Source organism: Pseudomonas sp. SJZ078 (genome assembly GCF_007828255.1).
In the GTDB taxonomy this organism is placed as follows: Bacteria; Pseudomonadota; Gammaproteobacteria; order Pseudomonadales; family Pseudomonadaceae; genus Aquipseudomonas.
In genome coordinates this window covers 1-115,343 of record NZ_VIUG01000016.1, presented here as the reverse complement: position 1 = coordinate 115,343, position 115,343 = coordinate 1, and the positions used below count along the sequence as shown (strand labels likewise).

The window sequence follows — 115,343 nt, the reverse complement described above, 5'->3', positions numbered from 1 at the left end:
AACCCCCCTGACACTGGTAGGGTTACGGGCGACACCCGGGAGTTCGATTACCACGAATCCACTCCCGTTAAAGGTGTCGTCAGTAGAGCCATCCGGGTTAAGACGAATCACCACCCATTGCCATTGGGACGGGTCGCCGTCGACATATCTCGCACTGGGCAGAACGATCTTTCCATCCAACTGCACCACCGCAGAGGCGCCCTTATTGCCAGAAGATCGCGGCCCTTGTGCGGAAGGTTCCCGGTCCCGCTGACTGAAAGTCGCCGCCCCCCCTTTTTGACTGCCACCCTTTGGCTCATTGTGGTACGGAAGCAGGCGCACACCGTCCTGGCCAAAGGAACTATCCAGCCGCCCGTCCGGCAAGTAACGCAACACATAAGCGCCGCTATGATCGATCGATGAAAATTGACCGATCACCAGCCATCCACCCTCGCTCAGGGCACAGAGTTGGTAGAGGTCCAGGTCCAGACCTTCTATGGAGAATTCCACCAGGCCTGTCCCGGCTTCGCCAAACCCCATATCGATCAATCCATCCTCGTCCACTTTGGCCAGCCCAATGGCGGCGGGCTCTCCCGGCAAGAGCATGGCAATCAGCAGTTTGTTTTCAGCTAGCGGCAGGATGGCTTGCGTGAAGTATCCAGTGAATTCGGGGGTCGGCAGCGTCAGTACGCCACCGTCGGCGAAGGTCGGGTCCAACGTACCGGGGTTTTCTGCGGGGTGAATGGAACCGGCCATGATTTTTGCTCCGTCAAAGTATCAAGCTTTGATGAAGCGCCTAAACGAGCGAACCCGCACCTGTAGGAACTAGCAGGCCGATTGTCATTGGCAGCCATTTTGCTGGCTTATCAAGCCAAAGCTCTTACGTCCTAGGCTTGGCCTTCTTCGGCTTCAGATACCTGGTCAGCCCCTGGAACCAGATCACGAGCGCTGGGTTGCCCTTGATCTGGATCGACTTGTCTTGAATCCCTGTCATGAACGCTAACTGCTTGTTCTTGGCCTGCATCGTGGCGAAGCCATAGGCGGCGTCCTTGAAAGCGATGGCGAAGGCCGGGGTTGGGTAGGTGCCGGACTGGCTGGTGATGCGCTGGTTCTTCACGGTGAAATGCCGAGCGATCTTGCCGTCCAGGGTTTGCAGCTGGAACACCAGCTCCTTGTCACCCAACTGCTGCTGGAAGGCTGGATTGGTCCGGCTGGCCTTGCCCATCAATAACCCCAGCATCCACAGCAGAAAACGAAATTTCATGGGCACAGCCTCGTCAGAAAGATGAATGGCTGGGCAGTTTAGCGATTCTTCGGAATAACGCCATCATCGGATCGCGTTGGCGGGAGATGGACGTGTTTTCTTGAAAGATGACTGCTAAGTCACGGTACAGCACCGAGGGATCTTTTTTTCGATCCTTGCAGTCCAGGCTCCTGGCTGACCGCGTTAGCCAGCCTGAGCGAGGGACTTTTTCCCTCGCCACGAACCGGCCCGGTACACGGAGCCGGAACATTGAGCAGATCGACAGTGGAAGTCCGGCTCATTGAACAAAAATGCAGACAGGCACCGTACAAGCCCCTTTCTGGCCCGTCACGGTGATGTATTTGATGGGGGAAGGGCTATCATCCGGCACCAGGATATTGATGGGAACCTGAGGATAACTTTCGCTGTTATAACTCTGCGTCGGCTCGACTTTCTGAGACAGACCTTTCTGGCTGACCACGATGGGGATCTTACTTTTATTCCAGACCTGCGCCGTGGTGTTGGCCACAGGAACTGTGTCCGAAGCCGGAAGGGTCGCTTTAGGCAGCGCGTCCTGGGTGGCTGGCTCGGGGGTTGGAGCCAGGGCTGTCGCCGTCTCGGCGTTCGTGTGCTGCATGGAAAACGCAAGGAGCATGGCTATGACGTGGATCGAATGCTTGATGTCCATTTTTCCGGCCGTCCTTGATAAGGTGCCAATGTGCTAAACCAGCGTCCTTTCCTGCGAATACGGCTCTTTTGACGCATGGCTGTTGTCGTCAGGCAAGGCGTCGGGGCGAGCGGCACCGCAGCATGACGGTAACGGGCGACAGTGAGTCATGACTCAAACCCGTGGAGACATCATTCAACTATCTATACAGATGGGTGTCACCTGTAGGAACTGACAGGTCGCCAGCACGAGCAGGCTCGTTCCCTGCTCAGTCACCAAACCTAAAATCAAAAGATCGCAGCCTTCGGCAGCTCCTACATCCATTTCCGTAGGAGCTGCGGAAGGCTGCGATCTTTTGCTCTTTTCCCTCGCCAAACCCTCGGACATTTCCTTCAATACGCCGGGCTGTTCATGAACTAGGCAGCATTCTGAAGCGCCGCTAACCTCTTTCCGTCATCGGAAAAAGCGGTGACACGGACGTGCAAGTCCGGTTCGGTACGCAATTGGTTATGGCTATTGACCGAGCATTTTTCTATGCTCGCGTCCGTTATGGCGATTGTGCGTGGGAGACCTTCGGGTCTGCCGGCGGTACCGGACCGGTCTTGCACACCTACGCACAGTTGCCACCTCTTCGAATGCAAGCGAAAGGATGGCAACCCCAACTCTGGTACATAAATATGTTCAAGCCCACACCTAATCCGCCCCAAAGCGGCCATAAACCCCGCGTCGAAGCCCTCGAAGCCAAAAAGCACGAAGACGCCGCCACCCGCGCCCTCGACTACTACCTCAACCCCCAACCCTCCCCGCCTGAAGCCGACAAGCACCAGCTCTTCATCGTCGCCCCCAACATCGACACCGAAACCCTACTGGCCAACGCCTCCGAAGACCTGCAATCGATCAGCACCATCGCCGCCGACCTGGCCGATGACGTCGACGACTCACGCCGCTGCATCGCCCTGGCGATCAGTCGCATGGCCGATGGGGTTCAGTTGCTGGTTGAACGAGCGTTGGATGATCTGGAAACACGGGAGACGGCGCAGAACGCCACGGTATAAAGCCTTGCGACGATGCAAGCCGGGCCGACGCCATCGCGAGCAGGCTCGCTCCCACAATTGGATCGCGGTATGGCCGGGAAAGATAGGCCGGCCATCAGGCCGCCTCGCTTTTGCTTTTGCTTTTGCTTTTGCTTTTGCTTTGCTTTTGCTTTTGCTTTTGCTTTTGCTTTGCTTTTGCTTTGCTTTGCTTTGCTTTGCTTTTGATCTTAAGGCCCCATTAACCACGCTGGCCGAACGCAGGCATTGCGTAGTGGGCATCCCGGCATGGATGCCGGGATAGCCGCGCTGGGCCATGGATGGCCCTTCGCGGCGGGCCCACGGAGCAATGCCGGAGTGAGGGAACACCTCGCCCAGGCGAGGTGCCGAGTGGTGGGGCACAGACCTTTTGGTTACTTTTGGGGCGTTTGCCAAAAGTGACCCGCCGTAAGGGCGGAACCGCCAGTGGCCGTTACCGCAGCAATGGATATGTATTCAATAAAGCAGCCATCGCGAGCAGGCTCGCTCCCACAGGAGATCTAGGTTGCTGCTGATATTGCGATACACACAAAACAACTGTGGGAGCGGGCTTGCTCGCGAAAGCGGTGGGTCAGCAACACAGATGCCAACTGAACCGACGCATTCGCGAGCAAGCCCGCTCCCACAAGTTCTGCATGCGCTGATCACCCCGGCAAAGGCGTGATCAGCAGCAATCACTCAATCAAACATTCGGGCAAGGAACCGGTGCCCAGTCGCCCAGGTCCGGGTTTTTGCACATGCTGTTGACCTGAGTGGTGCCAGCGCTGGCGACCTGCTTGCTTTCATCCTGCTTGGCCTTGGCGGTCTGCAGGGTTTTCTCGGTGGTGACCGCTTCTTTCGGCACGGTTGGCAGCACAGGCTTTTTCGCCGGCTTCACGGCTTTCTTGGTCTTGCTGGTTGGCGCCACGACTGGTGTGGTTTCGGCGGTTGCCACGGTGACCACGTCAGTGCGCTGCACACCCACTTGCTGCAGGTCTTTCTCGTAGGCCTGGGTGTAGTTGTTCAGGTCCTCGGAGGCTTTGCCGTTGACCGCGACGATCAGGTCGTTGGACTCTTTCAGGCCGGCGACGATTTCCGCCAGGCGCTTGCGGCCTTCGGTGTCGTTGACGGTCTTGGCCTTGCGGTCAGCGACCAGTTTGGTGAACGCGCTCTGGTAGCACTGCTGCGAAGCCTTGGCGTAGGCGGTGCTGCGGTCGATGTCGCCCACACGCTTATTGACGTCGGCGGCGTAGGAGGCGATGCGCTGGTTGTCATCGGCGATCTGCTTCTGGCGCTCGTTGTAGTAACCCACTGCGCCACCGGCCAGGGCGCCGCCCGCGGCACCGATGGCGGCGTTGCGGCCACGGTCTTCCTTGTCGGCGGTCAGGACGCCCAGCAGCGCACCGCCGACTGCGCCGACGGCGGCACCGGTGATGACCGACTGGGTCATGTTGCCTTCGGTGGCACGCAGGTGTTGCACCGGCTCGTAGCAGTTCGGGTAGTACTCGACCTTGGTGCTCGACGCGACCTTGGACGTCGGCGATGTCGCGCAACCGGTCAGTACGGTGCTGAAGCCGACAGCGACCATCAGCAAATGACGCTTGGAAACCGAAGCAGAAGGTTTACGGGAGAAAAGCATAGTTGTGTTCTCTTTTAAGTTTTGACCAACCCAGCACGGCCCGACGCCGCCTGGGTTCCCTCCAAGCTTGCCAACATTGAGCACTCAAGACCGCAGGGCGCTCGTTGCCAGCAATTCCTTCAATATCGCCGCCGGGTCGGCTCGTTTTTGTTGACGATAATCCCCGACATGACGAACGAATAACGTGGCGCGCGCCACCAGGCTCTTGCCCAGTACCGGCTTGCGCTCCATCTCCTCCTTGATGCGTTGAAACTGCGCCTGGATCACGGCATCGGTGTAACGCGTGCCGGTCGCCAGGTTGTCGATATAGATCGCCACCGCGCCATCCAGCGCGCTGCGGCCGTTGTCGATGGCCGTGGCGAACAGCTGCGCGCTGGCATCGTCCTTGGCGTCCACCGCCGCCTGGTGGCTGCGCTGCAGATTGGTCAGGCGGATGTTGTAGTTGTTGACGGTCTCGGCCACCAGGGCCGCCGACTGGATCAGGTTGCCGGCTGCTTCCTCGCGCTGCTGGGCGATGAGCGAGACGTTGCGCTTGAGCTCTTCGTTGACCAGCCCCAGCTCGGCTTGCAGGCGCGGGTCGACGCTGGCGGCGATGATGCTGTCCAGGCGCTTGGTCGGATCCTGGACGTCGTCGATGGCATCGGTCAGGGACGCGAGGCGGCCTTCTTTCTGCCATTGGGCGAACAGTTCCTTGTAGCGCGAACGCGGTGCCGACAACGCGCCGACGGCCACCCGGAAACCGGTGGTTTCGTTGCTCTGCTCGGTGCCATCGGCGGCGAACAAGGGGTATTCGCGGCGCATGCCGGTAAACAGCGTGCCCTCGCCTTCCAGGTAGTTACCGCCCTTGACCACGAACCCTCCGTAGGCGCCCTGGCGTCGTCCGGAATGCACCAGCTGGAAAGATTCCTGGACCATCTCGGCCGCGTTACCGATCACGTCGAACAGGCCGATGGGGTTCGGCAACTTGGTGCCGATGGGCATCAGTCGCGCCGCCTGGCCCGTGCCGCCGGCCACTTGGTTGAACACCGCCCAATCGGCCAATGGCCCGTCGCTTTCACTGCCTTCCAGACGCCGTGGGAATAGTCGTCCTTCCAGGTCCTGGCGGCTGACGGCCTGCCCGCCACGGGCGGCGAATTCCCACTCGACTTCGGTGGGCAGGCGCACGAAACCCAACCCGCCGTCTTCAGCGGAGGTGCCGCGACCGCTCACCGGCAGCAGATCCTTGTGGTATTTCATCAACCAGGCGCTGTACACCGCCGAAAAACGCTCGGCCTCGAACTTCGACAGTTTTACCTTTGGCAAGCGCCCGGCCATGCCCTGGGGCAGCTCGGCTTGCAGGGTTTCGCAGGCCGGTGCCGGTTCGCCGCTGGCCAGGGACTGCGCCTGGGCCATGACCTGGGCGTACTGACGCGCCGTGACTTCGTATTTACCGATGAAATACAGCATCGGCTTGAGCGGCGTCTGGGCGTCGGTCTTGGGCATCAACGGCGTGATGGTCTTGTTCCAGTCCTTGGGCAGGTCCTTGAGTGTGAACTGGCCGTTGATGAAGTCGCGCCGGTAGCCGGAAATGAACGACTGCTGGTAGCCGGCCTCACCTTCGCTGAACGGGTAGCCCAGGCTGATCTCGCGGTCGTCCAGGGTGCCCTGGGCGAGGATATAGACGTAGCGGAACACCATCTGCCCGTCACACGGCAGCGGCAGGCTGACGTCATCGGGCAACGGCTTGGGGTTGTCCAGCTTGTCGCTGCCTTCATCAGCGCTTGCCAGGTTGCTCAGAGCCGCCAGACTGGCCAGGCTCAGCGCCACGGCGGCGCCCAGTAACTTATACATCGCGAATTCCTTCAGAAGCCTGGATGCGCGCCACGCGCCAGCCGCCACAGGCCGCCGCCACGGCGCTGACGCCGAGCACGGCCAGCAGGGCCAGGGCGTAGTGACGCGGCAGTAGATGGCTGGCGTACTCGCCCGGCATCTGTGCAAATAAATGATTCAGGCCCGACTGCGCCAGGCCGTACAACCCGGCACTCAACAGAGCCGCGAAGCTGGCGCTGTACAGCGCTTGCAGCACCACGAACAGCAGCAGCGCGGCGGTGGATACTCCCAACAGGCGCAACACCGACAGCTCCCGCCGCTTGCGCTCGACCGCCGCCAGCGCCCCGGCAAAAATCGCTGCGAACGCCCCCGCCAACGCCAACCCGGCGATGATCCAGAACACGATCGACAGGTTGCGGCTCAACGATTGCACTTGTGCGATGGTCTGGGCCTGGGTCGACACCAAAAGATTCTGCGCCGCAAAATACTGCCGCAGCGGCTCCACATCGCCGAGGCTGCGGGCGTACAAGCGAAATGCCGGGTAGACGCGCTGCCCGGCCATGCCCACCGCATCGCCCGGCCAGCCGAACGCGGGCACGGCACGCCCGTCGCGGTAGTCCTCAGCCGCCTCCAGCAAGGCCAGTGGCGCGAACAATCCATCACGGGCGAAGGCTTCCAGCGGCAACACGTGCAGCACCCGCACCCGGGTCCGCTGCGCCTCACTGCGACCGGCCACTTGCCGGCCGAAACTGGCCTGCAACCAATCGCCAGCCTTGGCGCCGAGCTTTTCGGCAGCGGTCTGACTCAGCACCACCTCGTCCAGGCCCTGGGGCAACGGCAGGTGTTCGAGCAAGGGGTCGTTGGCGGCGGTGGGAATCATCTCGACGGTGACGGCCGCTGTCGCATTGTTCAGATCCGCCGTCGCGGCGATCTGCCGGGTGCGCGGCAAGGCGAACGACACGTCGCCGCGCTGGCCCAACTGTTCGATGAACCCGGCGCTGAAGCGACCGCCGCCCAGGGGAATGATTTCCCGGATGGCCGGGTCGCTCTGCAGGCGCTCGGTCAGGCTGCTGACCAGGCCGAATTTCAGCCCGAACAGCACCAGCAACGGCGCCACCACCGCCACCAAGGCCAGCACCGAGCAGGCCGACAGCCAGGCGTCGTTGCGATAGTCCTGCCAGGCCAGGGAAGCCACCAGCGCGCCGCGCATCAGCAAGCCTCCCCAAGGGTAGCGGTGACACCGCCGTCGACGTCGCGACGGCAACTGATGCGCCGTACCTGCAAGCCGCTGGCACGGGCCAGGGCTTCATCGTGGGTGGCAACCACGCAGCACACGCCGCTGTCGCGGGCCTGGGTCACCAGCAATTGCATGACCCGCTCGGCGTTCAACGGGTCGAGGGCCGCCGTCGGCTCATCCGCCAGCAGCAGTCGCGGACCGTGGGCCAAGGCCCGGGCACAACTGACCCGCTGGCGCTGGCCAACGGACAAGTCCGCCGGTTTCTTGTCCAGTTGATCGGCAATATCCAGTTGCCCGGCCAGGCGCGCCACGCTGCCGTCATCCTTCAAACCGAGCAGTTGGCGCGACAATTCGATGTTGCCGCGCACACTCAGGAACCCGAGCAAGCCGCCGGTTTGCAGCACATAACCCAGGTGCCGGCTGCGCAGCTGCGCCAGCTCACTTTGCTCGGCGCCTCGCCAGAGCCGGGCAATGTCCAACGGCGTATTGGCAGGGGTAAAGTCGAACTGCCCGGCCTGATCCGGCGCCAGCACCAACGCCAGCATGTCCAGCAAGGTGCTCTTGCCGCAGCCGCTGGGGCCGACCAGCGCCAGTTGCTCACCGGCACGCAGCTGCAGCCGTGGGATCACCAGGCTGTAGCGCTGGCTGCCGGCACCCCGGCTTTTGTGCACCGCGCTCAGGCTCAGCATCATGGCAAGGTCGACAATGGAACGCGGTACAGCGCATCGCCTGGCTCGGCATCGCCGAAGCGCACCCAGTTGGCGAGGTCGTTGTGGAAGGTTTCGTAGAGGCGGATTTTCGAATCCAGCTCGTCGATGAAGTCTTCCTGCTCGGCCACGCTCAAGGACAACCACAGGTCCTGGGTCATGTTCAGCGATTTGCTGCGGTACGGCAGCCCTTCCAGGTACTCGCCGAGGATGCCGCCGTCGGCCAGGTTGCCGCCCTTGCGCAAGGCCGAGGGGTCGCGGCTCATGTAGGCGCTGGCGCTGGCGATTTCCTGGAAGAAATCCTTGGGCGAACTCTGGGTCTTGCGGGCCGCGTCGACGATCAGTTTCAGCGACTGTTGCAGGTCGTTGAGCTGCAGCTTGGTCAGCATCACGCAGACCTGGAACGCCGGCAGCGCCGGGTTGGTCAGGTCGCGGTCGGCGGTCCAGGCGCTGACCAGTTGCGGCGCCTGGCTGGCGGTCTTGCGGCCAAGGAAATCCATGTGCATCGCGTAGCCCACGGCCGCCGACTTGTCGGCCAGGCTCGGTGCGGCGCCCAGCGCCGGAACGCTTTGCGGCTTGTTGCTGCGCACCTGATGCACCAGATCCGCGAACACCGAGCCGATCTCGTCCACCCGCTCGCCGAGCTTGCGCACATCCGCGCCGGCGACGGGAATGTACAGGTCACCGATCTGCGGGTTGGCGTCGGCGGTCAGGGTGCGGTATTGGCTTTGGGCGCCGGCATGGGTTTTCTTGCCGGCGTCGCTGAGCAGGTGCAAGGCGTAGATCTTGATCTGCTTGCCCAGGGCCGCCTGACGCACTTCGGCTTCGTTCATCTGTGTGGCGGCAAACGGGTCGTTCTTGCGCAGGGCGCCGGCGTCGGTGATCAGCAGGATCAGGCGTCCGCCATAGCCGGACCAGTCCATGCCCTCCACCGCTTCCATCACGCCGGCAAACGCGTCTTCGTTGAACGAATGGCTCGACACGGTGGAGGCCTTGACCTGCCGTGCGAGGTCCAGGAAGCGTTGCGGGTCGCGCCCCTGTTCCAGGGTGATCAGGGTCTTGGCGACGTATTCCAGGCCTGGAGTTTTCTTGACGCTACTGCGGAAACCCACCAAGCCGAAGCTGACGCTGTCCAGTTCGCCACGCTCGGCAATGCGGGTCTGCAGTTCGTGAACCACGTCGCGCACCTGATCGATGTAGGGCTGCATGGACACGGTGGTGTCCACCACCAGCACCACGGCGGTACGGAACGCATCGGCGTTGGCGGTCAGGATCGGCGTGTTGTTGGACGCGGCCCGAGGTGTGCTGCCGGGGTCGATGGAGGCCACGTTCAACAACTGCACAGGCTGACCGTTCTCGTCGAAGCTCTCGCGCGAATCGAAGATCGGTAACAGGTAGAACTGGTTCTGCGGCACGGCGCTGGCCGCCGGTTCCAGGGCCAGCACCTGCTGGTTGTCCGTCGGGTTCTGTTGGGCCTTGAGCAGCACATTCTTGGCGTTGGAAGGATTAGCCAGCAGCTTTTCCACTTCGCCGGGCTGGCGCAGGAACATCACCGGCGCGCGACCCGAGCGTTCAGTGAACTTGAGCACCAGGCTCTGTTTCCAGTCGCTGACCTGGGCAGCCGGCAGCCAGCCGTCGCTGCGTCCGTCGGTGGCAGCGCCGACGCGCACCCACGGGCTGCCGTTGACGTCTTTGCGCTGGTACACGTAGAGCACGGAAAACGCCGGCAGGGCCTTGCCGGGCGCGGCACCCGGTTCGTCGACGAGCGTCGCCCCCGGTTTGCTGAGCACCCGCTGGAACAGGGTTTTCTTGCCGGCCATCAACAGCGGACGCTGGCCGCCATCGGCCTGGGTCGCCACGGGCGGATTCAGCGGCGGCGACACGGGCGGCTGGGCCGGCGTGGTATCAGGGGTTTTCACCGGCGGCGCGTCAGGCGTCTTCACCGGTGGCTTGGTCGATGAGGTCGATGCTATCGGCGTCTTCGTGTCTTTTTTGCCGGAGTCGCCGGACAGCCACCAATAACCCGCCCCGCCCAACGCCAGCGTCACGGCCACCGCAACGGCGGCGAGGGCGAATACCGGGGGTTTGCGCGATGGCGCAACGACCGGCCGCGCAGGTGGGCTCACCGGTGGCGGGGTTGGCCGGGGTTGCGATTGCGGCTGCGCCGGACCGCTCGGGATGTCGATGGACATCGGCGTCAATCCCGCCAGGTCATCGGCCTTCGCAACGGGCGGGACGGGGATCGGCATGGGCCGGATCAGCGTCGCTTCGGAGTCCTGGGGTAGGTTATCCAGCGCCCGCAACAACGCCGCCGCATCCGGGAAGCGTTCCGCCGGGTCCTTGGCCAACAGCTTGCGCAACACATCCTGGTAGCGGCCGTGGTGCACCGGCAGTTCCGGTAGTGGTTCGGTCAGGTGAGCCAGGGCCGTGGACAGCGCATCGTTGCCGGTATACGGCAACTTGCCGACGAGGATTTCGTAGAGCACCACCCCCAGGGCATACAGGTCGGCGCGGCCGTCGATATCCTGTCCGCGAGCCTGCTCCGGGCTCATGTAGCTCGGCGTGCCCACCGCGAAACCGGCCTGGGTGAACTGGGTGCGGTCATCCAGGGACTTGGCGATGCCGAAGTCCGAGAGCACCGCCGTACCATCGGCGCGGAACAGGATGTTCGCCGGCTTGACGTCGCGGTGCACCAGGCCCAGGCCATGGGCATACCCCAGGGCCGAGGCGATCTGACGGATGTAGACCAGGCCCTGCTCCGGCGACAGGCCGGCGGCGATGCGCTCCTTGAGCGTGCCGTTGGGCAGGTATTCCATCGCCATGTAATACAGCTCACCGACATTGCCGATGTCATGGATAGTCACGGTGTGCGGATGCGACAGACGCGCCAGGGTCTTGCCTTCGCGCAGGAAACGTTCGCAGAACGTCGGGTCGGCGGCCAATGCGGCCGCCATGACCTTGAGCGCCACCTTGCGCTCCAGGGAGCGCTGGGTCGCCAGGTAAACGCTGGCCATCGCGCCTTCGCCAATCTCGCCGTCGATGTCGTAGCCGGGGATCTGGATGTTCGAAACGGGGTTCATGCCGGCACCTTCACAACCACCACGGTGATGTTGTCCGGGGCGCCGCGCATCAGGCCCAGGGAGACCAGGCTGCTGGCGATTTCGCCGGGTTCGTCGTGGCTCAATACTTCACGGATTTCTTCGTCTTCGACGGTCTTGGTCAGCCCGTCGCTGCACAACAGATAGCTGTCGCCCGGTACCAACAGCAGCTCGGTCATCGCCACGTTCAACTGCGCCTCGACGCCAATGGCGCGGGTGACGATGTTGGCCCGTGGATGCACCCGGGCTTCGGCTTCGCTGAGCAGGCCGCTGTCCTGCAGGTCCTGGACGTAGCTGTGGTCTCGGGAGATGCCTTCCAGCACGCCATCGCGCAGGCGGTACAGGCGGCTGTCGCCGGCCCACAGGCACATGCCGCGCAAGTCACGGGTGGCGAGTACCACCACGGTGCTGCCCATCATGGTCACGCCACGGTTGGCGGTTTCTTCCCGCACGGCGGCGTTGACCCGTAGCAGGTCGCTTTGCAGCGCCGCGACGTATTCGTCCAACGAACGGCCCACGGCAATGTTGCGCAGGCTGTCGACGATCAGGCTGCTGACGTAGTCGCCCGCCGCATGCCCGCCCATGCCGTCGGCGACCACCCAGAGGCCGTTTTCCGGCAGGTCCAGACACGCATCTTCGTTGACCTGGCGAACCATGCCGACATGGCTCTTGCTTGCAGACTTGATTGCTTTTCCGGCACTTGGACGCATCTATACAACACCTTCTTGGCCGAGCAAAAATTGCGCAAAATCAGCGGCTGCCGGCAATCCCTGACAGCGCATCAACCCCGGGGCAATGCGCTCCGATCCCTGGCCCCACCACAGGCTCGCCCCTTCGCAGGCCGACTCGGCCAGGGCGCTCATGCGCCGCTGCGGGTCGGTGGCATCAAAGCGATGCAGGCTGGCAAACCGGCTGCTGGGCACCCGTGGCAAAAACATCGGGCTGCCGAGGTTTTCCAGCTCCGCGCCGAAGGCTTCGAACGTGGCTTCTACACTCAACGTGCTCAGCAGCAGGTTCTCCACCCGCTCGAACCATTCGTCCGCACCGCCAACCACCGACGCCGGGTCTGCATCGGGCTCCAGCAGCACCGCGACGGTCAGCGGAAAATAACGGCCGACCCGGTCGATGCTCGGCATCACCACCCCAACCGCAGCGTCCGGCCCGCACACGCCGGGGGCGACCATGAAGCGCCATAGCGGGCTGACAAGATAGGCGTCCAGCCAACGCTCGCCGAGGCTGGTCTGGCTGGCGAGCAAGCCAGCCGCCAGCCACGAGTCCCACGGACCGATAAAGCTCTGGGGCAAGCCACGGCTGACAAAATCCCCACGGCTGGCCAACTTTCCATAGAAACCCGCTGTACTCATAGCCGCTCCGGCAAGCTGAAGCCGCTGAGCACGCGGCTCCTGAACGGGTTGAAGGCACTGTTGGCCCGCAGCTCGTAAGAGGCGCTGGCGTTATCGACCCGCAGCCGCAGGTTGAAGCGATCCGGCGAGTTGCCGGCGGTCAGATCCGATTGCTCCAGCAAGCGGAACCAGGCCCACGGCCCGTCCAGGGTGATACCGGAACGACCGCTGGAAGACGGCGGCATGATGGAGATCCGCACCACGCCGATGCTGCCCGGGTTCGGCCATTGCATGGCGGTCGGACGGCTCGGGCCGTGGTCGTAGCTCAACTGCTGGCCGTCGAGGTCGAGCAGGAATTGGGTGATGGTCGAGTCCATCGCCACCGGCTTGAGTTCGAAGCGCACCATCGGCTGGGTGCCGCCGGAGCGGAAGAACGCATCGCGAATGGCCGCCGCGCGCTGGAAAGTCTGCAGCGCGCCAGGGGCAATGCCGAGCTTCTGTGCCGCGCCCGGCTGCCAGCGCCAGGTCGGGGTAGAGGTGTCGACGTAGGGTTGCAGGTACTTACGGAAGTAGTTATCCATCACCCCGCCGACGCCGAAGAACTGGCCGAAGTCATCGAGGGTCGCATCCCGGGCACTGCCCGGCGACATTGGATAACGCCCGGCCAGGGACTGGCGGTAGATGTTCACCACTTCGCTGGTCCAGGCGGCGTTCAGTTGATTGCGCACCCCGCCCATCATGCTGTTGGTGGTGGAATTGACCACTGATTTGACCAGCCCTTGCACCAACGGCGGCTGACGCTCGGCGTTGAGGCTGACCCGGGTGGCGGCGGCCGCGGCCTGGTTCTTGGCCTCGCCGAGCAAGGCATCGCCGCTGGCGCCGACCATGGCACTGACCTGAACGTACAGCGCGTTCATGTCGGCCAGCAGGCCATCGATGGCGGCCGGTTCACCGTCGTTTTTGCTGACAATGCTATTGAGCTCGGCAAAGTGCGCCGTGATCGGATCATCGCTGGCCTGCGGCGCGTTTTGCGTCGCCTGTTCCTGGCCGAGCAAGCTGCCCAGGCGCTCCTTGAGCTTGTCCACGCCGCCCTCCACCGGCGCGCCTTGGGCGGCCAGCAGGCGTTCGTCCTGTTGCAGGTCGGTTTCCTTCGCCACCGCCACCAACAGTTTTTTCAACGGCGAGGTCGGCCCGGAGATCACCCGCAGCACATCGGCGGCCTGGGCCACGCTGGTGATCGGCACGAAATCGATGTCGGCGAGCAAGGCATCCCATTGGCGCTGGTAGTCCTGGAAGTACAGCCGGCGCACATCGGCGGCCAGGCTGGCAACGTTCTGCTGATCGGCCTCTTCGTGGCCCAGCACCCATTGCTCTTCGGCCAGGGTGCCGGTCTGGCTCAGGCTGGTGAGCAAGAAGCCCTGGCGGTAACCCTTGACGGTGAAGAACCCGCTCAGCGGCTCGCCCAACGGCTTGCCGCTCTTGCGGCTGAACACCAGCGCGGCGTCACGCCCGGCGGCCTCGTTGATGCGGAAGTCCGGGATGCCTTCGGGCAGTTTTTGCCGCTTGATCCGATCGTAAACCCGCTGGGCCACTGGCAATTGCTGCAACTGGCGGCGCAGGTCTTCGACCAGGCGCTGGTCCAGGCGCGCGAGGGGTGGACGGCGCTCGAACAGTGCCTGCAAATGCGCGGTCAGGGCCTGGCGCTGCTCGGCCGGCAAATCCCGCGGCAGGCTGCGGTCCCAATCCAGGGCGATCCAGGCCTTGATGAAGTCGGCATCGTAATGCTCGGTGTCGGCGAGCATCAGGTAGGCCTTCAAGCCTTCGTAGAGGAAATCCGAATTGCCGCCGCTGTGCAGTTGCTCTTCGATGCGCGTCAGCAGGCGCGGCGCGAACACCGCGATCAGCAACTTGCGATAGACGCTGCCGGATTCGGCTTCGAGCATGTCGCCCTGGTAAAGACCCAGGCCCTCGGCCCAATCCGGCGCATCGCCCGCCAGGTGTTTCACAGCGTTGAGCAACGGCAGCACCGCGAGCACGTCACGCTGTGCCGGGCTGAGGTTCTGCACGGTCTGGCCCAGTGGCGCGACCTTCTGGTCGACTTGGGCGATGTAGGCCTGGTTGGCGCGATAACTGACCCACCACAACGTGCTGACCACCAACACCACCAACACGGTGGAGGCCAGTACGCCCCGGGCGATCCATTTGCGCCGACGCTCGACCTTCGGGTCGACGCCCACCAGACCACGCTCGGCGAAGGCCACGGCGGTGAACAGTTTTTCGATGAAGTAGCTGCGCCCGGTGCCGGTCTGGCGCGCCAGATGCTGGCGGTCCAGGTTCATGCTCTGGGCCATGGAACCGATCAGGCGGTCGATCGGGCTGCCTTCCTGGGTGCCGCTGGTGAAATACACACCGCGCAGCAACACGCGCTCTTCGAAAGCGTTGGGCTTGAACACGCCGTCGAGGAAGCTTTGCAGGCAATCCTTCAAGGCACCGAACTGCTGCGGGAAACCGTAGATCAGATCACGCCGCGCCGGGTCGCGCTCCTGTTGCAGACGCTCCACCAGCCGGTCGTTGAGGCGCTGTTCCAGGCCGGCGAATTCGCTTTGCAGGTGCGCCAGCGGACTGTCGTTGCTCTTGCCATCGTCCAGGGCGAAAGTCATGCCCCAGACCTGGGCGCGCTCTTCCTTGCTCAGGCTGTCGAAGTACTCCATGAACCCGGGTACCAGGTCGAGCTTGGTCAGCATCAGGTAGACCGGGAAACGCACACCCAGCTGGGTGTACAGCTCCTGGATACGCAGGCGGATCGCCGCAGCATGGGCGGCGCGCTCGGCGTCGCTGCCCAGCAGCAAGTCGGACAGGCTGATGGCGATGAACGCACCGTCAATCGGACGCCGGGCCCGTTGTTTTTTCAACAGCCCCAGGAAGCCCAGCCACGCGGCTTTGTCGATCGTCGCATCGCTGTCCTGGGTGGTATAGCGTCCGGCGGTGTCGAGCAGGACCGCCTGATCGGTAAACCACCAATCGCAATTACGCGTACCGCCTACGCCACGCACCGCGCCGGCGCCCAATTGGGCGGCCAACGGGAAATGCAGCCCGGAGTTGACCAACGCAGTGGTCTTGCCCGAACCCGGCGGACCGATGATCACGTACCACGGCAGCTCGTAGAGGTTACGGCGCTCGTCACCACCCAGCTTGGCCTTCTTCAAGAGCGCCAGGGCTTCGTCCATGCGCTGGCGCAGGGTTTCGAGTTCCTCGGCGGTGGCGATGCTGGTGGGGTCCGGTGGCGTCTGCTCGGCCAGGCTGCGCATGACTTCGGCGGCCTGGCGGCGGGCCTGGATGATGCGGAACACGCGGTAGGCGATCCACACCGCGAACACCAGGATGATCAACGCCCAGCGCCGGCCTTCGGGCACCAGCCAGTCCAGCAGCGGGCCGACGAACCAGATGATCAGGCTCAGGGCAATCAGCCCCAGCAACGGGATGACCCAGCGGATCATGAAACTGAAAAACGCCTTCACTCGACTCCCTCCGCCAATACGGTGATTTCAACCCGACGGTTGCGTGCACGCCCTTCCGTGGTGGCGTTGGACGCCAGTGGTTCGGTGTCGCTGCGGCCTTCGGCGCTGAAGCGCTCGGGCTGGCCGGTCTTGGCCGCCAGAATCTGCAGCACCGACTGCGCCCGCGCTTCGGACAACGCCCAGTTGGACGGGAAGCGCAACGTGGCGATCGGCCGATTGTCGCTGTGGCCGGTGACCAGGACCTGGCCCTTGACCTTGCGCACCGCATCGGCGATGCGCAGCATCAGCGGCTGGAAATCGTCCTTGATGCTGGCGCTGCCCGAGGCGAACAGCTCGTCGCCACGGATGGTCACCACCGAGCGGTCGACGGCGTCTTCCACGGCAATTCGATTGGCGCGGATTTCATCGGCCAAAAAGCCTGCCAGGCGTGGGCGCTCGACCACTTTCGGCTGCACCACGGGGCGGTCGATGGTCTGTACCGGAATTTCGCCCAGGAAGTGAATGTTCTTGAACACCGGTTCGGCATCGGAAGCCAGTTTCATGCGCAGGCCGAACAGCAGCGCCAGCAGCAAGGCCGCGCCGATGGCCACGGCGATCCACGGCGGCATGAATTGCGCCAGCCGATCGCGGGCCACGGTGACACCGCGCCAGTGCGGCGACAGTTCACGCTCGTAGTCGCCCCGGGCGCTGCGGATTACCGCACTGGTGCGCTCGCGCAACGCTTCCAGTTGGCTGCGACCGTCGTTCATCACCCGGTAGCGCCCCTCGAAACCGAGGCACATGCACAGGTACAGCAGCTCCAGCAGGTACAAGCGTTCCCTTGGACTTTGCAGGCAATGCTCCAGCAGTTGGAACACTTTCTCGCCGCCCCAGGCTTCGTTGTGCACGGTGATCAGCAGGCTCTGCTTGCCCCAATCGCTGGTGCCGCCCCAGGGGGTGCTCAACACCGCTTCGTCCAGCGCGGTGCACAAGGCGTAGCGGGCCAGCAGCACGTCGTTGCGCACCACACCGGCAGCCTCGGCGCGCTCTTCGAATTGGCGCAGGTAGGCCAGCAGTTGTGCGCGCAGGCTGGCCGGGGCCGGGTGCGCGATGGTATTGCGCAGGCGCGTCAGCAGGGCCAACAGCGGGCCGGCGGCGCTTTCCAGCGGATTGAGGCCCTGGGCCTTGCCGGTCAGCACCGGCGCGGCCGGCATCGACAGCGGCGCGGGTGCTGGCTGAGGGCGTCCGGCATCCGGGCGGAACGGGTCCGCGCCACGGCCACCGGGCGTTGGCATGAACTGGGTACGATCGTCGTTGCTCATCGCGAATTATCCTCGGATCGCCCAGAACGCCAGGTTCAGCCCAGGGAACTGCCCGGCGATGTGGAACGCAAAGCCGCCGGAGTTGCCCAGCTGCTTCCAGTGGTCGCTGCCCCGGTCGAGTTCGTAGTAGGTGGAACCGGCGTGGTACGGAAGCTGACGTGGCGCCACCGGCAACGGCAACAGGCCGATGCCCGGCAGTTGCAGGTTGACCAGGTCGCGGATGTGCTCCACCGAACCGACCTTGCTCTGCTGGCCGAAGCGGCTGCGCAGGGTTTCGGCGGGAACGTCGGCGCGCACTACCAGGATGAAACTGGCGCTGTCGAGCAGGGTCTTGTCGGCCAGCATCGCCACGTGGATACCGTAGGCTTTTTCGACAATCGGAATCGGTGTGGCCTTGCTGTCGATCAGCATCGACAAGGCCTCGCGCAATGCCTGCATCACCGGCGTGAAGCTCAGCACCAGGTCGTCATGCTGGTAGGGCGGGTATTCCTGCGGTCGTCGCCCGGACGCGGTGAAGGTGGAGAACTCCCCCGCCAACGCCACCAGCTCGCTGTAGAAGCGCTCGGGGTGCAGCGGGCTCAACTGGCTCAGGTGCTGGACCAGCGGCTGCGCACGGTTGACCAGTTGCAGCAGCATGAAGTCGGCAATCTCCGCAGCACCACCGGCGCCGGACGCCACCACCCGTCCGGCGAGGGCTTCGCCGCGTTGATGGAGCAAGCCCAGCAGCTCACTGCGAAACGCCGTCAGCGGCTTGGAAGCGACCACATCCAGCAGCGGCGGAATGTAGGTGTCGTCGAGCACCAGGGCGCGGTCGGCGCGTTTCTCCTTGATGCGCACGACGCCGACGGCAGCGTAGTCGCCGATGCCGTCCTGGGCGGTCAACAGGCGCAACGCCCGGGAGCCGAGGGCCACCGGCGCGCGGTTTTCAAATGGTGCGTTGTCGTCGCGCACTTCGCTGACCTGGCTGACATAACGCGCAGCGCCCAGGGGCTCGCCTTCATCCACGGTGTCGCGGGCGCCGGCGCGCTTGAGCGGCAGGGCCAGGTAGACCAGGCCGTCGCGCAGGTTGTCGTCGATGTTCAACGGGGTCGGCGCCACGTCATCCTGGGGAATGTTGAAGGGCGTGCCATCCGGCAACAGGCCCCGTGCCGAAATGATCGCCAGCTTGCCCTGGGCCAACAGGCCCTGGTCGATGAGCAATTCGGAAAAGCCCCAGGCGCCGGCCGACAGGGGCCGGCTGCGTGCGTCGATGAGGTTTTCCAGGTAACGGTCGTGCTGTTGGAAGTGCTGCGTTCCGATGAACATGCCTTCCGACCAGACCACGCGATTGTTCCAGGACATGGGGGCTCCGATTGCTTATTGGGCAGGGCTGGATGGGGGAACGACGACGTCGCTGCGCACGGCGCGCACATCGAGGCTGATCTGGTATTCGGTGTAAGCACGCGGCGGCACATTCAACACCGTGCGCCACAGCGACTGATCCAGTTCGCGGTAGCCGACCAGGATGCCGATGTGGCGGGTCGATGGGTCGAGGTCGCGTTGCAGGCTCAACTGCTGGCCGGGCTGGATCAGCACTTCGTCCTGATCGATCAGATCGGCGCCCAGGGTCGCCTGGGCCCGTTCGGCCAGGGCGAAATAATCGGAGCGGCCAAAGGTCGCCGCATTTTTCAATTCGAAAATCCGCACCCGCACCGGAGCCGGCTGGCCGGTGGCACCGGGATTGAGACCGTTGATGGCGTGGAAGTGCAACTCGACGGCGGCGGTATCGGCCTCAGCTTCTTCGGGCTGGGGTTTGGCCGCATCCTTGGCGCACGCCGTCAACAGAAGCGCGGTGGCAACTGCGAGTAAAAACCTGGGAATCATCCTGCGTCCTCAATGACGTTTGAGCTATCCGTTGTTTGTCTTGTGAAGGGTTATGGACAGCGACGCTTAACGGCGTCGCTGTCGGGTACTGTGTTCTTCGTAGGCACGACTGAATTCACGACCGAACAGGTCCTGGAAATCCTCCTGGGCTTCCCGGGAAATATTGCTGTAGAGCTCGGTAAATTGCTGCCAGTACTGAGCCTGCCGCGAGCCGCTGAAAATCCCCGACAGCCCGCCAGGCTTGCCCATACGTTCTTCCAGTTGCGCCGGTTCGAAGCGCGCCAGCAAATGTTTGATCGCCGCTTCCACGCCGGCCATGACCGCCAGCTGGTGGGCACGCAGATCATCGAAGCTGTCCCGCACGGCCACGTCCGGCGCCATGAACGCCTGGTTGCCGTGACGCAATAGCAATAGCAGGGCTTCATCGACGTTGGGGGCGAATTTCAGCGGGTTGTTTTCCACCGGCTGGATCATCGTCTGCTGAATGCGGAACTCACCCTTGAGGCTGCTGCGGGCACGCAAGACGTCGATCAGGCCTTCGACCATCAATCGATAACTGCGCCCGATGCTTTCCATCTGCGCCTCGGCCTGGGCCTTGTCCAGGCGCAACTGATCCAGGCCCGCACCGCGCAGAAAGGCTTGCAGCAGATCGGGTTGGGTTGCGTCGACCGGAACGGCCGACGTAACCGGCCTGACTGGAGCGACTGGCGGTTCGACACGGGCCACCGGCGGTTCGGGCTGCGGCGCAGGTTCGTTCGGTATGCGGATATCGGCGAGGTTGAACTCGGCGACACTCGTTTCAGGCGCAAAGATGTCCGGCACCGGGATCGCTGGCTCGGGAGGCTGAGGCACGGCTACCGGTTCGACCACCGGCATTTGGGCAACCGGCGGCGGAGCGATGGCCACCGGGGCAACGGGTGCGGGGGCCGGCTTGTCGCTGAACAGATCCCAATCTTCTGGGATCACCGAGGCGGAACTCATCGCCACCGGCTCTGCCACAGGCGGCGGGCTGGGACGGGGGATCGGCGTCGGCGGGCGGAAATCGTGCTGCTGGGCCGGCACATGATCGGGCTGGGTGGCCGGCGGCACGCTGGGCGGCGCGAGGAAATCGAACAGGTCCGGCATCGTGTCCATGGCTGACACGCCCTGAAACTGCGCCGGCGGAACCATGGGAGCCGGCGCGGGGTTATTCACTGGCGCGGCCGCCTGGCGGCCCATCAAGGCCTCGAAGCTGCTGGGCGACTCGGCAAAGGGGTTGCTGTCGGTAACCGGCAGGTTGAAGTCGACACGCGCCTGGATTTCATAATCCCCGATGCGGATGATCTCGCCATCCTGCAAGAGCTCACTGTTGCCTTTGCGCAGGCGGACACCGGCCTTGACCAATTCCACGCCATTGGTGCTGTTATCGGTTAAATAATACCGGCCGTCTTTGTATTGAATAACGCAATGTTTACCGGACACCAACCGTTCAGGATCCGGCAATACCCAGTCATTATCGGAATTACGGCCAATTGCCATCACTCCCTGGTTCATGGACTTTTCAGAACACTGACCGGGGGTAATCTTGTGATAACTAGTGATAGTCAAACACAGCGGCATCTCGCCTCCTTGCCGAATACTTTCAAACGTCTGCGCGCGCGGTAAGCCGAAGGGGGAATTCACCTTGGCGCTCACCGGAAAACCTTGCAAACAGCCGCGAAACGGCTTTTTGCCAGCATGATGGCTGATATTAACCGGCCTGCATGACAAAAAACCGCTCCCAGGACCTTCCTCGACCTGCCAGTCGCGCGGGTTGTTAAGCGCCTCACAACTGTAACAGAGTGGAAATAGCTTACCTTGACAAGCGATAAGTACTACACCAAAAATGCACAACTTCTTGAATATCAATGATGGCACTTTAAGATCATCAAGCATCTAATGGGCCATTACCGTCAAGGGACATGCGAAGTTCCACCCGGAACTTGCGTGTGAACTGCCCGACTCATTCTTCAGCGGGCGATAGGGAGATCGATCCAAGTGGATGTGCCTTTGTTGCTCGCCGCCGTTTCCGCGAACTCGCCTTGCGGCGAAGACCTGGAATATGACGCGGATTTCCTGCGCCTGGAACGTGATTCCCGAGGCCAACCCGAGCGCAGCATGGGCGACTCGATATTGCCCGCCGAGCCCCCCGAGTGGCGCAGCATCCAGCAACAGAGCCTGGACTTGCTGCAACGCAGCAAAGACCTGCGCATCACCCATTTCCTGTTGCAGAGCTCCCTGGCCCTCGAAGGCCTTCCAGGCCTGGCTCGCGTATTGACGCTGATCAGCGAATTGCTCAAGCAATACTGGGCCGACCTGCACCCGCGCCTGGACGCCGATGACGACAACGATCCCACCGTGCGCATCAACGCCCTCGCCGGCCTGACGTCCGATGTCACCATCCGCCTGCTGCGCGAAAGCATCCTGGCCCGTTCACGCGCCTTCGGCCCTGTCACCCTGCGCGCCGCCGCCAACGCCAGCGGCCTGCAAAGTTTCGCCGATGAAAGCCTCGGTGCCGAACAGCTTGCCGGCGCGTTGCGCGACTGCGACCCCGAGCAACTGGAAATCACCCGCGCGGCGCTGCTGGAAGCTCGCACCGCCGCCGAAGCCATCGAACAGCAGGTCAGCGACCAGGTCGGTTCCGCCCAGGGCGTGGACCTCGGCCCGCTGAAGCAGCCGCTGAAGATGGCATTGCAGATTCTCGGTCAGTTCGCACCGCAGAGCGGCGACAGCGCCCTCCCGGACACGGTCGCTGACGACAGTACCGCGCCAGCCGAATACACCAGCGCGCCGAGCGCACCGCGCAACACCGGCACGAGCACGGTCAGCGGTGAAATCAACAACCGCGACGACGTGCTGCGCAGCCTGGACCGGATTCTCGCTTACTACACCCGTCACGAGCCCTCCAGCCCCCTGCCGGTGCTGTTGAATCGGGCGAAGAATCTGGTGCACGCCGACTTCGCGGCCATCGTGCGCAACCTGATTCCCGACGGCATGAGCCAATTTGAAAACCTGCGCGGCCCGGACAGCGAATAACAGCGAGCGGATCACGCAGTCACGTCACCGGCCCCACCGGATGACGCCAACACCGTCGCTCAAGCGACCAGGAGCAGCAACGTGGCGAAGCAAAGTTCTCAGAAATTCATCGCGCGCAACCGCGCGCCTCGAGTGCAGATCGAGTACGACGTCGAGCTCTACGGCGCCGAGAAAAAGGTCCAGTTGCCCTTCGTCATGGGCGTGATGGCCGACCTCGCCGGCAAGCCCGCCGAGCCTCTGGCACCCGTGGCCGACCGCAAGTTCCTTGAGATCGATGTCGACAATTTCGACTCGCGCCTCAAGGCCATGCAACCACGCGTAGCGTTCCATGTGCCCAACGAACTGACCGGCGAAGGCAACCTGAGCCTGGACCTGACCTTCGAAAGCATGGACGACTTCAGCCCGGCAGCCGTGGCCCGCAAGGTCGACTCGCTGAACAAGTTGCTCGAAGCACGCACCCAATTGGCCAACCTGCTGACCTACATGGACGGCAAGACCGGTGCCGAAGAAATCATCATGAAGGCGATCAAGGACCCAGCGCTGTTGCAGGCCCTGGCGAGCGCGCCGAAGCCAGCACAGGATCAATGATCATGACCGACAATACCGTCCGCGAAGGCGCACAGAACCTGGGCGCGACTGAAGAAACCAGCGAGTTCGCGTCCCTGCTGCTGCAAGAGTTCAAGCCCAAGACCGAGCGTGCCCGCGAAGCGGTCGAGACCGCCGTGCGTACCCTGGCCGAACAGGCCCTGGCGCAGACCGACCTGGTGTCCAACGACGCCATCAAGTCGATCGAATCGATCATCGCCGCCATCGACGCCAAGCTCACCGCCCAGGTCAACCAGGTCATCCACCACCCGGACTTCCAGCAGTTGGAAAGCGCCTGGCGTGGCCTGCACTACCTGGTCAACAACACCGAGACCGATGAGCAACTGAAGATCCGTGTGCTCAACATCTCCAAGACCGACCTGCACAAGACCCTGAAGAAATTCAAGGGCACGGCGTGGGACCAGAGCCCGCTCTTCAAGAAAATGTACGAAGAAGAATACGGCCAGTTCGGCGGCGAGCCATACGGCTGCCTGGTAGGCGACTACTACTTCGACCAGTCGCCACCGGACGTGGAGCTGTTGGGCGAGCTGTCGAAAGTCTGTGCAGCAATGCACGCACCGTTCATTTCCGCCGCGTCGCCGACCGTGATGGGCATGGGCTCCTGGCAGGAACTGTCGAACCCACGCGATCTGACCAAGATCTTCACCACGCCGGAATACGCCGGCTGGCGTTCGCTGCGTGAATCGGAAGACTCGCGCTACATCGGCCTGACCATGCCGCGCTTCCTGGCGCGCCTGCCGTACGGCGCCAAGACCGACCCGGTGGAAGCCTTCGCCTTCGAAGAAAACACAGACGGCGCCGACAGCTCGAAATACACCTGGGCCAACGCCGCCTACGCGATGGCCGTGAACATCAACCGTTCGTTCAAACACTTCGGCTGGTGCTCGCGCATCCGCGGCGTGGAGTCCGGCGGTGAAGTGGAAAACCTGCCGGCCCACACGTTCCCGACCGACGACGGTGGCGTGGACATGAAGTGCCCGACCGAGATCGCCATTTCGGACCGCCGTGAAGCGGAACTGGCGAAAAACGGTTTCATGCCGCTGCTGCACAAGAAAAACACCGACTTCGCTGCGTTCATCGGCGCCCAGTCGCTGCAGAAACCGGCCGAATACGACGACCCGGACGCCACCGCCAACGCCAACCTGGCCGCGCGCTTGCCGTATCTGTTCGCCACCTGCCGTTTTGCCCACTACCTGAAGTGCATCGTGCGCGACAAGATCGGTTCCTTCAAAGAGAAGGATGAGATGCAGCGCTGGTTGCAGGACTGGATCCTCAACTATGTCGACGGCGACCCGGCGCACTCCACCGAAACCACCAAGGCCCAGCACCCACTGGCAGCGGCCGAAGTGATCGTCGAAGAAGTCGAAGGCAACCCGGGGTACTACAACTCCAAGTTCTTCCTGCGTCCGCACTACCAGCTCGAAGGACTCACCGTGTCGCTGCGCCTGGTATCGAAACTGCCGTCGGCCAAGGGCGCGTAAACAGTATTTGTTGGCACGCCCGAACCTTGTGGGAGCGGGCTTGCTCGCGAAAGCGCCGGATCAGTCGACATCAGCGTTGGCTGACCGACCTTCATTCGCGAGCAAGCCCACTCCCACAGGTCCGCTGTCGTGGCTGACATCCAAAATAGTTTCGCAGGTCAGCGTCAAACCAAACAATGTGGTTAGAAACCACACAGGGAGAAAACATGGCTGTTGATATTTTCATCAAGATCGGCGACATCAAGGGCGAGTCCATGGACAAGGCCCACAAGGACGAGATTGACGTCCTGAACTGGAGCTGGGGCATGTCCCAGTCCGGCAACATGCACATGGGCAGTGGCGGTGGCGCCGGCAAGGTGAACATCCAGGACCTGTCGCTGACCAAGTACGTCGACAAGGCTTCGCCGAACCTGATGATGCACTGCGCCAGCGGCAAGCACATCGACAAGGTCAAGCTGACCGTGCGCAAGGCCGGCGGTGAAAGCCAGGTCGAGTACATGATCATCAACCTGGAAGAAGTGCTGATCACCTCCCTGAGCACCGGCGGCTCGGGCAGCGATGATCGCCTGACCGAAAACGTCACCCTGAACTTCGCCAAGGTGCTGGTGGACTACCAGCCGCAGAAAGCCGACGGCAGCAAGGAAGGCGGTCCGGTCAAGTTCGGCTGGAACGTGCGTCAGAACGTCAAGGTGTAATCGAACACGCCCCCGGTGCCACGCGCCGGGGGTGTTTGGTGCTTGCTCTCATCCAATCCTTTACCGCGCGGTGTCTGAGTCATGGCCAAGCCTTCATTTATCAATTTGTGGAACAGCTACCCGCCCTACCCGTCCGCCAATCCGGCCTGCGATGGTCCTTACATCAACCAATGCGCCATCCGGATGAGCATCGCCTTGTGCGGGGAACAGACCCTGCCGGTCAATTCATCGACTTATACGCTGGACCCTCGGTGCGCCCATGGACATGCCCGCGGCGCGGAGTCATTGGCCAATTGGCTATGGAACAAGAGCCGCCTCGGTCCGCCGAAAATCTATACCAACAGCGTGACGGACCGCACGACGCTGATGGGCAAGACTGGAATCATTTTTTTCAAAGACTGCTACCAGCAAAGTAGCGACACTGCCGGCCGCCCTACCGGGGACCATATCGACCTGTGGAATCGCGGCTTGACCAAAAGTGGCGACCTGTTCTCACGCTCGAAAGCCATTTGGTTCTGGGAGCTTGCGTGATGCGGAATCCCTTGTTCTTTTCAGCGCTGACGGCAAGCCTCGTCAGCCTGAGTGCATGCGCCGGACAGGACACAGTCGCCACGGCTGCGCCGACCCAGGCGATGTTCGTCGGGCAGCCGGTGAGCCTGATCAACGATCAAGGTCGCTGCACGCTTGTCAAACCTGACCAGAGCCGGATGGCGCTCGATATGGAATGGCCTTGCCAGTTCAGCGTGGGTCCGGACAAGCAATTGCGGGTGGAGATCTTCAACCAGGTTCCGATCTTCGCCGTTGAACGCAGCGAACACATGCCCGCGCCCAGTCGCGACTGCCTGACCAAACTCCAGGCGGTGCGCCAGATAAAGGGAACGATGGAAGTCGCGGACGTCAGCCAGTTCGCCGCCTGCGGGCCTGGCCACTGGGACCAGAAAATGTACGTGGCACCTTTTACGTGGTAACTGAAATCGCCACTCGCGATCGCCTGCAACCGTCCTTGCTGGACCGGTTGACCGACGACGATCCGACCAATCCCAAGGAAAGCGCCGACAAGCGCGTGCTGTCCCTGACCCAATTGAAAGCCTCGGTGCTGCGTGACCTGGCGTGGCTGCTCAACACCACCTCGCTGCTCGACGCTGACGCCACGTTGCATACCCCGGCGGGAACCTCGGTGGTGAACTTCGGGCTGCCGGCGCTGGCCGGCAACAGCGCCTCGAACGTTGATCTTTCGGCGCTGGAAGCCCTGATCCAGCAGGCCATTGCCACTTTCGAGCCGCGTATCCTACGCCATACCTTGCGCGTGCGGGCCCGGTCGACGGCCGAGATGAACCACAACGCCTTGAGTTTCGAGATCGAGGGCGACCTCTGGGCCCAGCCGGTGCCGTTGCGCCTGATGCTGCAAACCGACCTGGACCTGGAAACCGGCCATGTGCGCGTGGTCAACGCCGATCAGCGGAGACGCCCATGAACCCGCGCCTGCTGGAGTTGTACAACCAGGAACTGCACCACGTGCGCGAAAGCGCGGCGGAGTTCGCCAAGGAATACCCCAAGATCGCCAGCCGGTTGACGTTGTCCGGCATGGACTGCGCCGACCCCTATGTCGAGCGGCTGCTGGAAGGTTTCGCCTACCTGACGGCGCGGGTGCAACTCAAGCTCGATGCCGAGTACCCGACCTTCACCCACAACCTGCTGGAAATCGCCTACCCCCATTATCTGGCACCGACGCCGTCGATGACCGTGGTGCAGATGCAGGCCGACCCGGACGAAGGGTCCTTGAGCAGCGGCTTCGAGCTGCCCCGGGACAGCGTTCTGCGCGCCGCCCTGGGGCGGGAAACCCAGACCTGCTGCGAGTACCGCACCGCCCACTCGGTGACGCTGTGGCCGTTGCAGGTCAGCCAGGCCGAGTACTTCGGCAACCCGTCCACGGTACTCGGACGCCTGGCTGCCAGTGAGCCGAAAGCCAAGGCCGGCCTGCGTCTGACCCTGCGCACCGGGGCCGAATTGCCGTTCAACAGCCTGGCCCTGGACAATCTGCCGCTGTACCTCAGTGGCGCCGACGAACAACCGTTCCGCCTGTACGAACAATTGCTGGGCAGCGCTTGTGCGGTGTTCGCGCGCCAGCCCGGCGGCCATTGGGTCGAGCGGCTGCCCCAGGATGCGTTGCGCTCCCGTGGCTTCGACGACATCGACGCTGCGCTGCCGGTGGTGCCGCGGGCATTCCAGGGCTATCGCCTGCTGCAGGAGTACTTCGCCCTGCCCCAGCGCTTCCTGTTTGTCGACTTCACCCAGTTGAGCCGCGCGGTCAAGCGTTGCGACGGCCAGGAGCTGGAGTTGATCGTGCTGTTCGACCGCCACGACCCGAGCCTGGAAGGCAGCGTCGGCGCCGCGCAGTTCCTGCCGTTCTGCACCCCGGCCATCAATCTGTTCCCCAAGCGCCTGGACCGCATCCACCTGTCGGAGCGGGTCAACGAGCACCACGTGATCGCCGACCGCACCCGGCCGATGGACTTCGAAGTGCATTCGCTGACCGGTCTCACCGGTCACGGCACCGGGCCGGAGCAACCGTTCCTGCCGTTCTATGCCGTGCGCGATCCGTCCCGTTATGGCCGCGACCAAGCCTATTACACGGTGCGCCGTGAACCCCGGGTGTTGTCCAGCGATCAGCGACGCAACGGCCCGCGCTCGACTTATATCGGCAGCGAAACCTTTGTCAGCCTGGTGGACAGTCAGCAAGCGCCCTACCGCCATGATCTGCGCCAACTGGGCGTGACGGCGCTGTGCACCAACCGCGACCTGCCATTGTTCATGAGCGTGGGCAGCGGCAAGACCGACTTCACCCTGGCCGACAGTGCACCGGTCGGCGCCGTGCGTTGCGTGGCAGGTCCCAGTCGGCCACGGGCCAGCCATGCCCACGACGCCAAGGCCTGGCGGCTGATCAGCCAGTTGTCACTGAACTACTTGTCGTTGAGCGAACAAGGCCAGGGCGCCGCCGCCCTGCGTGAACTCCTGCGCCTTTACGGCGACAGCAACGACGCGGCGCTGCAATTGCAGATCGAAGGCCTGCGGGAAGTCAGCAGCAAGGCCTGCACGCGACGCCTGCCGATGCCCGGCCCGATCGTGTTCGGTCGGGGCCTGGAGATCACCCTGGAATTCGATGAAAACGCGTTCCGCGGCACCGGGGTGTTTCTCCTTGGCGCGGTGTTCGAACGTTTCCTGGCACGCTACGTGTCGATCAACAGTTTTACCGAGACGGTGATCCGTACCACCGAACGCGGCGAGATCATGCGATGGAAAGCCAAGCCCGGACGTCGTCCGACCCTGTGAGTACCCTGGAGGCGATGCACCAGGAACCCTGGGAATACGATTTCTTCCAGGCGTTGCGGCGCATCGAGTGCGAAACCCCCGAACTGCCGCGCCTGGGCCATTCCCTGCGCCTGGCCGATGACCCGCTGCGCCTCGGGCAACAGGCCGACTGCACCTTTGCCCCGGCCACCCTCGCCTCGGTGCAACCGGGCGTCGACGGTGCGCCGGCGCGGCTGGAACAGTTCTTCTTCGGCCTCGGCGGCCCCAACGGCCCGATGCCGTTGCACATGACCGAGTACGTGCGCGAACGTCAGCGCAACAACGCCGACAGCACCAGCAAACGCTTCCTCGATGTGTTCCACCATCGCCTGCTCAGCCTGTTCTACCGGGCCTGGGCCGAGGCACGGCCAACGGTCAGCCATGACCGCCCGGACGATGACTACTGGTCGGCGCGCCTGGCGGCGCTCAGCGGTCGAGGCATGCCGAGCCTGCTCCAGCAGGGGCTGATCCCCGACACGGCGAAACTGCATTACAGCGGTCACCTGGCGGCGCAAACCCGTTACCCGGACGGTTTGAAAGCCATCCTCAGCGAGTATTTCGGCCTGCCGGTGGAAATCGAGGAATACGTCGGCCAATGGCTGGAGTTGCCCGAACGCAGCCGCGTCGGCGTCAGCGCCCATCAACTGGGCGTGGACTTCTGCCTGGGCCGCTACGTGTGGGACCGCCAGCACAAGTTCCGCATTCGCCTCGGGCCGCTCAAGTTCGTCGACTACATGGGCATGTTGCCCGGTGGCGAGCCGTTCAACGAACTGGTGGCCTGGGTCGCTGAATACCTGGGCCATGAACTGGACTGGGACCTGAATCTGGTCCTGGAACAGTCCGAGGTGCCGGCGTTACAACTCAACGGCCGCTTCCGCCTGGGGTTCAACACTTGGCTGGGGCAGCCCGAAACCGATGCCAACGATCTAATACTGGCCCGGCATTACGCCGAACAGGCCAACACCTCACAGACCTCAAGGAGCCATGAGCATGGGTGAAATCAGTCGCGCCGCGTTGTTCGGCAAACTCAACAGCGTGGCCTACAAAGCCATCGAAGCCGCCACCGTGTTCTGCAAATTGCGCGGTAACCCCTATGTGGAACTGGCCCACTGGTTTCACCAGTTGCTGCAACTGCAGGACTCGGACCTGCACCGCATCATCCGCCAGTTCAATGTCGAGCCGGCGCGCCTGGCCCGGGACCTGACCGACGCCCTGGACCGCCTGCCACGGGGCTCGACCTCGATCACCGACCTGTCCTCCCACGTCGAAGAGGCCGTGGAGCGCGGCTGGGTCTACGGCAGCCTGATGTTCGGCGAAAGCCAGGTGCGCACCGGTTACCTGGTGCTGGGCATCCTCAAGACCCCAAGCCTGCGCCATGCCCTGCTGGGCTTGTCGTCGGAGTTCGACAAGGTCAAGGCCGAGGCCCTGAGCGAGCGCTTTGACGAATACGTCGGCGACTCCCCGGAAAACGCCCTGACCGCCAGCGACGGCTTCAATGCCGGCGCCGTGCCGGGCGAAGCCAGCGGCGCCATGGCCCCCAGCGCCATGGGCAAACAGGAAGCTCTCAAGCGCTTTACCGTCGATCTCACCGAGCAGGCCCGCAGCGGCAAGCTCGACCCCATCGTCGGCCGTGACGAAGAGATCCGCCAACTGGTGGACATCCTCATGCGCCGCCGGCAGAACAACCCGATCCTCACCGGTGAAGCTGGCGTGGGCAAGACCGCCGTGGTCGAAGGCTTTGCCTTGCGCATCGTTGCCGGTGACGTGCCGCCGGCCCTCAAGGACGTAGAGCTGCGCAGCCTTGACGTCGGCCTGCTGCAGGCCGGCGCGAGCATGAAAGGTGAGTTCGAACAGCGCCTGCGCCAGGTCATCGAAGACGTCCAGGCCTCGCCGAAGCCGATCATCCTGTTCATCGACGAAGCCCACACCCTGGTGGGTGCCGGTGGCGCCGCCGGTACCGGTGACGCGGCCAACCTGCTCAAGCCAGCCCTGGCCCGCGGCACCCTGCGCACCGTGGCCGCGACGACCTGGGCCGAGTACAAGAAGCACATCGAGAAAGACCCGGCCCTGACCCGGCGCTTCCAGGTGGTGCAAGTGGCCGAGCCGTCGGAAGACAAAGCCCTGCTGATGATGCGCGGCGTGGCCTCGACCATGGAACAGCACCATCAAGTGCAAATCCTCGACGAAGCCCTGGAAGCCTCGGTCAAACTGTCCCACCGCTACATTCCTGCACGCCAGTTGCCGGACAAGTCCGTGAGCCTGCTGGACACCGCCTGCGCCCGCGTCGCCATCAGCCTGCACGCCGTGCCGGCCGAAGTGGATGACAGCCGCCGGCGCATCGAAGCGCTGGAAACCGAGCTGCAAATCATCGCCCGTGAACACGCCATCGGCGTGGTCATCGGCACTCGCCAGACCCAGACCGAAAGCCTGCTGAGCGCCGAACGCGAGCGCCTCGCCGAGCTGGAAAGCCGTTGGGCCGAAGAGAAAACCCTGGTGGACGAACTGCTCGCCACCCGCGCCACCCTGCGCGAACGCGTCGGCGTGGTGGACAGCGAAGATGCCAGCGAAGCTTGCGACAACGAAAGCCACGCCTTGCGCGAGAAACTGGTAGACCTGCAACGTCGCCTGACCGCCCTGCAAGGCGAAACCCCGCTGATCCTGCCGACCGTGGACTACCAGGCCGTGGCCTCGGTGGTCGCCGACTGGACCGGTATCCCGGTAGGCCGCATGGCCCGCAACGAACTGGAGACCGTGCTCAACCTCGACCAGCACCTGAAGAAACGCATCATCGGCCAGGACCATGCCTTGCAGATGATCGCCAAACGCATCCAGACCTCCCGCGCCGGCCTCGACAACCCGAGCAAACCGATTGGCGTGTTCATGCTCGCCGGCACCTCCGGCGTGGGCAAGACCGAAACCGCCCTGGCCCTGGCCGAAGCCATGTACGGCGGCGAGCAGAACGTCATCACCATCAACATGAGCGAGTTCCAGGAAGCCCACACCGTGTCCACCCTCAAGGGCGCGCCACCGGGCTACATCGGCTACGGCGAAGGCGGCGTGCTGACCGAAGCCGTGCGGCGCAAACCATACAGCGTGGTGCTGCTGGACGAGGTGGAAAAAGCCCACCCCGACGTGCATGAAATCTTCTTCCAGGTGTTCGACAAAGGCGTGATGGAGGACGGCGAAGGCCGGGTGATCGACTTCAAGAACACCCTGATCCTGCTGACCACCAACGCCGGCACCGAGTTGATTGCCGATGTCTGCAAGAACCCGCAGGACGTGCCCGAACCCGAAGAGATTGCCAAGGCCCTGCGCCAGCCGCTGCTGGAGATTTTCCCGCCGGCCCTGCTCGGCCGCCTGGTGACGATCCCGTACTACCCGCTCAGCGACGAGATGCTCAAGGCCATCACCCGCCTGCAACTCAACCGCATCAAGAAGCGCGTGGAGAGCACCCACAAGGTCGCGTTCGACTACGACGACGCGGTGATCGACCTGATCGTCTCGCGCTGCACCGAAACCGAAAGCGGCGGCCGCATGATCGACACCATCCTGACCAACAGCCTGCTGCCGGACATGAGCCGCGAGTTCCTGACCCGCATGCTCGAAGGCAAGGCCATGGCCGGCGTGCGGATCAGCGCGGTGGATAACGAATTGCAGTACAACTTCAGCGACGCGGCCTGAGGCACGCCGATAACCCTGTGGGAGCGGGCTTGCTCGCGGAGGCAATCTGTCAGTGACATAGATATTGGCTGACACCCCGCATTCGCGAGCAAGCCCGCTCCCACAGTGGATCCGGTTCTTCAGGGAAACAGCGGCGCAGCCCTTACAACGACGAGATCACCGATGTTATTCAACCAAGCCACACGCCTGGCCAAAATCACCAGCCCCCTGGGGCCCGAGGTGCTGCTGCTCAAGGACATGGGCGGCGGTGAAGAGCTGGGAAGGCTGTTCAACTATGAGTTGCAGCTGCACTCGCTGGACAACGCCATCGATCTCAATCAGGTGCTCGGCAAACCCATGTGCGTGAGCATGCAGCTGGACGGCGGTGGCGAGCGGCATTTCCACGGCATCGTGGCGCGCTTCAGCCAGAACGTCGACCAAGGCCAGTTCGCCAGCTACCAGGCCACGCTGCGGCCCTGGCTGTGGCTGCTGACCCGCACTTCCGATTGCCGGATTTTCCAGAACCTGACCATCCCGCAGATCATCAAGCAAGTGTTCCGCGACCTGGGTTTCTCCGATTTCGAAGACGCCTTGAGCCGACCCTATCGCGAGTGGGAATACTGCGTGCAGTATCGCGAGACCAGCTTCGATTTCGTCAGCCGCCTGATGGAACAGGAAGGGATCTACTACTTCTTCCGTCACGAGCAGGGTCGTCATGTGCTGGTACTGGCCGATGCCTACGGTGCGCACACCAGTGCGCCCGGCTACGCCTCGGTGCCCTACTACCCGAAGAACGAGCAGCAGCGCGAGCGCGACCACATTCACGACTGGCACCTGGCCCAGGAGGTGCAGCCGGGCTCGCTGGAACTCAACGACTATGACTTCCAGCGTCCCAGTGCGCGCATCGACGTGCGTTCGGCGATGCCCCGTCCCCATGCCGCCGGTGACTATCCGCTGTACGACTACCCCGGCACCTACGTGCAAAGCGAAGACGGCGAACACTATGCCCGCACCCGCATCGAAGCCTTGCAGACCCTGCACGAACAGGTCGAGCTGGCCGGTAACGCACGGGGCCTGGGCTCGGGTCATCTGTTCAGCCTGACCGGCTTCACCCGCCAGGACCAGAACCGTGAATACCTGATCGTCGGGGCTCGCTACTACCTGTCCCAGGAAAGCGGCGAAACCAGCGGCGGCGCCCCTTCGGCGCAGTTCGAAAGCAGCCTGACCTGCATCGCCGCCCAGCAGAGCTATCGACCGCTGCCCATCACCCACCGTCCGGTGGTCAAGGGCCCGCAAACCGCCCTGGTGGTCGGCCCCAAGGGCGAGGAAATCTGGACCGATCAGTTCGGCCGGGTGAAGGTGCACTTCTACTGGGACCGCCATGACCAGTCCAACGAAAACAGCTCATGCTGGATCCGCGTGTCGCAATCCTGGGCCGGCAAGAACTGGGGGTCGATGCAGATTCCGCGCATCGGCCAGGAAGTGATCGTCAGCTTCCTCGAAGGTGACCCGGACCGGCCGATCATCACCGGTCGAGTCTACAACGCCGAGCAGACCGTGCCCTACGACCTGCCTGAGAACGCGACCCAGAGCGGCATGAAGAGCCGTTCGAGCAAGGGCGGCACGCCGGCGAATTTCAACGAAATCCGCATGGAGGACAAGAAAGGCGCCGAGCAGTTGTACATCCATGCCGAGCGCAACCAGGACATCGTGGTCGAGGTGGATGAAAGCCATTCGGTGGGCCATGACCGCAACAAGAGCATCGGCCATGACGAGACAGTGACCATCGGCAACAACCGCCTGCGCATCGTCAAGCAGGAAGACATCCTCTGCGTCGGCCAGCGCAAGACCGACAGCATCAGCCAGAGCTACGTGATCGAAGTGGGCGAAAACCTGCGGCTGGTCTGCGGTGAAAGCATCCTGGAACTCAATGCCAGCGGCCAGATCAACCTGACCGGCGTGCAGATCAGCTTCTATGCCAAGGGCGATGCCGAGTTCAACACCGGCGGCGTCCTGCACCTGAACAATGGCGGCGGCCCTGGTGCCACCCCTGATGGCCAGGGCGTCAAGGCCAGCATCGACGCCAACGTCAAAGCCGCATTCCCCAAGGGTTAATCCAGAGATTCAGGCGCCATGACTTATCGCATCAACGAATTCCAGCTCCAACTGCCGCCCAGCGAGTTGCTGGACGCGACAATCAACATCCTCAAGTTCCCCGAACTGGGCACGTCCTTGATCGTCAGTCGCAGCCTGCTGGCCGACGGCGAAACCCTGCAAAGCAACCTCGACGACCAGCTGGGGCGTCTGGAAAAACAGGTACAGGAACTGCGCTGCCAACCGGGCGCCAGCGTGCGTCTGGGCGCCAATCAGGAAGTCGAAGGCATCGAGCTGCGCAGCCAGTTCAGCAAGGGCAACGAAAAGGTCTTCCAGTTCCAGTTGGCGCTGGTGCTGCCCGGCACGCGCAAGATGTTTGCCCTGAGCTACGTCAAGGCCGAGCCACTCGGCGATGCCGAAGCCGCGCACTGGGCAACGATCAAGGGTTCGCTAGTGTTCGACGGCCCGGCCTGATGGGCGACTTGCATGTCTGATGCGCTCTGGGCCGCCCGTCTGGGCGACGCGCTGGATCACACCTCGATGATGGCCGACATCCTCGGCGGTGTGCTGGAGGTGGCAGCCAACATCGCGATCACCGCCGTCGCCACCGCCGCCGTGGTGGCGGCCACCGGCATCACGGTCGCTACCGGCGGCCTGGGTTGCTTCCTGCTCGGCGCCGTGGTCGGCGCGGTCGTCGGCATCGCCATGAGCAAGACCGGGGCCGACAAGGGCCTGAGCAATATCTGCGAAGGCATCGGCAACGCCCTCTTTCCGCCCACGGTGCAGGCCAATATCCTTACCGGCTCCACCGACACCCTGACCAACAACATTCCCGCCGCTCGCGCTGCCGGGGCCATCGAGTCCCATGTCGCACCGACCGGAACCGAGCTGGAAGAACCCGAGCCCAGCTACCTGGACATGGCCGAGAGTTTCTTCTCGCAGATGTGGCGCCCCACCGTCGCCACGCCCGCCCCCGGTGCAGAGCCCAAGCCGCTAGACATGATCACCTGCCTGAAGCACCCGCCGATGCCGCCGCAGTTCCTGGCCGAAGGCTCGGACAAGGTCACTATCAACGGCCAGCCCGCCGTGCGCAGCGGCGACCGCAGTACCTGCGAGGCCAAGGTGGTGTCGTCCGGGTTGATTTCCCCCGACGTGACCATCGGCGGCGGCACCGTGGTGGTACGCGAGATTCGCAGCGGCAAGACGCCGGGGGTGGGGCTGGCGGTGACCGCGTTGCTGATGCTCAAGGGCGGCAAAGGCAAGTTCCTGAGCAACCTGCCGTGCATGTTGATAGGCGGTGCGGCCTCGATGGCGGTCAGCAGTGCCATGGGCGCGGCGGCCAACGCGGCCATGGGTTCTTCGAACCCGGTGCATGCGGCGACCGGCGCGAAAGTGTTGGCGGACGTCGAGGAACTGGACTTCGTCTTGCCCGGCATCCTGCCCATCGACTGGCAGCGTTTCTACAACAGTCGCGACGAGCGCCGGGACGGCCTGTTCGGCGCCGGCTGGAGCGTCGCCTACGAAATACGCGTAGAGATCCTGCCCCATCCCGAGGGTGGCGAAACCCTGGTCTATACCGACGAACAAGGCCGGCGCATCGACATGGGGTCGATCCCCTTGGGCGGCGCGGTATTCAGTCCCGGTGAAGGCCTCAGCGTGCGGCGGCACGCCAACGGTGAACTGCTGATCGAAAGCGCGGACGGCTTGTACCGGTTGTTCAAGCCCACACCGGCGAATGCCACGCTGCTGCGCCTGGAACAGCTCGGTGATCGCAACGATAACCGCATCCACCTCGACTACGACGAAGCCGGGCAGTTGGTACGACTGCGTGACACGTTCGACCTGGTGCAGGTCGAACTGGCCTATGACGAGCGCTGGCCACGACGGGTCAGCCGGATCGACCGGCTCTACCCTGACCAGCGCCGTGAAGTGCTGATGTACTACGGCTACGATGCCCAGGGAGACCTGGCGCAGGTGCGCCAGTCCAATAGCCAGGTCAAACGCCGTTATGCCTACGACCTCGGGCGAAGGATGGTGGAGCATCAGTTGCCCACCGGGCTGCGCTGCTTCTATGAATGGGCCTTGGTCGAAGGCCAGGAATGGCGCGTGGTCCGCCATTGGACCGACGCCGGCGATACTTACACATTCGACTATGACCTGGCCGGCGGCATCACCCGCATCACTGACGGTTTGAATCGCGTCAGCACCCGGCGCTGGGATACGCGCTACCAGATCACCGAAGCCATCGACGCACTGAATCGCACCTGGGCATTCGAATGGAACGACGAAAGCCAGTTGCTGGGGGCGACCGACCCCAACGGTGGACAGCATCGGTTCAGCTATGACGAAGCGGGCAATCTCTGCCAGACCCTCGACCCGCTCGGGCGCAGCGAGTCGACGCTGTGGCTCGAACACTGGGCCCTGCCCCTGGCGGAAACCGATGCCGCAGGCAATACCTGGCAGTACCGCTACGACCCACGGGGCAATTGCATCGCCGAAACCGACCCGCTAGGCCACATTACCCGCTATCGCCACGATGCCCACGGCCAGGTGGTAGAGGTCATCGACGCCACCGGCAAAAGCAAGACGATGCGCTGGACGGCCCTCGGCCAACTCAGCGAACACACCGATTGCTCCGGCTACACCACCCGGTTGAACTACGACGAGCGCGGTCTGCTGCTCAGCAGCAGCGATGCGCAGGGGGAACGCACAAGTTTCAGCTACGACGACCAGGGCAGGTTGCTGAGCAAACAGTTGCCGGATGGTCGCATCGAACACTATCAACGCGATGCCAGCGGCCAGTTGATCGGCTATAGCGATCCCGCCGGTCACACCACATCGTTCCAGCACACGCCGAGCGGTCAACTGCGCCTGCGCACCGACGCCCACGGCCGGCGGGTGGAGTTGAGCTACGACAGTTATGGGCGGCTGCTGGCCCTGACCAACGAGAACGGCGAAAGCTATCGGTTTGCCTGGGATGCGGGTGATCGCTTGAGCGCCGAGCACAGCCTGGACGGCAGCCTCAAGCGCTACGCCTACGATGCCCTGGACAATGTCACTCGCGTGCAAGCCCTCGCCGTTCCCGGCAGCACCGACCTGGACCTCTCGCCGCAAGCCCCCATCATCCATGAGCTGGAACGCGATGCCATGGGTCGACTGGTCGCCAAGGTCACCGCCGACGGACGCACCGAATACCGCTATGACGCCCTCGATCAGGTCAAGGCCATCACCTTCACCGGCCTGGCCGGTGAACAGCAAAGCATCGGCTTCAGCTACGACGCGCTTGGGCAACTGATCGCCGAACAGGGGTGGGCCGGTCGCCTCGAGCATCACTATGACGAACTGGGCAACCTCACCCAGACACAGCTTCCCGATGGCCGCTGGCTGAACCGCCTGCACTACGGCAGCGGCCATCTGCACCAGATCAACCTCGACGGCCAGGTCATCAGCGACTTCGAGCGCGACCGCCTGCACCGCGAAGTACTGCGCACCCAGGGCCGTCTCAGCACCCGCAGCGAATACGACCGCAGCGGTCGCCTGCGGGCCCGCCAGCGACGGCACCAGGAGCAGTCGACACTGCTGCCGCCAGCGGCGCAGTCGCTGTTTGCCTACGACGGCAGCGATCAACTGGTGGAGCGCTTCGACAACCAGCCCGAAGCACCCCATCGTCAACTGCTGCACTATGACGCCACCGGCCGCATCCTCGCCAGCCAGGACAATCTCAAAGGTCAACGTGAAGGTTTCGCCTACGACCCGGCCGCCAACCTGCTCGACGGACTGATGGGCACCGGGCACGTCACCCACAATCGCTTGCTGACCTATCAGGACAAGCGCTACCGCTACGACGGCTTCGGCCGCATGGTGGAAAAACGCAGCAGCCGACGCGGTGTCCAGCGCTTCAAGTACGACGCCGAACAGCGCCTGGTGGAAGTGCACAACGACAACGGCTCGGTCGTGAAGATGACCTACGACCCGCTGGGCCGACGCATCGAAAAAACCGAGTACGACCGCCATGCTACCCCGCTGGGCCGTACCCGCTTTACCTGGGATGCGCTGCAACTGTTGCAGGAACACCGCGACAACCAGACCAGCCTCTACATCTATGCCGACGACGGCCACGAGCCTTTGGCGCGGGTCGATGGCCTCGGTGCACAGCAGAAAGTCCGGTACTACCACAACGACTTCAACGGCCAGCCCGAACAACTGTCGGAAAGCGACGGCCATACGCTCTGGCGCGCCCATTACCAGGTGTGGGGCAGCACCGCCGAAGAGCTGCGCGAACCCTATTACATCGAAGAGCAGAACTTGCGGTTCCAGGGCCAGTACCTGGACCGGGAAACCGGGCTGCACTACAACACCCTGCGTTTCTACGACCCGGACATAGGCCGCTTCACCACGCCGGACCCCATCGGCCTTGCCGGCGGATTGAACCTCTACCAGTACGCACCGAACCCGGTGAGCTGGATCGACCCCCTGGGGCTGATGAAATGCACCACCCCGCCGAAGGGGCGCAAGGTCAACCGGACGGTCTATCGGTTCGAGGAACCCGGGCGGATCAGCACCACCTGGACCGCCCACAAGTGGAACGTTGCCGCCCGGCACCGCTATACCGCGCCGGGGCTTGGTGGCGTCTATGGCGCCAACTCGCGCAAGACCGCCATGGGTGAGGTCAATCACTGGGGCGTTGACCTGTCCACGCGGGTGCTGGTGAGCAAGAAGGTGCAGCTCAACAACGTCCTCGACCTGACCCGGGCCGATGTGCGCAAACAACTGGGCGTGTCCCTTAAAAGCATCACCGGCAACAAATACACCCAGACCCACCAGATTGGCGCCTGGGCCAAGGCCAACGGTTATGATGGGATCCTGGCGCCGTCGGCGCGAAACCCGACCGGCAGCAACTTGATTTCCTTTGCAGGTTTTTGACATGGGACTGGAAGACGAATACGTCGGCGACGCCGACTGGCGAACCTTCGTGCGCCTGTACGAAGAGGACTATCTCGACGACAACGCCCACACGCTCGCCAAGGCCATGGACGACCACCTCGACATGGCCGTGGTGCTCTATGGCAAACGCGGGCTCAAGGAGGGTTTGTGGTGGATGGAACAGGTTGTGCCGGCGCTGGGCAACAAACGGCCGGTCGATTGCCTCAAGAGTCCGAAACTGATCAAGCGCCTGAGGATGGCCTTGATGAGCATGCCGTAACCCACAGCAATGGATCGTGAAGTGCTGTGCCCCCAAGGGCAGACCAGCACCCGCAGTGACCAAGAGCGCAGTCCTTGTGCCTTGCGCACCGTTCAGTCGAAATTCAACACCTCGCCGCCCTTGGCCTCAAGCATTTCGTCGAACACCGGCAACCTGGCAACGAAATCCGCTTCAAACGCCAGGTAGCGGTCCTGGGCCGGCAGATAGCGCACCTGCGGCTTGATACGCCGGATATCCTGGCTGGACAGTTTGAGCACCTGGTTGTCGAGCTGATTCCAGAACCAGGCCAGGGTGTGCGAGCCGAATGTATTGGTGGCGTAGTTCCACACCCACCAGTCGCCGTGTCCCCGGCTGACATGAATACGCCCGTGGAACGTGCGCAACGTAATGAGGTTCTTTGGCTCTGTGACGAGCAGGCGGGTGTCCTGGCGCACCTCGCTGCCAAAACCATCCAGCAGCGCCTTCGTTGCGGTGCCTGTAAGCACGTTGAAGCGCCACGCCCGCAGCACGGTCTCGTGGTAGCGTGGGTCTTCGAGGTTCTTGCGCTTGTCTTCGCTGAACAGCAGGATCTCATCGCCCCCCAGGTACGCGGTCGACGCCCTGAGGTGGTAGCCGTCCACCGCCGGCATCGGCCTGGCGGCGATGGCCTGGTGCGGTGGGTCCTGACTCCAGATCCAGCACAGTGGGCCGTTGTGTTGCATGAACAGCAGGCGACGGGGGCCGATGGGCAATATCGTCAGTTCATCCGGGTGTTCGAAAATGACTTCGCTGGCCTGCGCCGTGATCCGCCAGATACGCGTCATCGGTACCGGCTCGTAGAGGCGCTGGCGCTCGAATACCTCGGCATCCACCACGACGCTGGGTTGTTCGAACCCTGGCCACTCCACCTCAGCAGGGCCGAAAGCCTGGATGTCGTCGCCCTGGCGAACTTCGTACTTATAGCGGTCATCCGAGCTGTAGTCGCCTCTCCTGACCCGACGCCGCCACAGGCTGCGCTAGGCATTGGCGTCGATGAGCTGCAGATCGGCGCCGTCGAGCCCGTCGGTGCGGTGTTCGAGCATGTCCTGCTCGGCGGGCGGCCACTGGTTGTAGTCAATCAGGAAACACAGCCACTGCTCATCGTCCTGCTCGGTAATGCCGGCCCAGCCGTTGTGGTAGTTGTCATCATGGACGTAGGTGGGGCCGGGATAGTCGTGCACTTCCTGCAACCAGTTCAGTTTGCCGCGCTTGGACCTGGCCGGCTTGCGTGCGGCTTTTCCCTCAGCGGCGACGGACTTCTGCGGCTCGATCAGGCTCGGCGTGAAGTCCTCCTGGTCTTGCCAGTGCCTGGCAAACGCCTCGCGCTGATCGGTCAGGATAATCACCGGGCGGTAATCATCGCCACCGGCATCCAGGTTCCACAGGTCGTAGCCTCGTTCGGCCAGGGCGCTCGCCAGCGCCTGGAAGCAGATCTCGGGCATTTCATTGGAGAGTTCATCCAGCAACGCCTCGAATGGCTGGCCGGTAAACAGGTCGATATCAGGGTAGTAATGCTGGAGCAACCCCAGGAGTTCGCCGCCGGGTGTTTTCCAGTCGATATGTACCAGCGGATCAAAACGAGATTGCATCACGCCTGCCTTCCTTGAAATGCCAGTCAGTTAAACCTGTGGGAGCAAGCTTCGCTCCCATAGGTTTTTGCACCGTTTCCCTCACCGACTGGCATCAGGACCAGCCCCGTCAGATGTTGGCCGGCACGAAATCCGGGCCGCCCAGTTTGTCGCGCACCGTCACCGCCGAGCGCATCAACGGCGTCCACATGCCGTCCGGGCTGTTCCACGCCGCGCCCGCCCAGCGGGTATCGGCCACCAGCTCGGCCTTGTACCGTTCCAGCAGGCGCTTGAGAGCAACGGCGACGCTCCCCATGTCCACGTCAAACAGATCGCCATAGGGGCCTTGCGGCTGCTTGCGCTGTTTATCCTGGCAGAAACGGTAATACCAGACCCAGTCATGGGCGATGTAGATCGCCCGCGTGCGGTCCGGGTACGTCGCCAGCATCGTCAGCAGTGCCGAGACGAAGCGCATGGGAAAGCTGGCATCGTGGGTCTGGCGCCAGTACGGCATGATCAACTGGTCGAACGCGGCCACCACGTTCTGCGGCTCGTCGTTATCGCTCTTGGCTTCGAGAAAGTAGAACGGCTCGCCCACCAGGAACTTGTCCAGATCGTTATTGGCCAACGCCAGCAACAGCACGTTGTCGTGTGGATTACTCATTGGATTCTCACTACGTCTCGGGTGGTCATCAACGTGTTGATGTCGTTACCGTGGGCGATGGGCACGTTGTCCAGCACCGCTTCGCGCATGCCGCCCGGATAGGTCAGGCCGCCCGGCCGCCACAGCGAGTTCACCCCGCCTTCGTTACCGGTGGGCATCAGTACCTTGGGGTTGTCCAGGTTCATCATGTAGATGTCCTTGCCGACCAGCGATCCCGGATCGTAACCCAAGGCCGACTCCAGTACCGACACGTCGCCGGTTTTCTTGTATTCGGCGACCACGGCATTCAGGTCGGATTTTGCCATGACGAACTTGTTCGGGTTGAACGAGCCGTATTTGGGGTTGGCGATATCGTCCGCGGTGAACAGGAAACTCCCGCCCTCTTCCTCGAATGTCTTGAGGTGCTTATCGACATAGGGCCCTTCCAGATAATCCCGCGGCGGCGGTCGGCTGCCCTTGGGAATCGCCATGATATCGGCTTCGGTCACGCCTGCCTTGTAGGCCGCTGCGCGCGGTGTCGGGGCCGCGCCGAGGCGGGCCATTTTCGGCCCCAGGCCCAGCAGCGCCATGCCGGCAATGCCTTGGAGCAAATCGCGATAACCGGGGCCGAGGCGGTCGCCCAACTGACCCAACAACGCCATGCCCCCCATCATCGCGCCACCGATCACCACGAACCCGGCGAAGGCCGCTGCACCAGCCATCGCCGCCAGTACCGCAGCGGCGCCCATGGCGACCATGCCCAAGGCTTCCAGCCCTGTGTGCAGCCAGCCTTCGATATCGAGGACAAAGGCGACCGCAACCGTCGGCCCACCAATAAACGTATTGGGGCTGCCGCTCTTGATGTGCGCACCGCAAACCATCTTGCTCTGCAACCGCGCCGCCGGCCTGCCGTTGATGAAAACCGTTGCGCTGCCTTCGGCGATCAGCACCGGGAATGGCCAGATCGGGTGATTCATCGGCAAACCCGAACACGAGGACGACACGTCTGCCCCCGCACGCATCGCGTTGCGGTTGTTGATCTGGACGTTGAGGCTGCCCATGATCAACACCCCCGTGGTCGGCTCGGGCAGGTTGAAGAGGGTGTTCAGGCCCTTGAGGATCTGGAACATCGACAGACCGCCCGCCGCAATCGAACCGGCCATGATCGCCAGCGCCACGCCGCCGGTCGCCACGGTGGCCGCGACCACCGCCGCACCGATCAACGCGCCGGCAACGGCCCCCGCCACCATCGCGGCGACACCAAAACCGTGGGCAATTTCATCGCCAAGGCGCGCAGCGGCCAGCATGTCCATTGGAGTTATCGTCTTCGCGCGGGGTAATCAGGCAGTCTGTGGACGCAGCTTGAGCGAGTGCATGGCCATCTTCCACGCCGGCTCGTGGTGCACGAGATCGTTCGGGGTGGTGGTCAGCGTCGTGATCAACCCCACGGGCTGGCGGTCGATGAACACCTGGCGCAGCATCAGTTCCCGACCTTCACGTTGCCAGCTGTAATCGAGCAACACCGCCCCATGGCCATGGAGCGCGAAATCCCAGCGCTTGATCAGGTTGAAGCCAGGTAGCTGCTGCTCGGCGCTTGCCAGTTGCGCGGCCACGTAGTCGCTGAACGGCGTATCGCCCCGGCCCGGGTCGCGGCTGATGACGAAACTGGCTTCCCTGGCCGTTCCGACGGCGGGCAGCTTGAAGATATTGATGCTCTGGTCCTGCCAACGGTCGGGAATGTCGAGGTCGGCTTCTTGGAGGCGATAGAGCGGCATGATTCGGGTTGTTTCCAGGCAAGGGAGTGGCGGAGTCAGCGGCAGATCTTCAAGCAATAGATTGTAACAATCAAGGCATCGGGAGGAGCCGTTTACGGGGCCATGACACCCGTCTCATTTCTCCCTCCCACAGCCTCCCTGGTCACCCATCTACCTGGCTTTTCAAGCCGTCTTGCACGTCAACCAGGCGCTCCAGAAAAGACTGCTGAAGAAGCGGGTAGCATCGCCGAATCCGGACTCCTGCAACAACGTCATGACAGCTGCCTCGGAATGCGGAGGGTCGGCACCTTCAAGGATCTTGCCGAGCTTGACCTTCACTTCATCCGGACTTGCGCCGTGCTGCCGCCAGCGTTGTCCCCAGGCCGCCAGCAGCAACGGCTGGCTGGCATAAGCGTATTGGTTCCCCGCCACGACCAGCGGAGCCCCCGGCTTCAAATGGGCCCGGATGGAGCGAAAGATCTGCCGCTTGGCCTCATCGCCATCGAGGTGATGGAACACGCCGATCAGGGTGGCGGCATCGTAGGACTCGTCCGCTGCCAGGTCCTGGACCTGACCAAGATGCAGGCATGTTCTTTCGAGCAAGCCGTTCGCCTCCAGCTGTTGCCTGGCGGCCTCCAGCATCGGCGCGGACGGGTCGACGGCAGTGAAGCGCCAACCTGGCTCCAACGCTGCCATTGCAATGATCTCCTGAGCCGTGCCGCCAGCGCCCACGACCAGGATGTTCGCCGAACCTGTCTGATCGAGGCTTGCCGCCAGCATGCAGGCGGCCAAGTCCTGGCAGGCGTCATACCCGGCCAACGCGATACGGCTTTGTCGGCCGTATTCATTGGCTCGGCAGGCATCGAATTTTGTAGCTGAGGGAAGTGAGGATGATTTCAAGGCGGTTCTCCTATGTCCTTGAACCAAGCTACGTCACCGGTTGAGATAATAAAAATTCATTAATTTCATGCGCCGCATTCCCATCAGGAATGGCGAACTCAATTCGAATTGAGTTGGGCGTCAGGGTAAGCTTCCCTCCAGCCCCCACGAGTTGCACAACCATGACCAACCAGGCGATGCGCCGTGCGCTATTGGCTTTGATTTTCCCGATGATGTGCGCGCCCGTGCACGCGGCAACGTGGCAGATCTGCCGCCTGGAGCTGCGCATCATCGAGGTGGTGAGGCAACCGTATCCACAGCTCCAGGCCCAGGTCCTGGAAGTAAGCCGTAAATCACCTGCGACCGAATGTCCGGAGGAAGGCTCGAGCCTCACGTTCACGCCGGAAACGCCCGATTACCAAGCCACACTACCCCGCAAGCAATGGCCTGGGAGGGGGCAGTCAGTGCGTGTCGACTACCGGTACCTGGATGGCATTTGCAAGGGCGATGGCAATAATTACCCGTGCCGCATCAGGCACTACCCGGTGGTGGGTCGCTAGACCGCTATCGCGAGCAGGCTCTGCACCACCGAAAAAAACCATAAAAAAGGGCACCCGACTCCCTCGTCATGCCCTTTTTTCGTTGTCGCTTCATCCCCTCTGCCCGAGGGGGCCCACAGCAATTATTGGTTAACGCTGTCCTTCAACATCTTGCCCGGCTTGAAAGCGACCGTGTTGCTGGCCTTGATTTTCACCGGCTCACCGGTTTGTGGGTTCTTGCCGGTGCGGGCGCCACGGTGGCGTTGCAGGAAAGTGCCGAAGCCAACCAGGGTGACGCTGTCCTTGCGGTGCAGGGCGCCGGTGATTTCTTCCAGGACGGCGTTGAGGACGCGGTTGGCTTGTTCTTTGGTGAGGTCCGCTTTTTCCGCGATGGCGGCAGCGAGTTCTGGTTTACGCATGAATGAAGCCCCTTTGACGGTTTTTTTGTTGTTATGTCTGGACTGTTCTCTTGGGAAACAGCCTCTAAGGCACCGCAGGCTCTACACTGCGGCAGACGGGAGTGAGGATGGCACGGGCCCGGACACGACGCCAGTGTCCGCGCGACCTTTGTGGCATCAAAAGCATGGCTTTTGCGACAGAACCCCCAGTATTTACGCCAGCAAGGGCGGAAGTTCCTTGTTCAGGGCCAGTTTCTCCATCACCGCTGTGCCTGTCAGGGCATAGCCCAGCAAGTTGCCTTCGGCGTCGCGGCACAACGCCTTGATGTCGGAGCCCTGCCCCTCGACGCTCCAGGCACCTTCACGGCCCCGTGGCGGCGGCGATACGACCAACGGGCATACCGGTGTCTTTACGGTAATCGGCATCGGACCGTAGCCGACAGCGGTCGGATTGCCCGCCAGGGTCTGGGCCAGGACGCGGGCGCAGCTCATCAGCGGCATCACGTACAACAGGTTCAAGCCATCGACCTCGGCGCAGTCGCCCAGGGCATAGATGTTGGCGTGGGATGTTTTCAACTGGCGGTCGACCACCACGCCCCGATTGACCATCAGGCCGGCGGCGGCCGCCAGGTCGATACGCGGACGCAGGCCGATGGCCGAGACCACCAGGTCGCAGGCGATCACCTGGCCGTCGGACAGGTGCGCCTCCAATCCATCGGCCGCCCGCTGCAGGCGGTTGAGTACCGGTCCCAGGTGGAAGCGCGCACCCAGGCTTTCCAGTCCAGCCTGCACCGCAACGGCGGCGGCCGGGTGCAGCAGCGTCGGCATGACCTGCTCGCAGGGCGCCACCAGTTGCACCTCGTAACCGCCGAGGATCAGGTCGTTGGCGAATTCACAACCGATCAGCCCGGCACCCAGCAACAGCACCCGGCGCTTGCCGGCAGCCGCGGCGCGAAAGCGCGCGTAGTCTTCCAGGTCGTTGATGGGGAAGATCAGGTCTGCCGCGTCACCCTGCACCGGTACGCGTACGGTTTCGGCGCCCCAGGCCAGGACCAGGTCGCGATAGTTCAGCGCTTCTTCGCCGATCCACAAGCGCTTGTGTCCCGGATCGATGCCGCTGATGCGGGTATGGGTGCGCACTTCGGCCTTCAACTGCTCGGCCATGGCCCCGGGCTCGGCCATGCTCAGGCCGTCGGCGTCCTTGTTCTTGCCAAAGCCGGTGGACAGCATCGGCTTGGAGTAGGAGCGGCCGTCGTCCGCGGTAATCAGCAGCAGCGGGGTTTCGCTATCAAGCTTGCGAAACTCCCGGGCCAGGTTGTAGCCGGCCAGGCCGGTACCGACGATGACGACAGGTGCGCTCATGTTGCTCTCCATGTAAAAAACAGTGGGAAACGATCAGCTGATATCGATCATTTCGAAATCCATTTTGCCGACACCGCAATCCGGGCATAGCCAATCGTCTGGAACGTCCTCCCAGCGGGTGCCAGGCGCGATGCCATCGTCAGGCCAGCCGTCAGCTTCGTTGTAGATCAGGCCACAGACGATACATTGCCACTTCTTCATTCCAATACTTCCTCAAGATGTCAGGCCTTGCCGGGATTTTCCGGCTCAGGGCCGTTTTGTACTGATCGCTTGCGGCAGATGCAAGCATGATCGGCCGGCTGCAGGCCGGGCCAGTCAAAACCCGCGTCCGACATGGTAAGCTCGCGGCCTCATTTGCTGCCATTCAAGACCTCTGTGCCGCATACAAATTCGATATTTCCTACACTTCAATGGTTGCCCCAGCACCTGCTGTCGCCCCGTCCCGATGCTGGTGTACTCGACTGGCTGTTCGACGAAGGTTCCCTGACCCGGCGCCTCACGCACCTGTCGGACGGACATTTCAGCGTGGCACCGTTGTTCGAGGGCTGGCAGCCATTGCGCGATGACGAGTGTGCCGCGCTGGACCTGGCCCCAGGCAGCGAAGGCTGGGTGCGCGAGGTGTATCTGCATGGCCATGGCGAGCCTTGGGTGTTCGCCCGCAGCGTGGCGGCCCGCAGTGCATTGCAGGGCGATGGGTTGCAGATGGACGGGCTGGGCAGCCGTTCCTTGGGGGAGCTGTTGTTCTGCGACCAGGCCTTCCAGCGCGGCCCCATCGAGGTATGCCATTATCCCGAGCAGTGGCTGCCGCGCGACGCGCGCGCCGCTGAGTTGTGGGGCCGGCGCTCGCGTTTCGATCGCGGGGCGTTGAGTGTGCTGGTCGCGGAAATCTTCCTGCCGCGCCTGTGGAGCGTCGCCCGTGCCTATTCGGAGACTTACTGATGTACCTGCAACTGCTCAAGTCCTTGAACCGCCTCAACCCACGAGCCTGGGACTTCGTGCAATTGACCCGCATGGACAAGCCCATCGGCATTTATCTGTTGCTGTGGCCGACCCTGTGGGCACTGTGGATCGCCGGTAACGGCTCGCCGTCGCTGGCCAACATCGTGATTTTCGTCCTCGGCGTGACCCTGACCCGCGCCGGTGGCTGCGTGATCAACGATTGGGCCGACCGCAAGGTGGACGGCCACGTCAAGCGCACCGCACAGCGCCCGCTGGCCAGCGGCAAGATCAGTTCGAAGGAAGCCCTGGTGTTCTTCGCCGTGCTGATGGCCGTGAGTTTCCTGCTGGTACTGTGCACCAATACGCCGACAATCCTACTGTCCTTCGGCGGGCTGGCGCTGGCCCTCACCTACCCGTTCATGAAGCGCTACACCTACTACCCGCAAGTGGTCCTGGGCGCGGCGTTCTCCTGGGGCATGCCGATGGCGTTCACCGCCGAAACCGGCCATTTGCCGGCGGCCGCGTGGCTGCTGTACATCGCCAACCTGCTGTGGACAGTGGCCTACGACACCTACTACGCGATGACCGATCGGGATGATGATTTGCGGATCGGCGTGAAGTCCACGGCGATCCTGTTCGGCGATGCCGACCGGGTGATCAATCTGACGCTGCAGGGTCTGGCCCTGGGCTGCCTGCTGCTGGCCGGTTCGCAGTTCAAGCTGGGCGGCTGGTTCCACCTGGGGCTGGTGGTTGCGGCCGGATGTTTTGTCTGGGAGTTCTGGTACACCCGTGGCCGCGACCGGATGCGCTGCTTCCAGGCGTTCCTGCACAACCACTGGGCCGGGTTGGCGATTTTCGTGGGGATCGTGCTGGATTATGGGTTGCGCTGAGGTCAACTGTGGTGAGGGGATTTATCCCTTCGCCACAATTGAATTTTCATCAGCCCAAGCGGGTGGTTCGTCAGTCGGCCTTCGCGGCCTTCCAGGCGCCGTTCTTCAGACCGTCACCGGTCGCTTCTCCTGGCGCCTTGTCCTTGATGAAGGTGTATAGAGGCTTGCCATTGTAAGCCCACTGCATCGAGCCATCCTCTCGCTTGATCACCGTCCATTTGCCCATGGATTTGGCATTTTTGTCCGCCATGAGCGGTGGCCAGTTGGTTGCGCATTGGCCATTGCACGCCGATTTGCCATCCGCGTCCTCAGCAAACGTATACAACGTCATGCTCTTGTGGTCCGTCAGCATGCCATTCTCTTTATCGACCATCGCCGGCTCGGCCGCAAACGCCAACGCAGGCAGCGCCAGGGCAGCCATCATCGCCAGCGCCTTGGTGGTTTGGGTGAAGTAAGTCATGGAAACCTTCTTTTGTGGTTGTCAGGATTCGGACTGAAAAGCGTAGTCCAGAATCCTCCTTACCGTTGGACGCGGAAATAACTGTCACACGACTGCAATAATTCCGTTATCTAATGCGGCGCAAGACAGTTAAATGACAAGAGGATTACCCCATGGTTGGCAGGAGCATTCTGATCGTCGACGACGAGGCGCCCATCCGCGAGATGATTGCCGTTGCGTTGGAGATGGCCGGCTATGACTGCATGGAAGCAGAGAACTCCCAACAGGCCCACGCCATCATCGTCGACCGCAAGCCCGATCTGATCCTGCTGGACTGGATGCTGCCCGGCACGTCCGGCATCGAGCTGGCGCGCCGCCTCAAGCGCGATGAGCTGACCGGGGACATCCCGATCATCATGCTCACCGCCAAGGGCGAGGAAGACAACAAGATCCAGGGCCTGGAAGTGGGCGCGGATGACTACATCACCAAGCCGTTTTCCCCACGGGAGTTGGTGGCGCGCCTGAAAGCCGTGTTGCGTCGCGCCGGGCCAACCGATGGCGAAGCGCCGATTGAAGTCGGCGGCCTGCTGCTGGACCCCATCAGCCACCGCGTGACCATCGACGGCAAGCCCGCCGAGATGGGCCCGACCGAATATCGCCTGCTGCAATTCTTCATGACTCACCAGGAGCGCGCCTACACCCGCGGGCAACTGCTGGATCAGGTCTGGGGCGGCAACGTCTATGTCGAGGAACGCACCGTGGATGTGCACATCCGCCGCCTGCGCAAAGCCCTCGGTGACGCCTACGAGAATCTGGTACAAACCGTACGCGGCACCGGTTATCGTTTTTCTACCAAGGCATGAGAAAAGCGGCTGCGAGTTTCAAGCTACAAGCTGCAAGCAAAAGCCACTACCGACCCGCTTCAAACTTGCAGCTTGAAGCTTGCAGCTTTCAGCTGTTTCCAAAGGAAGCCCCGTGAATCAAAACTGGCATGGCACCCTGATTCGCCACATGTTGTTGCTGGTGACCGGCTGTTTGCTGATCGGCCTGATCAGCGGCCATTACGGCTGGAGCCTGGCCGCTGGGCTGGGGCTTTACCTGGCCTGGACCCTCAAGCAATTGCTGCGCCTGCATGAATGGCTACGCCTGCACAAACCCGACGAAGCGCCACCCGACGGCTATGGCCTGTGGGGCGAAGTGTTCGACAGCATCTATCACCTGCAACGGCGCGACCAGCGCGTGCGCGGCCGCCTGCAAGCGGTGATCGACCGGGTCCAGGAGTCCACCGCCGCGCTGAAAGACGCGGTGATCATGCTCGACAGCGATGGCAACCTGGAATGGTGGAACCGCGCCGCCGAGACTCTGCTGGGCCTCAAGACGCCCCAGGACAGCGGTCAGCCGGTGACCAACCTGGTACGTCATCCGCGCTTCAAGGAGTATTTCGAGCAGGACAACTACGCCGAGCCGCTGGAGATTCCCTCGCCCACCAACGACCGACTGCGCATCCAGTTGTACATCACCCGCTACGGCAACAACGAGCACTTGATGCTGGTGCGCGACGTCACCCGCATCCATCAGTTGGAACAGATGCGCAAGGACTTCATCGCCAACGTGTCCCACGAACTGCGCACACCGTTGACGGTGATCTGCGGTTACCTGGAGACCCTGCTCGACAACGTCGAAGAGGTGAACCCACGCTGGAGTCGAGCCTTGCAGCAAATGCAGCAACAGGGCGGACGCATGCAGACCCTGCTCAACGATTTGCTGTTGTTGGCAAAGCTGGAGGCCACCGATTACCCGTCGGACAACCAGCCGGTACCCGTCGACGACCTGCTGCAGATCATCAGCGAGGACGCCCAGGAGCTATCCGGTCCCAAGCAGCAGACCATTACCCTGGAAGTTGACCCTGCGGTGCAGCTCAAGGGCAGCGAGGCGGAACTGCGCAGCGCGTTTTCCAACCTGGTGTTCAACGCGGTCAAGTACACGCCGGAGCAAGGCCGCATCCACATCCGTTGGTGGGGCGATGTGCAAGGTGCGCATCTGAGTGTGCAGGATTCGGGCATCGGCATCGACAGCAAGCACCTGCCCCGCCTGACCGAGCGCTTCTACCGCGTCGACTCCAGTCGCAACTCCAACACGGGAGGCACCGGGTTGGGCCTGGCCATCGTCAAGCACGTGCTGCTGCGTCATCGCGGGCGCATGGAAATCAGTAGCGTACCCGGCCACGGCAGCACATTTACCTGCCACTTCGCCCCGGCGCAGGTGGTCCACGCACGTCTCGCCAGCCGTGCCGATTGACACCGATCGGTACTTCCCTCTAGGCAATCGCCGAGTCAGCCGCTACATTGGCTGACTTCTGCCTGCTTTTTTCAGGCCCTCATTTTTAACCTCTACAGCTACTACGGAACCTGCAAAACTCCATCATGGACCCTTCCCCTGGCTTGTCCCTCGTTACACTCTTCGCCGAATTCGGCATGATTCTTTTTGCTCTGGTCTTGGTTCTGCTCAACGGTTTTTTCGTTGCGGCCGAATTCGCCATGGTCAAGCTACGCTCGACCCGGGTCGAAGCCATTGCCGACCAGAACGGCTGGCGCGGGCACATCCTGCGCACCGTCCACAGTCAGCTCGACGCCTATCTGTCCGCCTGCCAGCTGGGTATCACTCTCGCCTCCCTGGGCCTGGGCTGGGTGGGCGAGCCGGCGTTCGCCCACATCCTCGAACCGTTGCTGGACCTGGTAGGCGTTCAGTCGCCAGAGTTGATCAAGGGTATTTCGTTTTTCACCGCGTTCTTCATTATTTCGTACCTGCACATCGTGGTCGGTGAGCTGGCGCCCAAATCCTGGGCGATCCGCAAACCCGAGCTGCTGTCGCTGTGGACCGCCGTGCCGCTGTACCTGTTCTACTGGCTCATGTACCCGGCGATCTATCTGCTCAATGCCAGCGCCAACGCCATCCTGCGCATAGCCGGCCAAGGCGAACCCGGCCCTCATCACGAGCACCATTACAGCCGTGAAGAGCTGAAGCTGATCCTGCACTCCAGCCGTGGCCAGGACCCGAGCGACCAGGGCATGCGCGTCCTCGCGTCGGCCGTGGAGATGGGCGAGCTGGAAGTGGTGGATTGGGCCAACTCCCGGGAAGACCTGGTGACGCTGGAATTCAATGCGCCACTCAAGGAAATCCTGGCGCTGTTCCGTCGTCACAAGTTCAGCCGCTACCCGGTGTACGACAGCGAGCGCCAGGAGTTCGTCGGCCTGTTGCACATCAAGGACCTGTTGCTGGAACTGGCAGCCCTGGACCACATCCCCGAGTCGTTCAACCTGGCCGAACTGACCCGTCCCCTGGAGCGCGTATCCCGGCACATGCCGTTGTCGCAATTGCTGGAGCAGTTCCGCAAGGGCGGCTCGCACTTCGCCGTGGTCGAGGAAGCCGACGGCAACATCATCGGCTACCTGACCATGGAAGACGTGCTGGAAGTGCTGGTGGGCGATATCCAGGACGAACACCGCAAGGCCGAGCGCGGCATTCTGGCCTACCAGCCGGGCAAGCTGCTGGTACGCGGCGACACGCCACTGTTCAAGGTCGAGCGCCTGCTGGGGATCGACCTGGACCATATCGAAGCCGAGACGCTTGCCGGGCTGGTCTACGAAACCCTCAAGCGAGTGCCGGAAGAGGAAGAAGTGCTGGAAGTCGAAGGCCTGCGGATCATCATCAAGAAGATGAAAGGGCCGAAGATCATTCTGGCGAAGGTGTTGATGCTCGATTGAGTCGTTGACTCAAGATCCGCGGCGCTGCCATCGCGAGCAGGCTCGCTCCCACATGGATCCCTGTTTGCCGAGAGTTTGTGTTCACAGCAGGTCCATTGTGGGAGCGAGCCTGCTCGCGATGGCGTCAGCCCTGACACCCCATCACTGCTTGCCCAACGCAAAGTTGGGCAACTCCCCCACCGGTTGATCGAACTGGTAGGGAATCGACACCAGCCCCAACCCGGTGTTGCGCTGCACCACGAAATGCAGGTGCGGTCCGGAGCTGTTGCCGGTGTTGCCCGATAACGCCAAGGGCGTGCCCACCGCCACCCGCTGCCCTTCCCGAACGCTCACCGAACCTTTCTGCAGATGCAGATAGACACCCATGGTGCCGTCGTCGTGCAACACCCGCACGAAGTTGCCCGAAGGGTCGTCGCCACGGCCGGTCTGTTCATTCTCGGTCTTGATCACCACGCCGCCCCGCGCCGCAATGATCGGCGTACCTACGGGCATGGCGATGTCCATGGCGTAGCGGTTCTTCGGACCGTAGTGGCTGTACTGACCGTTGGCGCCCTGGCTCAGCCGGAACGGTCCACCGCGCCATGGCAACGGATAGCGATAGGCCTGTGCCGCGTCCGTCGGGTCACCCAGCGAATATTCGAACCTGGGGGTGTACATCAACGGCTTTGCGGGCTGGATGGCCGTGAGCAGCGCCAGGCGCAGGTTGCTGCGCGCCGGCAGGACCCGCCGAATCGGCCGGCTCGGTGCTCCGCTCACATTGTCCAGGCCGGCGAAACTCAACTCGATCTCAACCGGTGCGTACAGGTCATTGCGTACGAACACAGCGTCCGCACCCTTTTGCTTCTTGATATCGAGAAACACCTGACGCTCCAGGTGCTCGACCATGCGGTCGCGAAAGACGAACACCTGGGCGCCTCGGCTGGGGCGGTCGCTATAGGACACCACGCCGTTGGCATCGGTGGATTTGTAGATGGTCATGGCCATGGCCGACGTGGAGGCCAGGACAAGACTGCAGGCGAACAACAAGGGCGCGAGCATGGGCAAAGGTTCTGTCGAAAATGTAGGCTTGCACAGCAGCCTAGCAGTTGGGATGGACCCGCGTAATCGACGGATGTTTCAGAGTTGAATCAATGAGGTGATCGTTCCCACGCTCCGCGTGGGAAAGCAGCCTGGGACGCTCCGCGGCCCTCAAAACCGAACGCAGAGCGTCCGTGGAGGCATTCCCACGCAGAGCGTGGGAACGATCTCTGAAAGCGCCGCTGGATCAGGCGCCCGGTACGAAGTGCTTCTGCGCGGTACCGCGGGCGATCAGGCGGGAGATGTAGTCGAGTTTCTGCGGGTCTTTGTCGACGAAGCGGAAGGTCAGTTGCAGCCACTCGCTGTCCGGCGTCTGTTCGTGGGCAACGATAGCGTGCAGGTAGCCGTTCAGGCGCGCGGTTTCGGCGTTGTCGCCCTGCTCCATGTCCAGCACCGAGCTTTCGAGCACTTGCGGCAGAGTATCGGAGCGTTTGACCAGCAGCAGCGCTTCCTTGAGGCTCAGGGCCTTGATCACGCATTGCTGGGTGCCACTGGCCAGGCGCAGCTGGCCCTGGCCGCGGTTGGCGCCGACGGAAGCGGATGCTACAGGCGCCTTGACCGGCGGGCTGTTGAGCAGACCACGGGCCGGCGCAGCGGCAGGGGCGGCCGGTGCCGCAGCGGCTGGCCTGGTGGGCGCAGGCGCAGTAGCGGCGACGACCGGAGCCGCCTTGCCGCCCGTCAGGGCACTGAGGGAATCATTGCCGAACGCGGAGTTCATCTTGGTCGGCGCGCTGTTCATCAGGGTGTCGAGCTTGCCGACCTTGTGCAGGGCCTGCTTGACCTTGGTCAGCAACTGTTCGTTGGTGAAGGGCTTGCTGACATAACCGGAAACACCGGCCTGGATCGCCTGGACCACGTTTTCCTTGTCACCACGGCTGGTGACCATGACGAACGGCATGCCCTTGAGGTTGTCCTGCTGACGGCACCAGGTCAACAACTCAAGGCCGGACATTTCCGGCATTTCCCAATCGCACAGCACCAGGTCGAACGCCTCGCGGGCCAGCAGAGCCTGGGCTTTTCTGCCGTTCACTGCATCTTCGATACGGATGCCCGGGAAGTAATTGCGCAGGCACTTCTTCACCAGGTCACGAATGAACGACGCATCGTCCACGACCAACACACTGACCTTACTCATCCAGATACACCTCTAAAAAATCCCGGCAAGCATACCGCTTTTACTGATGGCACATCGCCAAAAACCGTCAGTCACGCCGGGACTTTTCGTTCACGGGGTGCTGCTGTCGATAAAAAAATGGCAAAAAAAAAGCCCGACCAGAAGGCCGGGCGCTTTTCCTGGCAATCCTACTTATCGTCAAATTCACCCGGAACATTAGGGGTTTCCGACGGGGTGCCCTCAACTTCTTCCTTCATGCGCTTGAGCCCCATGTGCCGTACGTCGGTACCGCGCACCAGGTAGATCACAAGTTCGGAGATGTTACGCGCATGATCACCGATACGCTCCAGGGAACGCAGCACCCAGATGATGCTCAACACCCGGGAGATCGAGCGCGGGTCTTCCATCATGTAGGTCGCCAGCTCACGCAGGGCGGTCTTGTATTCGCGGTCGATGATCTTGTCGTATTGGGCCACCGACAACGCCAGGTCGGCGTCGAAGCGAGCGAAGGCGTCCAGCGCATCGCGAACCATGTTGCGAACCTGGTCGCCGATGTGGCGAACCTCGACGTAGCCGCGCGGCGCCTCGCCTTCTTCGCACAACTGAATGGCACGACGGGCGATCTTGGTGGCTTCGTCGCCAATCCGCTCGAGATCGATCACCGATTTGGAAATGCTGATGATCAACCTCAGGTCGGAAGCGGCCGGCTGGCGGCGAGCCAGGATGCGCAAGCACTCTTCGTCGATGTTGCGTTCCATCTGGTTGATCTGGTCGTCGATCTCGCGCACCTGCTGGGCCAGGCCGGAGTCGGCCTCGATCAGCGCGGTCACCGCGTCATTGACCTGCTTTTCCACCAGGCCGCCCATGGCCAGCAGGTGACTGCGTACCTCCTCCAGCTCGGCGTTGAACTGGGCGGAAATGTGGTGAGTAAGGCCTTCCTTCGAAATCATGGGTTTGCTCCGCAAAAGCTGTGAGCTGCAAGCTACAAGCTGCAAGCTGATGTGTGTCGTGACTCGTACCGCTTTGACTTGCCGCTTGAAGCCCGCGGCTCGCAGCTGCCGCTAGCCATAGCGGCCCGTGATGTAGTCTTCGGTCTGCTTCTTGGCCGGATTGGTAAACAAGGTGTCGGTATCGCCGAATTCCACCAGCTTGCCCATGTACATGAAGGCCGTGTAGTCGGAAACCCGCGCCGCCTGCTGCATGTTGTGGGTCACGATGACGATGGTGAACTTGGACTTGAGCTCGTAGATCAACTCTTCGACCTTCAAGGTCGAGATCGGGTCCAGGGCCGAGCAGGGTTCGTCGAGCAGCAACACTTCCGGTTCCACGGCGATGGTGCGGGCAATCACCAGGCGTTGCTGCTGGCCACCGGACAGGCCCAGGGCCGAATCATGCAGGCGGTCCTTGACCTCATCCCACAGCGCCGCGCCCTTGAGGGCCCATTCCACGGCTTCGTCGAGAATGCGCTTCTTGTTGATGCCCTGGATGCGCAGGCCGTAGACCACGTTTTCGTAGATGGTCTTCGGGAACGGGTTGGGCTTCTGGAACACCATGCCCACGCGACGGCGCAGCTCCGCAACGTCTTCGCCCTTGCGGTAGATGTTGTTGCCGTAGAGGTTGATTTCACCTTCGACGCGGCAACCGTCCACCAGGTCGTTCATACGGTTGAAGGTACGCAGCAAGGTCGACTTGCCGCAGCCCGACGGACCGATGAACGCGGTCACGCGTTGTTTCGGGATGTTCAGGCTGACGTCGTACAGCGCTTGCTTCTGGCCATAGAACAGGCTCAGGCCAGGCACTTCGATGGCGACGGTTTCCTCGGCCAGGTTCAGGCTCTGCTTGTTGCGACCCAGGGCCGACATGTTGATGCCGTGTGTATGTGCTTCGTGTTGCATGGGCTCACTCCGTTCGTAGCTGCAAGCTTTGAGCTGCAAGCTGCAAGTTTGGGCAAAAGCGGCTTCTAGCTTGCCGCTTGTAGCTATTGGCTGTTAGCTATCCAACGCCTTGTACTTCTCGCGCAGGTGGTTACGGATCCACACGGCCGACAGGTTCAACGTGGCGATCACCACTACCAGCAGCAACGCCGTGGCATAGACCAGGGGGCGCGCCGCTTCGACGTTCGGGCTCTGGAAGCCTACGTCATAGATGTGGAAGCCCAAGTGCATGATCTTCTGGTCCAGGTGCACGTAGGGGTAGTTGCCATCCAGCGGCAGCGACGGCGCCAGTTTCACCACACCCACCAGCATCAGCGGCGCCACTTCACCGGCGGCGCGGGCCACCGCGAGGATCATGCCGGTCATCATCGCCGGGCTCGCCATCGGCAGGACGATCTTCCACAGGGTCTCGGCCTTGGTGGCACCGAGGGCCAGGGAACCTTCACGCACGGTTCGCGGGATTCGCGCCAGGCCTTCTTCGGTCGCCACGATCACCACCGGCACCGCCAGCAGGGCCAGGGTCAGGGAGGCCCAGAGCAGGCCCGGGGTGCCGAAGGTCGGCGCTGGCAGCGCTTCGGGGAAGAACAGACGGTCAACCGAGCCGCCCAGCACATAGACGAAGAAGCCCAGGCCGAACACGCCATAAACGATGGCCGGCACGCCCGCCAGGTTGTTCACCGCAATGCGGATCAGGCGGGTCATCGGGCCCTGGCGGGCGTATTCACGCAGGTAGACCGCCGCCAGCACGCCGAATGGTGTCACGATCATCGCCATGATCAGGGTCATCATCACCGTGCCGAAAATCGCCGGGAAGATCCCGCCTTCGGTGTTGGCTTCACGGGGGTCGTCGCTGAGGAACTCCCAGACCTTGCTGAAGTAGAAACCGAGTTTGGTGAAGGTGCCCATGCCGTTCGGCTGATAAGCGTGCACCACTTTGCCGATGCCAATTTCCACTTCCTTGCCGTTGGCATCACGGGCGGTCAGGCTGTCGCGGTTGAACTGGGTGTGCAGGTCGGTCAGGCGCGCTTCAATTTCCTTGTAGCGCGCATCGAGCTCGGCACGTTCACTGGCCATGTCGGCTTGGGCGGCGGCGTCGAGCTTGCCCTCCAGCTCCAGCTTGCGACCGTGCAGGCGGATACGCTCCAGGCCGGCGTTGATGGCGCCGATGTCGGATTTTTCCAGGGTCTTGAGTTCCGCGGCGAGCTGATTGACCCGCGCAATGCGAGCCTGCAACTGCGGCCAGGCGGCCTCGCCCTCGGCAACGACCTTGCCTTCTTCCTTGACGTTGACCAGATAGCCGTAGAAGTTGCCCCACTCACGGCGCTCGATGGCCATCAGCTCCGGCGGCGTGGTCTGGTCGCTCAGCCAGTCGCCGACGATCCAGGTGAAGTCGGTGCCGTTCAGGTCCCGGTTGCCGACCTTGATCAGCTCGCGGGTCATGAACTCGGGGCCTTCGTCCGGCACCGGCAGGCCGGCGCTCTTCAGGCGCTCACGAGGCACTTCTTCCTTCTGCACCACTTCACCGACCACCAGGTGCGCGGGCATGCCCGGCACGTTGTAGTTGGCGTGGATCAGGTCCGCCGGCCAGAAATGGCCCAGGCCGCGCACGGCGATCACCGCCAGCAGGCCAATGGTCATGATGACAGCGATGGACACTGCGCCGCCGCTGATCCAGACGCCGGGGGCGCCGCTCTTGAACCATCCTTTCAGGGAGTTCTGTTTCACAGACTTCTACCTTTCTTAAAGCGACGAATATTTCTTGCGCAGACGCTGACGGATCAGCTCAGCGAGGGTGTTCATGACGAACGTGAACAACAGCAACACCAGCGCCGACAGGAACAGCACGCGGTAATGGCTGCCGCCGACCTCCGATTCAGGCATTTCCACCGCCACGTTGGCTGCCAGGGTCCGCAGGCCTTCGAACAGGTTCATCTCCATGACCGGCGTGTTACCGGTGGCCATCAAGACGATCATGGTTTCGCCCACCGCACGGCCCATGCCGATCATCAGCGCCGAGAAGATGCCCGGGCTGGCGGTTAGGATCACCACGCGGGTCATGGTCTGCCAAGGCGTGGCCCCCAGGGCCAGGGAGCCCAGGGTCAGGCCGCGCGGCACACTGAACACGGCGTCTTCGGCGATGGAGTAGATGTTCGGGATCACCGCGAAGCCCATCGCCAGGCCCACCACCAGGGCGTTGCGCTGGTCGTAGGTGATGCCCAGGTCATGGGAGATCCACATGCGCATGTCGCCGCCAAAGAACCAGGCTTCCATGTACGGGCTCATGTACAGCGAGAGCCAGCCCACGAACAGAATCACCGGAATCAGCAAGGCACTTTCCCAGCCGTCCGGCACCCTCAGGCGAACGGACTCCGGCAGGCGGCTGAAGACGAAACCGGCCACCAGGATGCCAATCGGCAACAGCATCAGCAGGCTGAAAATGCCTGGCAGGTGCCCTTCAACGTAAGGTGCCAGGAACAGGCCGGCGAAGAAGCCGAGGATCACCGTCGGCATGGCCTCCATCAATTCGATCACCGGCTTGACCTTGCGGCGCATGCCCGGAGCCATGAAGTACGCAGTGTAGATGGCGGCAGCCACCGCCAGGGGAGCCGCCAGCAACATGGCGTAGAACGCGGCTTTCAGCGTACCGAAGGTCAGCGGCGACAGGCTCAGCTTGGGTTCGAAGTCGGTGTTGGCGGCGGTCGATTGCCAGACGTATTTAGGCTCGTCGTAGTTCTCGTACCAGACCTTGCCCCACAACGCGCTCCAGGAGACTTCCGGGTGCGGGTTGTCCAGCGACAGCGGCTGGAGCTTGCCGCCCTGCTCCACGATCAGCCGGTTGGCCCGTGGCGACATGCCGAACACGCCCTGCCCATCGACTACCTGGTCCACCAGCAATGTGCGGTGGGCGGTGCTGTGGAACACACCCAGCTTACCGGCGGCGTCGAGGGCGACGAAGCCTTTGCGACGCTCTTCGGCGGTGATCTCGACGATGGGCGCGGTGCCCATCTGGAAGGTGCGGATCTCTTTCAGGCGTTGCTCGCCGTCAGGATCCCGGGCCATGAACCATTGGGACAAACCGCCCTTGGAGTCCCCGACGATCAACGAAATCCCACCCACCAGTTGGGTCGCGGTGGTCACCTGGGCGTCGGCGTTTTCCAGTAATTTGTAACGGCCATTGAGGCTCTTGTCCCGCAGGCTGAACACATCGGCCTGGGCCCGACCATTGACCACGTACAACCACTGCTGGCGCGGGTCGACGAAGATGTTCTTCACCGGCTCGGTCATCTGCGGCAGATCGATTCGCGTCTGCTCGCTGGTGACTTCACCGGTCATCATGTTTTCTTCGCTGGTAATCGACAGCACGTGCAACTGGGCGCCGCTGGAACCGGCGATCAGCAGGGCCGAATCGGTGGCATTGAGGCTGACATGCTCCAGCGCAGCGCCCTGCTCGTTCAAGACGATAGGCGTTTCGCCATAAGGGTATTCGACGGCCGGCGAGATGGTCTTCTTGCCGTCCGGGTAGCTGACCTTATACGTGTGACGGAACACCAGGGCCTGGCCATTGGACAGACCGATGGCCACCAGCGGGCTGCCGGGCTGGTCTTCGCCAATGGACGTCACGTTGGCGCCGGCTGGTACCGGCAGGTCGACACGACGCAGCTCGGCACCGCTGTCAATGTCATAGAACAACGCCTGCCCCTTGTCGGAAACCCGCATGGCGACCTGGTTCTGTTCTTCGATGGCGATCAGCAGTGGCTTACCGGCGTCCTGCATCCAGGCCGGCGTGATCGAGTCCTTGGCGGTCAGGTCCGCGCCCTGGAACAGGGGCAGCACTACATAGGCCAGGAAAAAGAAAATCAGGGTGATGGCCGCCAGGACGGCAAGCCCGCCGACCAGGACGTACCAGCGGGTCAGGCGGTCCTTGAGCGCACGGATACGGCGCTTGCGTTGCAACTCAGGCGTATTGAAATCAATGCGCTTGGGAGGGGAAGTCGTAGTCATTGTGGAATTGGCCAGATCATTCATGCGCACACCCTAGCGATCCTGTATGACAGAAAGATGACAATGCAGTGACGCAACAAATCCGCCGCCCGTGGAAACTGGCAGCGGAGAGGAAATTAGTGTCTGTGGGAGCGGGCTTGCTCGCGATGAGGACGTCACATTCAACAGCTGTGTCGACTGACCCACCGCTATCGCGAGCAAGCACGCTCCCACAAGAGGCCGGGCGTTGGCCCGGGCTCAAGTGTTACTGCTTGGCGACGTTGCCGCCTTCCGACAGCCCCAGATCAGCCAGTGCCTTGGCGGCTACTTTGGCTGGCAGCGGGATGTAGCCATCCTTGACCACGACTTCCTGGCCTTGCTTGGACAGGACCAGCTTCACGAACTCGGCTTCCAGCGGCGCCAGAGGCTTGTTCGGAGCCTTGTTGACGTACACGTAGAGGAAACGCGACAGCGGGTATTTGCCGTTCAGTGCGTTTTCTTCGGTGTCTTCAATGAACTCGGTGCTGCCTTTCTTGGCCAGGGCCACGGTTTTCACGCTGGCGGTCTTGTAGCCGATACCCGAATAACCCACGCCGTTCAGCGAGGAACTGATCGACTGAACGACCGAAGCCGAGCCAGGTTGTTCGTTGACGTTTGGCTTGTAGTCGCCTTTGCACAGGGCTTCTTCCTTGAAGTAGCCGTAGGTGCCGGATACCGAGTTGCGACCGAACAGTTGAACCGGCTTGTTGGCCAGGTCGCCGGTCACGCCCAGGTCGCCCCAGGTCTTGACGTCAGCCTTGGCGCCGCACAGGCGGGTGGACGAGAAGATCGCATCGACCTGTTCCATGGTCAGGTGCTGGATCGGGTTGTCCTTGTGCACGAATACAGCCAGGGCGTCCACGGCAACCGGGATAGCGGTTGGCTTGTAGCCATACTTCTGTTCGAAGGCCTGCAGTTCGTTGTCCTTCATCTTGCGGCTCATCGGGCCCAGGTTAGCGGTGCCTTCGGTGAGTGCGGGCGGCGCGGTGGAGGAACCGGCGGCCTGGATCTGGATGTTTACGTTCGGGTATTCCTTCTTGTAGTTCTCGGCCCACAAGGTCATCAGGTTTGCCAGGGTATCGGAGCCGACGCTGGAGAGGTTGCCCGACACACCAGTGGTCTTGGTGTAGCTCGGGATCGCAGGGTCAACAGCGGCAACCGCGTTGGCAGTCGCAACGCCAGCAGCGACAAAAGTCATTGCCGCCATCAAACGCTTCAGTTTCATGCCTTACTCCTAGCAGATAGGGTGTGTTAAGTCGGCCAAGTATCGGTAAGCCGTGTGAACACTCTATGGCTGAAATATGACAATTGGATGAAAGGCCAGCATTGAGTTTTACAGGATGATTCGTGATGGCCCCCAATCGCGAGCAGGCTCGCTCCCACAAGGGTTTGCGGTGTGCGCAGAACCATTGTGGGAGCGAACCTGCTCGCGATGAGGCCGGAAAAGCCGATGAAAGGCCCGGGGCCTAGCGCCCCTTCTTCCAGAGATAAGCCCCCACCACAATCCCCATCCCACACAGGACCGCCACGTAATACGCCGGCCCCATCGGGCTCTCCTTGAGCAGCAGGCTGACGATCATCGGCGTCAGGCCGCCGAAAATCGCGTAGGCCACGTTGTAAGAGAACGACAGGCCGCTGAAGCGCACCACCGGTGGGAAGGCCTTGACCATGACGTAGGGCACCGCACCAATGGTGCCCACCAGCAGGCCCGTGAGGGCATACATCGGAAACAGCCATTGCGGATGGTCGGCCAGGTTGTGGTAGAAGGTCCAGGCACTGGCCAGCAATGCGGCGCAGCCGAAGACGAAGACCCGCCCCGCACCGAAGCGGTCCGCCAGGGCACCGGCCAGGATGCAGCCGATGCTCAGCATCACGATCGCCACGCTGTTGGATTGCAAGGCAGTGGTCGGCGCGAAATGGTAGACCGTCTGCAAGACCGTCGGGGTCATCAGGATCAGCACCACAATGGCGGCGGACAACAGCCAGGTCAGCAGCATGGAAATAACAATGGCCCCGCGGTGGTCGCGCAGCACCGCGCGCAGCGGCACTTCTTCAGCCAGGGCCTTGCGCAGCTGCAGCTCGGCAAACACCGGGGTTTCGTGGAGCCACTGGCGCAGGTACACCGAAAAGAGGCCGAACACACCGCCCAACAGGAACGGGATGCGCCAGGCATAATCCGCCACTTCCACCGGCGTATAGAGTGTGTTGATCGCAGTGGCCACCAAGGAGCCCAGCAGGATCCCCGCCGTCAGGCCCGACGTGAGGGTGCCGCAGGCATAACCGATATGGCGCCCCGGAACGTGTTCGGAGACGAACACCCAGGCCCCCGGCACTTCACCGCCAATGGCCGCGCCCTGGATTACCCGCATCAGCAACAGCAGGATCGGCGCCCACATGCCGATCTGCGCGTAGGTCGGCAACAGGCCCATGATCAGGGTCGGCACAGCCATCATGAAGATGCTCAGGGTGAACATCTTCTTGCGGCCCAGCAGGTCACCGAAGTGCGCCATGACAATACCGCCCAGGGGCCGGGCCAGATAGCCGGCGGCAAAGATGCCGAATGTCTGCATCAGACGCAGCCACTCGGGCATGTCGGCGGGGAAGAACAATTTGCCGACCACGGTGGCGAAGAATACGAAAATGATGAAATCGTAGAACTCCAGGGCACCGCCCAGGGCAGACAGCGACAAGGTCTTGTAGTCGTTGCGGGTCAGCGGACGGGCGGGTTGCGCAGGGGCTGCCGTGCTCGAAGGCGCAGTGGTCATGGCGAAGGCTTCTCTTATAGTCGGTTCTGCAACCCGGAAATCGGGGTTGGAGCGGTTCGGCACGATAGCAAATTGTTGGAAAAAGCACAGGGAGGCGCGTCATTCTCGGTCGAAATCAGAACCGGGTGGTCGTCTCGACGGCTATCGCCCGATATACTCGCTAGCTTGCGACACTCTGTAAGGGGTTGCTGTGCGAAAACGTCGTTGGTGGTGCAGAGTTTGTAGGAGAAAGACACCAGGGCCAGCCGGTTTCGCAGAGTCTCCCTTTAGCGCGCCTTTCGAAAAACGTGACGAACGCAATGTGTTCGGGCTGAATCGTTTTTTACAAAGACGGCTATTCACCTGAAGTACAAGACAGAGTTACGGGTCAGAGGCACCCCCGGCATGATAGAGCTCGAACAAGAAGATCCAATCCCGCAAGGCGACCTTGCCCTGCAAATCACCGCGCTTCCCCGCGACACCAACGGCTTCGGCGATATCTTCGGCGGCTGGCTGGTGTCTCAGATGGACCTGGCCGGCACGGCGATGGCCAGCCGGGTAGCCGGCGGGCGCGTGGCGACCGTGGCGATCGATCGCATGGCGTTCCTGGTGCCGGTAGCCGTAGGTGCACAGCTGTCGTTCTATACCCAGACCCTGGAAATCGGCCGCAGCTCGATCCAGATGATGGTCGAGGTCTGGAGCGACGACCCGCTGTCCAGTGAATGGCGCAAGGTGACCGAGGCGGTGTTCGTGTTCGTCGCCATCGACGGCAGTGGTCGCACCCGTTCGGTTCCGCCGCGCGCCCGTTAAACGCGACGGCCGTTTTGTGGTCCATTGCGGTTCCTGTTCCTGAACGAGGTTTGCAGTATGCCCACGCCCAATGTCGAAGCCGTCAAACTGGATGAACTCAATGGCTGGCGTATCCGCCACGGTCAGGCCGAGTTGCTGGTGGCCCAGCAAGGCGCGCATATCCTCAGTTATCAAGTGGATGGCCAACCGCCGCTGATCTGGCTCAACGACCAGGCGACCTTCAAGGCTGGCAAAAGCATTCGCGCCGGCGTGCCGGTGTGCTGGCCATGGTTCGGTAACCTGACACGCAACCCCGACAGCGTCCAGGCCATGCGCGTGAGCAACGAGCCGGCCACGGCCCACGGCCTGGTGCGGGCGATGGATTGGGAATTGAAAGGCATCGAGGCCGAGGGCGAAGGCCTGAAAATCGAGTTCGTACTGCCCTACCCCGAAAACGGCCTGGCGGGCTGGCCTCATCAGGTCGACCTGACGCTGACCATCGTGATGGACGCGCAACTGCACATCAGCCTCACCAGCCATAACCGCGGCAGCGAAACCGTCAGCCTCAGCCAGGCGCTGCACAGCTATTTCGCCGTGAGCGACGTGCGCAACGTGCACGTCGAAGGCGTGGCCGGATTGAACTACATCGAAACCCTGGACGATTGGAACACCGCCACTCAGGCCGGCGACCTGCACTTTGCCGGCGAGACCGACCGTGTCTATCTCGATACCCCAGCGACGCTGAGCATTGTCGACCCGCATTGGGAACGACGGATCGAACTGACCAGCAGCGGCTCACGCTCGGCGGTGATCTGGAACCCCTGGACCGAACGCGCCAAGGCCTTCAGCGACATGGCCGACGATGGCTGGCAACGCATGCTGTGCATCGAGACGGCGAACGTGATGGATGATGTGGTGACGCTGCTGCCGCAAGCCAGCCATACCCTGGGTGTGAGTATCAGGAGCAAACCGCTCTAAGCCACACTACAAAACCATTGTGGGAGCGAGCCTGCTCGCGATAGCGATCTGTCAGCCACCATTACCTTGACTGATCCACCGCTATCGCGAGCAGGCTCGCTCCCACAGGGGATTTGCGTCGGACCAACCGACGGTTACAGATCCGCCTCCTGCACCACCCGCACCTTCTCCGCGTCCAGTGCATATGCCGCGCTCGCCAGGTCGTTGTCGACCTTTTCGATTTTCAGCGTGCCGGTCACCCACAGCGGCGTGTAGATGTCGTCCAGCTTCAGGCCCTTGGGATAGCGCACCAGCACCAGTTGGTTAGGCGGCGGTGGCGGGACGTGGATGCAGGCGCCGGGGTATGGCACCAGGAAGAACAACGTACTGCGACCCTTGGCGTCGGTTTCCAACGGCACCGGGTAACCGCCTATGCGGATGTGTTTGTCGTTCATCGACGCCACGGTCTTGGTCGAATACATCACCGCCGGCAAGCCTTTGCTCTGCTTCAGGCCACCCTTGTTGGTGAAGGTGCCATTGGCTTCGGGGGAATTGTGGTCGATCTCGGGCATGGCCTCGAGGGCTTTCTGGTCCGACTTGGGCATCAGCTCGAGCCAGTCGGTTTCCGGCAGCTCGGCAGCATGGGCCAGGCCACTGCCCAGCAGAAGAAGGGTCAACACTAGACGGCGCATGAAAGGGCTCGGCAATGAGTGATGGATGGAACGCCGGGCATTCTAGCCCCCTGCGCGCGCCATGCGCAGGGGGCTTTGTCGCATTGACTCAGTTTCTTTTGATCAGGCCGTAGATCACCAGCAGCACGATCGCGCCGACCAGGGCGCCAATGAAACCGGCGCCTTGCCCGGCCTGGTAGATACCCAGAGCCTGACCGCCATAGGTGGCTGCCAGCGAACCGCCGATACCGAGCAGGATGGTCATGATCCAGCCCATGCTGTCATCGCCCGGTTTCAGGAAGCGTGCCAGCAGGCCGACGATCAAGCCGATGAAGATGGTTCCGATGATTCCCATGGCAATTCCCCTTTTGAGTGAGATCGCCAAAGCCTAGTCAGACTTTGGCACCTTGCCATGAGAGAATCCGGCCGACGAATGGTTCCAATCGTGTTGCAGATTATTGCTCGGCGATCAGCGTCTCGACCTTGATGATCTGCTGGGCCAGCGTCGCCCGGTCAGCACAACGCAGGTTGGCGTGACCAACCTTGCGCCCGGCCTTGAACGCCTTGCCATAGTGATGCAGATGGCAGTCGGCAATCGCCAGGACCTTCTCGGTATCCGGTACCTTACCGATGAAGTTCAACATCGCGCTTTCACCAACCTTGGCAGTCGAACCCAGCGGCAGGCCGGCGACCGCCCGCAGGTGGTTTTCGAACTGGCTGCACTCGGCGCCTTCGCTGGTCCAGTGCCCGGAGTTGTGCACCCGCGGCGCGATTTCGTTGGCCTTGAGACCGCCGTCCACTTCGAAGAACTCGAACGCCATCACGCCGACGTAGTCCAGTTGCTTGAGCACGCGGCTGGAATAATCTTCGGCCAGGGCCTGCAGCGGATGGTCGGTGCTGGCGACGGAGAGCTTGAGAATGCCGTCCTTGTGGGTGTTGTGCACCAACGGGTAGAAACGGATTTCACCGTCGCGGGCACGCACGGCGATCAGCGAGACTTCACCAGTAAACGGCACGAAACCTTCCAAGAGGCAGCCCACGCTGCCCAGCTCGGCGAACGTACCGGCAACGTCTTCAGGGTTGCGCAGAACTTTCTGGCCCTTGCCGTCATAACCCAGGGTGCGGGTCTTGAGCACGGCCGGCAGGCCGATGGCTGCGACGGCGGCTTCCAGGTCGGCCTGGGATTGAATGTCGGCAAAGGCCGGGGTGGGAATGCCCAGGTCCTTGAACATGTTCTTCTCGAACCAACGGTCGCGAGCAATGCGCAAGGCTTCGGCACTCGGGTAGACCGGGACGAACTGGGACAGGAAGGCAACGGTCTCGGCCGGGACGCTCTCGAACTCGAAGGTCACCAGATCGACTTCATCGGCCAGTTGGCGCAGGTGATCCTGGTCGCCGTAGTCGGCCCGCAGGTGTTCACCCAGCGCGGCGGCACAGGCGTCCGGCGCCGGGTCCAGGAAAGCGAAGTTCATCCCCAGCGGCGTACCCGCCAGGGCCAACATGCGACCCAACTGGCCGCCACCGATTACACCGATCTTCATTCGTCAACAACCTCAGGCAATGCGTGGGTCTGGATTGTCCAGGACGCTGTCTGTCTGCTCAGCGCGGAATTTTTTCAGCACGGTATGGAACTGTGGATGCTTGGCGCCCAGGATGCTCGCCGACAACAGGGCGGCGTTGATCGCACCGGCCTTGCCGATGGCCAGGGTCGCGACCGGAATGCCGGCCGGCATCTGCACGATGGACAACAGCGAATCGACGCCCGAGAGCATCGACGACTGCACCGGCACGCCCAGCACCGGCAGGTGGGTCTTGGCCGCACACATGCCTGGCAGGTGAGCCGCGCCACCGGCACCGGCGATGATCACCTCGATGCCACGGGCCTCGGCTTCTTCGGCGTACTGGAACAGCAGGTCCGGGGTGCGGTGGGCAGAGACCACTTTCACCTCATAAGGGATGCCGAGCTTTTCCAGCATATCGGCGGTGTGGCTAAGGGTGGACCAATCGGACTTGGAGCCCATGATCACGCCAACCAATGCACTCATCAATGTGCCTCTTCTCTCTGGGCGCCCGCAGGCGCGTCAAAAAACAACAAGCCACGCGGGAAACCGGCGTGGCTTGTTGTACGAATAGTGGCCGATCCGAACCGGCCGAAGGCCGCGCAGTATACCGCAATGAAGCAGATAAACAGCCCCTGTCGCGACCATCTGTCATTTGTGCCTGGACGGCGGTTTTATTGACCTCAAGGTCAATACAAGAACACCTCGGCCCCCTCTGTGGGAGCGGGCTTGCCCGCGAAAGCAGAGTATCAGTGCAGAAGGTGGTGACTGGCACGCCGCTTTCGCGAGCAAGCCCGCTCCCACATCTGGTCGGTGTTGATTCCATATGTTGTGAACGACCCAAACCCCGTGGGAGATTCTATGTTGCCTGACCCACCGCTATCGCCAGCAGGCTCGCTCCCATAGGGGATTGTGGTGGGATCAGGAGGCTGTGGCGCCCTGTGCTGCGCCGCCTTCGAGCTTGCGCCACAACAACCGCACATTGGCCTTGCGCACCAGGGCGCAGCGGTACAGGCGGATCTCCAATGGGACGTGCCATTGCCCACCGCCGCAGATCACCAGTTCGCCCCGGGCCAGTTCGGCGCGCACGCTCAGTTGCGGCACCCAGGCGATGCCCAGGCCTTCCAGGGCCATGCTTTTCAAGCTGTCGGCCATGGCCGTTTCGTAGACCGTGGTGAAACGCAGCGCCCGCTGGCGCAGCAACTGGTTCACCGAGCGACCGAGAAACGCCCCGGCGCTGTAGGCCAGCAACGGCACACTGGCCTCGCCTTCGAGGTCGAACAGCGGTTTGCCGTTGGCGTCGGCGGCGCACACCGGCAGCATTTCGGTCTGGCCCAGGTGCAACGACGGGAAGATTTCCGGATCCATCTGCATCGCCGAATCCGGGTCGTAGAACGCCAGCATCAAGTCGCAGCCACCCTCACGCAATGCATGGACGGCATCGCCGACGTTGGTCGCCACCAGGCGCGTGGCGATGTTCATGCCTTCGTTGCGCAGCTGCGCGATCCAGCGTGGGAAGAAGCCCAGGGCCAGGGAGTGCGCGGCCGCCACCTGGATCACTTCGCCCTGCCCGCCTTCCAGGTGATGCAAGTGCCGCAACACCTCGCCCAACTGCTCCACGACGGTGCGCGCCGTCACCAGAAACAACTGCCCGGCCGCCGTCAGCTCGACCGGCGTGCGGGAGCGGTTGACCAAGGTCAGCCCCAGCGCCGCTTCCAGGCTACGGATCCGCCTGCTGAACGCCGGTTGCGTGACGAAACGCCGTTCGGCCGCCTGGGAGAAGCTGCGGGTAGCCGCCAAGGCACTGAAGTCCTCAAGCCATTTGCTTTCAAGATTCATCACGTTCTCCCGAAACATGCACCAAAACAGGTCACACGTCCGCCGTACTGCCGGCGTCACATCCGCATTATGCCGAATATGCATAGGGCAGTGTTTAACAGCATTGGCCCTTATGTTTACGAGAGCCTACGATCCACAGCGTTCCGGCACAGACCGGGTCCTTATCGAGATGATTTCCATCATGTCCTCCGCTGCATCATTCCGCACAGAAAAAGACCTGCTTGGCGTACTCGAAGTACCAGCACAAGCGTATTACGGCATCCAGACCCTGCGAGCGGTGAACAACTTCCGTCTCTCGGGCGTTCCGATCTCGCATTACCCCAAGCTGGTCATCGGTCTGGCAATGGTCAAACAGGCTGCCGCTGACGCCAACCGCGAGTTGGGTCAACTCAGCGAAGCCAAGCATGCAGCCATCAGCGAAGCCTGTGCCCGTCTGATCCGCGGCGACTTCCACGAAGAATTCGTGGTGGACATGATTCAGGGCGGCGCCGGCACGTCGACCAACATGAATGCAAACGAAGTCATCGCCAACATCGCCCTGGAGGCCATGGGCCACCAGAAAGGCGAATACCAATACCTGCACCCGAACAACGACGTGAACATGGCGCAGTCTACCAACGACGCCTATCCGACCGCGATCCGCCTGGGTCTGCTGCTGGGTCACGATGCGTTGCTGGCCAGCCTCGACAGCCTGATCCAGTCGTTCGCCGCCAAGGGTGAAGAATTCAGCCACGTCCTGAAGATGGGCCGTACCCAGCTGCAGGACGCCGTGCCGATGACCCTCGGCCAGGAATTCCGTGCCTTCGCCACCACCCTGAGCGAAGACCTGGCGCGCCTGAAAACCCTGGCGCCCGAACTGCTCACCGAAGTGAACCTGGGCGGCACCGCCATCGGCACCGGCATCAACGCCGACCCGCGCTACCAGGCCCTGGCCGTGCAGCGCCTGGCAACCATCAGCGGCCAACCGCTGGTACCGGCTGCCGACCTGATCGAAGCCACGTCGGACATGGGTGCCTTCGTGCTGTTCTCCGGCATGCTCAAGCGCACCGCGGTCAAGCTGTCGAAGATTTGCAACGACCTGCGCCTGCTGTCCAGCGGGCCACGTACCGGCATCAACGAAATCAACCTGCCGGCCCGCCAGCCAGGCAGCTCGATCATGCCCGGCAAGGTCAACCCGGTAATCCCGGAAGCGGTCAACCAGGTGGCGTTCCAGATCATCGGCAACGACCTGGCCCTGACCATGGCGGCCGAAGGCGGCCAACTGCAGCTGAACGTGATGGAACCGCTGATCGCCTTCAAGATCTTCGACTCGATCCGCCTGCTGCAACGGGCCATGGACATGCTGCGCGAGCACTGCATCGTCGGCATCACCGCCAACGAAGCGCGCTGCCGCGAACTGGTCGAGCACTCGATCGGCCTGGTCACCGCCCTGAACCCGTACATCGGCTATGAAAACGCCACCCGCATCGCCCGTGTCGCCCTGGAAAGCGGCCGCGGCGTGCTGGAACTGGTGCGCGAAGAAGGCTTGCTCGACGACGCCATGCTCGACGACATCCTGCGCCCGGAAAACATGATTGCTCCGCGTCTGGTCCCGCTGAAAGCGTGATTGATGCAACCACCGCTCACCAGGTCGAGGGACTAGACACCTCTCACCTTTTGAGGGCTTGGGGATTTTTCCCCAAGCCCTTTTTTTGCCACTGCCACGGAGGCCTTATGCCGAAAACGACAACACCGGAAGAAGATCGCAGCCTTCGGCAGCTCCTTAAAGGGGCTGTCGAAGGCTGCGATTTTCGTTAATTCCAGCACGTCGTTTCGTCGCTTGCACCACAACCGTGCAGACGGGCATCGCACTGATAGGTATAGTGCCGCCCCTCTTCGCCATGTGTGGTCGTCGGTAGCGAGACTTAAACATGCGAAACCCGAACTAATAACAACCCGCGAATTGGACCGGGACGAAACCTCGCCTCACCTGTCAAGCCGTGCGCCGACGGATGTTTCGTGATGTTTCCAAATGGCCAGCATTTGCTTAAACAAAAAACAGCGAGGAATACTCATGCTCGAAGTCATCAACGACTTCCTCTCAGGGAAAGTGCTGATCCTGCTCATTGTCGGGCTCGGCGGCTACTTCACGATCCGCTCGCGTTTCGTCCAGTTCCGTCATTTCTTCCACATGTTCTCGGTATTCCGTGACAGCCTCAAAAGCAGCACCGACCAGCTCAGTTCCTTCCAGGCCCTGATGCTCAGCCTCGCCGGCCGTGTTGGCGCGGGCAACATTGCCGGTGTGGGTATTGCCGTGACCCTCGGCGGCCCCGGTGCAGTGTTCTGGATGTGGGTAACCGCGCTGGTCGGCATGTCCAGCAGCTTCTTCGAGTGCTCCCTCGGCCAGCTCTACAAGCGCTGCGACTCCGAAGGCCAGTACCGTGGCGGCCCGTCCTATTACATCCAGCACGGCCTGCAGAAACGCTGGTTGGGCATGATCATGGCCTTCCTGCTGCTGGTCACTTTCGGCTTCGCCTTCAACGGCCTGCAAGCCCACGCCGTGACTCATTCGCTGAACAACGCCTTCGGCCTCGACACCACCTACACCGGCCTGGGCCTGGCTGTGCTGCTGGGCCTGGTGTTCATCGGCGGAATCAAGCGTATCGCCAAGGTGGCCGACCTGTTGGTACCGGTCAAGACATTGGCCTACATCGCCGTGACCATCTACGTGATCGTGCTGCAGTTCGACCACGTACCAGCCATGCTGGCAACCATCGTCAAGAGCGCCTTTGGCCTGGACCAGGCGTTCGGCGGCCTGATCGGCAGCGCCATCGTCATGGGTGTCAAGCGCGGCGTCTTCGCCAACGAAGCGGGCCTGGGCAGTGCGCCTAACGTGGCCGCCGTTGCATCGGTCGAACACCCGGTCGCCCAAGGCGTGGTCCAGGCGTTCAGCGTGTTCCTGGACACCTTCGTGATCTGCACCTGCACCGCGCTGCTGATCCTGCTGTCGGGCTTCTACACCCCTGGCTTCGAAGGCGACGGCATTGCCCTGACCCAGAACTCCCTGGCCGCCGTGGTCGGTGACTGGGGCCGGATGTTCATCTCCGTGGCCCTGGCGCTGTTCGTGTTCACCTCGATCCTCTACAACTACTACCTGGGCGAAAACAACCTGCGCTTCATGCTCGGTGAAAACCGCAAGGCACTGATCGGCTATCGCGCACTGGTACTGGTGCTGATTTTCTGGGGCGCCATCGAAAACCTCAGCACTGTGTTCGCTTTCGCCGACATCACCATGACCCTGCTGGCGTTCGTGAACCTGATCGCGCTGTTCCTGCTGTTCAAGGTCGGCATGCGCATCCTGCGTGACTACGACGCCCAACGTTCGGCCGGCATCAAGGTGCCAGTGTTCGACTCCAGCAAGTTCCCGGACCTGGACCTGGACCGCAAGGCCTGGCCAGCCACCCCATCCGCACCCGCTGCCCAACCTGATGCGGTGACCGGTGTGGCCGCAGCGCAACGCTGATCGGCAAGCCTGCTGCAAAAAACCGGGCGCATCCCCTGCGCCCGGCGTGACACAGCGTAAGGTCGGCGTCATGCTCGACCTTATGTTGGGCAGCTCGACGAAGCTGCCGTTTTCGTCTTCGGAGAACGACCATGAATTCCTCGACCTACCCTGCCGCCCAGCACGTCATGGTGCTCTACACCGGCGGTACCATCGGCATGCAAGCCAGCGCCAACGGCCTCGCCCCGGCCTCCGGCTTCGAAGCCCGCATGCGCGACTATCTGCACAGCCAACCTGAACTGGTCATCCCGCAATGGCGCTTCCGGGAAATGTCGCCGCTGATCGACAGCGCCAACATGACCCCGGCCTACTGGCAGCAACTGCGCGAAGCGGTGGTCGACGCCGTGGATGTGCAGGGTTGCGACAGCGTGTTGATCCTGCACGGCACCGATACCCTGGCCTACAGCGCCGCGGCGATGAGCTTCCAGCTGTTGGGCCTGCCTGCCCGTGTCTGCTTCACCGGCTCCATGCTGCCCGCCGGCGTGACCGACAGCGATGCCTGGGAAAACCTCAGCGGCGCGCTGGTCGCCCTCGGCCAGGGCCTGGCGCCGGGCGTGCACCTTTACTTCCACAGTGAACTGCTGGCGCCGACCCGTTGTGCGAAGGTGCGCAGCTTCGGTCGCCATCCATTCAAACGCCTGGAGCGCCAGGGCGGCGCTGCCAAAGCCACGTCGCTGCCAGCGCAGCTGAATTACAACCAGGCCAGGCAATTGGCGAACGTCGCGGCGCTGCCGCTGTTCCCGGGCATCAGCGCCGACATCCTCGACGGCCTGTTGGGCAGCGGGATCCAGGGCCTGGTGCTGGAATGCTACGGCAGCGGCACCGGCCCGAGCGACAACCCGGCCTTCCTCGCCAGCCTCGCCCGAGCGCGGGACAGCGGTGTGGTGGTAGTGGCAGTGACACAATGCCATGAAGGCGGCGTCGAGCTGGACGTGTACGAGGCTGGCAGCCGTTTGCGTGGCGTCGGCGTGGTGTCCGGCGGCGGTATGACCCGCGAGGCCGCGTTCGGCAAGTTGCAGGCATTGATTGGCGCAGGGTTGCCCGTGGAAGAGGTTCGGCGCTTGGTTGAGCTGGATCTGTGTGGTGAGCTTATCTGACACCCGGCAAACCCAGTGTGGGAGAGCTTGCTCGCTCCCACATTGGGTGTTGTGTTGAACTTCCGATTTTCATCCGGCATACAACTTGCTCTTATTTCCAGCCTCCCCAGGCTGGAAACGAACATGCTTCATTCCCACCTCACCACCCTCAACGCCGTCTCTCTGGTGCTCAACGCCTTCAAGAATGAAGGGTTGCCCAGTGACGCGTTGCTGGCCGGCAGCGGCATCAGCGCGGCGGACCTGAGCCGGGCCGACACACGTATCACCACCAACCAGGAAATGCAGGTCTGCGCCAACGCCGTGGCTCTCAAGCGCGACATCGGCCTGGAGTTGGGGTGCAGCATGCACGTTTCGTCCTACGGCATCCTCGGCTACGCCCTGCTCACCAGTGCCACCTTAGGTGACGCCTTGCAGCTGGCGCTGCGCTATCCGGCGCTATTGGGAACACTCTTCGAGCTGAACCTGGAGGAAGACGACGAGGCGGTCTGGCTCAGCGCCAGCGATTATCGGGAGAACCCGGCTCTGGCCGCGTTCAACGCCGAGTTCTGCATGGTCTCGCTAAAGGTCACCTGCAACGACCTGCTCGGCCACCCGCTGCCCTTGCGCGCGGCGCGCTTCGAACACCCGGCACCGGATTACCATGCCTGCTACGGAGCACATTTCGATTGTCCGGTGCGTTTCGATGCCGTCGACAACGCCTTTGCCTTCGACCGCCACTGGCTCGACCACCCGCTGCCCCTGGCCGACCCCATCACCCACCACACCATGGTCGAACGTTGCCGCAAGCAGAACATCGAATTCACCGGCCGCCAGGCCTGGCTGGGCCGCATCCGCCAACTGCTCGCCGCCCAACTCGACGCCGCTCCCGGCCTGGAAGGCCTGGCCGAACAAATGAACTGCTCCGCCCGCACGTTACGCCGCCACCTCAAAGATTCGGGTTGCAGCTACCAGGAACTGCTGGACGACCTGCGCTTCGAACGGGCCAAACAGATGCTCTGCGAGGATCAAATCCCCATCCACCGCATCGCCGAACTGCTGGGCTTCAGCGAAACCGCCAGCTTCCGCCACGCCTTCGTCCGCTGGAGCGGCGTGGCGCCAAGCCAGTTCAAGTCGTGAGCCCATACCTGGCTTTTATCTCCTGAAGGGATTTAGCGAAACGTCGCACCGCCCCGCTGGGCTGCGTAGCAGCCGCAACCAAGCCATCGCAACGCGCCAGTAAATGCATAATGGGCCAACGACTCTTGACCAATTAGGATGCTCGTCCTACTCTCAGCTCCATCGATTAGGTCAACCGTCCTAACCTCAACCAATGGAGGCTGGGCAAGGTAATAGGGATACAGTTGGATGGCTGAAATCACAACCCGTGAGCGTATCGTTGCAGAGGCAGACCGGCTGTTCTATGAGAACGGTTATGAACATACCTCTTTCGCAGACATCGCCAACGCCGTCGGCATCTCTCGTGGCAACTTTTATTACCACTTCAAAAGCAAGGACGAGATTCTGGATGCCGTTATCGCGGAACGCCTTCTGAGCACTTCACACATGCTTAAGGCTTGGGAGGCAGAAAGCGCCTCACCCTCCGAGCGCATCAAAAGCTTCATCTTCATCGTCGTCACGAACCAAGCCCAGATCATTCACCATGGTTGCCCGGTTGGCACCCTCTGCAGCGAGCTGGCCAAGCTTGGCCACCCGGCGCTGCCGCAGTCCAAACAACTCTTTGCCTTGTTCCGTACCTGGTTGCGCCAGCAGTTTCTTCTATTGGGGCACGGGCCAAACGCGGATTCGTTGGCAATGCACGTATTGGCGTTCAGCCAGGGCGTGGCGTTGCTTGCGCATTCGTTTCACGACGAGCATTTCGTCAAGCTAGAAGCCGAGCGCATGAGTGCATGGCTCGACAGCATCACCGGCGTGGCACGGGCTTCGATCCAATAACCCAGCAATCTTTGGAAGGACCACCAATGTTTGTCGTATTCCTACGATTTTCAGCCGGACGCGATCTGGCGGGTCAGTTGATGCAAGCCCATAAGGACTGGCTGCAATGCGGTTTTGACGCCGGAGTCTTTATCATGGCCGGAAGCCTTGAGCCACAAGCCGGAGGAATGATCCTGGCAAGCGGAATCACACTGGCCCAACTTGAAGATCGCATCAGCGGTGACCCCTTCGTGATGCAAGATGTCGTGCAGGCAGAAATTGTCGAGGTGAAGCCATCGAAGGCCGATCCGCGCTTGGCGTTTTTGCTGGCCAGTACAGGGAGCTGACGCCATGGAAGCGACGATCATTGGGCTTGATGGGCAACGCCGGTGCCGCTGGTGCGCAGCCGCGCCGGAATTTCTTCAATACCACGATACCGAGTGGGGGTTTCCCGTAGCTGACGATAGACGCCTGTTCGAAAAAATCAGTCTTGAGGGATTCCAGTCCGGCCTTAGCTGGCGCACGATCCTGGCCAAGCGGGATAACTTTCGTGCCGCCTTTGATGGCTTCGACTTCGTCCGGGTCGCTCAGTACAACGACAGCGATGTAGAGCGTCTGCTTCAGGACGCTGGCATCGTTCGCCATCGCGGCAAGATCGAAGCTGTCATCAACAATGCCCGTCGTGCCTGCGAGCTCGTCGAAACGGAAGGCTCGTTGGCTTCCTTTTTTTGGCGCTACGCCCCTCAGGTTGCGAACCCGATTGAACCTCAGACCGCCTCGACGTCTGTCGAGTCGGTCGCGCTATCGAAAGAGCTGAAAAAACGAGGCTGGAAGTTCGTTGGGCCTACGACCGTTTATGCGTTCATGCAGGCAATGGGATTGTTGAACGACCATGCAACTGAATGCGTTATCAGGACACGAGTCGAACATGCACGGCGGGGCATCGAACAACCTTAGGTATTCCTGAAACCAGGCAGCCTAGCTTCAATCGAATCGATGCCTACCTACTGGCAGACTCCATCAGTCAACCTGCGACGGGACAAGCTTGCTCGCCACACATTGCAACCATTTCCAGCCCGAGTCGCATGTCCGACCGCCAGCCTTTCGCCAGACTACCCAACCTTGCGCCTTTGCCTACAACTACGCCAGAATCCACCCGCTTGTGCGCCTTGTATCCAGGCCCTATCGTTTCCCTGCCACTGCCCATCAGTGGTCGGGTTTAGTAGCCCAGGAAGTCACTAACGGTTGCATGAGTCATCAGTCAGGCTGTGCCTGCACGTGATGGTGGCTGTGTGCATGGCGCCTTCGGGCGCGCCGGTTTGGTGACTTCACCGGTCTACTAACTTGCACACAGCTGCCGCCTTATTCGTTTAGTAGCGAGACGGTTGCGGCTCTACTAAAGGAAGTCCCAATGTTCAAAATAACTCCGAACCCTCCAGAAGCAGACCCCACCTCCCCCTACGCCGACGGCATCAACGCCCAAAAACTCGACGCCGCCGCCAAACGTGCCCTGGATTTCTACCTTTTACCGAAACCGGAAAAACCTGAAGCCACCACTCAACCGGGTCAGCTGTTCACCGTCGTAGAAGACGTCGACACCGAATGCCTGCTCGCCAACCTCAGCGAAACCCTGGCTTCGGCTGATGCGATGGTCAGTGATCTCGCATTCGAATTGGATGGCTCTCGCCGCCATGTTGCCCTTGGCATTCAGCAATTGATTGAGCTGAGTTCATTACTGGCGAACCGGGCGTTGGATAACGTTGAGCCGCGATAGCTACAAAATTTCTACAATAAAAGCCCGACGCGTTGCGTCGGGCTTGTTTTCATCTGTTTGGCACCAGGCAATAATCGGCCAGAAGCAGCCATCATCCATTGATGAGTTCCGGTCAATCTAGGCGGGTCGACAATGAAACGCTCAGCCCAACACGGACCGCTACCAAGCAGCGGAAAAATTGATCCGATCAGGGCTAATCGCCTCTAAGCGGTTACACTACCGGCACATCAGGATTGGATATTATGGCTAGCAGCGAACATCTAAAAGCGCTTCTGCGCTCACACATCAAGGGAGATGATGCCCACTTCCTGTCTGTCGCTATGCAGGTAGCGGCCCATGAAGCAAAGCAGGGGCATGGAAAGCTTGCGGAAGACCTGCGAGCTCTCATCGACTCGGCCAAGAAGAATCGCATGCCCTTGAGCTCTCCAGTTCCGATCGGTCAACCACGAGGCGAGCTGGGCAATCTGCTGTCTGCCGCTCTACCTCGCACTCGATTTGCGGAAATGATTTTGGATGAGGCCACGCACAATCGCTTAGCCCGAATCATCAATGAGCAGCGTAACTTCGAGAAGATCCGCGCTCACGGCTTATCGCCACGTCGCAAGCTCCTGCTTGTTGGCCCACCCGGTACCGGCAAGACCATGACCGCCTCCGCACTTGCTGGCGAATTAGGCATTCCTCTCTACGTTGTTCGACTAGACAGTCTCATTACCAAATTCATGGGGGAGACTGCTGCGAAGCTCCGACAGATCTTCGATGCCATACGCGATACTCGCGGCATCTATTTTTTTGACGAGTTCGACGCGATCGGTTCACAACGCGGTCTGGCTAATGACATAGGCGAGATTCGTCGCGTTCTGAACAGTTTCCTACAAATGATTGAGCAGGATCAGTCCAACAGCCTAATCATCGCGGCCACGAACCACCCAGAAATTCTCGACTACGCCTTGTTCCGCCGTTTCGATGATGTTATCGAATACGGGCTTCCTAATCAGCAACAAACCAAAGCAGTGCTAAAGAATCGACTTGTTAATTTTTCGAAGTCGATTCGTAGCTGGGACAAGCTCTGCAAGATTGCAGAGGGGCTCAGCTACGCAGAGCTGGGAAAGGCAGCAGACGATGCGATCAAGGACGCGATCATTCAGGACCGCCCACAGGTCGACATCAAGGATGTGGAAAAGCACCTTGAAGAGCGCAAGGCTTTCCACGGGAGACAACGTTCTTAAGGAAGTAAAGCCTCTAAATGACGGAACCAAAGGCAGGACAGCGACCACACTTTCATTTCCAGGGAACGGGACAGCCAGAACGGTTCCGTTCCACAGCATCCGCAAGCAGAGACCCACACTTCCCGCGTCAAGACCGAGACGCACACGGTGCGGCATTGCTTGGCCAGCTGCGATCCGTTGATGCGCAGATGACCGAGGCCATTAATCTTCAACGCCAATCCGGTAGAGATAGTGGGTTTGGCCTGCAGATCGAGTTCAGGAGCTTCCCGGGATTCGAATTGGCCTTCGAGGGACTTGCCCGTGGAGCGCAACGAATCGAGTTGCTCAATTTGCGCCGTGACCGAGAGAACCTTGTCGACATGGCGACAGTTTTTGTTCCTGATGGCCAGCTAAAGGCTTTTGAGAGCCTTATACGCCAGTACCTAGAGGCGAACACGACCAAGGGGCAGCCACGCAACGCACCGCTGCTCAACCCCATCCAGGAGATCCGGTTCGCCGCGTTTAATGCACTGTGGACCGATGATCTCTCGGTGCTCCCTGCGAACGATACTGATGCGATATGGTGGGAGTTCTGGTTGCCGGTCCGACAAGATCGCGAGGCCGTACTCAGCCGATTCCGCGCTATCGCAGAAGCCTCCGGCTTCAACACCTCGGACAAAACTCTTCACTTCCCTGAGCGCACGGTGCTGAACGTCTTCGCATCGAAAGCAGCAATTACCCAATCTATTCTGCTTCTCAATGAAGTCGCAGAAATTCGAAGGGCGAAGGAAACCGCAGAATTCTTCGACGCTCTGCCCGCAATAGAGCAACGCACATGGATCGATGAATTGCTTGTACGGACCGCGGCGGGCGACGAGAACAGCGTCCGCGTCTGTCTCCTCGACACTGGCGTGAACCCGGGGCACCCACTTTTGGCTCCGCATGTTGGTCTCAACGATTTGCACAGCGTCGATCCAGCATGGGGTATCCAGGACGACGTGGGGCACGGTACAGGTCTGGCTGGGCTCGCCCTTTATGGTGATCTAGTTGAGCCGTTGTCGTCACAAAGTCCCATCACGATCCAGCATCGGGTTGAGTCGGTGAAGCTTCTGCAGAGCGCCATGGGTAACCAGAAAGAGCCTTATGGTGCCCTCACCATGTCGGCAGTTGCCTTACCAGAAATCGCAAAACCGAATGTGGCTCGGGTGTTCAGTATGGCCATTACAAGCACCGACTCTCGTGACCGCGGCCGTCCGTCTGCTTGGTCCGCAGCAGTCGATGGATTAGCCTCCGATGTTCTCGGCGAACGGGCGAATCCACGGCTGATCGTAGTTTCGGCCGGTAATGCAGATCAGAATCAGGCGTTGCATTACCCAAACAGCAATGCTACTGACGGTATTCATGACCCTGGGCAATCCTGGAACGCGCTCTGCGTAGGGGCTTACACTCAAAAAGGCACAATTGACCCGCCTAATGCCACGTTGCAGCTGGTGGCGCCCACAGGAAGCCTGAGCCCTTACAGCACCACGTCGTTGACCTGGCAGCGCACCGCCTGGCCACTCAAGCCTGATGTGGTGTTCGAGGGCGGTAACTTGGTTAAGGACCAGTTGGCCGCTTACAACTATCCCTCCGTCTCCTTACTGACGACCTCCCACACTCCTGCTGTAAGGCTGTTCGACCTCACTAGAGCCACTAGCGCTGCTTCAGCATTGGCAGCTCGTATGGCCGCACAGATTTCGTCCAGGTACCCGGTCTTCTGGCCCGAAACTGTTCGGGCGCTAATGGTCCACTCTGCTGAGTGGACCGAACGCATGAAGCACGACTTCTTGGGTGCAGGGTCGAAAGCTGATTACGAGCGATTGGTGAAAACTTGCGGCTTTGGGGTGCCCGACGTGGGACGAGCACTGTGGAGCGCTGGCGACTCGCTTACCTTGATTGTTGAGGACGAGTTGCAACCGTTCATGAAGCCTATAAAGGGCAATCCCACAGCTCGCGACATGCATCTTCATGATCTGCCCTGGCCGACACAAGAATTACTCGATCTTGGCAACACCAGCGTAGAGATGCGAGTGACGCTTTCTTACTTCGTAGAGCCCAACCCAGGGGTCGTCGAGCGCGGTATCAAAGGACGTTACAGGTACGAGTCTCACGGTCTGCGGTTCGATGTAAGCCGTCCGACGGAAGAGAAGGCTCAGTTCCGGCAGCGTATAAACAAACGCGCACGCGACGAAGAAGACGGGATCTATCAGGGCGGTGGAACAGATCCGAACTGGATACTGGGACCCCAAACACGGCACAGGGGCTCACTACACTCTGATATCTGGCATGGTACCGCCGTTGAACTGGCCGACCGCAGTATGATCGGCATTTACCCGGCCCTCGGCTGGTGGAAAACCCTATTAAAGCAGGAGCGCTATAACGATCGTGTCCGGTACAGTCTCATTGTCTCAATCAAAACTGAGCAAGCCGACGTCGACCTCTATGCAGCTATCCAGAACGTGATTGCGGCTAGAACAGCGATTGTAACCCCTGTGTAAATCGCCCTGGATTAGCCCAGTCATGCTCAGCCAAGCTGACATGAATGGGCTTTGCCATATTAGGATGCATTCCCCGAGAGCGCTTCTGTCACCGCAGCAGAATACTTGACCTTCCCTCTTGTCGCCGTGATTACTCACGGCTTCGCTGCCAAGCGGGAGCAAGCCTCCTCGCCACAAGTCGGATCAGTCCGCAATCGCCCATATCCTGAACCCATGTCCCCACCAAAGAGCCATTTCCGGTCAAACCTTTTGGCCATTTCAATCCCCTTTTGGCCTCTCCCACCGTTCTCCTGAGTCCCACCCGCCGCAAGACTATCCTCAACCGATCAGTCCCCTTGCGGAGAACAACAAATGCTGACGATCTATTCAGACGATCACCACCTGCACCACGGCCGTTGCGAGCTCATGGACGGGCAGCTCATGCCCTGTTTCGAAATGCCCTCCCGCGCCGACCATGTGCTGGAGCGGGTCAAGGCTCGTGCACTGGGGCCGGTGGAGGCGCCACAGGACTTCGGCCTGGCGCCCATCCAGCGCATCCACACCCCCGCCTACCTGGAGTTCTTCAAAGGCGCCTGGGATCGCTGGGCCGAATACAACCGCGACGGTGACTTGCTGCCCTTCACCTGGCCGGCTCGCACCCTGCGCACGGTCATCCCGCAAAGCCTGCATGGTCAACTCGGTTATTACAGCTTCGACGGCGGCGCGCCGATCACCGCCGGGACTTGGCAAGCGGCCTATAGCGCGGCCCAGGTGGCCCTCACCGCCCAGGCTGAAATCCAGCGTGGCGCCCGCAGTGCCTTTGCCTTGTGCCGCCCGCCGGGGCATCACGCTGCCAGTGACTTGATGGGCGGTTATTGCTACCTGAACAACGCCGCCATCGCCGCCCAGGCATTCCTTGACCAAGGTCATAAAAAAGTCGCGATCCTCGATGTGGATTACCACCACGGCAACGGCACCCAATCGATTTTCTACGAGCGCAGCGACGTGTTGTTCGCCTCGATCCATGGCCATCCGGAGGCGGAGTTTCCGTTTTTCCTCGGTTATGCGGAGGAGCGCGGCGAAGGCGCCGGGGAAGGCTTCAACTTCAACTATCCATTGCCGGCCGGTTCAGGCTGGGACACCTGGAGCGCTGCGCTGGAGCAGGCTTGCACTGAAACCCAACGCTACGACGCCGATGTCATCGTCGTCTCGCTGGGCGTGGACACGTTCAAGGACGATCCGATCTCGCAATTCAAGCTCGACAGCCCGGATTACCTGGCGATGGGCAAGCGCATCGCGGCACTCGGCAAGCCGACGCTGTTCGTGATGGAAGGCGGTTATGCGGTGGCAGAAATCGGCATCAATGCCGTGAACGTTCTCGAAGGTTTTCAAAGCGCCCAATGAGGAAAAAAGCATGAAAAGACTCAAGCGTTTGATGGTTCCCGCCCTCTGCACCGCGCTGCTCTGTAGCGCCGCCCAGGCCCAAGAGCGGACTTTGCGTGTCTATAACTGGTTCGACTACATCACGCCCAAGGCCCTGGAAGATTTCAAGGCGCAGAACAGTCAGGTCAAGTTGGTCTACGACATCTTCGACACCAACGAAGCCTTGGAGGCCAAGTTGCTGACCGGTAATTCCGGCTATGACGTCGTGGTGCCTTCCAATGTGTTCCTTGCCAAGCAGATCGAGGCCGGCGTGTTCCAGCCGCTGGACCGCAGCAAGTTGCCGAACTGGAATCACCTCGATCCCAAGTTGATGAAGCTGATCGAGGCCAACGATCCGGGCAACAAGTTCGCCGTACCTTATATGTACGGCACCATTCTGATCGGCTTCAATCCGGACAAGGTCAAGGCGGCCCTGGGTGACAACGCGCCAGTGGACAGTTGGGATCTGATCTTCAAGGAAGAGAACATCAGCAAGCTCAAGCAGTGCGGCGTGGCGCTGCTTGACTCGCCTTCGGAAATCCTGCCCCTGGCCTTGCAGCATCTGGGGCTGGACCCCAATAGCAAGAAACCGGCGGACTATGCCAAGGCCGAGGCCTTGATGATGAAGATCCGGCCGCACATTACCTACTTTCACTCTTCCAAGTACATGGCGGATATCGCCAATGGCGATATTTGCGTGGCGGTGGGGTATTCCGGGAGTTTTTCCCAGGCGGCCAATCGGGCCAAGGATGCCAAGAACGGTGTGACGGTGGACATGCGCCTGCCCAAGGAAGGCGCGCCGATCTGGTTCGACATGCTCGCCATTCCAAAAGGGGCGAAGAACCCGGATGACGCGTACACCTTCATCAACTACTTGCTGCAGCCAGAGGTGATTGCGCCGGTCAGTGATTTCGTGGGTTATCCGAATCCGAACAAGGATGCGACCGAGAAGGTGGATCCGGCGATTCGTGGCAATCCCAATTTGTATCCGACGGAGGCGGCCATGGCGACGCTGTATACCTTGCAGCCATTGCCGAGGGATGCCGAGCGGGCGAGGACGCGAGCCTGGACCCGGATCAAATCTGGGCAATGACCGAGGGGCGTGCTCGCGCTGGCGTTGGGTCAGTTACTGGCCATGTTGGATGTGCCGACGTCATCGCGAGCAGGCTCCCACAGGTTCTGCGCCGTGCATAAAGATCGAATATGCCGCTCCCACAGGGATCGGCATCGCCTGGCTCTTAACGACACGAGCAATACATAGTTACCACCTCCTCTGTTTCTCGCACCACTAGCATGGATATCCCGAAGCGCTCGACTTCGGGATTCCATTCATCGCGAGACAGGGAGACTCAGATGACAAGCACCTCTACCACCACGATCCCCAAGGCCGACGCCAACCCCAGGGACGCCATATTGAATCAGTTGCTCGCCGGGCCTACGTATCCGGAGGTCGCGTCCATACTTCTGCGCGATGGCCTCAAGAAACTTTACCCCACGCTGAACCTTGACCCGCACAACACCGTGGTCGGCGAGCCGGACTGGGACATTGTCGACGACGAAATCGTGCGACGTCCGACCCGCTATGAAACCCTTGCCGAGATGCTGGCCGGCCTGGTGAACGAAAAAAGCGATCCGATGCTGTTGATCGAAGGATTGCATTACCTGACCCAGCTGCCACTGACCTCTCCCGAAGTGCATTTGCCGGTGCGCATCGACCAGATCGGGCGCCTGATCAATGAGCTGGTGCCGGCCATGTTGACGGCATGCCAGGAGCAACAGCTGGCGTACTGGAATGCTTCGCTCGGTGAGTCCGGCCCACGCTGGCATGAACTCTCCAGCGCCCTTCGCAATGCGTGGAACGTCAGGAGCGTCAAGGGCTGGACGGCGACAGAGTGCGACATGGCCAGGCAATTGTTCCATTACCCCGACCGCAAGGACCGCAAGGAGTACGACCCTTATGACTCCCATGCGTACCTGATCGACGTCGACAAGGTGGATGGCCCGGAGGTGAAACGGCTGGGCGACAACTCAATCGTGGTCCTGATCGGCACCATCGAAGGCAAGGAAGTCATCCTCAAGTACTCGATCGTCAACGGTTACGAGAAGTTCGCTTCGCAGGAGGCCCTGGGGCAATCCCTCCCGGCCCATTTTGGCGTGGCCACCTATCGCAAAATCCAATGGCGGTTGTACGAGCCCACCGGCAGTATTTTCGATCACAAGGCCTGCGGGATGATTGCCGAGCAGATCAAAGTCATCGGTACCTCCCCGCAGACATGGGCGACCTACGACCCCCCTGTCAACGGCGAAGAAGCCGATGAGGACGCGCTTGTGGCCTGGTTCCAGAGACAGATGCCTCATTGGTTGCTGGAGGCCACGCCGTCCGATCAGACGCTGTTTGCCCAGTACATGAAAAACCTGTCGATACTGAATCAATCCCATGCCGGCAAAACCTATCTGGATGGAATTCCTGCCATCAAGGACTACGCGTTAAGCGAGCTGAAAAAACAGATGGTTCTGGACCACCCCGATGCCTCGACGCTCGATCTGAATGAAATCGAATTCGAGGTGCGCAGCCCCGTTATCTGGGGAAGCTTCGTCGTACCCGGCAGGATCGACACCACCCGCTATACCCTGGTCGAGCTCGCCTTGCAGAACCTGATTGCGCTTCCCCTGGGCGACAAAGCCGTCCAGTCCCTGGGCGAGACCGAGTTGCCCGCGTGGATGACCGTGGCGTACATCGAAAACCTCATCACCCAAGTCGATATCGGTCGCACTTATCCTGAGCTGGTCAAGGGCAAGCTACTCGACGATGCCGCAGAATCGAGCCGTCGCGAAAAGTTGTACACCTCCCAACTGCGAATCCAGCTGCCGATGCTGGCGCTGGAATGCAAAATCCGTGGCGAAGGACACCTGGACGATAGGGGTTACCGCTACGTCGCCGCGCTGATGGAACCTGATGAAGCCAATCGCAAGGTGGATGGAAAAACCATTGTCGTGCGCCAACTGGCCTTCGTACCCGAACTGCAACTGGGTAACTCGGAAGACGTCGTGACCAATATGTTTGTCATCGGCCCCGAAGACTCGAGCGCCGGACCTTGCCTGCTGTATCGCCCCATGCTGGAGCCGCAGCTGAGCCAATATCCGTCATTCAGCAATCTGTTGTATGCGATCCGGCAAATCCCTTCGTTACGCCAATCGGTGCTGGCCTGGCTGCCTGATGGGGTGCGTAACGATTACGGCCGATTGGTTTTCCCGGACCTGCTGCCCTCCCCTTGGGGCATCGTGTCGTTCGTGACCGACCCTCTGACCTCCTTGGCCTATAGCGGCCCCGTCAGTCTGACCGACAAAACCCTGGGGACGGATTTCCTGTCGCAGTTATTCAAGGCCAATGCCAATGCCCTGGTCGAACTGGCCGATCGGGAATCGGTGTCCAACCAGGAAAATCGCTGGGAAACCTTCAAACGGGCAGGCTGGCTGATGTTCAACCTGACCTTGCCTTACCTGGGAACCGCTGTCGGTACCGCAGCCTGGCTCTGGCAAATCCTGGACGACGTCGACGCGTTGTCGCAAAACAAACCAGAAGCCGACCGACCGGCCAGATGGGAGGCGTTCACTGACCTGCTGCTGAACATCGCCCTGGCGATCATTACTCACGCCATCGACCGTGCCAGGGCTGCCAGAACTCCTCACCGCGCCCACGCCTCGCCAGCGGTGAACGAACTGGAAAGCCTGCCGAAAACACCCCATAAACTGGTGATAGAGCAACTCGGAGCACTTCAAAGTACGTCGCTGCCGACCGAGCACTACGAGGCCATCCGTTCCGTTGGCGCCTTGATGGGCAGATCGCGGGAAAGCGCACAGTTCATTGACACCTTCAGCATCGATGAACCCGCAGATCCGGGAGAGCTCCAAACCGAGGGCGTGCTCAAGGGGCTCTACGAGCAGACAGGGGACTGGTACGCCAAAATGGCGGACAAGTGGTTCAAAGTACGGGTCGAAGGCGACTTCGTCTCTATCATCGATGGGAAAAATCCCGCCCGCGAGGGCCCTCCCCTGATGGGGGATACCCACGGAAAATGGCACATCGATACACGCCTGCGAGTGCGCGGCAGTGGGTCCAAAGGTGTCAGGCAGAAAGTCATCGCCAACGCGCAGCGGCGTCGGATCGATCTGCTAGCTGCACTGAATCAATTTGAAGCAAAGAAGCCGGAGAACCAGAAAGCGCTGACGATGCAGGCAGAGGCAGTGGACGAAGCGTCGGGCGCGGCCAGGGAAATCAAGCGCGATGTGTATGTCGCCACGCTGAAAACCCAGCGAGAAAATTACGAGCAGGCGTTGAGAACGCTGATGGAATGGCCACTTTTCCAGTCAAGGCCCGACTACCCCCGCACCCGACTCGGCTACCTGAACGCCCAGATCAACTTCACGTTCGCCGAGTTGGAGGCTCTCCAGGAACGCTTCGTCCCGGCCTTGAACAAAGCCAAGGGCATGATCACGTCCGGAGTCAAAGTGTTGGAACAACAACACATTGACTCCGCCGAAAGCATGGTCAGCGTCGGCGACGACATGATCGAGCGCCTGGACTACATGGAGACGCGCTTCACCGAACTGAAGAACGTCGGCTATGAGGGCTTCGAGTTTATCCGGCGGCACCGTAAGAAGATGCCGCTCTATACAGCCGCCGACCTTCGCCTGATCAAGATCGATATGTATCGTCACCTGTGCCTGACACTGGAAAGTGTCGAGTCGATGCCCGAAGGCTGGGAAGCGCTCAACCAGGTTGTCGATAACGCCACAGTCGCGTACCAAAGCCTGCGCGACGCCATCGATGAGCGCAGCGTGATCCGGCTGGATGAGCGGATCGATGCATTCGGTAGCCTGGCCGAGCAGTTCGCCGCCATTGACGAACACCTTCATTACCTTAGCAACGAGTACAAGGGTAGCGTGCGTCAGCCCCAGCTCGCTCGACTGCGCACAGGGATCGCTACGCTTGAACAATGGACGTTGCGTCATCTGGCGGCCGCCCTCGATGAGAGAAGGGATCGGCGGAACGCTGGTTCTCCGTATGAGCAACGCCCCAGGCCGAGGAAGAAGTTCATTCGGGCGCGCTTCTGGGGCTTGGTCAGCGGCGAGCCGCGTTTATCCCGGTCGATGGAGGAAACCGACTGGCTCGACGTGAAGAATCCGTTCTCGGGAGACATCATCGTCACGTTCCATCGCAAGGAAACCGGCGAATGGATACCGCATATGAAACCCGACACCACGCCTTCTACCGTGCCGGCCTTGAATATCAGCGTCACGAAGGGCAACGATCTGATCAACGGCTTGACGGCGTTCAAGGCACAGATCGAGGAAACCGTGAATCAACCCGGCAAGACACCTGCCGGCATCGGGATGATCCTCAACGCCCACGCAGGCAGGATGGAGAAAGTCAGCGCGGCCATCAAGAAGGCCCTCGACCAGGCGCAAGGCGTGGCCTCAAACGAAACGTTCGAACTGCCGCAAGAGCAGCGACGCTCGGCCGAGACCCTGCGCACGCAGCTTGAGAAGGAAGCGAGCGCCCTTTATGTTCTGGGGTTCGAAACCGTCCTGAAAGTCATCAAACAACGCCCACCGACCATGAGCAGCATCATATGGCTTAAAAGCCGGAACCTGATTTCCATCACCAAGCAGAAGAGCCGGCAACGCATCAAGTATCCACCCTATGGCTTTCTCGACCGGTATGAGATCAAGGACCTGAAAACCGGCAAAACACTCTGGTTTGCGGACTTCCGTTACTCGACAAATTGGGTACCCGCCTACAGCTTCCTTTCAGCACGCTTGAAAACCGTTGCCCAAGCCAATCACAAAACCACCGTTGTCGCCGGCACCGAATCCCTCACCCAACGTCAACTGATCGACCACTACCGCGCTGAAATCGCCGTGGATCAGGCCAAGGACGTGTTCTTTAGAAAAACGCGATAAATGCAGGGCCGGGCATCTGCCGATGCCCGGCCCTCACGCCTCAGCTCTGCCAGGCTCTCGCCAGGCTCGCCAGCGCGGCAGCGATTGCCGCGGGTGGGACGGCAGCGAATCCCAGCACCAGCCCGCCACGGACCGGCGAGGTGGTGCTGGGCAACCAATAGTTGCTCAAGCCATTGACTTCGACCCCTGCCGCAGTCGCCTGGGCGATCAGTTCACGCTCACGTTCGATACTGTCCACCGGCACCGTGACATGCAACCCGGCCACGACGATCGGCATTGCGCCGATACCCGCGATGTTTTTTGGCCAGCCCGCCAGCAGCGCATCACGCCGTGTCAACGCGGCCCGGCGCATACGCCGGATGTGACGTTGGAAATGCCCCGCCGCCATGAACTCGGCCATCACCGCCTGGGTGCTGACTTCGGAGTGGCGCACATCCACGGCACGGCGACGTGCAAAGGCATCCACAAGGCCAGGAGGCAGCACCAGATAGCCCAGGCGCAAGGCCGGAAACGCCACCTTGCCGAACGTCCCGACGTAGAGCACGCGTTCTTGGCGGTCCAATGCCGCCAACGGCGCCAGCGGCGCGCCGCTGTAGCGGTACTCACCGTCATAATCGTCCTCGACGATCCAGCCGTCGTTGCGCTCGGCCCAGGCCAGCAGCTCCAGCCGCCGTGCAAGGCTCATGACCACCCCGGTAGGGTATTGATGGGACGGGGTCACATAGGCCAGTCGACACGGGTTCAACGAGGCGAGCGCGCGACAATCCAGGCCCTCACCGTCCACCGGCACGCCTCTCACGTCGGCACCGGCCACGGCAAAGGCATGCCCGGCTGCGCGATAGCCCGGGTTTTCCACTGCCACGACGTCTCCAGGGTCTACCAGCAACTGTGCACAAAGGCTGATACCCTGCTGCGCGCCACTGGTGATCACAATTTGCTCAGCCGTGCAGTGCAAGCCACGAGAACTGCGCAAATACGCTGCGATCAAGCTACGCAAACGGGCATCTCCCTGGGAGTCGCCGTAACACAGCTGCTGCAAGTCCGGTTTGCGCCAGAAAGCCGCGTTCAGCTTGGCCCAGACGTCGAAAGGGAACAGATCGAAAGCCGGGACGCCCACCCGAAACGCCCGCGGTGGACCACTGGGAGGCGCTGGCAGATGGTGCTTTTCGACTCGCCCCAATGCGCCACTGTGGATAACTTTACTGGATGGAATCACAGGCAAATCCAACCAATCTGTGGATAAACCTGAGGATAAGTTTGTTGATAACCCTGTGGACACTTTTGTGGATATGTTTTTCTGCAGAGGCCCTATCGCTCCCACATTGGAACGGATATCCCTGTGGGAGCGAGCCTGCTCGCGGTGAGGCCGGCCCAGCATGGGAGAAGACAGCTCCGCCACATAAGTGCCGTCCCCCACCCGCCCTTCAATGAAACCCTCGGCATAGAGCTGGTCGTAGGCCCGGACCACGCTGTTGCGGGAAATCGACAGCGCCGCCGCCAGGTCACGGCTGGCCGGTAGCCGCGTGCCGCTGCCCAGACGTCCATCCAGCACCCGCGTGCGCAATGCCTGGTAAAGCTGGCGGCTGAGCCCTTGGCGACGGTCCAGCTCGATTCCGGCGGGGTTGAAGGACAATGGCGGCACGGCGTTGCTCATGACAACTCTCGCAAATGGACCTATTGAATTGGTCTTAAGTGGCTCTTACAACAGACCAATAGCCTGCCTAGGATGCTCGCATTCGCCAAGGAAAATCGTCATGTACAACCCCAAAGCCTTTGCCGTCGAAGACCTGTCCCAATTACACCGGATGATGCAAGCGTGTCGCCTGGCCTTGCTGGTCACCCATGGCGAGCATGGCTTGCAAGCCAGCCACCTGCCGCTGTTGCTGGACACCCGACAAGGTCCCAACGGCAGCCTGTACGGGCACATGGCCCGGGCCAATCCACAATGGCGCGACCTGCAGGCCGGCGCCGAGGCGTTGGTGATTTTTGCCGGGGCCGATGCCTACGTCAGCCCGGCGTTCTACCCTGGCAAGGCCGAACACGGCAAAGTCGTGCCGACCTGGAACTACCAGGCCGTACACGCCTACGGTGGGGCCGAGGTGTTCACTGATGCCCATCGGTTACGCAACCTGGTGAGCGCTCTCACCGACCGCCACGAAAGCGGCAGGGCCCAGCCATGGAGCATCGAGGATGCACCGGCTGAGTACATCGACAGCATGCTCAAGGCCATTGTCGGCTTCGCCCTGCCTATCCAGCGCCTGGAAGGCAAACGCAAACTCAGCCAGAACCGCGATCCCGCCGACGCCGCAGGCGTGCGCCAGGGATTGGCGGCCAGTCACGATGCCCAGGACAAAGCCGTCGCGCGCCTGATGTCCGACCTTTCGACCAAGGAGTGAATATGAGCCAGATTCAGATCCGCCCTGTTAGCGCTGACGATCACGCCGCGTGGTTGCCGTTGTGGCAGGCCTACCTGACCTTCTACAAGACCGAACTGCCGGACGCGGTAAGCCAAAATACCTGGCAACGCTTGCTCGATGAGCGCGAGCCGACCCATGGAGCCCTGGCCTGGCGTGGCGACACTGCTATCGGCCTGGTGCACTTCATTTACCATCGGTCCAATTGGAGCATCGAGAACTCCTGTTACCTGCAGGACCTGCTGGTCACGGAGCCAAGCCGTGGCACCGGTGTCGGTCGCCAACTCATCGAGTTCGTCTACACCACCGCCAAGGCCGATGGTTGCTGCAAAGTGCACTGGCTGACCCACGAAACCAACGCCACGGCGATCCAGCTCTACGAGCGCATCGCCGAGCGTCCCGGCTTCATCCAATTTCGCAAAGCCTTGTAAGGAGCGCCCCATGTTGACTTCACTCGCCAATTGGAAAGGTGTTACGCCACCGTCCACCCAATTGATCGAAGGGCGCTTCATCCGCCTGGAAAAACTCGATCCGGCACAGCATGCCGACGGTCTGTGGCAAGCACTGGAAGGCCCCGGTGCCGACCCGAAACTCTGGGACTACCTGCCCTACGGCCCCTTTTCCGAGCGCAAGGCATTCGATGCCTGGCTAGAGAATCATGCGGCGAACATAGATCCATATTTCTTCACGGTGATCGATCGCGCCAATGGCGAGGTGCAGGGCATTCTCAGCCTGATGTCCATCGTGCCGGCCCAAGGTCGTATCGAGATCGGCCATGTGACGTTCGGCGCTTCCATGCAGCGTTCGCCGAAAAGCACCGAGGCGGTCTATCTGCTGGCCAAAGAGGCCTTCGCCTTGGGTTATCGGCGCCTGGAGTGGAAATGCAACAACGCCAACGCCCGCTCGAAATATGCTGCCGAACGATTGGGGTTCACGTTTGAAGGCGTTTTCCGCCAGCACATGGTGGTCAAGGGGCAGAACCGCGACACCGCATGGTACTCGATGCTGGATTCGGAATGGCCAACCATCGGCGCGGCGTTCGAGCGATGGCTCAGTGAAGAGAATCAAAGCGAGGGCGGCCAGGTGCGTAGCCTGGCGGAGTGTCGCTCAGCGTGATGAGCGCTGGACGATCACCACCGCACATTCGTTCGCGTTGGTGATCGTCCAGCACGGCCTGTCAGGACTCGGGCGGTTTCCTCGTGGCTAGAAATGGCTTGATCACCTCGGGCGTCACTCCTATTCGGGCATACTGCCAGGCCCATTGCGGTATGACTCCATGGGCACTCACATAACTGGCGAAATTCAGTCGGTTGTGCCCCACGAGCCCCGCTGAAAAATCGAAATTATAGAGGAGGTACTGCGCTTGCCTGGCGCTCATGTTGTAAGCATCCAGGATCAGCCGATGCGCCCGGGCCTCGTCCTGGGTCAGGCTGTCGATCAAGGCGCTCGCGAAGGTTAACTCGCTGTCGAGCGAACCGGGTCGGCTTAGCACAAAACGGATGTTGTCGTTGCTGAATTGTGGCCCCATCAGATCCAGCCAAATGCTCCGGGCGCTTGCGCGCGTGATCCCACGCATGGCGAGAATGGACGACCACAGGTCCGGCCTGTTGAACAGGACAGCGATCCGGCTATTGGAAAACGGCTGGCCCGGCGTACTGAACAACCTGGCGACAGCCGACAAGTCGCTGTCCCTCACGTATCGGGCCTCCAGCATATAGCCGGAGAACTCCAGCAGGGCCTTGCGATGCGTGAACAGGTTTTGCAGATTCCAATCGTCGAACGGCTGCATCCAACGAATATCAACGCTACCGTACAGCTCCAACTCGTCATAACGGCCCGTGAGATATTGGGCAATGAGTTCAAGCCGCGCATCGGATAAGCCAGGGGTGCGTATCCATTGCGCAAGCAGGTTCAAGGGGAACAGCCCGCCCAGGTTGGAAGCGATCAAGGGGGACTTGAGCAGGATGGTCGCCCGCCTCGACAAGATAGGGAATCGTTGGAGGGCGACAGTCAGCAGGTCGACCAAGTCCTCGGCCCGATCGTATTGGATGAATTGGGCCAACAGATCTTCATCGTCGAACATGCTGCGGCCGGTTTCCTCCTTGAACCTTGTCCCGACCTTCTTCAAGTCCCCACTGTCCACCAGATAGGCACCGTTGAGCGTGTTTTCGAGTTGGTCTTCAGTGAGGTGGCCATGCACGGCCTGGTCGTAGCGGACGTACGCCATGCTGTTCTTGGGGTGGTGATCGGTCAGGTCCCGGGCCCTGACCCCGTATTCGAGCATGATATGGAGCACGTCCTGGGAGAACATGAGGAACTCATTGTTGAGCAGTTCGGCCAATTCCGCAGGCTCGACAGGCGCCAGCAGCGTGTCCTGGAAAAAGCTGCGTAGGGACTGATCGTTCTGGGTGTAGTAGGGAATGCTGCTCAGCACCGGTCGCCCCGGAGCCCGGGGAGACACGAAGCTGCCGATGTGGCGCAACATTTCCGGTGGCAAGGCGGCGTCCGATGCCTGGTTCAATACCCGGCGCGCCATGTCGTCTGCATGCAGGTGCAAGAGCCTCAACAGCGGCTGAAACAGGTTATGCGGGTTACGCACCCCGTAGACAATCTGACTCAGGTCGAATACCGCCCCTTCGCCCAACAGGTTCTCCAAGGAACGGGCATTATCAACGAGCGCCTGCTGCAACCCGGTGGGCTGCGTCACCAGGTAATTGTTGAGTTCCGGGTGCTGATCGATGTAGGCGGCGGCTTCATTGCGCAGTCCCTGCATCGAAAACCTCGGCTGCGCCTGCCCATCGTTCAAGCCCCGCGCGAGGGCGTTGAAGAAGCAATCGCCGTCGGCCGCGAACGTGACGTCCGTATCGTCAGCCAGCCTCAAGGTATAATGGTTTTCCCCCGTGCGTATCAGCACCACGTCCGTGCTTGACCTGAGCGGATGCGTGCCCGATGGGTAGCTGCTTTCGTACTGCCCTGGGGTGAAACGCACGGTCCAATCCCGGTGCCCATGGCGTCGATCGATGATCAGCAGGCTGCGATTTCGCGGCCAACTCGCAATACGGGTGATGAACGAAGGCACCAGTTCCATGATCTGGACGTCCCATACCCCTGGCGTACGGATCAGGTCGGAAACGGCGCGAAGCGATGGCGCCGATTGCTTGGGATCTGAAGGGCCCGGCTGGGGAGAGCCTTGCGACGGCCGCTTGCCTCCTCCGCCCAGGCCATACCCTACGGCGCGCCACTCGCCATCGGGCCCACGCGCCACTGTGCTCCTCATCACCCCACTGGAGCGGATGCTCAACCCTGTGACCGGGTTGACGATGGTGGCTTCGGTGGCCTTCAGCGACGTATGGTCGTGCACCCGGAACACCGTCCCATCGGGTTGCCGTACATACACCTGGCGCGTGACGCGGCCCGTGGCGCCATCGGTGATGGCGGGGCGATAAAAGCCCCGGGCATCCGCTGACAGACCACGGAGCAATGCGGTATCCGTCACGGCATAACGGCGATACAGCGCGTCCTCCAAGGGCAATCCGAGCAGCGCTTCAGTCGAGTTCTGCCGAGCCGCTGCCGGCAGGAAAGTCCCCTGGCCTCGCACCTTGAATGGCACGCCGCCTAAGCCTGGCGACCGTCGGGTGTTCGCCACCGCGTGCACGAACATCAGCGTGTCCAGGTGCGTGGGCACGGCACCGGTCTTGAGCACCAGCAAGCCCGTTTTGACCGCACGCGTCAGCATCTGGAAACCGGGGATGAGCAGCAGGCCTGCCAGGTCCATGACCAGCTCCACCACCATCATCGCCAGTCTCATGGCGGTCTGGTGACTGATATCCCGGTTGCTGTTGGAACGGTGATCGGCATGGGCGCTGTGGAAATTGACGTGGGCCCGGTGAAAGTTCTCGAGAAAATTGCCAGTGATCAAAAAGCCCCGGACCATGGGACGACCACGATGCTGCCCCAATGCGCGCTTGATCTCCTCCGAGTCTAGGGTGGACATGCGCGAACGGAAATATTTGCGCCATTCTTCTTGTTGCAGCAATCCCGTGACGCCATCGCTCAGGTCTGAAAACTCATGGAAATCATCGCCATGAGGACTGTCCGGAAAATAGACACCCACCGTTCCCTTGAGTTGTGGTCCCGGCTGGTCTGAAAGAATCAACACACCGTCGATACTGATGGCGTTGCCCATCGTGCCGTGCTGCAAACCGACGGTGCCGCCCAGGAGAAGACCATGGACGCACACGTTTCGCCCGCCGACCAATGGGCGCTGGATGGCAGTGTGCGAGTGCAGTACCGCCTCCAGCCAAGCCGTGACCCGTTTCTGCGACCTGGGTGGACGCGAGTCGGGGTTGGTCACGGTGGCCTTGAATACTTCGTCGCCCCTGATCTCAGCCACATAGCCTTTGAACTCCAGGCTGGCCAGGTACGCCGCCTGCCAGGCCGCCTTGTATTGCGGTGCGTTCATCTGTTCACGAAGCAGGATTTCATAGTTGCCACCGGCATCGATGCTCGACGCCATCCTGGCCAGTTCGCTGCCTGTCACCGTGATCAGGAAACCGCTTGCCGGGTGCCGGACACGTTGTCCATGCCGATCGACCAGATCAACGGCCAGCACTTCTCTCATCGCGTTCGGGTACTGCGGCGCACGCAGATTATCGAGCATCAACTGCGTCAAGCTGCTGGTCCTGGACTGCCTCGGGTTGGCCCGATCGCCGAAGAACAGCCTGACCATGGTCCGGTCCGGATCCGGCTCTATGCGCGGGTGAATGGTTTGCTGAAGGTATTGCCGGATCTTCTGGCGGGTGAACTGCACCAGCGTCGGAACACCGCTTCCCAACGCATAGACGGCCTGCAATACCCGATCTTCGAGATGGCGATAGCGAGCCTGTTCGGCAAGCGTCGCGGCTTTATAGAAAGCCGGACGACGATTGTCCACCAGGGTTTTCTGGCGGGCCGCCAATGGCCCGGCCACCGACAACAAGGGCAAGCCAAGGGCATCTTCGGTTTGCCGAGCAAAGTCACCCACCGCCACCGTTGCGTTTCCTGGCGCATCCAAGACCTTGTCCAACGCCGCACTTTGCATCTGCAACAGGTCCGCCGCCGCCACTTCAAAAACATGCCCGGACAGTTCGACGGAAATGTCCTGGATCCTGCATGCCTGGCCCTCAAAGGTGGGGCGAACGTGTTTGACCAGGTCTTTGAAAGTGTTGAAGCGCTGAAGTCCATGCTCCAGGGAATAGAGGAACAGCGATGGCCGATCGGTAAATTTGATCACCATCGCGGCAGGCCATTTCTGCGGCTGCGCGGCGCCGCTATCGAGCCTGACCGCATAGACATGGGGAACCGGCGCTCGCAACAGGCGGCTTCTGTCCGCCTGGGAAGGACGGGTGGTGATGATGTCCAACAGACGGTCTTCATCGCCTAGCTGGATTCGCTCGTCCTGACTGAGTCGAGCGACAGGATCCCGATCGGCTTTGTAGAGGTCGAAAAGATGCAGGAAGCGCCGGGACAATAACTGCGCCAGGACGGCTTCGGTCGTGGTCGCCGCCGCCACGCCTGGCAACGCGTCCCAGTCCTTGCGTTGGTGAAAGAACGCCAATTCGTCACGGAACTGACGCTTCACCCGTTCATTCGTGGCTGGATGGATCACATAAAACACGGATTCCATGGCCCGCAACGTATGCTCGTCCAGCGGGCCGGCAAAGACGCTGTCGGCCTCATCCAGGGAATCCGGACGGGTGAAGAATCCGACGCTACCCTTCGGGAAGTCGGGCGCCGTGTCGCTGAGCAAACAGTTGCGCATGACGTGGGTAAAGCTGTCCGAGACGGTCAGGATCCGCCCACCGTCCGGGCCCGTGGTGAAGCGGCTCACATAGCATTGATCCGGTTCGATGTCCGGAAGCAGCGATGCACGAAATTTCTTGGCGGGAATCCTGGTCTTGAGCAGGCCGACCAGCAGCGCGCCCATCACCCTGTCGAAGGTGGGAACGGCTGCGAACAGATGAGTGAGCTGTACCTGGTGGGTGTCCAGCAAGTCCAGTTGCCTGAGCTGTTCCTTCGCCTGGGCTTCGATCGTTTCTGATTGAGGTATAGGTGACGCAGCACCCGGTTCATCCTTGGGGGAAATCGACATCTCAATGGTCCGGTTCTGATTGAAGAGTCCGGACCCTATCGCGCTGTTCGCCTTGAGATGACGTACATATGTATAGCGGGCTGTGGAACTGGGAGGGAAACGTAAGCTGATATTTATAGATAGCTGAAGTTCGCTATCGCGAGCAGGCTCGCTCCCATAGGGGAATGCATTCCAAATGTGGGAGCGAGCCTGCTCGCGATGACAATCGATCAGCCGACGGATTCGTTACCGGCTCACGCCAACTTCTGCGCCAGCACCGCAATGTGCTCCGGCCCAATCCCGCAGCAACCGCCCAAGTGACTGGCCCCACGTGTCTGCCAGTCCGCCGCCCATTGAAGGTAGCCCGGTGGATCGAGGTCTTCTCGCAGTGGGTCCAGCCCGTCGTTGGCGGTCGCCTCTTTGGGTTGCGGCGGGAAGGCATTGGCGTAGGCTCCGATGTGGATCCTCACCCCCAGACGCTCGAAGGTTTGTCGGGCGGCATCGATCGCAGCACCGATCACTTCCGGCTGGCTGCAGTTGAACAGCAACGCCTCGACACCCAGTTCGGCGGCAACGGCCGCGGCGTCCGCCACCGGCTCACCGGAACGCAGGCGCGGCACTTCGTCGGTGTCTTCATCCTTGAGGGTGAACGACAGCCAGAACGGCTTGCCATCCTGGGGCAATCCGGCGTGAATCGCCTTCGCTTCTACCGTCGAACTTTGAGTCTCGGCCAGCCACAGGTCGACATGGGGCGCCAAGCCGGTTACCAGAGGCGCCAGCAGCTCGCTGGCACGGGAAGCATCGAACAGATCAGGCCGATAGGAACCGAACAGCGGCGGCAGCGAGCCGGCAACCCGCACGGCTTTACCGGAGGCCTGCACCGCCCGCCGGGCCAGTTCGCCGGCCAACGCTGCCAGTGCCTGGCCTTCGGCGGCGAAGCGCGCTTCGCCAATGTGAAACGGCACGACTGCATAGCTGTTACTGGTAATGACATTGGCGCCGCTGGCAATGTAGGCCGCGTGCACGGCCTCTACGGCTTGAGGGGCTTCGCTCAGGGCCAACGCCGACCATTCGGGTTGCCTGAACGGTGCGCCCCGGCGTTGCAGTTCGCGGCCCATGCCGCCGTCGAGAATGACTGTCGTTGCTGAGCCCATATGCGATTCACTCATAAGCTTATGAAAATAACTCACTACCGGAGTTGTTCTTATAACTATTTAATACGCACTATTCAGCTAATCACAACCTGTATTTTCAGCCAGGGTCCTACATGAAACTTCAACCTTTGATGGCCCTGGGCCTGACTCTTCTGGCCGCCTCTTCGCAGGCGTTCGCCGGCACCACGCTGGACCGTATCGAGCAGAAAAAAGAACTGGTCGGCGTATTGATGGAAAGCTACCCGCCCTTCTCGTTTCTCAACGATCAGAACCAGCTCGACGGGTTCGATGTGGACGTGGCCAAAGCGGTGGCGCAGAAGCTGGGCGTGAAGCTGCGCCTGGAAACGCCGTCCTGGGACGTGATCGCCGCCGGACACTGGAGCGGGCGCTATGACATCTGCATCTGCTCGATGACGCCGAGCAAGGCTCGCGCCGAAGTCTTCGATTTCCCGGTGCAGTATTACGCCTCGCCGGCGGTGATCGTGGTTAACGCCAAGGACGACCGGATCCACGGCGCCAAGGACCTGAGCGACAAGAAAGTCGGCCTCACCAGTGCCTCCAGCTACGAGAGCTATCTGAACAAGAACCTGGTGATCGAAGGCGCCGAGGATACCCGGCTGAGCTATCCGTTCGACAACGTGCAGATCGCCCCATATGACACCGACAACGTAGCCTTCCAGGACTTGGGCTTGGGCGCAGGGGTGCGACTGGACGCGGTGTTGACCAACCTGGTGACCGCGCAGCCGCGCCTGACCGAAGACAAACGCTTCAAACTGGCCGGCGAGCCGCTGTACTCCGAACCGAACTCGGTGGCCATCGAAAAAGGCGACGCCCAGTGGGACAGCAAGGTGCGTGAAGTCTTCACCCAGTTGAAACAGGATGGCACCTTGAGCAGACTCTCGCAGAAATGGATCGGTGCCGACATCACTCAATGACCTCTTTCCAACCTCCTTCTCAGCCACCGCAACCGGTGGCTGAGTCGCGCCTGAAGAAAATCTTCGGTTTTCGCACCCGGTTGTACCTGACCTGGGCAGTCATGCTGGCGCTGTTCGCGAGTTTTTTCCTGGGTTTCGACCTGAAGTTCTCGATCATCCTGGACAAGTTGCCCAACCTGATCGGCCTGCACCTGGCACCCAATGGTTTTCTGCAGGGCGCAGTGCTGACATTGTTCCTGTGCCTGTGCTCGATCGTCGCGTCGTCATTGCTGGGCTTCATCACCGCCCTGGCACGACTGTCCAACAGCGCGGTGGCGTTCGGCATTGCCAGTTTCTATGCGTCGTTCTTCCGTGGCACGCCACTGCTGATCCAGATCCTGCTGATCTACCTGGGCTTGCCGCAACTGGGCGTTGTCCCGGGTGCCGTCACCGCCGGGATCATTGCCCTGTCGCTGAACTACGGCGCTTACCTGAGCGAAATTTTCCGCGCCGGCATCGTCGGCGTCCCCCACGGCCAACGCGAAGCCTCGCTGGCGCTGGGCTTGAGCGAAACCGTGATCTTCTGGCGCGTCACCCTGCCCCAGGCCATGCGCACCATCATCCCGCCGACCACCAACCAGTTCATCTCCATGCTCAAGGATTCCTCCCTGATCTCGGTGATGGGCGTCTGGGAAGTGATGTTCCTGGCGCAGTCCTACGGCCGCTCCAGCTATCGCTACATCGAAATGCTCACCACGGCGGCGATCATCTATTGGCTGATGTCCATCGCACTGGAGCTGATCCAGGCGCGGATGGAGCGGCATTACGGGAAGGCGTATCTCAAGCGCAGTTGACAGCCCCGTCGCTGTCAAACGGACCGTTCCGAGAGTGATGTAGGGCAATGCCACGTACCGTGAACGCTGACGCGACGAGGCTTTGTTCAACGCACGACCGGCCTACAGGCTTCGTCGTGATCTCTCGCCAGAGGCACAGCGATGGCCGGCATCGCGCTCCAGAGTGAATTTTTAAAGTGCGGACTCTGTTCACGAGAGGCCGCATTCAATGCCAATCCAACACGTATTCCCACCCCAATACCTCGCCTTGGCAATTGCCCTGGTGCTCGGTTGCGCCGACGTTTCGATGGCTCAATCCATTGTCGATGACGCCCTGCCCTCGCCCCCTGAAACAACCCTCCAGGTGCAGGCTCGCCTCAAGGCGTTCGCCAACGCACCCCAGACAATACCCACCAAGGTCACCAAGACCCTAAACGGCCCCAAGGGGCTCGCGCTGGAAAAGGGCGGCGACGACGATCTGGTGACCGTGAGCGGACGCGGCAAGCTCATCGGGCTGGTCGACGGCGGAGGCGGAATCAATGTCCTGCAACTGGACACCGTGGCCGGCGGTAAGCTGGATGAAATATGCAACTTCCAGGACCTGCATGCCAAGCGAGGGGAATGGTCGAACACCCTGGGCTTCGATGGCCGAAGCCTGATCGAGCCGAAGGCAAAGTTGATCAACACCGGGCATCTCGGTGGCGACGTGCACGTTCTCGGCGGCTTCGATAACCAGGGCACTGCCGCCAGAAGCATATTCGTGGCGCCCAACGCCTACATGACGAACTCGGGCACCGCCGGGGCCGTTGTAGTGGCAGAAACAGCCCGGTTCAGCGGCAGCGGAACGGTGGAGAGTCTCGACGTGGCGGGACTGTTGGAGGTCGGCCCGGCCATAGGGGCGCCTTCCATTGCAAAGGACTTCAAGCTATCGCAGGGCGCGACGCTCATCTACGGCGTCGATGCCCAGGGAGGCAGCGCCACGATCACGGTCGGGGGAACCGCGATCTTGAACAATGCGACGCTGAGGATCAGCACCGCATCGGGCGAGTATGTCGGCACCAGTGAACACACTGTGATCAATGCATCCAAGGTCGAAGGCGAATTCGGGCAGATCATCAGCGAACTGGCATTCATGACGGCGACGCCCCACTACCTGGGGACGCAGGTCGGTCTGACCTATGCCCGAAACGATGTTCCGCTTGAGGCCGTAGCGACTTCCGATAACGGGCGTGAATTCGCAGCCAGCATCGAAGAGCCACAGCCGGTTCAAGCAGCGACGCTACCCGGTGTGCAAGCGCCTGCCGTTACCTCACCCCCCAAACCTGCCGAGCCCGCAAAAACCACTCCCGTTGCGCAAATACCCGCCGCTCCGTTGCCAGTCGCCCAACCCGCCGCAAAACCCAACACCGCCATCAGCGCCTTGCTCGGCACCAACGCATTCATGGCCGCCGACGCTATCGACCAGCTCACGGGCCATGACACCGCAAACCTCGCCAACGCCACCTTGAGCAGCAACGCTCCGATCAGTCACGGGATGCTTTCAGCCATGGGCTGGAAGAATCCGGAAAGCGCGCCTATAGATGGTCAGATCTGGGTCCAGGCCATCGGCACCAGCGGCAGTATCGGTAGACAATCGAACAATGCTGCCCTCAAGCATTCGACAACGGGACTGATGCTGGGGACCGATTGGGCGGTTAGTCCTGAATGGCGCCTGGGCGTCATCGGCAGCAAGACGCAGACGCGGCTGGATGGCCACCGCTTCGACGGCGGACTCGACAGCTGGTACCTGGGCGCATACGCCCTGCGCCAGGATGGCCCGCTGGCGTTGCGCCTGGGTGCCGTTTATGGCGACCATGACGGCAGTACCAAACGTCACGTGGCCTTCAACGGTTTCAGTGATCGCCTCAGGGGTCGCTACGACGCCAATACGCAGCAGGTCTTTGGGCAGATGGGCTACCGCTTCGATCTCGCTCATGTCGAGGTCGAACCCTATGTCCATCTGGGTTACCAACGTTATCAACGTGACCGCTATCAGGAAAACGGCGGGGACGCTGCGTTGAAAGTCCATGGCCAGACCCAGGACGCGTACAGCAGCAACTTGGGCCTGCGCCTCGCCCGACCTTTTGTCCTGGATCGCGGTATGCAATGGACGCCCCGCCTGAATGTCGGCTGGAAACACCTCTACGGCAACGTCACCGGCCGTTCTCGCCAGGACCTGGTGAGCGGCGGCAATACCTATCGGGTGGAAGGCACCGAGCTGGACCGCGACAGCCTGCTCGTCGAAGCGGGATTGGACCTGGCTGTTTCGCCCTGGCACACGCTGGGCCTGGGCTATAGCGGTGAAACCGGCAATGACAACCGTAGCCAGGCGTTGATGGGACACTGGCGGATGATGTTCTGAGATCTTGGGGTAACGCCGCCTCTGTGGGAGCGGGCTTGCTCGCGAAAGCGATGTAACAGGCAACATGAAGGTTGGATGTGCTGACGTCTTCGCGAGCAAGCCCCACAAAGGCGACATCAGGCTAGCAGTGCACAAAAAAAAGGGGAGCACATGCCCCCCCGAGGTTAAAGCGTTGTATCGAGGCAGTCAGCTCAGCCTTCGATCTCGATCAGGATCTCGCCCGGATTGACCCGGTCGCCCTTGGCCACATGAATGGCGGTGACCTTGCCGGCGATGGCCGCCTGTACTTCGGTCTCCATCTTCATGGCTTCGGTGATCAGCACGGCCTGGCCGGCCTTCACCACGTCGCCTTCCTTGACCAGCACATCGACGATGTTGCCCGGCATGGTGGTGCTGACGTGGCCAGGTGCAGAGGCTTGCTTGCGCTTGCTGCTGCCGCCGCTGACGAATTCATTGAGCGGTTCGAACACCACTTCTTCCGGCATACCATCGATGGACAGGTAGAAGTGACGCTTGCCTTCGGCCTTGACGCCGACGCCGGTGATGTCGACGCGGTAGGTTTCGCCGTGAACGTCGATAACGAACTCGGTCGGTACACCTTCGCCGCCCGCCGAACTCACGCTGCCCGCCTCAGGGATCGGCAGCAGCACTTCCGGTGTCAGGGTGCCGGCTTCGCGCTCTTCCAGGAACTTGCGTCCGATGTCCGGGAACATGGCGTAAGTCAGCACGTCTTCTTCGGATTTGGCCAGTGCGCCGATCTCGCCGCGCAGCTTGGTCATTTCCGGCTTGAGCAGATCGGCCGGACGTACATCGATCACGTCTTCGCTGCCGATAGCCTGGCGACGCAGCTTCTCGTTCACTTCGCCCGGTGCCTTGCCGTAACCGCCTTGCAGGTAGAGCTTCACCTCATTGGTAATGGTCTTGTAGCGTTCGCCGGCCAGCACGTTGAAAAAGGCCTGGGTACCGACAATCTGCGAGGTCGGCGTGACCAACGGCGGGAAGCCGAGGTCTTCGCGCACCCGCGGGATTTCCGCCAGCACTTCGTTCATGCGGTTGAGTGCGCCTTGCTCTTTCAACTGGTTGGCGAGGTTGGAGATCATTCCGCCCGGCACCTGGTTGACCTGGACGCGGGTATCCACCGCCGTGAATTCGCTTTCGAACTGGTGGTACTTCTTGCGCACGGCGTAGAAATACAGGCCGATCTCCTGCAGCAGCTCCAGGTCCAGGCCGGTGTCGAACTCGCTGCCCTTGAGGGCCGCGACCATCGATTCGGTGCCAGGGTGGCTGGTGCCCCAGGCGAAGCTGGAAATGGCGGTGTCAATGTGGTCGGCGCCGTTCTCGACAGCCTTGAGCTGGCACATCGCGGCCAGGCCGGCGGTGTCATGGGAGTGGATGAACACCGGCAACGATTGCTCGGCCTTCAAGGCTTTCACCAGTTCGCCGGTGGCGTATGGGGTCAGCAAACCGGCCATGTCCTTGATCGCCACCGAGTCGCAACCCATGGCTTCCATTTGTTTGGCCTGGGCCACGAAAGCGTCGATGGTGTGCACCGGGCTGGTGGTGTAGGCGATGGTGCCCTGGGCATGCTTGCCTGCAGCCTTCACCGCCTCGATGGCCACGCGCAGGTTACGCACATCGTTCATCGCATCGAAAATACGGAACACATCGATGCCGTTGACCGCGGCCTTGGCCACGAATGCCTTGACCACGTCATCGCTGTAATGGCGATAGCCCAACAGGTTCTGGCCGCGCAGCAACATTTGCAGACGGGTGTTGGGCAGCGCGGCGCGCAGTTGGCGCAGGCGCTCCCACGGGTCTTCTTTCAGGAAACGCACGCAGGCGTCAAATGTCGCGCCGCCCCAGACTTCCAGCGACCAATAACCGACTTTGTCGAGCTTGTCGCAGATGGGCAGCATGTCTTCGGTGCGCATGCGGGTGGCGAGCAGCGATTGGTGGGCGTCGCGCAGGATTGTGTCGGTAACAAAGATCTTCTTGGACATATTCGGAACTCCTCATAGCTGCAAGCTTCGAGCCGCAAGCTACAAGTAAAAGCTGACCCGCTCTTACTTGAAGCTTGTAGCTCACAGCTCGCCGCTGTTGTTATAGGCCTGCGTGGGCGGCGATGGCGGCGGCGATGGCCAGGGCCAGCTCTTCGGGTTTGCGCTTGATCGAGTAATTGGTCAGTTCAGGGTGGCTTTCGACGAAGCTGGTGTTGAACTGGCCGCTGCGGAATTCCGGGTTACGCAGGATTTCCTGGTAGTACGCGGCAGTGGTCTTGACCCCCTGCAGGCGCATGTCATCCAGGGCACGCAGGCCTCGGTCCATGGCTTCTTCCCAGGTCAACGCCCAGACCACGAGCTTCAGGCACATCGAATCGTAGAACGGTGGAATGGTGTAGCCGGTGTAGATCGCCGTATCGGTGCGCACGCCGGGGCCACCCGGGGCGTAGTAGCGGGTGATCTTGCCGAAGCTGGGCAGGAAGTTGTTCTTCGGGTCCTCGGCGTTGATCCGGAACTGCAAGGCAAAGCCACGGTGCTGGATGTCTTCCTGCTTGACCGACAGCGGCAGTCCGGAGGCAATGCGGATCTGCTCGCGAACGATGTCGATACCGGTGATTTCTTCGGTGATGGTGTGCTCCACCTGCACCCGAGTGTTCATTTCCATGAAGTACACCTCGCCCTCGGCGAGCAGGAACTCCACGGTGCCGGCATTCTCATAGCCCACGGCCTTCGCGGCGCGCACCGACAGATCGCCGATGTAGGCGCGCTGCTCGGGCGTCAGTTGCGGGCTGGGGGCGATTTCGATCAGCTTCTGGTTGCGCCGCTGAATCGAGCAATCCCGTTCGAACAGATGCACCACGTTGCCGAAACTGTCACCCAGGATCTGCGCTTCGATGTGCTTGGGATTGACGATGCACTTTTCCAGGAACACCTCCGCCGAACCGAACGCCTTGGTGGCCTCGGAGATGACCCGCGGGAAAGCCTGTTCCAGTTCTTCGCGGCTGTTGCAGCGGCGGATACCCCGACCACCGCCGCCGGATGTGGCCTTGAGCATCACCGGGTAACCGATCCGGTCGCCCTCGGCCAAGGCCTCTTCGATGCCCGACACGTTGCCTTCGGTACCCGGCGTGACCGGCACGCCGGCCTTGATCATGCTGCGCCGCGCTTCGGTCTTGTCGCCCATGCGGCGAATGACTTCTGCCGCCGGACCAATGAATTTGATACCGCGTTCGGCGCAGATGTCCGCCAGCTCGGCGTTTTCTGAAAGAAAGCCATAGCCGGGATGCAAGGCATCGCAGCCGGTTTCGACAGCCAGGTTCACCAATTTGCGCGGGTTGAGGTAGCCGGCCAGCGGGTCAGCGCCGATGCTGTGGGCCTCATCCGCGCGCTTGACATGCAGAGCATGGCGATCAGCGTCGGAATAGACCGCGACCGAGCGAATGCCCATCTCGGCGCAAGCACGCACGATGCGGACGGCAATCTCACCACGGTTGGCGATCAAGATCTTTTTTATCAATTGGAGGTTCCCTTGAGCCGGTGATACCACGGCCTGAGGTTCAGGCCGACGCGTGACCAGATGTAACAGTTGGTCGCAGCACCACACTAGTCCCGGGCGTTGATTAACAAAAATGAATATTTATTGGGTCAGGCATAAGCAAAGACTTATAGTTTCACCATCAAATTCGAACCAGGGTGCCTAAAGGATGCGTAAGTCATTGATGCGTATGACATTGCGCCAACTGCAGATTTTCAACGAAGTGTGCGACCTGAGGTCCTACAGCCGCGCAGCCGATGAAATGTCTCTCACGCAGCCGGCCGTCAGCCTACAGATTCGATCCCTGGAAGAGCTGATTGGCCAACCGCTGTTTGAATATGTTGGCAAGAAGCTCTACATGACCGAAGCCGCTGAAGCCCTGCAACGGGCCAGCCGCGACATTTTCGGGCGCCTGGAAAACCTCGACATGCAACTGTCGGACATGCAGGGTTCGCTGCAAGGTCAACTGAAGCTGGCGGTGGAGTCCAGCGCCAAATATTTCGTGCCGCACCTGTTCGCCGCGTTCAAGCGCCAGCACCCGGAGGTCAACCTGAGCCTCACGGTGGTCAATCGCGGGCAAGTGATCCGTCGCCTCTCGGACAACCGGGACGACCTGGTGATCATGTCCATGGTCCCTCAGGACATGGGGTTGGAGTTCCTGCCCTTCCTCAACAATCCAATCGTGGCCGTGGCGCCGCCGGATCATCCGTTGTGCCACATGGGCCCGCTGCGCTTGCAGGATCTGGAGCCGTATACGTTGCTGCTGCGCGAGCCGGGATCAGGCACGCGGCTGGCCTGCGAGGAGTACTTCAAGGAGAAACGGGTGCATTTCACCCAGACACTGGAAGTGGCGTCAGCGGAGGCCCAGCGCGAGTGCGTGGTGGCGGGGCTGGGCGTGGCGCTGTTGACGCGCCACGCCGTGAGCCGGGAATTGTCGTCCGGCGCACTCATCGAGTTGCCGGTCGAGGAGTTGCCGCTGTACCGCAGTTGGTGCCTGGTACAGGCCAGGGCGAAACGCTTGTCGCCGGTGGCCCACGCCTTCCTGGCGTTCGTGCGTGGCGAACGGGCTCAGATCAGTGGCCTGGTTGGGCGTTTCGACGGGAAGCCGCCGGCGTTGCCTGCCAATAGTTGAATTCTGTGATGTCGGGGTATTCGCTGATTTCCGCCAGGAGCTGGCGCTGCTCATAACGGTCTTCGATCGCACGACGAAACGCCATGCGGCGCTGGTCTTCCTGTTGACGACGGGTTTTGACGGCGCTGCGCTCTTCGTAGGACTGGGTCATGTCGAGACTCCCAAGACGTATACGGGAGCTTTACGATGCAGGCGCGGGATGACGGTTTGGCAACGCGAGGGTTACAGAACGATGAATGTTGCTTTCAGCTGACAAGCCCTCTTGTAGCTTGCGACTCATGGCTTGCAGCTTCAGTCATCCAGCGCCTTCACCGACTTGGGCGACAGCCGCAGGCTGCGAAGGCTGCGCTTGACGCTCTTGAGGTGGTTGACCAGGCTCGGCCCGCGCGCCATGGCAACGCCCATCGCCAGCACATCGATCACCACCAGGTGAGCGATGCGCGAGGTCAGCGGCGTGTAGATCTCGGTGTCTTCGTGCACGTCGATGGCCAGGTTCACTGTCGAGAGTTCGGCCAACGGCGTCTGGCTCGGACACAGGGTAATCAGCGAGGCGCCGCTCTCGCGGACCAGGTTGGCGGTGATCAACAGATCCTTGGAGCGCCCCGACTGGGAAATGCAGATCGCGACATCGGTGGGCTTCAGGGTGACCGCCGACATGGCCTGCATGTGCGGATCGGAATAGGCGGCCGCGGTGAGCAACAGCCGGAAGAACTTGTGCTGTGCATCGGCCGCCACCGCGCCCGACGCGCCAAAGCCGTAGAACTCCACACGCTGGGCCTGGGACATGGCCGTGACCGCTTTTTGCAGCGCCACCGGATCGAGCTTCTCGCGAACCTCCATGAGGGTGTGCAGGGTGGTGTCGAAGATCTTCAGGCTGTAGTCGGCAACCGAATCGTCTTCATGGATCGCAAACTGGCCGAAGCTCGCGCCGGCCGCCAGGCTTTGCGCCAGCTTGAGTTTCAGGTCCTGGAAACCGGAGCAACCGATGGCGCGGCAGAAGCGCACGATGGTCGGTTCGCTGATGCCGACGCTGTGGGCAAGATCGGCCATGGAACTGTGCATCACGGCCGCAGGATCAAGCAGTACGTGATCGGCGACTTTCAGTTCCGATTTGCGCAGCAGGTGGCGTGATTGGGCGATGTGTTGCAACAGGTTCAAGGGGCTGGACTCTTGTTATTGGCGATGGCCGGGATGTAGCAAGTTTGTAGTTATACTACAGGAATTGCCTTTTTGCCCGCCCAATACGTAACTCGATGTCCAGATTTCATGCCGTATGCACGCCATGTAGCAGTCAGGCGCTATAAACCGTCTTCATTGGCCCGCAGCAAGGCTGCCAGATCCTCGGCCTCGACGGGACGGCTGATGAGATAGCCCTGGAGTTCGTCGCAACGTTCGGCTTTCAGGAATTCGAGCTGCCCCGGCCGCTCGACACCTTCGGCCACCACCTTGAGCGATAGCCCATGGGCCATGGCGATGATCGCCCGGGTGATGGCCGCGTCCTCGCCCCCCTCCTCCAGCCCACGGATGAACGCCTGGTCGATCTTCACGTAATCCACCGGGATGCGCTTGAGGTAACTCAGGGACGAATAGCCGGTACCAAAGTCGTCGATCGCCAGCTTGACCCCGAGGTCGCGCAACTGTTGGAAGGTGGCGATGATGTGCTCGACGCTGTCGAGCAATTGGCTCTCGGTGAGTTCCAGCTCCAGGTATTCGGGAGCCAGGCCGGTTTCTTCCAGCACTTGGCGCACGAGGCTGACGAGTTTGCCCTGGCGCAACTGATGCACCGACAGATTCACCGACACCCGGATCGGTGCAAGCCCCTGGCGCTGCCATTCGCACGCTTGCCAACAAGCCTGGCGCAGCACGAATTCGCCAATGGGCCCGATCAGCCCGGTCTCCTCGGCGAGGCCGATGAAATGTCCCGGCGGCACCCGGCCCATGGCCGGATGGTCCCAGCGCACCAGCGCTTCCGCCGCGTTCAGACGACCGCTCGCCAGGCACAGTTTGGGCTGGTAGAAAACCTTCAGCTGTTGTTCTTCCAGGGCCTTGCGCAGTTGGTTCTCCAGCTGCAGACGCTCCAGGGTACTGGCCTGGAGGCTGTCGGTGTAGAACTGGAAGTTGTTGCCACCCAGATGCTTGGCATGTTGCATGGCCATGTTCGCCTGGCTGACCAGCGTGGAAATATCCCGCGCATTGTCGGGCAACAGGCTGATGCCGATGGAGGCGCTGACCACCAGCTCGTGACCTTCGATGGTCTGTGGCAATCGCAACTTGGCGGACAAACGGGTTGCCATGCGCGCCAGGCTTGAGAGATTGCCATAGGCATCGAACAGCACCGCGAACTCATCGCCGGACAGCCGGGCGATGGTGTTGGCCTCCGGCAGGGCATTGATCAGGCGCCGGGCCATTTTCTGCAACAACTGGTCGGCAATGTCATGACCGAGGCTGTCATTGAGCAGTTTGAAGCGGTCCAGGTCGATGTGCAGCAAGGCCAGGCTGCGACGCCCTCCCTGACGCACCCGTTGTTGCGCTTCCTGAAGGCGTTCGCGGAACAACGAGCGATTCGCCAGTCCGGTCAACTCGTCGTAATGAGTGAGATAGCGCATCCGCTCCTCAGATTCGCGCCTGGCCGATAGATCGGCGAAAAAGCCTACGATGTGGCTGACGCTTCCCCGAGAATCCCGCACGATGCTCAGTTGCAGCCATTGCGGATACAACTCGCCATTGGCCCGCGCCTCCACCAGTTCACCCTGCCAGGTGCCGTCCTGCTTGAGTGCCTGGCGAATGACCGGATAGTGCCGGCGCGCATCGCGGCTGCACGGCAGGTCGACGACGTTGCGCCCCAGCATGTCCTCGACGTTGAAACCGGTAATCCGCGTGAATGCCTGGTTGGCGGCGAGCAGCGCGTAGTGGGGGTCAAAGATCACGATGCCTTCGCTGGCGGCCTCGAACACCGTGGCCGCCAGTTGCCGCTGCTGTTCCAGTTCCTTGCTGACGCTGATGTTTCTTCGGGTACCGACCATGCGCAATACACGGCCGCTGGCGCTGCGCTCCACGGCCCGGCCACGGTCTTCAATCCAGACCCAGTGGCCATCGCCGTGGCGGATGCGGTACTCGATCTGGTAGTCCTCACTGCGACCCTTGAGGTGTTCGACCAGGGCGCGCTTGAGCGCCGGCAGGTCTTGAGGGTGCAAGCGTGGCGTGAGGTGGCTGAGCATTGCCGTGATGTATTCCGGCTCCAGGCCCAGCAGTTCCTTGAGCTGGGTGTGATGGACTTCATCGGTCTGCAGGTTCCAGTCCCATAGCCCCAGCTCACTGGCCTTGAGCGCCAGAGCCAGGCGCGCCTCGCTCTTGCTCAAGGCTTGGCTGGCTGCCTGCAGTTCGAGGCTACGCTGGGCGACCCGTGCCTCGAGACTCACCTGGGCCGCACGCAGTTGTTCCTCGGCTAGACGACGCTGTTCGACTTCCCGTCCCAGGGCCCCGTTAAGCTGGGCACTGCGGATTTGCGTCTGTTGCAGGTGCTCGATCAGCGCCTGATTCTGAAAACGTCGCAGCATGCCGCTTTGCATCAGGCGATTGACCTGCCAGGCCACCACGCTCAGGGACACCAGCACCACCAGGCCGAGCCAACCCCATCCGCGCTGCTGTTCGTCACCACCCCAGAAAAGGAAGCCGATGGCCGGCAACAGGCAGGGCAAGGTAAAGGACAGAAAGGCTGGGAGGCTCACGGCATAGGCAACACTGGCCGACAGGGTGGCTGCGCCAATCAGGCCAAACACCCAGGCTTGTTGCTGGAAGCTGTCGGCTGGGACCAGGGCAATGCCGGCACCGGCCAGCGTCAGCCCAGTCATCGCCGAACCGAGCAGGAACATGCGCAACCAGATCGGGTGCGCCTGGCGGCTGGGTATCGCCGAATCGAAGGCGGCTACCTGTATCACCCGCAGGGCCACCAGCGACAACAGCCAGATCAGCCATACACTGACCAGGACATAGCGCGACGGCTCCCACAACAGGGCGGCACAGACCAGGCCGTTGACCAGCATGAACAATGTGGGCAGCAGCGAGCCCTGGTACAGCAACCGTGTACGCTCTACAGCCATCTCCGTGGCGTACTGCTTGCAGATGACCCGCGGCTCCACACAGGGGCCCGCCAGATCGGAATTGAGGGTCATAGGCAGTGTTCTTGTTCTTGGGGGCACGGAGAACCCGAAACGAGCACCGAGCATACACAAGCCAGGGGCCATCCCACACTGTTCCCGATCACAAAAATATCTAAAAATGTCGCTATTTCGTTGGACGCCGAGCGCTTCGAGCATGCTTCGTCGGTGCTTGCGCCCATGACTTACCAGTCATCCCAATCGGTCTTTTTATCGGCTGAGGCAAAGCTTGGTTTGCCCGGGGTGGCGCCGCACCCTAGAATGCGCCGATGCGCGATGATCTCTCCCTTCTGCTGAACTCCCTCAACGATGCCCAACGCCAGGCCGTAGCGGCCTCCGTGGGTCGACAGTTGGTCCTGGCCGGTGCCGGTTCCGGTAAAACCCGGGTGCTGGTGCACCGTATCGCCTGGTTGATCCAGGTCGAGAACGCCTCGCCCCATTCGATCCTGTCAGTGACCTTCACCAACAAGGCCGCTGCCGAGATGCGCCACCGCATCGAGCAATTGATGGGCATCAACCCGGCCGGCATGTGGGTCGGCACCTTCCACGGCCTGGCGCACCGCCTGTTGCGGGCCCATTGGCAGGAAGCCGGCCTGAGCCAGACCTTCCAGATCCTGGACAGCGACGACCAGCAGCGGCTGGTCAAGCGGGTGATCCGCGAGCTGGGGCTCGACGAACAGCGTTGGCCGGCCCGCCAGGCCCAATGGTTCATCAACGGCCAGAAGGACGAAGGTCTGCGTCCACAACACATCCAGGCCAGCGGCGACCTGTTCCTGGCGACCATGCGCAGCATCTACGAAGCCTACGAGGCCGCGTGCCAGCGCGCCGGGGTCATCGACTTTTCCGAACTGCTGCTGCGGGCATTGGACCTCTGGCGTGACCATCCAGGGCTGCTGGCGCACTATCAGAAGCGTTTCCGCCATGTGCTGGTGGACGAGTTCCAGGACACCAACGCCGTGCAATACGCCTGGTTGCGCCTGCTGGCCAAAGGCGGCGACAGCCTGATGGTGGTGGGCGACGACGATCAGTCGATCTACGGCTGGCGCGGTGCCAAGATCGAGAACATTCATCAATACTCGGCGGATTTTCCTGACGCCGAAGTGATCCGCCTGGAACAGAATTACCGCTCCACTGCCGGTATCCTCAAGGCCGCCAACGCCCTGATCGCCAACAACACCGGGCGCCTGGGCAAGGAGTTGTGGACCGACGGCAGTGAAGGCGAAGCCATCAACCTCTATGCCGCCTTCAACGAACACGATGAAGCCCGCTACGTGGTGGAAACCATCGAGAGCGCGCTGAAGACCGGCCTGGCCCGCAGCGACATCGCCATCCTGTATCGCTCCAACGCCCAGTCGCGGGTATTGGAAGAAGCATTGTTGCGCGAGCGGATCCCGTACCGCATCTATGGCGGCCAACGTTTCTTCGAGCGCGCCGAAATCAAGAACGCCATGGCCTACCTGCGCCTGCTGGAAGGCCGTGGCAACGACGCAGCCCTGGAACGGGTGATCAACGTACCAACCCGGGGCATCGGCGAGAAAACCGTCGAAGCGATCCGCGATCATGCACGCCACAGCCACGTATCCATGTGGGAAGCCATGCGCCAGCTGGTGACCAACAAGGGCGTGACCGGGCGTGCCGCCGGTGCTCTGAAGGCTTTCATGGACCTCATCGAGGACCTGGCCGCCAAATGCGCGGAGATGCCGCTGCACTTGATGACCCAGACGGTCATCGAGCAGTCCGGCCTGATTGCCTATCACGAAGCGGAAAAAGGCGAGAAAGGACAGGCCCGGGTAGAAAACCTCGAGGAACTGGTCAGCGCCGCCCGCAACTTTGAGAACACCGAAGAAGACGCGGACCTGTCGCCCTTGTCGGCCTTCCTCGGCCACGCCTCCCTGGAGGCCGGCGACACCCAGGCCGAGGAACACGAAGACAGCATCCAGTTGATGACCCTGCACAGCGCCAAGGGCCTGGAATTCCCCTATGTGTTCCTGGTGGGCATGGAAGAGGGCCTGTTCCCCCACAAGATGAGCCTGGAAGAACCGGGGCGCCTGGAAGAGGAACGCCGCCTGGCCTATGTCGGCATTACCCGTGCGATGCAGAACCTGGTGTTGACCTACGCCGAAACCCGACGTTTGTATGGCAGCGAGACCTACAACAAGGTGTCGCGCTTCGTACGTGAAGTGCCGAAAGGCCTGATCCAGGAAGTGCGCCTGTCCAACAGTGTCAGCCGTCCGTTCGGTGGCAGCCAGCAGCACGGCACCAGCAGCCTGTTCGGCGGCAGCGACATCCCGGAGACCGGCTTCAGCCTCGGCCAGGCCGTGCGCCACTCGGTGTTCGGCGATGGCGTGATCCTCAATTTCGAAGGCGCCGGCGCCCAGGCCCGGGTGCAGGTGAATTTCAGCGAAGGCAGCAAATGGCTGATGCTGGGGTACGCCAAGCTCGAGGCGATCTAGAAGGATTTCCCGAGACTTCATGTGTGAGCGAGCCTGCTCGCGATAGCGTAATGTCAGCCAACATCAATGTTGCCTGATTCACCGCCATCGCGAGCAGGCTCGCTCCCACAATGACCTTTCAGCACCTGGCTGCTTTCCGATAGAACTTGTCCCCCTTTCCTACAGCCCAAAGCGAACAGGCCCTCTTGCGCCTCTGAAGCTGAACCTAAGCTGTCACGCAAAAGCCCGAAACACTCTGACGCTAGCCAGCAACAGTTCACCTGTGCAACATGGCGCGCGTGCTACTCACAAATGGGAATGCCTTTATATGAAACGTTTTCTGAGCATCGCCATGGCGTTGTGCATCGGCCTGACGATGGCCATCGACGCCAATGCCGCCAAGCGCTTTGGCGGTGGTAAAAGTGCGGGTGCAGCCCCGACTCACCAGACCAGCCAGATGGCACCGTCTTCGGCAGCCGGTCCGACTGCCGCCACCGCAGGCGCAGCCGGTGCCGCTGGCGCTGCCACCAAGGCCGGCGGTGCTTCGCGCTGGCTCGGCCCCCTGGCCGGCATCGCCGCCGGCGGCCTGCTGGCCTCCATGTTCATGGGTGGCGGCTTCCAGGGCATGCAGATCTTCGACATCCTGATCCTGGGAGTCATTGCCTTCCTGGTGTTCCGCTTCATTGCCGCCCGTCGTCGCAAACAGCAGGAGCAGTACGCTCCGGCCGGTCATGCGCCGATGCAGCGTGAAACCTTCAACCAGCAACCTGCCGGTGGCTCGATCTTCGGCGGTTCGGCAGCTCCAGTGGCCGCCCGTCCGGTGATCAATGCCCCCGCCTGGTTCAACGAAAAGAACTTCGTCGAGGCCGCGCGCACCCACTTCCACTCCCTGCAGCAACATTGGGACGCGAACGAGATGGACAAGATCGCCGAGTTCGTGACCCCGCAAATGCTGGAGTTCCTCAAGCGCGAACGTGCTGACCTGGGTGATGGCTACCAGTCCACCTACATCGACAACCTTCAGGTGCAGTTGGACGGTGTCGATGATCGCGCCGACAAGACCATCGCCACTCTGACCTTCAGCGGTGTCTCGAAGGACTCTCGCTTCGACCAGGGCGAAGCCTTCAGCGAAAGCTGGAACATGGAGCGTGCCCAGGGCGAAAACCAGCCTTGGTTGGTGGCAGGTATTCGCCAGAACGGTTGAACCTTTGCGCGTTTCACCTGTTGAAATAAGAGAACCCCGGCTCAAGCCGTAATGCTGTTCACTTAAGCATTTGAGTCCAAGCCGGGCTTTCTAGAAAATCCGATACCAGTCCTCTGGTATCGGATTTTTTATGCCCAT

Annotated in this window: 91 protein-coding genes (1 of these 91 running past the window's edge); 45 read left to right on the top strand and 46 right to left on the bottom strand. The window is 61.6% G+C overall.

All coding sequences use genetic code 11. The features are described 5' to 3' along the window. The 3 genes from FBY02_RS15960 to FBY02_RS15950 all read right to left on the bottom strand — a co-directional run. A protein-coding gene (locus FBY02_RS15960) for a hypothetical protein (protein WP_144929101.1) crosses the window boundary here: on the bottom strand, positions 1-735 show its 5' portion. It extends 636 nt beyond the left edge of the window; only the first 735 of its 1,371 coding nucleotides appear in the window; it begins with the start codon at positions 733-735; the stop codon falls past the left edge of the window. 124 nt (positions 736-859) lie between these two features. Beyond that, positions 860-1,243, bottom strand: coding sequence for a helicase (locus tag FBY02_RS15955; RefSeq protein ID WP_144929099.1), 384 nt, complete (start codon positions 1,241-1,243; stop codon positions 860-862). Positions 1,244-1,520: 277 nt separating this feature from the next. Continuing rightward, a complete protein-coding gene (locus FBY02_RS15950) occupies positions 1,521-1,910 on the bottom strand; it encodes a hypothetical protein (protein WP_144929097.1) in 390 nt (129 codons plus the stop codon). Between the two features lie 656 nt (positions 1,911-2,566). On the opposite strand from FBY02_RS15950, the gene FBY02_RS15945 reads away from it, so the two are divergent. Continuing rightward, on the top strand, positions 2,567-2,944 hold the full coding sequence (locus tag FBY02_RS15945; protein ID WP_144929095.1) for a DUF6124 family protein: 378 nt from the start codon (positions 2,567-2,569) through the stop codon (positions 2,942-2,944). A 697-nt stretch (positions 2,945-3,641) separates the two neighbouring features. Here FBY02_RS15945 and tagQ read toward each other — a convergent pair. The 12 genes from tagQ to tagH all read right to left on the bottom strand — a co-directional run bounded on the left by tagQ (position 3,642) and on the right by tagH (position 21,052). Beyond that, positions 3,642-4,577 (bottom strand): type VI secretion system-associated lipoprotein TagQ, encoded by a 936-nt coding sequence (gene tagQ, locus FBY02_RS15935; protein WP_144929091.1) that lies wholly within the window; start codon positions 4,575-4,577, stop codon positions 3,642-3,644. Between the two features lie 84 nt (positions 4,578-4,661). Further along, entirely contained in the window at positions 4,662-6,407 is a 1,746-nt protein-coding gene (locus FBY02_RS15930; RefSeq protein WP_144929089.1) for an SUMF1/EgtB/PvdO family nonheme iron enzyme, read from the bottom strand. Next, positions 6,400-7,596, bottom strand: coding sequence for an ABC transporter permease (locus FBY02_RS15925; RefSeq protein ID WP_144929087.1), 1,197 nt, complete (start codon positions 7,594-7,596; stop codon positions 6,400-6,402). Before FBY02_RS15925 ends, FBY02_RS15930 begins: the two co-directional genes overlap by 8 nt. Further along, complete coding sequence (locus tag FBY02_RS15920) at positions 7,596-8,312, bottom strand: ABC transporter ATP-binding protein (RefSeq protein WP_144929115.1); 717 nt, start codon at positions 8,310-8,312, stop codon at positions 7,596-7,598. Before FBY02_RS15920 ends, FBY02_RS15925 begins: the two co-directional genes overlap by 1 nt. After that, positions 8,312-11,410 (bottom strand): serine/threonine-protein kinase, encoded by a 3,099-nt coding sequence (locus tag FBY02_RS15915; RefSeq protein WP_144929085.1) that lies wholly within the window; start codon positions 11,408-11,410, stop codon positions 8,312-8,314. Before FBY02_RS15915 ends, FBY02_RS15920 begins: the two co-directional genes overlap by 1 nt. After that, positions 11,407-12,138: a PP2C family serine/threonine-protein phosphatase gene (locus FBY02_RS15910; RefSeq protein WP_144929083.1), complete on the bottom strand. Its 732-nt coding sequence runs from the start codon at positions 12,136-12,138 to the stop codon at positions 11,407-11,409. Before FBY02_RS15910 ends, FBY02_RS15915 begins: the two co-directional genes overlap by 4 nt. After that, a complete protein-coding gene (tagF, locus tag FBY02_RS15905) occupies positions 12,139-12,792 on the bottom strand; it encodes a type VI secretion system-associated protein TagF (RefSeq protein ID WP_047698342.1) in 654 nt (217 codons plus the stop codon). Beyond that, positions 12,789-16,289, bottom strand: coding sequence for a type VI secretion system membrane subunit TssM (gene tssM, locus FBY02_RS15900; protein ID WP_144929081.1), 3,501 nt, complete (start codon positions 16,287-16,289; stop codon positions 12,789-12,791). Before tssM ends, tagF begins: the two co-directional genes overlap by 4 nt. Further along, positions 16,286-17,590 carry a DotU family type VI secretion system protein gene (locus FBY02_RS15895; RefSeq protein WP_144929078.1) on the bottom strand — a complete coding sequence of 435 codons (1,305 nt, stop codon included), beginning with the start codon at positions 17,588-17,590 and terminating at the stop codon, positions 16,286-16,288. The genes tssM and FBY02_RS15895 overlap by 4 nt, the downstream gene beginning before the upstream one ends. A 6-nt stretch (positions 17,591-17,596) precedes the next feature. After that, on the bottom strand, positions 17,597-18,931 hold the full coding sequence (gene tssK / locus FBY02_RS15890) for a type VI secretion system baseplate subunit TssK (protein WP_144929077.1): 1,335 nt from the start codon (positions 18,929-18,931) through the stop codon (positions 17,597-17,599). A gap of 15 nt (positions 18,932-18,946) precedes the next feature. Beyond that, entirely contained in the window at positions 18,947-19,453 is a 507-nt protein-coding gene (gene tssJ / locus FBY02_RS15885; RefSeq protein ID WP_144929075.1) for a type VI secretion system lipoprotein TssJ, read from the bottom strand. A 66-nt stretch (positions 19,454-19,519) separates the two neighbouring features. Next, positions 19,520-21,052, bottom strand: coding sequence for a type VI secretion system-associated FHA domain protein TagH (gene tagH, locus FBY02_RS15880; protein ID WP_144929073.1), 1,533 nt, complete (start codon positions 21,050-21,052; stop codon positions 19,520-19,522). Between the two features lie 417 nt (positions 21,053-21,469). Between tagH and tssA the strand changes: the two genes are divergently transcribed. From tssA to FBY02_RS15810, 14 genes are all read left to right on the top strand, one after another. Further along, the gene (tssA, locus tag FBY02_RS15875; protein ID WP_144929070.1) at positions 21,470-22,507 is read left to right on the top strand and encodes a type VI secretion system protein TssA; all 1,038 of its coding nucleotides are present in this window, start codon (positions 21,470-21,472) and stop codon (positions 22,505-22,507) included. An 81-nt stretch (positions 22,508-22,588) separates the two neighbouring features. Further along, complete coding sequence (gene tssB / locus FBY02_RS15870) at positions 22,589-23,095, top strand: type VI secretion system contractile sheath small subunit (protein WP_003177230.1); 507 nt, start codon at positions 22,589-22,591, stop codon at positions 23,093-23,095. A 2-nt stretch (positions 23,096-23,097) separates the two neighbouring features. Further along, a complete protein-coding gene (gene tssC, locus FBY02_RS15865) occupies positions 23,098-24,594 on the top strand; it encodes a type VI secretion system contractile sheath large subunit (RefSeq protein ID WP_047698355.1) in 1,497 nt (498 codons plus the stop codon). Positions 24,595-24,800: 206 nt separating this feature from the next. After that, a complete protein-coding gene (locus FBY02_RS15860) occupies positions 24,801-25,289 on the top strand; it encodes a type VI secretion system tube protein Hcp (RefSeq protein WP_047698356.1) in 489 nt (162 codons plus the stop codon). A gap of 81 nt (positions 25,290-25,370) precedes the next feature. Continuing rightward, positions 25,371-25,820: a type VI secretion system amidase effector protein Tae4 gene (locus tag FBY02_RS15855; protein WP_144929068.1), complete on the top strand. Its 450-nt coding sequence runs from the start codon at positions 25,371-25,373 to the stop codon at positions 25,818-25,820. After that, positions 25,820-26,257 carry a hypothetical protein gene (locus FBY02_RS15850; protein ID WP_144929066.1) on the top strand — a complete coding sequence of 146 codons (438 nt, stop codon included), beginning with the start codon at positions 25,820-25,822 and terminating at the stop codon, positions 26,255-26,257. The genes FBY02_RS15855 and FBY02_RS15850 overlap by 1 nt, the downstream gene beginning before the upstream one ends. Continuing rightward, a complete protein-coding gene (tssE, locus tag FBY02_RS15845; RefSeq protein WP_144929064.1) occupies positions 26,251-26,763 on the top strand; it encodes a type VI secretion system baseplate subunit TssE in 513 nt (170 codons plus the stop codon). Before FBY02_RS15850 ends, tssE begins: the two co-directional genes overlap by 7 nt. Further along, positions 26,760-28,619 (top strand): type VI secretion system baseplate subunit TssF, encoded by a 1,860-nt coding sequence (tssF, locus tag FBY02_RS15840; RefSeq protein WP_144929062.1) that lies wholly within the window; start codon positions 26,760-26,762, stop codon positions 28,617-28,619. The genes tssE and tssF overlap by 4 nt, the downstream gene beginning before the upstream one ends. Further along, entirely contained in the window at positions 28,583-29,635 is a 1,053-nt protein-coding gene (gene tssG, locus FBY02_RS15835) for a type VI secretion system baseplate subunit TssG (RefSeq protein ID WP_144929060.1), read from the top strand. The genes tssF and tssG overlap by 37 nt, the downstream gene beginning before the upstream one ends. Further along, the gene (gene tssH / locus FBY02_RS15830; protein ID WP_144929058.1) at positions 29,628-32,318 is read left to right on the top strand and encodes a type VI secretion system ATPase TssH; all 2,691 of its coding nucleotides are present in this window, start codon (positions 29,628-29,630) and stop codon (positions 32,316-32,318) included. The genes tssG and tssH overlap by 8 nt, the downstream gene beginning before the upstream one ends. A gap of 162 nt (positions 32,319-32,480) precedes the next feature. Continuing rightward, on the top strand, positions 32,481-34,412 hold the full coding sequence (locus FBY02_RS15825) for a type VI secretion system tip protein VgrG (RefSeq protein ID WP_144929056.1): 1,932 nt from the start codon (positions 32,481-32,483) through the stop codon (positions 34,410-34,412). A gap of 18 nt (positions 34,413-34,430) precedes the next feature. Continuing rightward, on the top strand, positions 34,431-34,865 hold the full coding sequence (locus FBY02_RS15820; RefSeq protein WP_144929054.1) for a DcrB-related protein: 435 nt from the start codon (positions 34,431-34,433) through the stop codon (positions 34,863-34,865). Positions 34,866-34,877: 12 nt separating this feature from the next. Next, positions 34,878-39,314, top strand: a complete 4,437-nt coding sequence (locus FBY02_RS15815; RefSeq protein ID WP_144929052.1) for an RHS repeat-associated core domain-containing protein — start codon at positions 34,878-34,880, stop codon at positions 39,312-39,314. A 1-nt stretch (position 39,315) separates the two neighbouring features. Next, positions 39,316-39,594, top strand: coding sequence for a hypothetical protein (locus tag FBY02_RS15810; protein ID WP_144929050.1), 279 nt, complete (start codon positions 39,316-39,318; stop codon positions 39,592-39,594). A 92-nt stretch (positions 39,595-39,686) separates the two neighbouring features. Here the strand turns inward: FBY02_RS15810 and FBY02_RS28415 are convergent, their stop codons facing one another. From FBY02_RS28415 to FBY02_RS15785, 6 genes are all read right to left on the bottom strand, one after another. Continuing rightward, positions 39,687-40,481 (bottom strand): hypothetical protein, encoded by a 795-nt coding sequence (locus FBY02_RS28415; RefSeq protein WP_256662525.1) that lies wholly within the window; start codon positions 40,479-40,481, stop codon positions 39,687-39,689. Positions 40,482-40,589: 108 nt separating this feature from the next. Next, positions 40,590-41,201, bottom strand: coding sequence for a hypothetical protein (locus tag FBY02_RS28410; protein WP_256662526.1), 612 nt, complete (start codon positions 41,199-41,201; stop codon positions 40,590-40,592). 109 nt (positions 41,202-41,310) lie between these two features. Beyond that, on the bottom strand, positions 41,311-41,844 hold the full coding sequence (locus FBY02_RS15800) for a hypothetical protein (RefSeq protein WP_144929048.1): 534 nt from the start codon (positions 41,842-41,844) through the stop codon (positions 41,311-41,313). Next, positions 41,841-43,136, bottom strand: coding sequence for a PAAR domain-containing protein (locus FBY02_RS15795; RefSeq protein WP_144929046.1), 1,296 nt, complete (start codon positions 43,134-43,136; stop codon positions 41,841-41,843). The genes FBY02_RS15800 and FBY02_RS15795 overlap by 4 nt, the downstream gene beginning before the upstream one ends. Before the next feature lie 27 nt (positions 43,137-43,163). Further along, positions 43,164-43,598 carry a DcrB-related protein gene (locus FBY02_RS15790; protein WP_144929044.1) on the bottom strand — a complete coding sequence of 145 codons (435 nt, stop codon included), beginning with the start codon at positions 43,596-43,598 and terminating at the stop codon, positions 43,164-43,166. Positions 43,599-43,760: 162 nt separating this feature from the next. Further along, positions 43,761-44,477 carry a class I SAM-dependent methyltransferase gene (locus FBY02_RS15785; protein WP_144929042.1) on the bottom strand — a complete coding sequence of 239 codons (717 nt, stop codon included), beginning with the start codon at positions 44,475-44,477 and terminating at the stop codon, positions 43,761-43,763. Positions 44,478-44,638: 161 nt separating this feature from the next. Here FBY02_RS15785 and FBY02_RS15780 point away from each other — a divergent pair, with 161 nt between their 5' ends. Beyond that, a complete protein-coding gene (locus FBY02_RS15780; RefSeq protein ID WP_256662527.1) occupies positions 44,639-45,016 on the top strand; it encodes a hypothetical protein in 378 nt (125 codons plus the stop codon). A 122-nt stretch (positions 45,017-45,138) separates the two neighbouring features. Here FBY02_RS15780 and FBY02_RS15775 read toward each other — a convergent pair whose 3' ends face one another. The 3 genes from FBY02_RS15775 to FBY02_RS15765 all read right to left on the bottom strand — a co-directional run bounded on the left by FBY02_RS15775 (position 45,139) and on the right by FBY02_RS15765 (position 46,956). Next, positions 45,139-45,414, bottom strand: a complete 276-nt coding sequence (locus tag FBY02_RS15775) for an HU family DNA-binding protein (protein WP_144929040.1) — start codon at positions 45,412-45,414, stop codon at positions 45,139-45,141. 192 nt (positions 45,415-45,606) lie between these two features. Beyond that, positions 45,607-46,755: an NAD(P)/FAD-dependent oxidoreductase gene (locus tag FBY02_RS15770; protein ID WP_144929038.1), complete on the bottom strand. Its 1,149-nt coding sequence runs from the start codon at positions 46,753-46,755 to the stop codon at positions 45,607-45,609. A 33-nt stretch (positions 46,756-46,788) separates the two neighbouring features. Further along, positions 46,789-46,956: a rubredoxin gene (locus tag FBY02_RS15765; protein ID WP_144929036.1), complete on the bottom strand. Its 168-nt coding sequence runs from the start codon at positions 46,954-46,956 to the stop codon at positions 46,789-46,791. A 174-nt stretch (positions 46,957-47,130) separates the two neighbouring features. On the opposite strand from FBY02_RS15765, the gene FBY02_RS15760 reads away from it, so the two are divergent. Together FBY02_RS15760 and ubiA are read left to right on the top strand one after the other, a co-directional pair. Next, on the top strand, positions 47,131-47,694 hold the full coding sequence (locus FBY02_RS15760) for a chorismate lyase (RefSeq protein ID WP_144929034.1): 564 nt from the start codon (positions 47,131-47,133) through the stop codon (positions 47,692-47,694). Then, a complete protein-coding gene (gene ubiA / locus FBY02_RS15755) occupies positions 47,694-48,584 on the top strand; it encodes a 4-hydroxybenzoate octaprenyltransferase (protein ID WP_144929032.1) in 891 nt (296 codons plus the stop codon). The genes FBY02_RS15760 and ubiA overlap by 1 nt, the downstream gene beginning before the upstream one ends. Positions 48,585-48,654: 70 nt before the next feature. On the opposite strand, the gene FBY02_RS15750 is transcribed toward ubiA, so the two are convergent. After that, complete coding sequence (locus FBY02_RS15750) at positions 48,655-49,044, bottom strand: hypothetical protein (protein WP_144929030.1); 390 nt, start codon at positions 49,042-49,044, stop codon at positions 48,655-48,657. Between the two features lie 152 nt (positions 49,045-49,196). Here FBY02_RS15750 and phoB point away from each other — a divergent pair, with 152 nt between their 5' ends. The 3 genes from phoB to FBY02_RS15735 all read left to right on the top strand — a co-directional run bounded on the left by phoB (position 49,197) and on the right by FBY02_RS15735 (position 52,787). Further along, complete coding sequence (gene phoB, locus FBY02_RS15745; RefSeq protein WP_003177195.1) at positions 49,197-49,886, top strand: phosphate regulon transcriptional regulator PhoB; 690 nt, start codon at positions 49,197-49,199, stop codon at positions 49,884-49,886. Between the two features lie 112 nt (positions 49,887-49,998). After that, a complete protein-coding gene (phoR, locus tag FBY02_RS15740) occupies positions 49,999-51,321 on the top strand; it encodes a phosphate regulon sensor histidine kinase PhoR (RefSeq protein ID WP_144929028.1) in 1,323 nt (440 codons plus the stop codon). Positions 51,322-51,446: 125 nt separating this feature from the next. After that, positions 51,447-52,787 (top strand): hemolysin family protein, encoded by a 1,341-nt coding sequence (locus FBY02_RS15735; protein WP_144929026.1) that lies wholly within the window; start codon positions 51,447-51,449, stop codon positions 52,785-52,787. Between the two features lie 141 nt (positions 52,788-52,928). Here the strand turns inward: FBY02_RS15735 and FBY02_RS15730 are convergent, their stop codons facing one another. The 8 genes from FBY02_RS15730 to FBY02_RS15690 all read right to left on the bottom strand — a co-directional run bounded on the left by FBY02_RS15730 (position 52,929) and on the right by FBY02_RS15690 (position 63,697). Beyond that, entirely contained in the window at positions 52,929-53,825 is an 897-nt protein-coding gene (locus FBY02_RS15730; protein ID WP_144929024.1) for a M23 family metallopeptidase, read from the bottom strand. A 226-nt stretch (positions 53,826-54,051) separates the two neighbouring features. After that, positions 54,052-54,999, bottom strand: coding sequence for a response regulator (locus FBY02_RS15725; protein WP_144929022.1), 948 nt, complete (start codon positions 54,997-54,999; stop codon positions 54,052-54,054). Between the two features lie 167 nt (positions 55,000-55,166). Next, a complete protein-coding gene (gene phoU, locus FBY02_RS15720) occupies positions 55,167-55,928 on the bottom strand; it encodes a phosphate signaling complex protein PhoU (protein ID WP_144929020.1) in 762 nt (253 codons plus the stop codon). A gap of 111 nt (positions 55,929-56,039) precedes the next feature. Further along, positions 56,040-56,873, bottom strand: a complete 834-nt coding sequence (gene pstB / locus FBY02_RS15715; RefSeq protein WP_047703856.1) for a phosphate ABC transporter ATP-binding protein PstB — start codon at positions 56,871-56,873, stop codon at positions 56,040-56,042. 93 nt (positions 56,874-56,966) lie between these two features. Further along, positions 56,967-58,637: a phosphate ABC transporter permease PstA gene (gene pstA / locus FBY02_RS15710; RefSeq protein ID WP_144929018.1), complete on the bottom strand. Its 1,671-nt coding sequence runs from the start codon at positions 58,635-58,637 to the stop codon at positions 56,967-56,969. Between the two features lie 15 nt (positions 58,638-58,652). Then, complete coding sequence (locus FBY02_RS15705; RefSeq protein ID WP_178112025.1) at positions 58,653-60,686, bottom strand: ABC transporter permease subunit; 2,034 nt, start codon at positions 60,684-60,686, stop codon at positions 58,653-58,655. Positions 60,687-61,158: 472 nt separating this feature from the next. After that, a complete protein-coding gene (locus tag FBY02_RS15695; RefSeq protein ID WP_144929014.1) occupies positions 61,159-62,157 on the bottom strand; it encodes a phosphate ABC transporter substrate-binding protein PstS in 999 nt (332 codons plus the stop codon). Between the two features lie 241 nt (positions 62,158-62,398). Beyond that, complete coding sequence (locus FBY02_RS15690) at positions 62,399-63,697, bottom strand: MFS transporter (protein ID WP_144929012.1); 1,299 nt, start codon at positions 63,695-63,697, stop codon at positions 62,399-62,401. A 384-nt stretch (positions 63,698-64,081) separates the two neighbouring features. Here FBY02_RS15690 and FBY02_RS15685 point away from each other — a divergent pair, with 384 nt between their 5' ends. Both FBY02_RS15685 and FBY02_RS15680 read left to right on the top strand, forming a co-directional pair. Beyond that, on the top strand, positions 64,082-64,486 hold the full coding sequence (locus FBY02_RS15685) for an acyl-CoA thioesterase (RefSeq protein ID WP_024777863.1): 405 nt from the start codon (positions 64,082-64,084) through the stop codon (positions 64,484-64,486). Between the two features lie 57 nt (positions 64,487-64,543). Continuing rightward, positions 64,544-65,443 carry a D-hexose-6-phosphate mutarotase gene (locus FBY02_RS15680; RefSeq protein ID WP_144929010.1) on the top strand — a complete coding sequence of 300 codons (900 nt, stop codon included), beginning with the start codon at positions 64,544-64,546 and terminating at the stop codon, positions 65,441-65,443. A 134-nt stretch (positions 65,444-65,577) separates the two neighbouring features. Here FBY02_RS15680 and FBY02_RS15675 read toward each other — a convergent pair whose 3' ends face one another. The 5 genes from FBY02_RS15675 to FBY02_RS15655 all read right to left on the bottom strand — a co-directional run bounded on the left by FBY02_RS15675 (position 65,578) and on the right by FBY02_RS15655 (position 69,491). After that, positions 65,578-66,114, bottom strand: coding sequence for a DUF3299 domain-containing protein (locus tag FBY02_RS15675; RefSeq protein WP_144929008.1), 537 nt, complete (start codon positions 66,112-66,114; stop codon positions 65,578-65,580). 88 nt (positions 66,115-66,202) lie between these two features. Beyond that, complete coding sequence (locus FBY02_RS15670) at positions 66,203-66,448, bottom strand: GlsB/YeaQ/YmgE family stress response membrane protein (protein ID WP_003187057.1); 246 nt, start codon at positions 66,446-66,448, stop codon at positions 66,203-66,205. 100 nt (positions 66,449-66,548) lie between these two features. Beyond that, positions 66,549-67,634, bottom strand: a complete 1,086-nt coding sequence (locus tag FBY02_RS15665) for a 5-(carboxyamino)imidazole ribonucleotide synthase (protein WP_144929006.1) — start codon at positions 67,632-67,634, stop codon at positions 66,549-66,551. Between the two features lie 12 nt (positions 67,635-67,646). After that, on the bottom strand, positions 67,647-68,138 hold the full coding sequence (gene purE, locus FBY02_RS15660; RefSeq protein ID WP_003196369.1) for a 5-(carboxyamino)imidazole ribonucleotide mutase: 492 nt from the start codon (positions 68,136-68,138) through the stop codon (positions 67,647-67,649). A gap of 435 nt (positions 68,139-68,573) precedes the next feature. Beyond that, positions 68,574-69,491 (bottom strand): LysR substrate-binding domain-containing protein, encoded by a 918-nt coding sequence (locus FBY02_RS15655; protein ID WP_144929004.1) that lies wholly within the window; start codon positions 69,489-69,491, stop codon positions 68,574-68,576. Between the two features lie 181 nt (positions 69,492-69,672). On the opposite strand from FBY02_RS15655, the gene aspA reads away from it, so the two are divergent. The 13 genes from aspA (at position 69,673) to FBY02_RS15590 (ending at position 88,921) form a co-directional block, all read left to right on the top strand. Then, complete coding sequence (gene aspA, locus FBY02_RS15650; protein WP_047704176.1) at positions 69,673-71,097, top strand: aspartate ammonia-lyase; 1,425 nt, start codon at positions 69,673-69,675, stop codon at positions 71,095-71,097. 447 nt (positions 71,098-71,544) lie between these two features. Beyond that, positions 71,545-72,993 (top strand): sodium:alanine symporter family protein, encoded by a 1,449-nt coding sequence (locus FBY02_RS15645; RefSeq protein WP_144929002.1) that lies wholly within the window; start codon positions 71,545-71,547, stop codon positions 72,991-72,993. Positions 72,994-73,124: 131 nt separating this feature from the next. Further along, positions 73,125-74,129: an asparaginase gene (locus FBY02_RS15640; protein WP_144929000.1), complete on the top strand. Its 1,005-nt coding sequence runs from the start codon at positions 73,125-73,127 to the stop codon at positions 74,127-74,129. A 123-nt stretch (positions 74,130-74,252) separates the two neighbouring features. After that, positions 74,253-75,245, top strand: a complete 993-nt coding sequence (locus FBY02_RS15635; protein WP_144928998.1) for an AraC family transcriptional regulator — start codon at positions 74,253-74,255, stop codon at positions 75,243-75,245. Between the two features lie 228 nt (positions 75,246-75,473). Beyond that, entirely contained in the window at positions 75,474-76,061 is a 588-nt protein-coding gene (locus tag FBY02_RS15630) for a TetR/AcrR family transcriptional regulator (protein WP_144928996.1), read from the top strand. 26 nt (positions 76,062-76,087) lie between these two features. Continuing rightward, positions 76,088-76,387 carry a YciI family protein gene (locus tag FBY02_RS15625; protein ID WP_144928994.1) on the top strand — a complete coding sequence of 100 codons (300 nt, stop codon included), beginning with the start codon at positions 76,088-76,090 and terminating at the stop codon, positions 76,385-76,387. Positions 76,388-76,391: 4 nt separating this feature from the next. Beyond that, positions 76,392-76,997: a DNA-3-methyladenine glycosylase I gene (locus tag FBY02_RS15620; RefSeq protein ID WP_144928992.1), complete on the top strand. Its 606-nt coding sequence runs from the start codon at positions 76,392-76,394 to the stop codon at positions 76,995-76,997. Positions 76,998-77,451: 454 nt separating this feature from the next. Next, a complete protein-coding gene (locus FBY02_RS15615; protein WP_144928990.1) occupies positions 77,452-77,814 on the top strand; it encodes a DUF6124 family protein in 363 nt (120 codons plus the stop codon). Between the two features lie 242 nt (positions 77,815-78,056). After that, on the top strand, positions 78,057-79,040 hold the full coding sequence (locus FBY02_RS15610) for an AAA family ATPase (protein WP_144928988.1): 984 nt from the start codon (positions 78,057-78,059) through the stop codon (positions 79,038-79,040). A 188-nt stretch (positions 79,041-79,228) separates the two neighbouring features. After that, on the top strand, positions 79,229-81,556 hold the full coding sequence (locus FBY02_RS15605) for a S8 family peptidase (protein ID WP_144928986.1): 2,328 nt from the start codon (positions 79,229-79,231) through the stop codon (positions 81,554-81,556). A 351-nt stretch (positions 81,557-81,907) separates the two neighbouring features. Continuing rightward, positions 81,908-82,939 (top strand): histone deacetylase family protein, encoded by a 1,032-nt coding sequence (locus tag FBY02_RS15600; RefSeq protein ID WP_144928984.1) that lies wholly within the window; start codon positions 81,908-81,910, stop codon positions 82,937-82,939. Between the two features lie 10 nt (positions 82,940-82,949). Continuing rightward, complete coding sequence (locus FBY02_RS15595) at positions 82,950-84,050, top strand: polyamine ABC transporter substrate-binding protein (protein ID WP_144928982.1); 1,101 nt, start codon at positions 82,950-82,952, stop codon at positions 84,048-84,050. A 260-nt stretch (positions 84,051-84,310) separates the two neighbouring features. Further along, complete coding sequence (locus FBY02_RS15590; RefSeq protein WP_144928979.1) at positions 84,311-88,921, top strand: dermonecrotic toxin domain-containing protein; 4,611 nt, start codon at positions 84,311-84,313, stop codon at positions 88,919-88,921. 40 nt (positions 88,922-88,961) lie between these two features. Here FBY02_RS15590 and FBY02_RS15585 read toward each other — a convergent pair whose 3' ends face one another. After that, a complete protein-coding gene (locus FBY02_RS15585) occupies positions 88,962-90,575 on the bottom strand; it encodes a PLP-dependent aminotransferase family protein (RefSeq protein WP_144928977.1) in 1,614 nt (537 codons plus the stop codon). A gap of 100 nt (positions 90,576-90,675) precedes the next feature. Between FBY02_RS15585 and FBY02_RS15580 the strand changes: the two genes are divergently transcribed. The 3 genes from FBY02_RS15580 to FBY02_RS15570 are packed head-to-tail and all read left to right on the top strand — an operon-like array spanning position 90,676 to position 92,451. Beyond that, the gene (locus tag FBY02_RS15580; RefSeq protein ID WP_144928975.1) at positions 90,676-91,317 is read left to right on the top strand and encodes an FMN-binding negative transcriptional regulator; all 642 of its coding nucleotides are present in this window, start codon (positions 90,676-90,678) and stop codon (positions 91,315-91,317) included. A gap of 2 nt (positions 91,318-91,319) precedes the next feature. Next, entirely contained in the window at positions 91,320-91,766 is a 447-nt protein-coding gene (locus FBY02_RS15575) for a GNAT family N-acetyltransferase (RefSeq protein WP_144928973.1), read from the top strand. A 10-nt stretch (positions 91,767-91,776) separates the two neighbouring features. Continuing rightward, positions 91,777-92,451: a GNAT family N-acetyltransferase gene (locus FBY02_RS15570; protein ID WP_144928971.1), complete on the top strand. Its 675-nt coding sequence runs from the start codon at positions 91,777-91,779 to the stop codon at positions 92,449-92,451. A gap of 61 nt (positions 92,452-92,512) precedes the next feature. Here FBY02_RS15570 and FBY02_RS28405 read toward each other — a convergent pair whose 3' ends face one another. Beyond that, positions 92,513-97,465: an OTU domain-containing protein gene (locus FBY02_RS28405; protein ID WP_256662528.1), complete on the bottom strand. Its 4,953-nt coding sequence runs from the start codon at positions 97,463-97,465 to the stop codon at positions 92,513-92,515. Positions 97,466-97,698: 233 nt separating this feature from the next. Continuing rightward, a complete protein-coding gene (locus FBY02_RS15560) occupies positions 97,699-98,598 on the bottom strand; it encodes a homocysteine S-methyltransferase family protein (RefSeq protein ID WP_144928969.1) in 900 nt (299 codons plus the stop codon). 113 nt (positions 98,599-98,711) lie between these two features. On the opposite strand from FBY02_RS15560, the gene FBY02_RS15555 reads away from it, so the two are divergent. The 3 genes from FBY02_RS15555 (at position 98,712) to FBY02_RS15545 (ending at position 102,746) form a co-directional block, all read left to right on the top strand. Next, on the top strand, positions 98,712-99,533 hold the full coding sequence (locus tag FBY02_RS15555; protein WP_144928967.1) for an ABC transporter substrate-binding protein: 822 nt from the start codon (positions 98,712-98,714) through the stop codon (positions 99,531-99,533). Further along, complete coding sequence (locus FBY02_RS15550) at positions 99,530-100,366, top strand: amino acid ABC transporter permease (protein ID WP_144928965.1); 837 nt, start codon at positions 99,530-99,532, stop codon at positions 100,364-100,366. The genes FBY02_RS15555 and FBY02_RS15550 overlap by 4 nt, the downstream gene beginning before the upstream one ends. 208 nt (positions 100,367-100,574) lie before the next feature. Next, positions 100,575-102,746, top strand: a complete 2,172-nt coding sequence (locus tag FBY02_RS15545; protein ID WP_144928963.1) for an autotransporter domain-containing protein — start codon at positions 100,575-100,577, stop codon at positions 102,744-102,746. Between the two features lie 191 nt (positions 102,747-102,937). Here the strand turns inward: FBY02_RS15545 and oadA are convergent, their stop codons facing one another. Together oadA and FBY02_RS15535 are read right to left on the bottom strand one after the other, a co-directional pair. Continuing rightward, a complete protein-coding gene (gene oadA, locus FBY02_RS15540; RefSeq protein ID WP_144928961.1) occupies positions 102,938-104,746 on the bottom strand; it encodes a sodium-extruding oxaloacetate decarboxylase subunit alpha in 1,809 nt (602 codons plus the stop codon). Between the two features lie 100 nt (positions 104,747-104,846). Next, positions 104,847-106,262, bottom strand: coding sequence for an acetyl-CoA carboxylase biotin carboxylase subunit (locus FBY02_RS15535; RefSeq protein ID WP_024777837.1), 1,416 nt, complete (start codon positions 106,260-106,262; stop codon positions 104,847-104,849). A 187-nt stretch (positions 106,263-106,449) separates the two neighbouring features. On the opposite strand from FBY02_RS15535, the gene FBY02_RS15530 reads away from it, so the two are divergent. Continuing rightward, a complete protein-coding gene (locus FBY02_RS15530; protein WP_144928959.1) occupies positions 106,450-107,412 on the top strand; it encodes a LysR family transcriptional regulator in 963 nt (320 codons plus the stop codon). On the opposite strand, the gene FBY02_RS15525 is transcribed toward FBY02_RS15530, so the two are convergent. The 3 genes from FBY02_RS15525 to FBY02_RS15515 form a co-directional block, all read right to left on the bottom strand. After that, a complete protein-coding gene (locus FBY02_RS15525; protein ID WP_047703881.1) occupies positions 107,354-107,563 on the bottom strand; it encodes a PA3496 family putative envelope integrity protein in 210 nt (69 codons plus the stop codon). The two genes, FBY02_RS15530 and FBY02_RS15525, sit on opposite strands and share 59 nt — an antisense overlap. Before the next feature lie 140 nt (positions 107,564-107,703). Beyond that, positions 107,704-108,570 (bottom strand): transcriptional regulator HexR, encoded by an 867-nt coding sequence (gene hexR, locus FBY02_RS15520; RefSeq protein ID WP_003187110.1) that lies wholly within the window; start codon positions 108,568-108,570, stop codon positions 107,704-107,706. A 140-nt stretch (positions 108,571-108,710) separates the two neighbouring features. Further along, the gene (locus FBY02_RS15515) at positions 108,711-111,584 is read right to left on the bottom strand and encodes a bifunctional diguanylate cyclase/phosphodiesterase (protein WP_144928957.1); all 2,874 of its coding nucleotides are present in this window, start codon (positions 111,582-111,584) and stop codon (positions 108,711-108,713) included. Between the two features lie 254 nt (positions 111,585-111,838). Between FBY02_RS15515 and uvrD the strand changes: the two genes are divergently transcribed. Then, positions 111,839-114,022 carry a DNA helicase II gene (gene uvrD, locus FBY02_RS15510; protein WP_144928955.1) on the top strand — a complete coding sequence of 728 codons (2,184 nt, stop codon included), beginning with the start codon at positions 111,839-111,841 and terminating at the stop codon, positions 114,020-114,022. Between the two features lie 307 nt (positions 114,023-114,329). Further along, positions 114,330-115,205, top strand: a complete 876-nt coding sequence (locus FBY02_RS15505) for a Tim44 domain-containing protein (protein WP_144928953.1) — start codon at positions 114,330-114,332, stop codon at positions 115,203-115,205. The last annotated feature ends 138 nt before the right edge of the window (positions 115,206-115,343 follow it).

Bases quoted from the DNA above. Each gene is read 5' to 3' on its own strand.
- FBY02_RS15810 (WP_144929050.1), top strand. From the start codon at position 39,316: ATGGGACTGGAAGACGAATACGTCGGCGACGCCGACTGGCGAACCTTC.
- FBY02_RS15925 (WP_144929087.1), bottom strand. From the start codon at position 7,596: ATGCGCGGCGCGCTGGTGGCTTCCCTGGCCTGGCAGGACTATCGCAAC.
- oadA (WP_144928961.1), bottom strand. From the start codon at position 104,746: ATGTCCAAGAAGATCTTTGTTACCGACACAATCCTGCGCGACGCCCAC.
- FBY02_RS15550 (WP_144928965.1), top strand. From the start codon at position 99,530: ATGACCTCTTTCCAACCTCCTTCTCAGCCACCGCAACCGGTGGCTGAG.
- FBY02_RS15505 (WP_144928953.1), top strand. From the start codon at position 114,330: ATGAAACGTTTTCTGAGCATCGCCATGGCGTTGTGCATCGGCCTGACG.
- FBY02_RS15590 (WP_144928979.1), top strand. From the start codon at position 84,311: ATGACAAGCACCTCTACCACCACGATCCCCAAGGCCGACGCCAACCCC.
- FBY02_RS15545 (WP_144928963.1), top strand. From the start codon at position 100,575: ATGCCAATCCAACACGTATTCCCACCCCAATACCTCGCCTTGGCAATT.
- FBY02_RS15625 (WP_144928994.1), top strand. From the start codon at position 76,088: ATGTTTGTCGTATTCCTACGATTTTCAGCCGGACGCGATCTGGCGGGT.
- FBY02_RS15800 (WP_144929048.1), bottom strand. From the start codon at position 41,844: ATGAGTAATCCACACGACAACGTGCTGTTGCTGGCGTTGGCCAATAAC.
- FBY02_RS15585 (WP_144928977.1), bottom strand. From the start codon at position 90,575: ATGAGCAACGCCGTGCCGCCATTGTCCTTCAACCCCGCCGGAATCGAG.
- FBY02_RS15645 (WP_144929002.1), top strand. From the start codon at position 71,545: ATGCTCGAAGTCATCAACGACTTCCTCTCAGGGAAAGTGCTGATCCTG.
- FBY02_RS15655 (WP_144929004.1), bottom strand. From the start codon at position 69,491: ATGAATCTTGAAAGCAAATGGCTTGAGGACTTCAGTGCCTTGGCGGCT.
- FBY02_RS28410 (WP_256662526.1), bottom strand. From the start codon at position 41,201: ATGCAATCTCGTTTTGATCCGCTGGTACATATCGACTGGAAAACACCC.
- FBY02_RS15680 (WP_144929010.1), top strand. From the start codon at position 64,544: ATGCCCACGCCCAATGTCGAAGCCGTCAAACTGGATGAACTCAATGGC.
- FBY02_RS15640 (WP_144929000.1), top strand. From the start codon at position 73,125: ATGAATTCCTCGACCTACCCTGCCGCCCAGCACGTCATGGTGCTCTAC.
- FBY02_RS15775 (WP_144929040.1), bottom strand. From the start codon at position 45,414: ATGCGTAAACCAGAACTCGCTGCCGCCATCGCGGAAAAAGCGGACCTC.
- FBY02_RS15765 (WP_144929036.1), bottom strand. From the start codon at position 46,956: ATGAAGAAGTGGCAATGTATCGTCTGTGGCCTGATCTACAACGAAGCT.
- FBY02_RS15555 (WP_144928967.1), top strand. From the start codon at position 98,712: ATGAAACTTCAACCTTTGATGGCCCTGGGCCTGACTCTTCTGGCCGCC.
- FBY02_RS15530 (WP_144928959.1), top strand. From the start codon at position 106,450: ATGCGTAAGTCATTGATGCGTATGACATTGCGCCAACTGCAGATTTTC.
- FBY02_RS15920 (WP_144929115.1), bottom strand. From the start codon at position 8,312: ATGCTGAGCCTGAGCGCGGTGCACAAAAGCCGGGGTGCCGGCAGCCAG.
- FBY02_RS15735 (WP_144929026.1), top strand. From the start codon at position 51,447: ATGGACCCTTCCCCTGGCTTGTCCCTCGTTACACTCTTCGCCGAATTC.
- FBY02_RS15930 (WP_144929089.1), bottom strand. From the start codon at position 6,407: ATGTATAAGTTACTGGGCGCCGCCGTGGCGCTGAGCCTGGCCAGTCTG.
- FBY02_RS15665 (WP_144929006.1), bottom strand. From the start codon at position 67,634: ATGAAGATCGGTGTAATCGGTGGCGGCCAGTTGGGTCGCATGTTGGCC.
- FBY02_RS15780 (WP_256662527.1), top strand. From the start codon at position 44,639: ATGACCAACCAGGCGATGCGCCGTGCGCTATTGGCTTTGATTTTCCCG.
- FBY02_RS15670 (WP_003187057.1), bottom strand. From the start codon at position 66,448: ATGGGAATCATCGGAACCATCTTCATCGGCTTGATCGTCGGCCTGCTG.
- FBY02_RS15515 (WP_144928957.1), bottom strand. From the start codon at position 111,584: ATGACCCTCAATTCCGATCTGGCGGGCCCCTGTGTGGAGCCGCGGGTC.
- uvrD (WP_144928955.1), top strand. From the start codon at position 111,839: ATGCGCGATGATCTCTCCCTTCTGCTGAACTCCCTCAACGATGCCCAA.
- FBY02_RS28405 (WP_256662528.1), bottom strand. From the start codon at position 97,465: ATGTCGATTTCCCCCAAGGATGAACCGGGTGCTGCGTCACCTATACCT.
- FBY02_RS15860 (WP_047698356.1), top strand. From the start codon at position 24,801: ATGGCTGTTGATATTTTCATCAAGATCGGCGACATCAAGGGCGAGTCC.
- FBY02_RS15685 (WP_024777863.1), top strand. From the start codon at position 64,082: ATGATAGAGCTCGAACAAGAAGATCCAATCCCGCAAGGCGACCTTGCC.
- FBY02_RS15750 (WP_144929030.1), bottom strand. From the start codon at position 49,044: ATGACTTACTTCACCCAAACCACCAAGGCGCTGGCGATGATGGCTGCC.
- FBY02_RS15595 (WP_144928982.1), top strand. From the start codon at position 82,950: ATGAAAAGACTCAAGCGTTTGATGGTTCCCGCCCTCTGCACCGCGCTG.
- FBY02_RS15690 (WP_144929012.1), bottom strand. From the start codon at position 63,697: ATGACCACTGCGCCTTCGAGCACGGCAGCCCCTGCGCAACCCGCCCGT.
- ubiA (WP_144929032.1), top strand. From the start codon at position 47,694: ATGTACCTGCAACTGCTCAAGTCCTTGAACCGCCTCAACCCACGAGCC.
- tagQ (WP_144929091.1), bottom strand. From the start codon at position 4,577: ATGCTTTTCTCCCGTAAACCTTCTGCTTCGGTTTCCAAGCGTCATTTG.
- FBY02_RS15945 (WP_144929095.1), top strand. From the start codon at position 2,567: ATGTTCAAGCCCACACCTAATCCGCCCCAAAGCGGCCATAAACCCCGC.
- phoU (WP_144929020.1), bottom strand. From the start codon at position 55,928: ATGATTTCGAAGGAAGGCCTTACTCACCACATTTCCGCCCAGTTCAAC.
- FBY02_RS15730 (WP_144929024.1), bottom strand. From the start codon at position 53,825: ATGCTCGCGCCCTTGTTGTTCGCCTGCAGTCTTGTCCTGGCCTCCACG.
- FBY02_RS15815 (WP_144929052.1), top strand. From the start codon at position 34,878: ATGTCTGATGCGCTCTGGGCCGCCCGTCTGGGCGACGCGCTGGATCAC.
- FBY02_RS15895 (WP_144929078.1), bottom strand. From the start codon at position 17,590: ATGAGCAACGACGATCGTACCCAGTTCATGCCAACGCCCGGTGGCCGT.
- FBY02_RS15635 (WP_144928998.1), top strand. From the start codon at position 74,253: ATGCTTCATTCCCACCTCACCACCCTCAACGCCGTCTCTCTGGTGCTC.
- pstB (WP_047703856.1), bottom strand. From the start codon at position 56,873: ATGCAACACGAAGCACATACACACGGCATCAACATGTCGGCCCTGGGT.
- FBY02_RS15955 (WP_144929099.1), bottom strand. From the start codon at position 1,243: ATGAAATTTCGTTTTCTGCTGTGGATGCTGGGGTTATTGATGGGCAAG.
- FBY02_RS15615 (WP_144928990.1), top strand. From the start codon at position 77,452: ATGTTCAAAATAACTCCGAACCCTCCAGAAGCAGACCCCACCTCCCCC.
- FBY02_RS15855 (WP_144929068.1), top strand. From the start codon at position 25,371: ATGGCCAAGCCTTCATTTATCAATTTGTGGAACAGCTACCCGCCCTAC.
- FBY02_RS15600 (WP_144928984.1), top strand. From the start codon at position 81,908: ATGCTGACGATCTATTCAGACGATCACCACCTGCACCACGGCCGTTGC.
- FBY02_RS15725 (WP_144929022.1), bottom strand. From the start codon at position 54,999: ATGAGTAAGGTCAGTGTGTTGGTCGTGGACGATGCGTCGTTCATTCGT.
- tssJ (WP_144929075.1), bottom strand. From the start codon at position 19,453: ATGATTCCCAGGTTTTTACTCGCAGTTGCCACCGCGCTTCTGTTGACG.
- tagF (WP_047698342.1), bottom strand. From the start codon at position 12,792: ATGAGTACAGCGGGTTTCTATGGAAAGTTGGCCAGCCGTGGGGATTTT.
- FBY02_RS15675 (WP_144929008.1), bottom strand. From the start codon at position 66,114: ATGCGCCGTCTAGTGTTGACCCTTCTTCTGCTGGGCAGTGGCCTGGCC.
- FBY02_RS15795 (WP_144929046.1), bottom strand. From the start codon at position 43,136: ATGGACATGCTGGCCGCTGCGCGCCTTGGCGATGAAATTGCCCACGGT.
- tssH (WP_144929058.1), top strand. From the start codon at position 29,628: ATGGGTGAAATCAGTCGCGCCGCGTTGTTCGGCAAACTCAACAGCGTG.
- FBY02_RS15705 (WP_178112025.1), bottom strand. From the start codon at position 60,686: ATGCAGGACGCCGGTAAGCCACTGCTGATCGCCATCGAAGAACAGAAC.
- FBY02_RS15950 (WP_144929097.1), bottom strand. From the start codon at position 1,910: ATGGACATCAAGCATTCGATCCACGTCATAGCCATGCTCCTTGCGTTT.
- FBY02_RS15915 (WP_144929085.1), bottom strand. From the start codon at position 11,410: ATGAACCCCGTTTCGAACATCCAGATCCCCGGCTACGACATCGACGGC.
- FBY02_RS15605 (WP_144928986.1), top strand. From the start codon at position 79,229: ATGACCGAGGCCATTAATCTTCAACGCCAATCCGGTAGAGATAGTGGG.
- FBY02_RS15850 (WP_144929066.1), top strand. From the start codon at position 25,820: ATGCGGAATCCCTTGTTCTTTTCAGCGCTGACGGCAAGCCTCGTCAGC.
- FBY02_RS15790 (WP_144929044.1), bottom strand. From the start codon at position 43,598: ATGCCGCTCTATCGCCTCCAAGAAGCCGACCTCGACATTCCCGACCGT.
- FBY02_RS15820 (WP_144929054.1), top strand. From the start codon at position 34,431: ATGACTTATCGCATCAACGAATTCCAGCTCCAACTGCCGCCCAGCGAG.
- FBY02_RS15695 (WP_144929014.1), bottom strand. From the start codon at position 62,157: ATGAAACTGAAGCGTTTGATGGCGGCAATGACTTTTGTCGCTGCTGGC.
- FBY02_RS15610 (WP_144928988.1), top strand. From the start codon at position 78,057: ATGGCTAGCAGCGAACATCTAAAAGCGCTTCTGCGCTCACACATCAAG.
- purE (WP_003196369.1), bottom strand. From the start codon at position 68,138: ATGAGTGCATTGGTTGGCGTGATCATGGGCTCCAAGTCCGATTGGTCC.
- tssC (WP_047698355.1), top strand. From the start codon at position 23,098: ATGACCGACAATACCGTCCGCGAAGGCGCACAGAACCTGGGCGCGACT.
- FBY02_RS15580 (WP_144928975.1), top strand. From the start codon at position 90,676: ATGTACAACCCCAAAGCCTTTGCCGTCGAAGACCTGTCCCAATTACAC.
- FBY02_RS15525 (WP_047703881.1), bottom strand. From the start codon at position 107,563: ATGACCCAGTCCTACGAAGAGCGCAGCGCCGTCAAAACCCGTCGTCAA.
- tagH (WP_144929073.1), bottom strand. From the start codon at position 21,052: ATGCCGCTGTGTTTGACTATCACTAGTTATCACAAGATTACCCCCGGT.
- aspA (WP_047704176.1), top strand. From the start codon at position 69,673: ATGTCCTCCGCTGCATCATTCCGCACAGAAAAAGACCTGCTTGGCGTA.
- tssF (WP_144929062.1), top strand. From the start codon at position 26,760: ATGAACCCGCGCCTGCTGGAGTTGTACAACCAGGAACTGCACCACGTG.
- FBY02_RS15770 (WP_144929038.1), bottom strand. From the start codon at position 46,755: ATGAGCGCACCTGTCGTCATCGTCGGTACCGGCCTGGCCGGCTACAAC.
- FBY02_RS15575 (WP_144928973.1), top strand. From the start codon at position 91,320: ATGAGCCAGATTCAGATCCGCCCTGTTAGCGCTGACGATCACGCCGCG.
- FBY02_RS15570 (WP_144928971.1), top strand. From the start codon at position 91,777: ATGTTGACTTCACTCGCCAATTGGAAAGGTGTTACGCCACCGTCCACC.
- tssG (WP_144929060.1), top strand. From the start codon at position 28,583: ATGGAAAGCCAAGCCCGGACGTCGTCCGACCCTGTGAGTACCCTGGAG.
- FBY02_RS15825 (WP_144929056.1), top strand. From the start codon at position 32,481: ATGTTATTCAACCAAGCCACACGCCTGGCCAAAATCACCAGCCCCCTG.
- FBY02_RS15910 (WP_144929083.1), bottom strand. From the start codon at position 12,138: ATGCGTCCAAGTGCCGGAAAAGCAATCAAGTCTGCAAGCAAGAGCCAT.
- FBY02_RS15560 (WP_144928969.1), bottom strand. From the start codon at position 98,598: ATGGGCTCAGCAACGACAGTCATTCTCGACGGCGGCATGGGCCGCGAA.
- tssK (WP_144929077.1), bottom strand. From the start codon at position 18,931: ATGTCCTGGAACAATCGCGTGGTCTGGTCGGAAGGCATGTTCATCGGA.
- phoB (WP_003177195.1), top strand. From the start codon at position 49,197: ATGGTTGGCAGGAGCATTCTGATCGTCGACGACGAGGCGCCCATCCGC.
- FBY02_RS15630 (WP_144928996.1), top strand. From the start codon at position 75,474: ATGGCTGAAATCACAACCCGTGAGCGTATCGTTGCAGAGGCAGACCGG.
- FBY02_RS15620 (WP_144928992.1), top strand. From the start codon at position 76,392: ATGGAAGCGACGATCATTGGGCTTGATGGGCAACGCCGGTGCCGCTGG.